At 72.8% G+C, this 114,432-nt stretch carries 91 protein-coding genes, 1 pseudogene and 2 riboswitches (1 of these 94 only partly in view); of the genes and pseudogenes, 45 read left to right on the forward strand and 47 right to left on the reverse strand.

Annotation, left to right across the window (positions count from 1 at the left end; translation table 11 throughout):
• The first annotated feature begins 234 nt into the window (after nucleotides 1–234).
• Together ACFV0T_RS21635 and ACFV0T_RS21640 are read left to right on the forward strand one after the other, a co-directional pair.
• Nucleotides 235–783, forward strand: a complete 549-nt coding sequence (locus ACFV0T_RS21635; protein ID WP_385781421.1) for an RNA polymerase sigma factor — start codon at nucleotides 235–237, stop codon at nucleotides 781–783.
• Nucleotides 776–1,747: a CU044_5270 family protein gene (locus ACFV0T_RS21640; RefSeq protein ID WP_385781424.1), complete on the forward strand. Its 972-nt coding sequence runs from the start codon at nucleotides 776–778 to the stop codon at nucleotides 1,745–1,747. The genes ACFV0T_RS21635 and ACFV0T_RS21640 overlap by 8 nt, the downstream gene beginning before the upstream one ends.
• Here ACFV0T_RS21640 and ACFV0T_RS21645 read toward each other — a convergent pair whose 3' ends face one another.
• The 3 genes from ACFV0T_RS21645 to ACFV0T_RS21655 form a co-directional block, all read right to left on the reverse strand.
• Nucleotides 1,748–2,596, reverse strand: coding sequence for a bifunctional 5,10-methylenetetrahydrofolate dehydrogenase/5,10-methenyltetrahydrofolate cyclohydrolase (locus tag ACFV0T_RS21645; protein WP_385781426.1), 849 nt, complete (start codon nucleotides 2,594–2,596; stop codon nucleotides 1,748–1,750). It abuts the gene before it with no gap.
• A gap of 22 nt (nucleotides 2,597–2,618) precedes the next feature.
• Nucleotides 2,619–2,704: riboswitch (ZMP/ZTP riboswitch) on the reverse strand.
• Between the two features lie 112 nt (nucleotides 2,705–2,816).
• Entirely contained in the window at nucleotides 2,817–3,047 is a 231-nt protein-coding gene (locus tag ACFV0T_RS21650) for a hypothetical protein (RefSeq protein WP_385781428.1), read from the reverse strand.
• Nucleotides 3,035–3,400 carry a nuclear transport factor 2 family protein gene (locus tag ACFV0T_RS21655; RefSeq protein WP_385781430.1) on the reverse strand — a complete coding sequence of 122 codons (366 nt, stop codon included), beginning with the start codon at nucleotides 3,398–3,400 and terminating at the stop codon, nucleotides 3,035–3,037. Before ACFV0T_RS21655 ends, ACFV0T_RS21650 begins: the two co-directional genes overlap by 13 nt.
• A gap of 172 nt (nucleotides 3,401–3,572) precedes the next feature.
• Between ACFV0T_RS21655 and ACFV0T_RS21660 the strand changes: the two genes are divergently transcribed.
• Nucleotides 3,573–3,866, forward strand: coding sequence for a hypothetical protein (locus tag ACFV0T_RS21660; protein WP_385781433.1), 294 nt, complete (start codon nucleotides 3,573–3,575; stop codon nucleotides 3,864–3,866).
• 136 nt (nucleotides 3,867–4,002) lie between these two features.
• Here ACFV0T_RS21660 and ACFV0T_RS21665 read toward each other — a convergent pair whose 3' ends face one another.
• Nucleotides 4,003–5,760: an ABC transporter ATP-binding protein gene (locus ACFV0T_RS21665; RefSeq protein ID WP_385781436.1), complete on the reverse strand. Its 1,758-nt coding sequence runs from the start codon at nucleotides 5,758–5,760 to the stop codon at nucleotides 4,003–4,005.
• 265 nt (nucleotides 5,761–6,025) lie between these two features.
• Between ACFV0T_RS21665 and ACFV0T_RS21670 the strand changes: the two are divergent.
• The 5 genes and pseudogenes from ACFV0T_RS21670 to ACFV0T_RS21690 form a co-directional block, all read left to right on the forward strand.
• A pseudogene (locus ACFV0T_RS21670) lies at nucleotides 6,026–6,799 on the forward strand (RNA-guided endonuclease InsQ/TnpB family protein); the annotation flags it as partial.
• A 288-nt stretch (nucleotides 6,800–7,087) separates the two neighbouring features.
• Nucleotides 7,088–8,176 carry an S-(hydroxymethyl)mycothiol dehydrogenase gene (locus ACFV0T_RS21675; protein ID WP_385781439.1) on the forward strand — a complete coding sequence of 363 codons (1,089 nt, stop codon included), beginning with the start codon at nucleotides 7,088–7,090 and terminating at the stop codon, nucleotides 8,174–8,176.
• Entirely contained in the window at nucleotides 8,176–8,805 is a 630-nt protein-coding gene (locus ACFV0T_RS21680) for an MBL fold metallo-hydrolase (RefSeq protein ID WP_385781441.1), read from the forward strand. The genes ACFV0T_RS21675 and ACFV0T_RS21680 overlap by 1 nt, the downstream gene beginning before the upstream one ends.
• A 122-nt stretch (nucleotides 8,806–8,927) precedes the next feature.
• Nucleotides 8,928–9,842: an SDR family oxidoreductase gene (locus ACFV0T_RS21685; protein WP_385781442.1), complete on the forward strand. Its 915-nt coding sequence runs from the start codon at nucleotides 8,928–8,930 to the stop codon at nucleotides 9,840–9,842.
• 3 nt (nucleotides 9,843–9,845) lie between these two features.
• Entirely contained in the window at nucleotides 9,846–10,649 is an 804-nt protein-coding gene (locus ACFV0T_RS21690; protein ID WP_385781445.1) for an SDR family NAD(P)-dependent oxidoreductase, read from the forward strand.
• A 15-nt stretch (nucleotides 10,650–10,664) separates the two neighbouring features.
• Here the strand turns inward: ACFV0T_RS21690 and ACFV0T_RS21695 are convergent, their stop codons facing one another.
• Complete coding sequence (locus ACFV0T_RS21695) at nucleotides 10,665–12,071, reverse strand: pyridoxal phosphate-dependent decarboxylase family protein (RefSeq protein WP_385781447.1); 1,407 nt, start codon at nucleotides 12,069–12,071, stop codon at nucleotides 10,665–10,667.
• 356 nt (nucleotides 12,072–12,427) lie between these two features.
• On the opposite strand from ACFV0T_RS21695, the gene ACFV0T_RS21700 reads away from it, so the two are divergent.
• Nucleotides 12,428–13,123 carry a L,D-transpeptidase family protein gene (locus tag ACFV0T_RS21700; protein WP_385781449.1) on the forward strand — a complete coding sequence of 232 codons (696 nt, stop codon included), beginning with the start codon at nucleotides 12,428–12,430 and terminating at the stop codon, nucleotides 13,121–13,123.
• Between the two features lie 24 nt (nucleotides 13,124–13,147).
• Here ACFV0T_RS21700 and ACFV0T_RS21705 read toward each other — a convergent pair whose 3' ends face one another.
• Nucleotides 13,148–14,350: a Gfo/Idh/MocA family protein gene (locus ACFV0T_RS21705; protein WP_385781452.1), complete on the reverse strand. Its 1,203-nt coding sequence runs from the start codon at nucleotides 14,348–14,350 to the stop codon at nucleotides 13,148–13,150.
• A gap of 158 nt (nucleotides 14,351–14,508) precedes the next feature.
• On the opposite strand from ACFV0T_RS21705, the gene ACFV0T_RS21710 reads away from it, so the two are divergent.
• Nucleotides 14,509–15,675 (forward strand): ROK family protein, encoded by a 1,167-nt coding sequence (locus ACFV0T_RS21710; protein WP_385781455.1) that lies wholly within the window; start codon nucleotides 14,509–14,511, stop codon nucleotides 15,673–15,675.
• A gap of 100 nt (nucleotides 15,676–15,775) precedes the next feature.
• Entirely contained in the window at nucleotides 15,776–15,958 is a 183-nt protein-coding gene (locus ACFV0T_RS21715; protein WP_385781456.1) for a hypothetical protein, read from the forward strand.
• A 157-nt stretch (nucleotides 15,959–16,115) separates the two neighbouring features.
• On the opposite strand, the gene ACFV0T_RS21720 is transcribed toward ACFV0T_RS21715, so the two are convergent.
• The gene (locus ACFV0T_RS21720; protein WP_385781459.1) at nucleotides 16,116–17,507 is read right to left on the reverse strand and encodes a S1 family peptidase; all 1,392 of its coding nucleotides are present in this window, start codon (nucleotides 17,505–17,507) and stop codon (nucleotides 16,116–16,118) included.
• Between the two features lie 285 nt (nucleotides 17,508–17,792).
• Between ACFV0T_RS21720 and ACFV0T_RS21725 the strand changes: the two genes are divergently transcribed.
• Together ACFV0T_RS21725 and ACFV0T_RS21730 are read left to right on the forward strand one after the other, a co-directional pair.
• A complete protein-coding gene (locus tag ACFV0T_RS21725; RefSeq protein WP_385781462.1) occupies nucleotides 17,793–18,971 on the forward strand; it encodes a MalY/PatB family protein in 1,179 nt (392 codons plus the stop codon).
• A gap of 291 nt (nucleotides 18,972–19,262) precedes the next feature.
• Complete coding sequence (locus ACFV0T_RS21730; RefSeq protein ID WP_385781465.1) at nucleotides 19,263–19,652, forward strand: PPOX class F420-dependent oxidoreductase; 390 nt, start codon at nucleotides 19,263–19,265, stop codon at nucleotides 19,650–19,652.
• Between the two features lie 52 nt (nucleotides 19,653–19,704).
• Here the strand turns inward: ACFV0T_RS21730 and ACFV0T_RS21735 are convergent, their stop codons facing one another.
• From ACFV0T_RS21735 to ACFV0T_RS21745, 3 genes are all read right to left on the reverse strand, one after another.
• Nucleotides 19,705–22,479 (reverse strand): hypothetical protein, encoded by a 2,775-nt coding sequence (locus ACFV0T_RS21735; protein ID WP_385781468.1) that lies wholly within the window; start codon nucleotides 22,477–22,479, stop codon nucleotides 19,705–19,707.
• A gap of 219 nt (nucleotides 22,480–22,698) precedes the next feature.
• A complete protein-coding gene (locus ACFV0T_RS21740; protein ID WP_385781470.1) occupies nucleotides 22,699–23,112 on the reverse strand; it encodes a Zn-ribbon domain-containing OB-fold protein in 414 nt (137 codons plus the stop codon).
• Between the two features lie 151 nt (nucleotides 23,113–23,263).
• Entirely contained in the window at nucleotides 23,264–24,055 is a 792-nt protein-coding gene (locus ACFV0T_RS21745; protein WP_385781472.1) for a TetR family transcriptional regulator, read from the reverse strand.
• A gap of 180 nt (nucleotides 24,056–24,235) precedes the next feature.
• Between ACFV0T_RS21745 and ACFV0T_RS21750 the strand changes: the two genes are divergently transcribed.
• Nucleotides 24,236–25,063: a hypothetical protein gene (locus ACFV0T_RS21750; RefSeq protein WP_385781475.1), complete on the forward strand. Its 828-nt coding sequence runs from the start codon at nucleotides 24,236–24,238 to the stop codon at nucleotides 25,061–25,063.
• A gap of 62 nt (nucleotides 25,064–25,125) precedes the next feature.
• Nucleotides 25,126–25,755, forward strand: a complete 630-nt coding sequence (locus ACFV0T_RS21755; protein ID WP_385781476.1) for a peptidoglycan-binding protein — start codon at nucleotides 25,126–25,128, stop codon at nucleotides 25,753–25,755.
• A gap of 240 nt (nucleotides 25,756–25,995) precedes the next feature.
• Here the strand turns inward: ACFV0T_RS21755 and ACFV0T_RS21760 are convergent, their stop codons facing one another.
• The 3 genes from ACFV0T_RS21760 to ACFV0T_RS21770 form a co-directional block, all read right to left on the reverse strand.
• A complete protein-coding gene (locus tag ACFV0T_RS21760) occupies nucleotides 25,996–28,317 on the reverse strand; it encodes a SpoIIE family protein phosphatase (RefSeq protein ID WP_385781668.1) in 2,322 nt (773 codons plus the stop codon).
• A gap of 304 nt (nucleotides 28,318–28,621) precedes the next feature.
• Nucleotides 28,622–29,002 carry a hypothetical protein gene (locus ACFV0T_RS21765; RefSeq protein WP_385781478.1) on the reverse strand — a complete coding sequence of 127 codons (381 nt, stop codon included), beginning with the start codon at nucleotides 29,000–29,002 and terminating at the stop codon, nucleotides 28,622–28,624.
• 292 nt (nucleotides 29,003–29,294) lie between these two features.
• A complete protein-coding gene (locus ACFV0T_RS21770) occupies nucleotides 29,295–30,218 on the reverse strand; it encodes a MurR/RpiR family transcriptional regulator (RefSeq protein ID WP_385781670.1) in 924 nt (307 codons plus the stop codon).
• A 169-nt stretch (nucleotides 30,219–30,387) separates the two neighbouring features.
• Here ACFV0T_RS21770 and ACFV0T_RS21775 point away from each other — a divergent pair, with 169 nt between their 5' ends.
• Complete coding sequence (locus tag ACFV0T_RS21775; RefSeq protein WP_385781481.1) at nucleotides 30,388–30,807, forward strand: DUF3662 domain-containing protein; 420 nt, start codon at nucleotides 30,388–30,390, stop codon at nucleotides 30,805–30,807.
• On the opposite strand, the gene ACFV0T_RS21780 is transcribed toward ACFV0T_RS21775, so the two are convergent.
• Both ACFV0T_RS21780 and ACFV0T_RS21785 read right to left on the reverse strand, forming a co-directional pair.
• The gene (locus tag ACFV0T_RS21780; RefSeq protein WP_385781483.1) at nucleotides 30,795–32,513 is read right to left on the reverse strand and encodes an ArnT family glycosyltransferase; all 1,719 of its coding nucleotides are present in this window, start codon (nucleotides 32,511–32,513) and stop codon (nucleotides 30,795–30,797) included. The genes ACFV0T_RS21775 and ACFV0T_RS21780 overlap by 13 nt on opposite strands.
• A 231-nt stretch (nucleotides 32,514–32,744) precedes the next feature.
• Complete coding sequence (locus tag ACFV0T_RS21785) at nucleotides 32,745–33,953, reverse strand: erythromycin esterase family protein (RefSeq protein ID WP_385781486.1); 1,209 nt, start codon at nucleotides 33,951–33,953, stop codon at nucleotides 32,745–32,747.
• A gap of 58 nt (nucleotides 33,954–34,011) precedes the next feature.
• Between ACFV0T_RS21785 and ACFV0T_RS21790 the strand changes: the two genes are divergently transcribed.
• Nucleotides 34,012–34,779 (forward strand): TioE family transcriptional regulator, encoded by a 768-nt coding sequence (locus ACFV0T_RS21790; protein WP_385781488.1) that lies wholly within the window; start codon nucleotides 34,012–34,014, stop codon nucleotides 34,777–34,779.
• 309 nt (nucleotides 34,780–35,088) lie between these two features.
• Here ACFV0T_RS21790 and ACFV0T_RS21795 read toward each other — a convergent pair whose 3' ends face one another.
• A complete protein-coding gene (locus ACFV0T_RS21795) occupies nucleotides 35,089–35,988 on the reverse strand; it encodes a BadF/BadG/BcrA/BcrD ATPase family protein (RefSeq protein WP_385781489.1) in 900 nt (299 codons plus the stop codon).
• Between the two features lie 260 nt (nucleotides 35,989–36,248).
• On the opposite strand from ACFV0T_RS21795, the gene ACFV0T_RS21800 reads away from it, so the two are divergent.
• Nucleotides 36,249–38,078 carry a hypothetical protein gene (locus ACFV0T_RS21800; RefSeq protein ID WP_385781492.1) on the forward strand — a complete coding sequence of 610 codons (1,830 nt, stop codon included), beginning with the start codon at nucleotides 36,249–36,251 and terminating at the stop codon, nucleotides 38,076–38,078.
• 96 nt (nucleotides 38,079–38,174) lie between these two features.
• On the opposite strand, the gene ACFV0T_RS21805 is transcribed toward ACFV0T_RS21800, so the two are convergent.
• Nucleotides 38,175–38,834 (reverse strand): nucleoside/nucleotide kinase family protein, encoded by a 660-nt coding sequence (locus tag ACFV0T_RS21805; protein WP_385781495.1) that lies wholly within the window; start codon nucleotides 38,832–38,834, stop codon nucleotides 38,175–38,177.
• 151 nt (nucleotides 38,835–38,985) lie between these two features.
• On the opposite strand from ACFV0T_RS21805, the gene ACFV0T_RS21810 reads away from it, so the two are divergent.
• The 3 genes from ACFV0T_RS21810 (at nucleotide 38,986) to prcB (ending at nucleotide 43,056) form a co-directional block, all read left to right on the forward strand.
• On the forward strand, nucleotides 38,986–39,726 hold the full coding sequence (locus ACFV0T_RS21810) for an HAD family hydrolase (RefSeq protein ID WP_385781497.1): 741 nt from the start codon (nucleotides 38,986–38,988) through the stop codon (nucleotides 39,724–39,726).
• Nucleotides 39,723–42,077, forward strand: a complete 2,355-nt coding sequence (locus ACFV0T_RS21815; RefSeq protein ID WP_385781500.1) for a glycoside hydrolase family 65 protein — start codon at nucleotides 39,723–39,725, stop codon at nucleotides 42,075–42,077. Before ACFV0T_RS21810 ends, ACFV0T_RS21815 begins: the two co-directional genes overlap by 4 nt.
• A gap of 124 nt (nucleotides 42,078–42,201) precedes the next feature.
• Complete coding sequence (gene prcB / locus ACFV0T_RS21820; protein WP_385781502.1) at nucleotides 42,202–43,056, forward strand: proteasome subunit beta; 855 nt, start codon at nucleotides 42,202–42,204, stop codon at nucleotides 43,054–43,056.
• Between the two features lie 52 nt (nucleotides 43,057–43,108).
• Here prcB and ACFV0T_RS21825 read toward each other — a convergent pair whose 3' ends face one another.
• From ACFV0T_RS21825 to ACFV0T_RS21855, 7 genes are all read right to left on the reverse strand, one after another.
• Nucleotides 43,109–44,068 carry a hypothetical protein gene (locus tag ACFV0T_RS21825; RefSeq protein ID WP_385781505.1) on the reverse strand — a complete coding sequence of 320 codons (960 nt, stop codon included), beginning with the start codon at nucleotides 44,066–44,068 and terminating at the stop codon, nucleotides 43,109–43,111.
• An 11-nt stretch (nucleotides 44,069–44,079) separates the two neighbouring features.
• On the reverse strand, nucleotides 44,080–45,552 hold the full coding sequence (locus ACFV0T_RS21830) for an APC family permease (RefSeq protein WP_385781508.1): 1,473 nt from the start codon (nucleotides 45,550–45,552) through the stop codon (nucleotides 44,080–44,082).
• A gap of 203 nt (nucleotides 45,553–45,755) precedes the next feature.
• Complete coding sequence (sthA, locus tag ACFV0T_RS21835) at nucleotides 45,756–47,159, reverse strand: Si-specific NAD(P)(+) transhydrogenase (protein ID WP_385781511.1); 1,404 nt, start codon at nucleotides 47,157–47,159, stop codon at nucleotides 45,756–45,758.
• Between the two features lie 69 nt (nucleotides 47,160–47,228).
• Entirely contained in the window at nucleotides 47,229–47,432 is a 204-nt protein-coding gene (locus tag ACFV0T_RS21840; protein WP_385781513.1) for a hypothetical protein, read from the reverse strand.
• Between the two features lie 194 nt (nucleotides 47,433–47,626).
• Nucleotides 47,627–48,712 (reverse strand): PP2C family protein-serine/threonine phosphatase, encoded by a 1,086-nt coding sequence (locus ACFV0T_RS21845; RefSeq protein WP_385781673.1) that lies wholly within the window; start codon nucleotides 48,710–48,712, stop codon nucleotides 47,627–47,629.
• Nucleotides 48,713–48,928: 216 nt separating this feature from the next.
• Nucleotides 48,929–49,816, reverse strand: a complete 888-nt coding sequence (locus ACFV0T_RS21850; protein ID WP_385781516.1) for a Gfo/Idh/MocA family protein — start codon at nucleotides 49,814–49,816, stop codon at nucleotides 48,929–48,931.
• 104 nt (nucleotides 49,817–49,920) lie between these two features.
• Nucleotides 49,921–50,136: a hypothetical protein gene (locus tag ACFV0T_RS21855; protein ID WP_385781519.1), complete on the reverse strand. Its 216-nt coding sequence runs from the start codon at nucleotides 50,134–50,136 to the stop codon at nucleotides 49,921–49,923.
• Nucleotides 50,137–50,398: 262 nt separating this feature from the next.
• Here ACFV0T_RS21855 and ACFV0T_RS21860 point away from each other — a divergent pair, with 262 nt between their 5' ends.
• A complete protein-coding gene (locus ACFV0T_RS21860; RefSeq protein ID WP_385781522.1) occupies nucleotides 50,399–51,211 on the forward strand; it encodes an SAM-dependent methyltransferase in 813 nt (270 codons plus the stop codon).
• 69 nt (nucleotides 51,212–51,280) lie between these two features.
• Here the strand turns inward: ACFV0T_RS21860 and ACFV0T_RS21865 are convergent, their stop codons facing one another.
• Both ACFV0T_RS21865 and ACFV0T_RS21870 read right to left on the reverse strand, forming a co-directional pair.
• Nucleotides 51,281–52,201 carry a helix-turn-helix domain-containing protein gene (locus ACFV0T_RS21865; protein ID WP_385781525.1) on the reverse strand — a complete coding sequence of 307 codons (921 nt, stop codon included), beginning with the start codon at nucleotides 52,199–52,201 and terminating at the stop codon, nucleotides 51,281–51,283.
• Nucleotides 52,202–52,327: 126 nt separating this feature from the next.
• Entirely contained in the window at nucleotides 52,328–52,558 is a 231-nt protein-coding gene (locus ACFV0T_RS21870) for a DUF397 domain-containing protein (RefSeq protein ID WP_385781676.1), read from the reverse strand.
• 166 nt (nucleotides 52,559–52,724) lie between these two features.
• On the opposite strand from ACFV0T_RS21870, the gene ACFV0T_RS21875 reads away from it, so the two are divergent.
• The 3 genes from ACFV0T_RS21875 (at nucleotide 52,725) to ACFV0T_RS21885 (ending at nucleotide 55,518) form a co-directional block, all read left to right on the forward strand.
• Complete coding sequence (locus ACFV0T_RS21875) at nucleotides 52,725–53,048, forward strand: hypothetical protein (RefSeq protein ID WP_385781528.1); 324 nt, start codon at nucleotides 52,725–52,727, stop codon at nucleotides 53,046–53,048.
• Between the two features lie 28 nt (nucleotides 53,049–53,076).
• Nucleotides 53,077–53,622 (forward strand): hypothetical protein, encoded by a 546-nt coding sequence (locus ACFV0T_RS21880; RefSeq protein WP_385781531.1) that lies wholly within the window; start codon nucleotides 53,077–53,079, stop codon nucleotides 53,620–53,622.
• 123 nt (nucleotides 53,623–53,745) lie between these two features.
• On the forward strand, nucleotides 53,746–55,518 hold the full coding sequence (locus ACFV0T_RS21885) for an ABC transporter ATP-binding protein (RefSeq protein WP_385781534.1): 1,773 nt from the start codon (nucleotides 53,746–53,748) through the stop codon (nucleotides 55,516–55,518).
• A gap of 19 nt (nucleotides 55,519–55,537) precedes the next feature.
• Here ACFV0T_RS21885 and ACFV0T_RS21890 read toward each other — a convergent pair whose 3' ends face one another.
• Nucleotides 55,538–55,894 (reverse strand): hypothetical protein, encoded by a 357-nt coding sequence (locus ACFV0T_RS21890; RefSeq protein ID WP_385781536.1) that lies wholly within the window; start codon nucleotides 55,892–55,894, stop codon nucleotides 55,538–55,540.
• A 139-nt stretch (nucleotides 55,895–56,033) separates the two neighbouring features.
• On the opposite strand from ACFV0T_RS21890, the gene ACFV0T_RS21895 reads away from it, so the two are divergent.
• Nucleotides 56,034–56,318, forward strand: coding sequence for a DUF5133 domain-containing protein (locus ACFV0T_RS21895; protein ID WP_385781538.1), 285 nt, complete (start codon nucleotides 56,034–56,036; stop codon nucleotides 56,316–56,318).
• 64 nt (nucleotides 56,319–56,382) lie between these two features.
• The gene (locus ACFV0T_RS21900; RefSeq protein WP_385781541.1) at nucleotides 56,383–56,598 is read left to right on the forward strand and encodes a hypothetical protein; all 216 of its coding nucleotides are present in this window, start codon (nucleotides 56,383–56,385) and stop codon (nucleotides 56,596–56,598) included.
• A 54-nt stretch (nucleotides 56,599–56,652) separates the two neighbouring features.
• On the opposite strand, the gene tgmB is transcribed toward ACFV0T_RS21900, so the two are convergent.
• The 4 genes from tgmB to ACFV0T_RS21920 form a co-directional block, all read right to left on the reverse strand.
• Nucleotides 56,653–57,639 carry an ATP-grasp ribosomal peptide maturase gene (tgmB, locus tag ACFV0T_RS21905; protein WP_385781543.1) on the reverse strand — a complete coding sequence of 329 codons (987 nt, stop codon included), beginning with the start codon at nucleotides 57,637–57,639 and terminating at the stop codon, nucleotides 56,653–56,655.
• A gap of 16 nt (nucleotides 57,640–57,655) precedes the next feature.
• Nucleotides 57,656–57,847 carry a putative ATP-grasp-modified RiPP gene (gene tgmA / locus ACFV0T_RS21910; protein WP_385781546.1) on the reverse strand — a complete coding sequence of 64 codons (192 nt, stop codon included), beginning with the start codon at nucleotides 57,845–57,847 and terminating at the stop codon, nucleotides 57,656–57,658.
• Between the two features lie 157 nt (nucleotides 57,848–58,004).
• Entirely contained in the window at nucleotides 58,005–58,286 is a 282-nt protein-coding gene (locus ACFV0T_RS21915; RefSeq protein ID WP_385781549.1) for a YkvA family protein, read from the reverse strand.
• 521 nt (nucleotides 58,287–58,807) lie between these two features.
• Nucleotides 58,808–59,953, reverse strand: coding sequence for a hypothetical protein (locus ACFV0T_RS21920; RefSeq protein ID WP_385781551.1), 1,146 nt, complete (start codon nucleotides 59,951–59,953; stop codon nucleotides 58,808–58,810).
• Nucleotides 59,954–60,111: 158 nt separating this feature from the next.
• Here ACFV0T_RS21920 and ACFV0T_RS21925 point away from each other — a divergent pair, with 158 nt between their 5' ends.
• The 5 genes from ACFV0T_RS21925 (at nucleotide 60,112) to ACFV0T_RS21945 (ending at nucleotide 63,755) form a co-directional block, all read left to right on the forward strand.
• A complete protein-coding gene (locus ACFV0T_RS21925) occupies nucleotides 60,112–60,906 on the forward strand; it encodes an SDR family NAD(P)-dependent oxidoreductase (protein WP_385781554.1) in 795 nt (264 codons plus the stop codon).
• 677 nt (nucleotides 60,907–61,583) lie between these two features.
• Nucleotides 61,584–61,994 carry a hypothetical protein gene (locus ACFV0T_RS21930; protein ID WP_385781557.1) on the forward strand — a complete coding sequence of 137 codons (411 nt, stop codon included), beginning with the start codon at nucleotides 61,584–61,586 and terminating at the stop codon, nucleotides 61,992–61,994.
• Nucleotides 61,991–62,767 carry a hypothetical protein gene (locus tag ACFV0T_RS21935; protein ID WP_385781559.1) on the forward strand — a complete coding sequence of 259 codons (777 nt, stop codon included), beginning with the start codon at nucleotides 61,991–61,993 and terminating at the stop codon, nucleotides 62,765–62,767. Before ACFV0T_RS21930 ends, ACFV0T_RS21935 begins: the two co-directional genes overlap by 4 nt.
• A 38-nt stretch (nucleotides 62,768–62,805) precedes the next feature.
• Nucleotides 62,806–63,327 (forward strand): roadblock/LC7 domain-containing protein, encoded by a 522-nt coding sequence (locus tag ACFV0T_RS21940; protein WP_385781561.1) that lies wholly within the window; start codon nucleotides 62,806–62,808, stop codon nucleotides 63,325–63,327.
• A 53-nt stretch (nucleotides 63,328–63,380) separates the two neighbouring features.
• Nucleotides 63,381–63,755, forward strand: a complete 375-nt coding sequence (locus ACFV0T_RS21945) for a hypothetical protein (RefSeq protein WP_385781564.1) — start codon at nucleotides 63,381–63,383, stop codon at nucleotides 63,753–63,755.
• A 15-nt stretch (nucleotides 63,756–63,770) separates the two neighbouring features.
• Here the strand turns inward: ACFV0T_RS21945 and ACFV0T_RS21950 are convergent, their stop codons facing one another.
• The gene (locus tag ACFV0T_RS21950) at nucleotides 63,771–64,256 is read right to left on the reverse strand and encodes a hypothetical protein (RefSeq protein WP_385781567.1); all 486 of its coding nucleotides are present in this window, start codon (nucleotides 64,254–64,256) and stop codon (nucleotides 63,771–63,773) included.
• A 228-nt stretch (nucleotides 64,257–64,484) separates the two neighbouring features.
• Here ACFV0T_RS21950 and ACFV0T_RS21955 point away from each other — a divergent pair, with 228 nt between their 5' ends.
• On the forward strand, nucleotides 64,485–66,143 hold the full coding sequence (locus ACFV0T_RS21955) for a serine/threonine-protein kinase (protein ID WP_385781569.1): 1,659 nt from the start codon (nucleotides 64,485–64,487) through the stop codon (nucleotides 66,141–66,143).
• Between the two features lie 107 nt (nucleotides 66,144–66,250).
• Here the strand turns inward: ACFV0T_RS21955 and ACFV0T_RS21960 are convergent, their stop codons facing one another.
• The 4 genes from ACFV0T_RS21960 to ACFV0T_RS21975 form a co-directional block, all read right to left on the reverse strand.
• A complete protein-coding gene (locus ACFV0T_RS21960) occupies nucleotides 66,251–67,216 on the reverse strand; it encodes a DUF1152 domain-containing protein (protein WP_385781572.1) in 966 nt (321 codons plus the stop codon).
• A 133-nt stretch (nucleotides 67,217–67,349) separates the two neighbouring features.
• Nucleotides 67,350–68,714 carry an FAD-dependent oxidoreductase gene (locus tag ACFV0T_RS21965; protein WP_385781575.1) on the reverse strand — a complete coding sequence of 455 codons (1,365 nt, stop codon included), beginning with the start codon at nucleotides 68,712–68,714 and terminating at the stop codon, nucleotides 67,350–67,352.
• 124 nt (nucleotides 68,715–68,838) lie between these two features.
• Complete coding sequence (locus ACFV0T_RS21970; protein WP_385781578.1) at nucleotides 68,839–71,643, reverse strand: SpoIIE family protein phosphatase; 2,805 nt, start codon at nucleotides 71,641–71,643, stop codon at nucleotides 68,839–68,841.
• A gap of 156 nt (nucleotides 71,644–71,799) precedes the next feature.
• Nucleotides 71,800–73,755, reverse strand: coding sequence for a SpoIIE family protein phosphatase (locus ACFV0T_RS21975; protein WP_385781580.1), 1,956 nt, complete (start codon nucleotides 73,753–73,755; stop codon nucleotides 71,800–71,802).
• A 796-nt stretch (nucleotides 73,756–74,551) separates the two neighbouring features.
• On the opposite strand from ACFV0T_RS21975, the gene rpmG reads away from it, so the two are divergent.
• Nucleotides 74,552–74,716, forward strand: coding sequence for a 50S ribosomal protein L33 (gene rpmG, locus ACFV0T_RS21980; protein ID WP_385781583.1), 165 nt, complete (start codon nucleotides 74,552–74,554; stop codon nucleotides 74,714–74,716).
• A 75-nt stretch (nucleotides 74,717–74,791) separates the two neighbouring features.
• Entirely contained in the window at nucleotides 74,792–74,914 is a 123-nt protein-coding gene (ykgO, locus tag ACFV0T_RS21985; protein WP_148014371.1) for a type B 50S ribosomal protein L36, read from the forward strand.
• 7 nt (nucleotides 74,915–74,921) lie between these two features.
• Here ykgO and ACFV0T_RS21990 read toward each other — a convergent pair whose 3' ends face one another.
• Together ACFV0T_RS21990 and ACFV0T_RS21995 are read right to left on the reverse strand one after the other, a co-directional pair.
• A complete protein-coding gene (locus ACFV0T_RS21990; protein WP_385781586.1) occupies nucleotides 74,922–75,641 on the reverse strand; it encodes a YoaK family protein in 720 nt (239 codons plus the stop codon).
• A 129-nt stretch (nucleotides 75,642–75,770) separates the two neighbouring features.
• A complete protein-coding gene (locus tag ACFV0T_RS21995; protein WP_385781589.1) occupies nucleotides 75,771–76,973 on the reverse strand; it encodes a cysteine desulfurase-like protein in 1,203 nt (400 codons plus the stop codon).
• A gap of 418 nt (nucleotides 76,974–77,391) precedes the next feature.
• Between ACFV0T_RS21995 and ACFV0T_RS22000 the strand changes: the two genes are divergently transcribed.
• Complete coding sequence (locus tag ACFV0T_RS22000) at nucleotides 77,392–79,425, forward strand: DUF1996 domain-containing protein (RefSeq protein ID WP_385781679.1); 2,034 nt, start codon at nucleotides 77,392–77,394, stop codon at nucleotides 79,423–79,425.
• A 90-nt stretch (nucleotides 79,426–79,515) separates the two neighbouring features.
• Here ACFV0T_RS22000 and ACFV0T_RS22005 read toward each other — a convergent pair whose 3' ends face one another.
• Nucleotides 79,516–80,481, reverse strand: a complete 966-nt coding sequence (locus ACFV0T_RS22005; protein ID WP_385781592.1) for a ricin-type beta-trefoil lectin domain protein — start codon at nucleotides 80,479–80,481, stop codon at nucleotides 79,516–79,518.
• A 291-nt stretch (nucleotides 80,482–80,772) separates the two neighbouring features.
• On the opposite strand from ACFV0T_RS22005, the gene ACFV0T_RS22010 reads away from it, so the two are divergent.
• Genes ACFV0T_RS22010 through ACFV0T_RS22020 form a run of 3 tightly spaced genes read left to right on the forward strand, consistent with a single transcriptional unit; the run spans nucleotide 80,773 to nucleotide 87,433 of the window.
• Entirely contained in the window at nucleotides 80,773–81,558 is a 786-nt protein-coding gene (locus ACFV0T_RS22010) for a sigma-70 family RNA polymerase sigma factor (RefSeq protein WP_385781594.1), read from the forward strand.
• On the forward strand, nucleotides 81,555–82,769 hold the full coding sequence (locus ACFV0T_RS22015; protein WP_385781597.1) for a hypothetical protein: 1,215 nt from the start codon (nucleotides 81,555–81,557) through the stop codon (nucleotides 82,767–82,769). The genes ACFV0T_RS22010 and ACFV0T_RS22015 overlap by 4 nt, the downstream gene beginning before the upstream one ends.
• A 59-nt stretch (nucleotides 82,770–82,828) precedes the next feature.
• Entirely contained in the window at nucleotides 82,829–87,433 is a 4,605-nt protein-coding gene (locus ACFV0T_RS22020) for an FtsK/SpoIIIE domain-containing protein (protein WP_385781599.1), read from the forward strand.
• 66 nt (nucleotides 87,434–87,499) lie between these two features.
• Here the strand turns inward: ACFV0T_RS22020 and ACFV0T_RS22025 are convergent, their stop codons facing one another.
• Together ACFV0T_RS22025 and ACFV0T_RS22030 are read right to left on the reverse strand one after the other, a co-directional pair.
• Nucleotides 87,500–87,811, reverse strand: coding sequence for a hypothetical protein (locus ACFV0T_RS22025; RefSeq protein ID WP_385781602.1), 312 nt, complete (start codon nucleotides 87,809–87,811; stop codon nucleotides 87,500–87,502).
• Between the two features lie 57 nt (nucleotides 87,812–87,868).
• Nucleotides 87,869–88,762 (reverse strand): hypothetical protein, encoded by an 894-nt coding sequence (locus tag ACFV0T_RS22030; RefSeq protein ID WP_385781605.1) that lies wholly within the window; start codon nucleotides 88,760–88,762, stop codon nucleotides 87,869–87,871.
• Nucleotides 88,763–88,941: 179 nt separating this feature from the next.
• On the opposite strand from ACFV0T_RS22030, the gene ACFV0T_RS22035 reads away from it, so the two are divergent.
• On the forward strand, nucleotides 88,942–100,974 hold the full coding sequence (locus tag ACFV0T_RS22035) for a hypothetical protein (RefSeq protein ID WP_385781607.1): 12,033 nt from the start codon (nucleotides 88,942–88,944) through the stop codon (nucleotides 100,972–100,974).
• A 53-nt stretch (nucleotides 100,975–101,027) separates the two neighbouring features.
• Nucleotides 101,028–103,556: a right-handed parallel beta-helix repeat-containing protein gene (locus tag ACFV0T_RS22040; RefSeq protein WP_385781610.1), complete on the forward strand. Its 2,529-nt coding sequence runs from the start codon at nucleotides 101,028–101,030 to the stop codon at nucleotides 103,554–103,556.
• A gap of 6 nt (nucleotides 103,557–103,562) precedes the next feature.
• Here the strand turns inward: ACFV0T_RS22040 and ACFV0T_RS22045 are convergent, their stop codons facing one another.
• Nucleotides 103,563–103,892: a putative quinol monooxygenase gene (locus ACFV0T_RS22045; protein WP_385781613.1), complete on the reverse strand. Its 330-nt coding sequence runs from the start codon at nucleotides 103,890–103,892 to the stop codon at nucleotides 103,563–103,565.
• A 109-nt stretch (nucleotides 103,893–104,001) separates the two neighbouring features.
• The gene (locus tag ACFV0T_RS22050) at nucleotides 104,002–105,726 is read right to left on the reverse strand and encodes a C40 family peptidase (protein WP_385781615.1); all 1,725 of its coding nucleotides are present in this window, start codon (nucleotides 105,724–105,726) and stop codon (nucleotides 104,002–104,004) included.
• An 8-nt stretch (nucleotides 105,727–105,734) separates the two neighbouring features.
• Nucleotides 105,735–105,908: riboswitch (cyclic di-AMP (ydaO/yuaA leader) on the reverse strand.
• A 307-nt stretch (nucleotides 105,909–106,215) separates the two neighbouring features.
• Between ACFV0T_RS22050 and ACFV0T_RS22055 the strand changes: the two genes are divergently transcribed.
• Together ACFV0T_RS22055 and ACFV0T_RS22060 are read left to right on the forward strand one after the other, a co-directional pair.
• Complete coding sequence (locus ACFV0T_RS22055) at nucleotides 106,216–107,565, forward strand: transaminase (protein WP_385781618.1); 1,350 nt, start codon at nucleotides 106,216–106,218, stop codon at nucleotides 107,563–107,565.
• A gap of 54 nt (nucleotides 107,566–107,619) precedes the next feature.
• Nucleotides 107,620–108,060, forward strand: a complete 441-nt coding sequence (locus tag ACFV0T_RS22060) for an Lrp/AsnC family transcriptional regulator (RefSeq protein WP_385781621.1) — start codon at nucleotides 107,620–107,622, stop codon at nucleotides 108,058–108,060.
• A gap of 50 nt (nucleotides 108,061–108,110) precedes the next feature.
• Here the strand turns inward: ACFV0T_RS22060 and ACFV0T_RS22065 are convergent, their stop codons facing one another.
• The 4 genes from ACFV0T_RS22065 to ACFV0T_RS22080 form a co-directional block, all read right to left on the reverse strand.
• Complete coding sequence (locus tag ACFV0T_RS22065) at nucleotides 108,111–109,880, reverse strand: NlpC/P60 family protein (protein ID WP_385781624.1); 1,770 nt, start codon at nucleotides 109,878–109,880, stop codon at nucleotides 108,111–108,113.
• A gap of 215 nt (nucleotides 109,881–110,095) precedes the next feature.
• Nucleotides 110,096–111,151: an NAD-dependent epimerase/dehydratase family protein gene (locus ACFV0T_RS22070; protein ID WP_385781627.1), complete on the reverse strand. Its 1,056-nt coding sequence runs from the start codon at nucleotides 111,149–111,151 to the stop codon at nucleotides 110,096–110,098.
• Between the two features lie 113 nt (nucleotides 111,152–111,264).
• On the reverse strand, nucleotides 111,265–112,281 hold the full coding sequence (locus ACFV0T_RS22075; RefSeq protein WP_385781681.1) for a DUF6745 domain-containing protein: 1,017 nt from the start codon (nucleotides 112,279–112,281) through the stop codon (nucleotides 111,265–111,267).
• Nucleotides 112,282–112,499: 218 nt separating this feature from the next.
• On the reverse strand, nucleotides 112,500–112,826 hold the full coding sequence (locus ACFV0T_RS22080) for a hypothetical protein (protein ID WP_385781630.1): 327 nt from the start codon (nucleotides 112,824–112,826) through the stop codon (nucleotides 112,500–112,502).
• A 171-nt stretch (nucleotides 112,827–112,997) separates the two neighbouring features.
• Between ACFV0T_RS22080 and ACFV0T_RS22085 the strand changes: the two genes are divergently transcribed.
• Nucleotides 112,998–113,954: an STM4015 family protein gene (locus ACFV0T_RS22085; protein ID WP_385781634.1), complete on the forward strand. Its 957-nt coding sequence runs from the start codon at nucleotides 112,998–113,000 to the stop codon at nucleotides 113,952–113,954.
• 12 nt (nucleotides 113,955–113,966) lie between these two features.
• Nucleotides 113,967–114,432, forward strand: the beginning of a protein-coding gene (locus tag ACFV0T_RS22090; protein ID WP_385781637.1) for an STM4015 family protein. Its footprint extends 497 nt past the window's final position; 466 of the gene's 963 nt are visible here — the first part of the coding sequence; the start codon lies at nucleotides 113,967–113,969; the stop codon falls past the right edge of the window.

Here is a 114,432-nt window from a genome sequence, read left to right on the forward strand (position 1 = left end):
CGGGCCAGCTCGGCGCGCATGACCAGAGCCAGCACACCGCCGATGCAGAAGAACGCGAACGACGTGACGAGATACAGCGTGCCGATCGTCTTGTGATCGGTGGTGGTGAGCCATCTGAGGTTCCTCATGCCCCGCCTGTGTCCGCGCCCGGCCCGCACGTCACACTCGACCGAGGCGAGGAGCGTCACAGGGAACGGGTGTGACGATCGCAAGGGTGCCGGACACGAACGGGACATGAGCAACGACGAGAACTTCGCCGCTGCCTATCGCGAGCACTACTGGGCGGTCAGCCGCTACGTGGCGCGGCGACTGGCCGGGCGGACGCACGAGGTCGAGGAAGTGGTCGCGGAGGTGTTCACGATCGCCTGGCGCCGCCGGTCCGACCTGCCGCCGTCCCCGCTGCCCTGGCTGTACGGCGTGGCACGCAACTGCCTGGCCAACACGGTGCGCGGCCACGGACGCCGCCGTCGGCTTCTCGACCGGCTGGGCAACGACGAGACGGCACACCGACGGCACATCGAGGCCGGGCCCGACACCGAGGCCCCCGGCGGCTGGGTGCACGAGGCGCTGGCCCGGCTCTCGCCCGCCGACCAGGAGGTGCTGCGCCTGACGGCCTGGGAGGAGCTCGGTGTCGAGGAGGTCGCCGTCGCCCTCGGCTGCGGCACCCGGGCCGCGTCCATGCGGCTGCACCGGGCCCGGCACCGGCTGAGAGCCGAGATCGACCGCATGCGCCCCGCGACCGCCGCCGGCGCGCACTCCTCGAAGGAACACGGCCATGGCTGACGAACTCGACCTGCTGCGTGATGCCGACCCGGTACCGGCCGACGGTCCCCACTTCGGGGACGGACCGCTGGATCACGGCGCCGAACGGCAGCTCAACCGGCTGCTGCACGCGACCGACCCCGGCCGCTCCCGCCGTGCCCCCTGGGCCTGGGGCCTTGCCACGACCGCCGTCGTCGCCGCGACCGCGCTGGCCCTGCTGCTCGGCGGCCCGGCCACCGCTCCCGCGGTCGCCGCGCCGCGCCCGCTGACCGTCCGGGCCGGCTCCACACCCGTTCCGCTGGACCGGCTGGCCGAGCTGGCCGCGGCGGCGGCCGCGGACGGCGAACCGGCCCTGCTCAAGGGCACGCACGTGCAGTCGTGGAGCCTCGGCATGTCGGACGACGCGCCGCCGGTCACCCTCCCCGAGGAACGCATCGTGCGCTGGACGGCGGACGACCGCCACACCGAACTCGTGGTGGCGACCGACCCACGTCACCCGGGCCGTCCCGTCCTCTCCGACGCGGGCGGCGAGCCGCGCCCGGTCGAGGACGGGCGGGTGATCAGCAGGCGGGCCTTCCCGCCGACCTGGAGCGACGCCCCGCCGGAGGCCCGCCCGCCGCACGACGCGCGGCACCTGCGCGGCTACCTCCTGGAGTCCGCGTACGCCGAGTCGCTGACGACTCCCGAACTCCTCGACGCCGTGGGCCGGTTGCTCGACCACTGGACCCTCGGCGCCCGGGAGAGCGCGGCGCTCGTCCGGGTCCTGGCGGACACGGAGGGGCTGCGGCCCGCCGGACAGGTCACGGACCGGCTCGGGCGGAGCGGCCAGGCGTACGTGTACCAGGCCGCGGGCGCCCGCCGGATGCTGATCATGGACCCAGGCACCGGCGCCGTCCTCGGACTGGAGGCCACCTTCACCGCCGACCAGCCCGAGTACGGCGTGCGGGCCGGCGATGTCATGGAGTACAGCGCCTGGATGCGCTGATCACACCCCGAGCTGTCGGGCGGCCGCGTCCACGGTCTGCTCCAGCAGCGTGGCGATGGTCATCGGGCCGACGCCGCCCGGCACCGGGGTGATGAGCGAGGCCCGCTCCAGCGCCGAGTCGAAGTCGACGTCGCCGACGTTCCCGGCGTTGTAACCCGCGTCCACGACGACGGCGCCGGGCTTGAGGTCGGCGCCCTTGACCAACCGCGGCCGGCCCACGGCGGCGACCACGATGTCCGCCTCGCGGACGACCGACGAGAGGTCCCGGGTGCGGGAGTGGGCGTACGTCACCGTCGCGTTCCGGGCGAGCAGCAGCATGCCGGCCGGCTTGCCCAGGATGGCGCTGCGGCCCACGACGACGGCGCGCTTGCCCTCGGGGTCGACGCCGTACTCGTCGAGCAGGCGCATGATCCCGCCGGGCGTGCAGGACACGAATCCCGGCAGGCCGAAGCTCATCGAGGCGAACGACGCGAAGGTCACGCCGTCGACGTCCTTCTCCGGTGCGATCGCCTCGAACGCGGCGCGCTCGTCGATGTGGTCGCCGACCGGGTGCTGGAGCAGGATGCCGTGCACGGCGGGGTCGGCGGACAGCTCCCGCAGGGTGCCGACGAGTTCCTCGGTGGTCGTGCTCGCGGGCAGCTCCACATGGCGCGAGTCGATGCCCGCCTTGCGACAGCGGTTCTGCTTCATCCGGACGTAGGTGACGGACGCGGGGTCGGCGCCGACCAGCACCGTCGCCAGGCAGGGGGCCGAACCGGTGCGCCGGGTGAGGGAGGCCGCCCGCGCCGCGGTCTCCTCCACGATGCGCCGGGCGGGCGCGGTGCCGTCCATGAGCCGGGCCTGAGTCATGATCCACTCCTGAGCAGGTTGACCTCATCGCCCAGGCGCACGGCATTCGACTTCTCCGGGGCCGCTCCCCGGTGGTGCTCCACCTCAGCGCCAGTCACGACCCGCCGTCAGCCTAGCCGAGGCCGTACGGGGGCCAGGACCCGCTCCCGAAGAGTGCTCCCGCAGGCTGCCTGCCGGGTCTGGTCGGGTCGCCCGGCCCGGTCCGGTGGGGCGGCGTCGCTCAGCGGTGTCGGCCGTGCCTGACGCGCGGCGCGTCCGGCGGCGGAAGCGTCCGGCCGCGCGCCGCGCGCAGCACCGAACGCAGCAGGGCGGCGGACGCGCGCAGACCCGCCGCGGACACCGGTCGCGGACGCCGGGAGTGGCCCGTACCCAGTGTCGCCCGCGCCGAGAAGGTCCAGGTCAGCCGGGAGGAGACCTGGACCCTCGCCGCTCGCTTCGCTACTCGTCCCATGCCTGGATCATGATCTGCTCGCTGATCCTGCCGTCGCGCAACGTGATCATCGACTCGGCGAGGACCCGCCCCCCGTCCGGATACCGACAGGACTCGCTGAAGGCCGCGCTGTCGCCCTGGACCACGCAGCGCTCCAGCTTGTGGGTCATGTCGCGGCTGTAGACGTCGTCGAGCATCGCGCCGATCTCGTCACGGCCGTGCAGGACCTTGGGGTGACTCGGCTGGGTGTTGCGGTCGATGACGCGTATCTCGGCGTCGTCCGCGTAGAGCGCCAGAAGCGGCGCCGCTGTGGTGCCTTCGATGCCCTGGCGCAGGGTGTCGGTGTCGAAGGCGGAGCCTGCCGCGGTGCCCATGGTGACCTCCTTCGAGGGCCGCGGCCCGACGGAGGTGCGGGCCGCGAAGGGCCTCACCTCCGAGCGTCCTCCGCCGTCGCGGGCTCGGCAAGCGCTGCGGGGGCGGTCCCCCTGACGGGTGAGCGGAGCGGCGGGGCCGTGTCCGGTGGCGCCCCGTGCCGTTGCTCCGGGCATGATCTCCACTCGACGCATCGTCGCCGCCGCCTGCCTCGCCGCCGGGGTCACCGGCTTCGCCGCCCCGCTCGCGAACGCCGCCGAGGCGACCGCTCCGGCCGACGGCAAGCTGAGCCCGATCGCGGTGCTGGACTCGCTGGCCACGAGTGATATCCCCGCGGAGTACCGGCGCGAGGTCCCCTCGGTCCGTGAGCAGCTGTCCGGGCTGGGCAAGCTCAACGACCTCAACCAGCTGCATCAGCTCACCGACCTGGCCGCCCCCGTCACGGGACTGCTCCCCGCGGTCGAGTGAGCCCCGGTACCGGTGGACGACGCCGGTACCGGTCGAGGGCCGCCCCGGGTGGGCGGCCCTACGCGTGCGCGGCCCTACGCGTGCGCGGCCCTACGCGTGCGCGGTCCTACGTGTGCGCGGCCCTACGCGTGCGCGGTCAGTCGCCGGCGGTCGCCAGGAACTGCGTGGCCGCCAGCTCCGCGTAGAGCGGGTCGGCCGACACGAGCGCGCGGTGGGTACCGACGGCACGGACCCGGCCGGCGTCCATGACGACGATCCGGTCGGCCATCGTCACCGTCGACAGCCGGTGTGCGACGACGAGGACGGTCGTCGTCCTGGCGACGTCCGCGACCGTGTCGCGCAGCGCGGCCTCGTTCACCGCGTCCAGCTGTGAGGTCGCCTCGTCGAGGAGCAGCAGCCGGGGCCGGCGCAGCAGGGCGCGCGCGATGGCCACCCGCTGGCGCTCGCCGCCGGACAGTCTGGTGCCGCGGTGCCCGACCAGCGTGTCCAGCCCCTTGGGCAGCCGGGCGACCAGACCGTCCAGGCGGGTCGTCTTCACGACGTGTGTGAGGGCGGCGTCGTCCGCCTCCGGAGCGCCGAGCAGCAGGTTGTCGCGCAGCGAGCCGGACAGCACCGGGGCGTCCTGCTCCACATAGCCGATCGCCGACCGCAGCAGCGGCAGCTCCCAGTCGGCGAGGTCCCGGCCGTCCAGGGTGATCACCCCGGACTCGGGGTCGTAGAACCGCTCGATGAGGGAGAAGACGGTGGTCTTGCCCGCGCCGGACGGGCCGACGAACGCCGTCATGCCCCGGGCCGGAACGGCGAACGTCACCCCGTGGTGGACGTACGGCAGGTCGTCGGCGTACCGGAAGCGGACGTCGTCGAAGGCGAGGGACGCGGGCGGTGCGTCGGCGGACGGCAACGGAACGGGACGGGCGGGCGGTTCGGCGGGCAGCAGCAGCGCCTCCTGGATCCGGGTGAGGGCCGCCGCGCCCGTCTGGTACTGGGTGATCGCGCCCACGACCTGCTGGATGGGCGACATCAGGTAGAAGACGTACAGCAGGAACGCGACCAGCGTGCCGATGTCGACGGCGTCCGTCGCGACCCGGGCTCCGCCCACCGCGAGCACCGTGATGAACGCGATCTGCATCGCCAGTCCGGCCGTGTTGCCCGCGGCGGCCGCCCACTTGGCGGCGCGGACGCTCTGCCGCCAGGACTCCTCTGCCGCGTCGTGCAGCGTCCGCTCCTCCCGATGCTCGGCGCCCGACGCCTTCACCGTGCGCAGCGCGCCCAGCACCCGCTCCAGCGAGGCCCCCATCACGCCGACCGCGTCCTGGGCCTGCCGGCTGGCCCGGTTGATACGGGGCACGATCAGGCCCAGGACCAGGCCCGCGCCGAGGATGACGGCCAGCGTGACCGCCAGCAGCACCGGCTCCACCAGCCCCATCAGCACGACCGTCGCCACGAGCGTGAGCCCGCCGGTGCCGAGGCCGACCAGCGAGTCGGTGGTGACCTCGCGCAGCAGCGTGGTGTCGGACGTGATGCGGGCCATCAGGTCGCCCGGCTCGCTGCGGTCGACGGCCGGTATCCGCAGCCGCAGCAGATACGACGACAGGGAGCGCCGGGCGCCCAGCACCACAGACTCCGCGGTGCGCCGCAGGACGTACGAACCCAGCGCGCCCAGCGCCGCGTTCGCGACGACCAGGCCCGACATCGCCAGCAGCGCTCCGGTGATCGTCCGGTCGTGCGCCAGGTCGTCGATCAGGCCGCGCGCCACCAGCGGCAGCAGCAGCCCCGTGCCGCCGGTGACCAGGGACAGCAGGGCGCCGGCCGACAGGGCCCAGCGATGCGGCCGTACGTATCCCAGCAGCAGCCGCCACGGGGGCGGCCCAGGCTGCGTCTGCGCGATGGTCACGGTGCTCCGTTCGAGGAGGTTGCTTCGGCCTTCAGGCCGGGGAGGATTCGAAGCTCCCGGGTAGCGGGGCGTGGGGTTGAGTGATCGCCGTCAGGGCGATTGGCCGTCTCCACCCGCCGGGCCGAGCGCGACCTCGAGCAGGTGGACGGTCTCGGAGTTGAGGGAGCGCCGGTCGGCGTGCGTCTCCTCAACACGGCGTGTGTAGGCAGGTTGGTTGGCAGGCGGAGAGAGATCCGCGTCTCATCTGCCAGGATAAAATGATGCCATGGCGACACCGTGGAGAACGGCGGAGGATACCGGGCATGCCCGGTATACCTGCCGGCTGCGCGTGTCGTCGACCGCCCGCACTGCCCTGTTCGCCGAGTGGGACCGCTGCCGGTGGATCTGGAACGAGCGCGTCGCCAAATCCCGCGCTGTGCAAGCCGCCAACCGGGCGCACCCCGAGGACAGGCTGACGTGCGGCCCGGCGCAACTCGACAAGATGCTGACCGAGGCCCGCACCCGTACGCCATGGCTGCGCGAGGGCGCCTCGGTGCCGCAGCAGCAGGCCATCCGGGACTTCGCCAAGTCCCACTCCAAGGCCGTCAAGGACATCGGGAAGCGACTGCCCGTGCGGCAGTGCGCGGGTATGCCCCGGCACAAGAAGAAGCGCGAGGCGCAGCCCACGCTGAACTACATCGTGCGGGGCTTTCGTTTGAAGGACGGCCGTCTGTACCTCGCAGGGGATATCGCCCTGACCGTGGTGTGGTCCCGAGAACTGCCCGCCGCGCCGTCCTCGGTACGCGTGTACCGCGACAGCGTCGGACACTGGTACGCGTCGTTCGTCGTCGCCGTCCAGGCCCAGCCGCTCCCTGCCACGGGCCGTGTCCTCGGCGTGGACTGGGGCGTCAGGGAGACCGGCACCACCACATCCGATGCCCACGACCTCCCCCACGCCCGGCACGGCAAGAACGCCGCACAGCGTTTGGCCCGCTACCAGCGGATGATGGCCCGTCGCCGCCCGGTGAAGGGACAGGCGGCCTCCCAGGGCTACCGCGAAGGAGCCAGGAATCCCCTCCTTCAGGGAGGGGAGGATGTCAAGGTGCTCCTCACCGGTCGGACGGACCGATGGGGAGCAGGTGAAAGCCCGCCTGGAGAAGCTCTTCCTGTCGTTGCGTAGGGGTCACGTCGGCCCGAGGGATCGGCCTGGGGCGGGGAGCGGGCGGGGCACCTCGGCGCGGCGGCCGGGGTGAACGACGCGACGGGGGCACCGGACCGTGCCCTTACCGATCAGTCACGCGTAGGGTCGGAGCGGGACGGAACCCCGTCGACGAAAGGGTTGAGCACCATGGCGCAGGAAGTACGCGGCGTGATCGCACCGGGCAAGGACGAGCCGGTCCGGATCGAGACGATCGTCGTGCCGGACCCGGGCCCCGGAGAGGCCGTCGTACGTGTCCAGGCCTGCGGTGTCTGCCATACCGACCTGCACTACAAGCAGGGCGGTATCAACGACGACTTCCCCTTCCTGCTGGGTCATGAGGCGGCCGGCGTGGTGGAGTCGGTCGGCGACGGGGTCACCGACGTCGCACCCGGCGACTTCGTGATCCTCAACTGGCGTGCGGTGTGCGGTCGTTGCCGGGCCTGTCTGCGTGGCAGGCCCTGGTACTGCTTCGACACCCACAACGCCGAGCAGAAGATGACCCTCGCCTCGACCGGCCAGGAGCTCTCCCCGGCTCTGGGTATCGGCGCGTTCGCCGAGAAGACCCTGGTCGCGGCCGGCCAGTGCACCAAGGTCGACCCGGCCGTCTCCCCGGCGGTCGCCGGACTGCTGGGCTGCGGCGTGATGGCCGGCCTCGGCGCGGCGATCAACACGGGTAACGTCGGCCGGGGCGACACCGTCGCCGTCATCGGCTGCGGCGGAGTCGGCGACGCGGCCGTCGCGGGGGCCGACCTGGCCGGCGCGGCGAAGATCATCGCCGTCGACATCGACGACCGCAAGCTGGAGACCGCCCGCACGATGGGCGCCACGCACACCGTCAACTCCCGCGACACCGACCCGGTCGAGGCGATCCGCGAACTGACCGGCGGCTTCGGTGCCGACGTCGTCATCGAGGCGGTGGGCCGCCCGGAGACGTACCGGCAGGCGTTCTACGCCCGCGACCTGGCCGGCACGGTGGTCCTGGTCGGCGTACCGACCCCGGAGATGAAGCTGGACCTGCCGCTGCTCGACGTGTTCGGCCGGGGCGGCGCGTTGAAGTCGTCCTGGTACGGCGACTGCCTGCCCTCCCGCGACTTCCCCATGCTGATCGACCTCCATCTCCAGGGCCGCCTGAACCTCGAGGGGTTCGTGACCGAGACCATCCAGCTCGACGAGGTGGAGAAGGCGTTCGAGCGCATGCACCAGGGCGACGTCCTGCGTTCGGTGGTGGTGCTCTGATGGCCGCCCGCATCGAACGCCTCGTCACCTCCGGGCAGTTCACGCTCGACGGCGGCACCTGGGACGTCGACAACAACGTGTGGATCGTCGGTGACGACCGAGAGGTCGTCGTCATCGACGCCGCCCATGATGCCGAGGCCATCGCCGAGGCCGTCGGCGACCGCCGCCTCACGGCCATCATCTGCACCCACGCCCACAACGACCACATCGACGCCGCGCCCGCCCTCGCGGACCTCACCGGTGCCACGATCTGGCTGCACCCCGACGACCTGGCGCTGTGGAAGCTCACCCACCCGGACCGCGAGCCCGACGCCCATCTGGCCGACGGTCTGGTGATCGAGGCCGCGGGCGCCGATCTGACGGTGCTGCACACGCCCGGCCACGCGCCCGGCGCGGTCTGCCTGTACGACCCCGGGCTGGCCACGGTGTTCACCGGCGACACCCTCTTCCAGGGCGGCCCCGGCGCGACCGGCCGTTCCTTCTCCCACTTCCCGACGATCATCGACTCGATCCGGGACCGTCTTCTCCCCCTCCCGCCGGAGACGAAGGTCCTCACCGGCCACGGCGACCCGACGACCATCGGCGACGAGGCCCCGCACCTGGAGGAGTGGATCGCCCGAGGGCACTGAGCCCGCGGGCACCCGCACGGTGCGCCCGGCCGAGTGATCGTCGAGAAAAGGCGACAGGAGATGTCCGGCTTACCCGTCACCCTCGAACCCGACGTCGGTCGTAGGAGCACGGGAGGTCGGACATGTCCGCACCGCTGGAAGGCAAGGTCGCCCTGGTCGCCGGGGCCACGCGCGGAGCGGGGCGGGGGATCGCGGTGGAACTAGGCGCGGCGGGCGCCACGGTCTACGTGACCGGACGCAGCACCCGCGCCCGGCGCTCGGAGTACGACCGCCCGGAGACCATCGAGGACACCGCCGACCTGGTCACCGCGGCAGGCGGCCACGGCATCGCCGTACCCACCGACCACCTCGACCCGGCACGGGTGCGCGCGCTCGTGGACCGCGTCGCGGACGAACAGGGCCGCCTCGACGTCCTCGTCAACGACATCTGGGGCGGCGAGAACCTCTTCGAGTGGGACACCACGGTCTGGGACCACGACCTCGACAACGGGCTCAGACTGCTGCGCCTCGCCGTCGAGACGCACGCGATCACCAGCCACCACGCCCTGCCCCTGCTGCTGCGCCACCCCGGCGGACTGGTGGTCGAGATGACGGACGGAACCGCCGACTACAACCGCGACACCTACCGGGTCAACTTCTTCTACGACCTGGCCAAGGCGTCCGTCCTGCGGATGGCGTTCGCCCTCGGCCACGAACTCGGGCCCCGCGGCGCCACCGCCGTCGCGCTCACCCCCGGCTGGCTGCGCTCCGAGCTCATGCTCGACCACCACGGCGTGCGCGAGGAGAACTGGCGGGACGCCGTCGAGCGTTCACCGCACTTCGCGATCTCCGAGACGCCGCGCTACGTCGGCCGCGCGGTCGCCGCCCTCGCGGCCGACCCCGACGTGGCGCGCTGGAACGGCCGCTCCCTCTCCAGCGGCGCCCTCGCCGCGGAGTACGGCTTCACCGACCTCGACGGCAGCCGCCCGGACGCCTGGCGCTACCTCGTCGAGGTGCAGGACGCGGGCAGGCCCGCGGACGTCACCGGGTATCGATAGGCCATGACACCGATTCAGGAGCCACGATTCCAGGGGTACGCCGTCCTCGTCACCGCCGCGGCCCGCGGCATCGGCGCCGCCACCGCGGGCCGGTTCGCCCGGGAGGGGGCGCGGGTGCTGGTGACCGACGTCGACCTGCCCGCGGCCGAGCGGACCGCGGCGGCGCTGCGCGGACAGGGGCTCGGCGCCGAGGCGTTCGGTTGCGACGTGGCGGACCGGGCCTCCGTCGAGGCGGCGGTCGCGTACGCCGTCGGCACCTTCGGCGCGCTAGACGTGCTGGTCAACAACGCCTACGGCTGCTCCCCGGACGCGCCCCTCTTCGAGGACGAACCGGACGAGGTGTGGGCCCGCGACCTCGACCTCACCCTGACCGGCGCCTACCGCTGCTGCCGGGCCGCCCTTCCGCACCTCGCCGCCACCGGGCGCGGCGCGGTCGTCGGTATCGGCTCGGTCAACGGGCTCCAGGACTTCGGCAACCACGCCTACAGCGCGGCCAAGGCGGGCCTCGGCTCGCTGACCCGTACCCTCGCGGGGCACGCGGCCGCGCGCGGGGTGCGTGTCAACCTCGTCGTGCCCGGCACCGTGCGCACCACGGCATGGGAGGGGCGTGAGGCCGAACTGGAGGCGATCGGCGAGCTGTACCCCCTGGGGCGGGTCGGCGAACCGGACGACATCGCCGCCGCCGTCGCCTTCCTCGCCTCGCGTGACGCGGCCTGGATCACCGGCACCGCCCTGACGGTCGACGGCGGCCTCACCGCGGTCAACACCGGATTCCACGCGGCGACCCGACGCCGGGAGGAGGTCTGACGGCGGCGGACCCCCTCAGCCGCCGTCCGCCCCCGGCAGCCGCACCGAGCCGAGGGCGCGCAGCACCCGCCGCGTGTCCTCCTCGGTGGTGCGCCAGTTGCTGAACGCGGCGCGCAGCGCGGGCACCCCGCCGTACACCGTGGGCGTCAGGAACGTCTCCCCGGAGGCGGCGACGGCCGCCGCCAGCGCGTCGACCCGTTCCTGCGTGGGGTCGTCGGCGAGGGTGAGACAGACGACGTTCAGCCGGACCGGCGCCAGCAGTCGCAGCGTCGGCGTCCGGTCGACGCCCTCGCCGAGGCGCCGCGCGAGCTCCACGTTCCGCTCGACGATCTCGCGGTGCCCCGCCCGGCCGTACGCCATCAGCGAGACCCAGGCGGGCAGCGCGCGCAGCCGGCGGGAGTTCTCGGGGGTGAGGTGGAGGAAGTCGGGATCGTCGGTGGGCGGGCCGAGATACGGCGAGGCGTTGTGGAAGACGGCGACCTGGAGGTCGCGGCGGCGGGTGAACTGGACGGCCGCGTCGTAGGGCACGTTCAGCCACTTGTGCAGGTCTACGCAGACCGAGTCCGCCGCGTCGAGCCCGTCGACCAGGTGCGCGTGATCGGGGGAGAGCGCGGCGAAGCCGCCGAACGCGGCGTCCACGTGGAGCCAGAAGTCGTGCCGCTCTCGCAGCGCCGCGATCGCCCGCAGGTCGTCGAAGTCGACGGTGTTCACGGTGCCCGCGTTGGCCACCACGATCGCGGGCCGGCCGCCCAGCTCCGTCAACGCCGCGTCCAGCGCCTCGACGTCGACGGCCTCCCGGTCGCCGGCCGCGACGGGCACCAGCCGCAGCCGGTCCCGGCCGATCCCGAGCACCGACAGTGCCTTGCCGACGCTGGAGTGCGGACTCCCCGAGAGCACGTCCACCGGGCCCAGGGCGGCCGCGCCCGCCCGCGAGACGTCCACTCCCAGCCGCTCGCCCACCCACGCGCGGCCGACGGCCAGCCCCACCGTGTTGGACATGGCCGCCCCCGACACGAACGCCCCGTGATGCCGCTCACTCAGCCCGAACAACTCGCGCAGCCAGCTCACCGTCTCGTGTTCCAGTGCCGCGGCCCAGGAGCCGACCGCCCCCGACACGTTCTGGTCGAGCGCGGATGTCAGCCAGTCCCCGGCGAGGGCCGCGGGCGTCGCGCCACCGGTCACGAACCCGAGGTAACGCGGCCCCGCCGAGCCGGAGAAGCCCGGCGCCCAGCGTTCGGCGAACCGCGCCAGTGCGCCCTCGGCACCGGCCCCGTCGGCCGGGAGGGGCGAGCGGCCGGGCGCCTCGCCGACGTGGACGGCGGGCCGCTCGGCCAGGCCGGCGACCTCGCGCACGGCGAGGTCACGGGCGGACTGCAGGAGTTCGGGAAGCCGGGACAGATCGCCGGCGAGCGCGGGGTGCATGCGGCGGAGCCTAGTGCCGTGGCGGGCAGCGTTTGCCTGTGCAGGAGCGGCGTCCGGTGCGTGCTCGCGGCGGGCCGGCCGGAAGTCCTCGTACTGGTCGTACGTGGGCTTTCGGCCGGTGCGGCGAGAGGGCGTGCCGGGCGTCGCGACGGGGCGAACGTCGCCTGCTGCGGCACTAGGCACGGGACTCGCCCGACGGCGCGGTCCACTCGCGGAGAACTGGACCGATGGCGACGCGGCGGGTCTGCCGCCTCATGTAACCGTTTTGTCGCGACGTCGGTCGACCGGGCAACTTTTGTCCCGCGGCGCCCGTCTAGTGGGCAGAGATCGCAGGACGCAGGAGAGGACAACCCGCCATGGGGGACATACGCAGACGGGGCGCCGTCGCGCTGGGGATCACCACGCTGGTGGCCCCGCTCACACTCGCACTGACCGCCGCACCGGCGCAGGCCGCGAGCTGTACGACGCAGGCCGGCCCGTACCAGAAGCAGGTGGAGAAGTTCCTCGGCCGGCCGGTGGACGGCCGGCAGTCGTCCGCCGACTGCAAGGCCGTCCGGGCCTTCCAGACCAAGCACGGCATCACGCCGAACATCGGCTACGCCGGGTCCGTCACCTGGGGCGTGATGGACCTCATGAACAAGCAGAAGGCCGTGGGCAAGAAGCCCAACAAGGACGGCAGGTGCCCGACGAACAAGGGCCGTATCGCCTGCGTCAACCTCACGCTCCAGCTCAGCTGGATCCAGGACGGCAGCCGGCTCGTCTATGGTCCCGTGCCGGTCCGCACCGGACGCAACGGCTACGAGACGCGCACCGGCCTGAAGAAGGTCTACTGGCGTGACATCGACCACGTCTCGAACCTCTACAACGTGCCCATGCCCTACAGCCAGTTCTTCGACGGCGGTCAGGCCTTCCACTCGGTCGGCCTCAGCATGTGGAACCCGCCGGGCTCGCACGGCTGCGTCAACATGACCAAGACCGACGCCAAGAAGTACTGGTCGCTGCTGAAGAACGGCGACGACGTCTTCGTGTACGGCCGCAAGCCGGGCACCTGACGGCACCCGGCCCGCCGCGGCGGGTCACGCCTCGGGCGCGTCCCCGAAGTCCGGGATCTCCAGCCGTGCCCCACCCTGCCGCGCGGAGTCGTGCGCGATGATGCCCGGCAGGGTGTAGCGGGCCGCCACCCACGCGTTCACGGACGGCAGGGTGCGGGTGTCGACCGCGGTCACGAAGTCGTCCACCAGGAAGTGGTGGCTGCCCTCGTGACCGTTGTGCAGCTCGTCGAAGGCCCGCGGCAGTCGGGCCCGGTCGTGCACCGGCGCCGAACCGGAGGTGAAGGCGGCCCGCAGCTCCGGCGCGATGTGCTGGAGCGAGGGGTCGTCGGGGGAGAGCGTGGGCTTGGGCTCCAGCAGCTCGCTGATGTCCTGCACCCCCTTCTTGTCCTGCCACAGCGCCACCGTGGCCAACTGCTCCATGCTGGCGTCCGTACCGAAGAACCGGAACCGCGACTCCCTGATGTGCGAGGGGTAGCCGACCCGCCGGAACTCGTTGGTCCGGAACGATCCGCCGCCCGCGACCTCGAACAGCGCGCTGGCGTTGGAGAAGTCGTTGCCGAACTGGCTGACGTCCTTGTCGAACACACCGTCACCGCGGTCGTCGACCACGCCGATGGCGGACACGCTCACCGCGTGCGTCTGCCAGGCCCCGAGCACCCCGCCCACCGAGTGCGTGGGGTAGAGCAGCGGGGGATAGCTGGCGGTCTCCTTCCAGTTCTCGCCCCCGCTGTACCGGTACGCGTCGTAGAAGCCCAGGTCCATGTCGTGGACGTAGTCGCCCTCGGCGTAGAAGAGCCGCCCGAAGGCGCCGTCGGCGATCTGGTTGCGGGCGTGCACGGTCGCCGGGTTGTACTGGCTGGTCTCGCCCATCATGTACGTCAGTCCGGTCGCCTTGACCGCGTCGATGATCGCCGCGATCTCCTCGGTGGTGATCGCCATGGGGACGGCGGAGTACACGTGCTTGCCGGCCGCCAGGCCCTGGAGCACCAGCGGGCCGTGCGTCCAGCGCTGGGTGAAGATCGCGACCGCGTCGACGGCCGGCGATTCCAGCATGGCCTCGTACGACGGGAAGGTGCCCGCCAGCCCCTGGGCGGCGGCGAGCTGCTCGGCCCGGTCGGGCAGCAGGTCGGTGACGTAGACGTCTTCGACGCCGGGGTGGGCCTGGAACAGCGTGGCGAACTGGCCGGAGAACTGGCCGGCGCCGACGATGCCGAGCGAGAACGTCATGAGGTGCGTGCCCTTCGCTGGGAGAAGATCGCACTTACTTTTGTGGCGGAACAATCCTGCCGTCAAGGGGGCGGCGCGACAACTTTCGATGGGGCCATTCTGCGCATAGAGTGGCCCTGTTGGTTTTGAGGCGGAAGAAAACAGGGAGTCTGGCCCGGATGACCGCAGCTGCCGGCAGCTGGCTGCCGCTGAGCCCCGGCGAACGGTCGGTGGCGATCGAGGTGCTCGTCCACGGACCGCTCTCGCGCACCGACCTCGCGCGGCGACTGGACCTGTCCGCGGGCAGCCTCACCCGGCTGACCAAGCCGCTCATAGAGTCCGGCCTGCTGGTCGAGGTCCCCGAGGGTGGAGGTTCGGGCGACGCACAGGTGCGCCAGGGGCGCCCCTCCCAACCGCTGGCCGTCGTCGCCGAGTCCCGCACCTTCGCCGGTTTCAAGATCACCGAAGACATGGTCTACGGCGTCGTCACCACACTCCGCAGCGACATCGTCGCCCGCCTGGACCGCCCGCTGACCACGCACGATCCGGACGCGGTCGCGGACCTGGTGGCCGAGATGACCGGGGAGCTGGCTCGCGCCCACCCCCGAGCGGCCGGGATCGGCATCGGCGTCGGCGGCTTCGTCCGCCATCGCGCCGTCGTGGCGGAGTCGCCCTATCTGAGCTGGCGTGAGGTTCCCCTCGCCGACCTGGTCGAGCGGCGCACCGGGCTGCCGGTCGTCGTCGAGAACGACGTCGCCGCCCTGGTCGAGGCCGAGACCTGGTTCGGCGCGGGGCGCGGCCTGGACCGCTTCGTCGTCCTCACCATCGGCGCGGGCATCGGCTACGGACTGGTCCTCGGCGGCCGAAGGGTGCCCTACGCCGAGGAGGACCGCGGGTTCGGCCGGCACTGGATCCTCAGCCCCAACGGCCCGCTCACCCCGGACGGAGAGCGCGGCAGCGCCGTCTCGCTGCTGGCCATCCCCAGCATCCGCTACCAGGTGCAGGCCGCCACCGGACGGGAACGGACCTACGAGGAGATCCTCGCCCTCGCCGCCGCCGGCGACCCGATGCCCGCCCGCGTCGTCGACGAGGCGGCACGCGCCCTGGGCACGCTGGTCGCGCAGATCGCCAACTTCGCGATGCCGCAGAAGATCCTGCTCGCCGGAGAGGGCGTCGGTCTGATGGACGTCGCGGGGGAGACGGTGCGGGAGACGATCCGCGCCCACCGGCATCCGCTGGCCGCCGCGGTCGACCTGGAGACCAAGGTGTCCGACTTCCACGACTGGGCGCGCGGAGCGGCCGTGCTCGCCATCCAGGTGCTGGTGCTGGGGGCGGCCGACCGATGAACTACCGGCCGGCATCAGGCAGATGGACGTGATCAGCGACACTGTCCCATATGTCTGAATCGTTCGTGATTACTCACATGGCCTTCACGGGGGGAGCCGTATGCTTCACACCATGTCCACCACTGTTGAACCCGTGTCCGAGCGATCGGCGGCGGAGGTCAACGAGGAGATCCGGGCCCTGTGGTTCCGGGCGGGCGGGACACTGAGCGGCGAGCAGCGCGAGGAGTACCGGCGGCTCGTCCTGGAGTGGGCCACCGCCCCGCAGTCGGTACAGGCGGCCTGAGCACCCCTGACGAAGGGGCGCCTTCTCGCACCCGCCTCCGTCGCCCGCTCTCCCTGCCTCCGCTCGCTCCTCTCCCTCCTCTTCTCTCCTTTCCTCCCCTTCTTCTCGCCTTGCCTCCCCTTCTCTCTCAACCCTCGGCCTGGACCGCGGCCGAGGATCAGCCCCACGTCGCCGAGTAGTGACGCTGAAAGGCCTTGCGGTCCTGCTCCGCACGGATGTAGCGGGTCGCGACCAGCGCGATCAGGCTCCCCGCGATCACCAGCAGACCAGGGCCCAGGTTCTTCGGGTCCGTGAGCCGCGCCAGCAGCGTCGAGGCGCCCGTGCCGCCCGTCACCGCGGCCGACGACCCCGGCGAGGCGGCGCCCGGCGCGATCGCGCTGTGCGTGGCGGAGGAGGACGGCGCCGAGGTGGGCGCGGCCGAGGGTGAGGTGCCCTGACCGCCGGCGGCCTGCGCCGACACGATCAACTGCACCCCGAGCGTCGACAGCGCCTTGGTCACCGGCTGGAAGAACGTCGTACCGCCCGTCGTGCAGTCCCCGCTGCCGCCCGAGGTCACCCCGAGAGCGATCCCCTCGGAGAACATCGGCCCGCCGCTGTCGCCGGGTTCGGCGCACACGTTCGTCTCGATCAGACCGGTGACCGTCCCCTCCGGGTAGTTGACCGTGGCGTTGAGCGAGACCACCTGCCCGTCGCGCAGCCCGCTGGTGCTGCCGCTGCGGAACACCCGCTGCCCCACGGACGGATCACTGGCGCCGGTGATCCGCACTCCGTTGCCGTTGCCGATCGCCACGACGTCGGCGCCGTCGCCCGCCTTGCCGCTCGCGTACTGCACCAGCGAGAAGTCCGCTCCGGGGAAGGAGCTGTTCACCGTCCTGCCGATCTGCTGGGTGGCCTGGTTGTCCGCGAACCAGAGCGCACCGGCCGGCCCGCAGTGACCGGCGGTGAGAATGAAGTCGCTCTGCCCGTCGGTCACGTTGAAGCCCGCCGAGCAGCGTCCGCCGGTCGACAGGATCGGCTGGGCGCCGTTGAGGCGCGTGGTGAACTCGCCGGAGGTGCGCTCCATCCGGACGAAACTGCCGATGCCGTCCGCGACCCGGGTCAGCGCCGACCAGTCGGCGGCCGAGACGGTGCGGTCGGCCTGCACCACGACCCGGTTGGTCCGGTAGTCCACGGACCACGCCGTACCGGGCACCCGAGGCGCCGAACGCAGCGTCGTCGTCGCCGACTTCAGCTCATTCATGCTGTGCCCGACCATCCGGGCCTCGGCCCCCGCACTGCGGACCTCGGCCGCCGCGCCCTCGTCGGTGACCGCGACGACCGGCTTCCCGTCGGTGCCGATCCAACTTCCCGCCGTACGGGAGGCGCCCAGACGCGACACCAGCCCCGCGCCGGTGTCCGCGACGGACTGCGCGGAGCTGCGTGGGACGGCCGACGTGCCGGGCGTCTCGCTCGCCACGGCCTGCGTCACCATCACCCCTCCCAGGAGGAGTCCGCCGACGGCCGCCAACTGTGTCACTCGCCGGACGACCCGTCGTCGTGCGTGCCTCATGCCTGGCTCCCGAACCCCGAACGCGCGGCGTCAACACCGCGGGGCCCTCCGGTCGTTGAGCGCCCTGACTTCCATACGTACACGGGACGGGCCGTGTTCACCCGGACGGCCGGCGCTTCGACCGCACCGGAAGCACGGCGTCCGCCACGCCCGGGCCGGGCCGCGTCCGGCTCCGCTCGTCGCCCCGCGCGGGCGCCCACCGTACGGAAGTACACCTCGACCGGCACACCGGGCGCGCTCTGCGCCTCGTTCCGGCTCACCGCACGGCGTCCTATCTTGTGCTCCATGACAAGCATCCCGCACGTCACGCCCGGTGAACCGAATCCGCTGCGCGCACTCACCCTCGACCGCCTCCGCTGTCGTACGAGCATGAAATGGCGCACCTACCCCGCCGACGTGCTGCCGCTGTGGGTGGCGGAGATGGACGTGCCGCTCGCCGAGCCGGTCGTGCGCGCGGTCACCGACGCGATGGCGCTGGGGGACACCGGCTATCCCGCGGGCACCGCGTACGCCGAGGAGCTCGCCGCCTTCGCCGCCCGGCGGTGGGGCTGGGACGGGATCGCCGTGCGACGCACCGCACTGGTGCCGGACGTGATGCTGGGCGTCGTCGAGATGCTGAGACTGGTGACCGGGCCCGGGGACGCCGTCGTCCTCAACCCGCCCGTGTACCCGCCGTTCTTCCAGTTCGTCGGACACATGGACCGCCGGCTGTGCGAGGCACCGCTCGGCGCGGACCTGCGCCTCGACCTCGGCACCCTGGAGCAGGCCTTCCGGCGGGCCGTCGCCGGCGGACGGCCCGCCGCCTACCTGCTGTGCAGCCCGCACAACCCGACCGGCACCGTGCACACCGCCGACGAGCTCACCGCCGTCGCCGACCTCGCCGAGCGGTACGGCGTGCGGGTGGTCGTCGACGAGGTCCATGCCCCGTTGACCGCCCGGGACGTCGACTTCGTGCCGTACCTGAGCGTGCCGGGCGGGGAGCGGGGGCTGTCCCTGATGTCCGCGTCCAAGGGCTGGAACCTCGCCGGGCTCAAGGCCGCGCTGGCCGTGGCGGGCCCCGCGGCCGCCGCCGACCTGGCCCGGCTGCCCGAGGAGGTCAGCCACGGCCCGAGTCACGTCGGCGTCATCGCCCACACCGCCGCCCTGCGCGACGGCGGAGCCTGGCTGGACGCCCTGTCGGCAGGCCTCGACGACAACCGCCGCCTGCTCACCGCACTGCTCGCCGAGCACCTGCCCGCGATCCGGTACCGGCCGGGGGAGGCCACCTACCTCGCCTGGCTCGACTGCCGCGCGCTGGACCTGCCGGACGAGCCGGCGGACGTCTTCCTCGATCGCGGCCGGGTCGCGCTCAACTCCGGGATCCTCTTCGGCACGGGCGGCACCGGGCACGTACGCCTGAATCTGGCGACGTCACCCGAGGTGCTCACCGAGGCGGTGCGCAGGATGGTGAAGGCAGTGGTCTGAAGGGCGCCCGTCACCGTGCCGAAGGCCACCGGTCACTGTCATGGACTCGCGCGGGCGCTGCCACGATGACGGCATGCGTGTGCTGATCCCCCTTCAGGACCGTTCACGGCCACGGCTGCCCGGGCGGACCTCGACATGACGGACTGCTCCGGCCGGGCGGATACGTGCCCGGCCTGCGGCAGTACCCCGGCTCGCCCGAACTGCGCCACTTCGCCCGGCGCTGTCTCGCCCTCCTTCAGTGGGCCGACCGAGGGAACCGCCCGGCGCCGGTCTGTGCCTAGACTGCCGGGCATGGACGACACGTCGGTGGCCCGGCTCGGCGCGGGCAAGTATCTGCTGATCACCAGTTACCGCAAGAACGGCACCGGCGTCCCCAGCCCGGTGTGGGTGGTGCGGGACGGCGAGGACGCCCTGGGTGCCTGGACGGCCGCGGACTCCTGGAAGGTGAAGCGGATCCGTGCCCGCGGCGACGTGCTCGTCGGCCCGTGCGACGTGCGCGGCAAGCCGACCGGCGACCCGGTCCCGGCCACCGCCGAGATCTGCGACGCCGCGACGAGTGCCCGCTACCGCACGCTCATCGCCCGCAAGTACGGGATCCTCGGCCGCCTCACGCTGTTCGGCAGCCGGCTGCGGCGCGGGGTGGACGGCACGGTCGGGATCAGGATCACCCTCACCCAGTGAGACATGAGAGGGCCGGCCGCGTCACACGGCCGGCCCTCCACGGATCCTCGTCCTACGGCGCGTCCAGCACCGTCCCTGTCAGCACCGGACCGTCGCCCGGCTCACCGGAGTCGTCCACCCACTGGAACCGCACCGACTCGGCGGGTTCGGTCACCTGGTCCCCGACCGTGGGCACGCTGAGGTCCACACCGGTCTGTCCCGCCGGGACGCTCCCCCCGAGGGTGAGGTAGTCCACCTTGGACAGCGGGCGCTGCGGGTCGGGCGACTCGCCGGAGACCTCCGTGAGCCAGGCCGGGTCGATGTCCTTCGTGGACAGTTCGGCGCCGTCCGCCACCGGCCGCACCGCGAAAGCGGCGTACAGCTCCGCGTCGGCGGCCTCCGACAGGGTCACCCGCCACATCAGCGGCTGTCCCTCGGTCACCCGGTCCGCGACCGGCGTGACCGAGATCTTCGGCATCGGATCGTCGTTGCGCACCGTGATCCCGCCGTGGTGCGCGCCGACCACGGCGCCGCGGACCGCCTTCACGAGCACGTCGTGCGACACGTCGTACGAGAAGCGCGTGTTGCCCTTCACCGTCACCGACACGTCGATGTCGGCTCCGCCGGGCCGTACCGTCACCAGCCGGTCCTTCGCCTCCCCGGTGTCCGGGTCGACGACGTACACCCGGACCTGACCGCTGCCCCGGCCGGACACCCGGACCGGCACGCGGTACGTGCGCACCCCCGAGTCGCCCTCCTTGACGGTCGTGGTGCCGAGGTCGACGCGCGGCAGGGCCGCCGCGTGCACCGCCGGGGTACCGGGGCGCCAGGCCCAGGCGTCCATCAGCCACGCCCGGCCCGACCGCGAACGGGGCGTGAGGTCGAGGGACTTGACGCGGCGCAGGTCGAGGCCGGCGCGGGTGGCGGCGGTGAGCGGGACGCGCACCTCACGGGCCCAGTACGAGGCGGTCCGCTCGCTGCCCGGCAGGGCGTCGACGCGGACCCCGCCGAGCGTCGCCCGGCGGCCGGCGGCGTCGGTGACGGACACGTCCAGGCGGGTGCCGCCGGTGTTCGGCGGCACGATCACACGCAGCGCCACCGACTTGGCGCCGCTCAGGGAGACCGGGGCGGCCGGGCGCACCCGCACCGCGCTGCCGGGCGCCGACCAGCGCAGGGCCACGGCACGACGGCCGGTCTCGCGTCCGGTCTCCCACCGGGCGAAGTGCGGCGAGGAGCCGCCGACGCCCGAGCCCAGGCAGGCCACGGCCGCGTCGGGGTCGACCGCCGAGCACAGTGTGCCGCCGGACACGGTCACCGGACCGTCCGGCAGGAACCCGGCGCCCCGGTTCGCGCCCACCGCGTGGGTGAGGACACGCGCCGGATCCGCCGAGGGGGCCCGCCGTCCCGAGCCGTCGAGCAGCTCGCGCGCGCGGTCGTCGCCGGCGACGAACAGCCGGGCGGCGGCGGCGACATAGGTGGCACCGGCCCGGTGCTGCTGGTCGGCGGTCAGCCGGGTCCGGGTGCCCGTCGAGCAGACCGCGTCCCGCTGCTCGGGATCGTCCCAGAAGTCGTCGTCGGCGGGCGCGGCGGCCTGCCCCGGAGTCCACTCGCTGTTGAAGAAGTTGTGGTTGGCGCCGACCACGTAGACGGCACTGTGCAGCGCGGTGCCCCGGCTGACGCCGCGGGTGCCGTCGACGTAGACCTCGCCCTGGAGGTCGGAGACGTCACCGTCGCAGCCAGGCAGGATCGTCATCGAGGGCACGTCGGCGACCGGGTTCTGGCCGAAGATCGTCGGTCCGACGAGGACGGTGCCGCGGATGTGCCAGCGCACCGGACCGCGGTAGCCGTCCTGCCCGGCGGGCGGCGGGTACAGGCTGTCCAGCGCGGCGCGGTTGACGCCCTCGCCGCCGCGCGAGTGCCCGACGAGCAGCACCCGGGACAGATCGGCCCTGGGCCCGCGGCGTACCACCGCCGGAGCCGTGGCCGGGTGCGCGGCCCAGTCGGCCCAGCGGGCCAGGTGCTGCCGCACCAGCGACGAACGGGCCTGCGCGCCGCCGTCCTCGGCGGCGAAGTCCTGGCCGTTGATGCCGTTCGCGGAGATCGACACCGTCACATAGCCCTGGGAGGCCAGGAGTCGCTGGTCGCGCAGATAGCCGCGGTAGCTCGGGATCGGCCGCGTACCGGCCGGGCAGGGCCAGTCGCCGGTCGCGTCGGTGGCCCGGTAGCAGGTGGCGTGGCGGCCGTGCAGGAACAGCGCCAGCGGACGCCTGCCCGGGGCGCCTTCGGGCGCCACCACCACGGCACGCATCTCGACCGGCGCGGCGAAGCCGGGCAGGCGTACGGAGTCGAGGGCGTACTCGCCGGTGACCGTGCGGTACGCGCCCGGCCTGCCGGGGTCGACGCTCCCCGCCGGGAGCGGGGCGGGCGGCAGCGCCGCGGCCGAGGACGGTCCGCCGCTGCCGGCGGATGCGGCGGGGGCGGTGGGGGCGTCCAGTCGGCGGCCGCCGGCCAGTACCTGGAGGTCCTTCAGGTCGGTGGTGCGGGTGTCGGCGAGGTCCAGCCGGAACGTCCTGCCGTCCCGGCCTGGCGCCGGCAGGCCCAGCAGCCGGCCCGCGGCGTGGAACTCGACGCGCGCGTCCCCCATGGGCACGGGGGCGGACGAACGCCAGACCAGGGTCCGCGCGTCACCCTCCCCGGTGATCCGCCAGCCTGCCGGCAGTCCGTCGTCGGCCACGGCCGCGGGCGGTCTCGGCTCGTCCGCCTGCCGAGCCTGCGCCAGTCCTGGTGACCCTGCCAGTGCCGCGAGCACTGCCACGGCTGCGACACCTATTCGCCGGGCACGGAGCAATGTTCCCCTCCTCCAACGTCACGCGCGGGCACCCCGTCCGTACCGGGGGCCTCTCGCGTACCGAAGGAGGGCAGAAGGGATCCGTGGGTTGCCTGTGGCGGGCGAACCCGCTGTGCTGGGGGACGGAACCGGCCATCGAGGGGCCGGACCGTCCGAGAGCGGCAGTCCGTCAGCGGCAGTCGGGTCCTTGACGGCTCGTCAGTGACGGTCCGTCGTCCGTCAGTGCCAGGCCCGGAAAGGCTCGTCGAGCAGTTGGAAGACCGGCTCGCCCCGGACCGGGTCCTTGGCCGTGGACAGCCGTACGCGGTCGCCGCTGTGGATGCCGATCAGCGGTCCCATGACCCGGCCGCGCACGACGAACCCCTCGGCCATCTCGATCAGCGACACATTGCGCGCGGCGGGTGTGTTGCGGTGCACCACCGTGGTGTGCCGGACGGTGCCCGTTCCCTCACTGCGCTCGGTGCGCAGGTCGCCGCCCTGGCAGGCCGGGCACAGCAGCCGGTGGTACATCGCGGTGGCGCACCAGGTGCAGCGCTGGAAGAGCACCGCGTCCGCGTCGGCGGACACTGGTTCGAGCACGTCCGTCGCGAGGCCGGCTCCCTGCTGAACTGCGCTTCCTGAGTGGTGGTACACGCTGGTCAACTCCCTGCGCTCGGGCGGAATCCCGCGTGCGCGGATCACCCGGGCACGCACGTGCCCGGTTCGCCGTGCCACCGTGCACAGCGACAGCGTATGGCACTCAGTGCCACCCGTAAAGGCACTCCGTACCGCCAATCTGCGCGGATCAGTCGCGTCCCAGCGTCGTCTCGATCTCCTGCACCACCCGCCACAGCGGTGCCCCCCGCCGGGCGACGACCACGACGACGTCCTCGGCGTCCGAGGCGTCCTCAGAAGTTCCGCAGGGCGCCGGGGCCCTGGCGCCTTCGGCGGCCCTGGACCGCCGGCGGTCGGCCGGGCCGGGGGCGCCGACGACGGACTGCACGTCGAAGGTGGACTGCACATGGCCGAGCGCGTGGTCCACCGCGGCGCCTGCGTCGTCCTGCCCGTCGGAACGCAGCCAGGAACGCAGCGCGTTGTTGTGCGCGGCCACCACCGCGGCCGCGATCACGTCGGCCCGGAGCGTGCCGTCCCGGCGGCCGTCGAAGCGCCCGCGCAGATAGGCGGCCAGCGCGCGCTCGTAGCGCCACACCACCGACAGCTCGTACGTCCGCAGTCCCGGCACCTGCTTGGTGAGGCGGTAACGCTGCACCGAGAACGCCGGGTTCTCCGCGTACATCCGCAGGACGAGCCGGGCCGCGTCGCAGACCCGCCGTACCGGTTCGTGCGCGTCGCCGCTCGCCGCGAGGAAAGTCGTCATATCGGCCAGGCAGCGCTCGTGGTCGGGGAAGACCACGTCCTCCTTGGAGGGGAAGTAGCGGAAGAAGGACCGCCGTCCGACCCCGGCCAGCGCCACGATGTCGTCCACGGTCGTCTGCTCGTAACCCCGCTCCAGGAACAGCTGGAAGGCCGCCGCGACCAGGGCGTCCCGCATGGGCGGCTTCGCGGCCGCCTCCCCTGCCTTGCCACCGGAGCTCATGGAGGGGAACGTAGCATCCGGGCGGCGGTGATGGCACTCAGTACCATCCGTGGGGGAACCGAGTGCCCCCGGTGAAGCTTTCCCGCAGACCGGCGTAACCTTCCTGCACCGCTCCGTGCCGACCTGCACGGCTCAGTGTCCGCCTGCACCGCCCTGTGTCCGCCGCCGAGGAGACCCCGCATGTCCGCCGCCCGCCCCCGTGTCCTCTACGTCACCGATCTGGCGTACCCGGCCCGCGGGCGCCGCTACGGCGACGAGGACGTCTTCCTCACCTCCCGGCTCCGCGCCGACTTCGACCTCGCCCTGTGCCACCCCCGGGACGCCGCCGCCCTGATGGACGCCTTCGACGCCGTCGTCGTGCGCAACAGCGGTCCCGTGCTGGCGTACCAGGAGCAGTACGACGCCTTCCGCGCGCGTGCGCTGGGCGCCGGGACGCGCGTGTACAACCCGCTCACCGGCAGGGCGGACATGGCCGGCAAGCAGTACCTGCTCGACCTGAGCGCCGCGGGCCTGCCCGTCATCCCCACCGTCGACCACCCCGCCGACCTCGGCCGGCTGCCCGAGGCCGACCGGTACATCGTGAAGCCCAAGCTCGGAGCCGACTCCATAGGCCTCCGCACGGTCTCCGCCGACCTCCTGGCGGACCTCGCCGACGGCACGGTCCTGGTCCAGCCCCGCATCGACTTCGCCTACGAGGTCTCCTTCTATTTCGTCGACCACGACTTCCAGTACGCCCTGTACGCCCCGGACCCCGAGCGGCGCTGGGAGCTCCGGCCGTACGAACCCACCCACGAGGACCTGGAGTTCGCCCACGGCTTCGTCACGTGGAACACCCTCGACCACGGCATCCAGCGGGTCGACGCCTGCCGCGCTCCCGACGGCCGGCTGCTGCTGGTCGAGCTGGAGGACCTCAACCCCTACCTGTCCCTCGACGCCCTCGACGAGACCGGGCGGGACGGCTTCGTGGCCGCGCTGACCCGGTCCCTGCACCGCTTCCTCACCGGCTGAACCCGGGCGGCGGCCCGCGCGTATCACTTCCCGGGGGATCCGAGGTCCCGAAGGAGAGCAGCGTGCCGACACCGCCCGAACCGGGGGAGCCGTACGAGCGCCCGATCCTCGAACCCATCCGGGTGCTGCGCCCTCGCCGCACCGACGGGCTCGCGGAGCTGTTCCGGGAGATGACACAGGACCCTGGCTACGAGTCCGTACCGCTGAGCGATGCGCCGGCCTCGCCCGAGGAGGAGACGCAGGAGCTGCCGCCCGTCCGCGACCCGCGCACGCACGGCGACGGCCCGGGGCTGCGCCGCGCCGCCGTAGCCGTCGGCGTGACGGCGGCGGCCGTCGTCGGCTTCGGCTGCGCCCTGCTGCTGCTCCGCGTGAACGACGACACGGCGGCCGCCGCGCCGAACCCGTCCGCCTCCGCCCCTGTCTCCGTGCCGGCCGCCTCGCCGTCCACCGACCCCGACGGCGCCGGCACCCTCCGCGAGGGCGACAGTGGTCCCGAGGTGGCGGACCTCCAGTCGCGCCTGCTGCGCATCCCGAACGTCTACGACCACGGCGCCACCGACGGCCGCTACGGCACCGACCTCACCGCCGCGGTGGCCCGCTTCCAGCTCTGGTACGGCATCCGCGGCGACGAGTCCGGCGTCTACGGCGACGACACCCGCCGTGACCTGGAGGCACGCACGAACGGCGGCTGACGGCAGGGGAATCGAACGCCGGGCAAGGTCTGGGAAAAGAACGGTGACCGCGGGGCCATGACGGCCGCACGATGAGCCCGGGGGCCGACGCGACGGGGCGGACAGCCCGCCTCGAACGAAAGCCCTCGCAATGAACGGCTCCCGCATTCCGGGCGTGCTGCTGCCCGCCGTCTTCCTGTTGGTCCTCCTCGTGGGCGTGGTCTGGTACTGGCGGCACCGCGACGACGACTGACCACGGCCTCAGCCGGAATCCTCCGGCACCCGGATGTCGACGACACAGACGTCGTCCCGCCGCTCGCCCTCCAGCATCGAGGCGAGCAGCGGCTCCAACGAGCCGGACTCGCCGGTCCGGTGCGTCTCGACGGCCCGGGCCAGCCGTTCCAGGCCGCGGTCGAGGCTCTCCCGGGGCCGCTCGACCAGCCCGTCGGTGTACAGCAGGATCCGGTCGCCCGGTTGGAGAGGGCACTCCGCCTCCTCGAAGACGGGGGAGTTGCTCGCCCCCAGGAGCATGCCGCCCGGGCGGCCGAGATGGCGTGCCGTCCCGTCCCGCAGCAGCAACGGCGGTGGATGGCCCGCCTGCGCCCAGAGCAGTCGTCGCCCGGCCGGGTCGTAGCGGGCCAGGATCATGGTCGCCGTGCCGTGCGGGTCGCGGGAGTGCAGCAGCAGCGCGTTGAGCCGGCTGAGCGCGCCGGTCAGCGACGAGCCGGTGATGATCATGCCCTTGGCGGTGAACCGCAGCTGGGCCATCGAGGCCACCGCGTCGATACCGTGTCCGGTCACGTCACCGACCACGAACAGCACCTCGCCGTCGGGCAGTTCGATGGCGCTGAACCAGTCGCCGCCCACGTTGAGCCCCGACTGGGCCGGCAGATAAGCGACCTCGACCCGCAGCCCGGCCAGCTCCACCGGCTTCCTGGGCAGCGGCAGCAGCGCGTGCTGCAACCGGCCGGCCATCGAGCGCTCGGCCTGCAACACCCCGTGCTGGGTGAGCATCGCCCGCTCGCTCGCCACCAGGGCCAGCTCCGCGCTGCGCTGCGCGGTGAGGTCCTGCACAAATCCGTGCACCTCGACGGGCGTGCCACTGCCGTCCGCCACCGCCTCGGCCACGGCTCGCAGATACCGGACGCCGTCCCCGGTCCTGATCCCGAACGGGAGGTCGAACGGCCGCCCCGAACCGAGGAGTTCGCCGACCGCCGCGGACAGGGCGGCCCGGTCCTCGGGTGCCGCGAGTCCGGGCAGCTCGGCGAGCGGGACCGGGCCGTGCGCGGGATCCCGGTCGAGCACGGCGAAGGCCTGCGACGACCAGGTGGCCTCGTGCGTGACCAGGTTCCAGTTCGCCCAGCCGAGGTTGCCCAGCCGCTGGACGTCCGCCAGCCGCTGCTCCTGCCGGTCCGAGGGGGCGTGCCGGAGCCAGGTGAGGATCAGCCCGTCGCCCAGCCGCGCCACCCGAACGGAGTAGGTGGAGAGCTCCGTGACACCGTCCACCAACTCGTGCCGCGCGAACGGTTCGCCCTCGTACGGCTCCCCGGTGCCGAGCGCGCGCAGGCACCCCGGCCACAGCGACTCGTCCCCCATGGCCGGCCAGCACTCCAGCATCCCCAGGCCGACCAGTTCGCGTCCGGTGCGGCCGGCGGCGTCGACCGCCTCCGGGGTCGCGGCGTCGATGCGGAAGTCCTTGACCTCGCCCGAGGCGGAGCGGTCGGGCGTGAGCAGGAGCACCGTGCCCGGAAGGGTGTCGAACACCGTCTGCACGGAGCCGGCGTGCCGGTCGCCGACCGGCTCCCGCCGGGCCTGGAACGCGTGCAGCCGGCCCACGCAGAGCCGGGTGACCTCCCGCAGGTGCGTCCGGACCAGCGGGTCGAACGGGCCGTCCCGCCTGCGCAGGAACCCGATCGAGTAGTCCGTCGGGCCGCCGGTCACCACCGGCAGCCAGGCGCGGGACCGCCACCGCTCGGGCGGATCGCCGACCAGCCGATACCGTTTCCGGTCCGCCTCGATGTCCTCGAGCCAGCGGGGCTCGCCCGCCTGGAGCGCGTCGAGCGCGGCCACGTCGCCGAGCGGCGGCATCCGGCGCCACCGCTCGGCCGTCGTCTCGTCCAGCCCGGCGTGCCCGACCAGTTCCAGCCCGCCGGTGGGCAGCAGGGCGTAGATCATGACGGCGTCCGTCTCCACGCCCGGCGCGAGATGCTCCAGCAGACAGGGCGCGAGGTCCTGCGCGGTGCGGACCCGGACCAGGGCCCGGCCGAGCCGGCCGAGCGCCTCGGCGTCGTCCGACTCCGGGTCCCGTACGGCGTTCCCGACGCCTGTGCCGGCCGCGGTGGTGGCTGTGGTGGCTGTGGTGCCGTCGGTGGGCGGGGCGGGCTCCGGTTCGCCGGGGCGCGGTGCCGGGAGGCTCCCGAGCGTGATCCAGCACTCCTCGAGCAGGGTGCGGTGGCCGGCCTCGGCCCGCCGCAGCAGCTCGTCGTGCGCGGCGTCCGGGCCGCGGCCGGTCAGCGCCATCACCACGCCCCTGGCCCGTTCCAGCACCGCCGCGGTGGCGGCCAGGTCGTGCAACCGGTCCATCTCGGCACGCTGACGGGCCACGACCCTGGTCAGCGCGACCAGATCGGGCACGGCACCGGACTCCGCCGGGAACGCGGGCTCGCTCGTCACGCGATGAGCATGGCACACGCGGCGCGTTCCGATCGTGGCCGTGCTCCCCGGACTTGGTCCCCTCCCGCGGCACCGCGCGCGATCCGCGACACCCCTGTCCGCGACGCCGTACGGCCACCGTGGTCCGGGTCTCGGACGGGTGGTCGCGCGGCGGCCGTGGCCGTCGTCGCGGTGGTACGCGGGGACAGGGCCGCGGCCGGACCGGCCGTGGCGCTCAGCGCGTGGTGCCGTGCTCGGCCAGGGCGTTGGTGACCGCGCGGACGCTCCGGGCGATGTGCTGGAGCTGCAGGACCTCGGCCGCGTACAGCTTGATCGTGTGCTCGATGACCGTCTCGGGCAGGCCCAGCCGCGGCAGATCGGCACGCGCGGTCTGGAGGGCGGTACGGGCGATCCGGATCTCCTGCTGGACCTGGATCTGCGCGTGCCGGGCCAGCAGCACGGGGTGGCGCATGAGGACCGGGTAGCTCGCGTAGCGCGCCGGCACGAGTTCCCGCAGCCACCTGGCCGCCGAGCGTTCCCAGTCGTAGCTGCCGGGCACCTTGACCTGGCACGGCCAGTCCGGGCTGATGCGCGTCGTCGTGAGAGTCATGATCATCACTTCCGGGTGTGCGGCGTCGGGACGGGTGGTCCGACGTTGTGGGGCGGCCCCGGTCCAGGGGATGACCGGAGCCGCCACGGGCACTCGCGCAGGCGGTGCCCGACCGGACGCCCCAGGCGCCGACGTGGGTAGGGAACGGCGGCCACGGGGCGGGTGCGGCCGTGAGCAGTATTTATATATGCCATCCGCTTTGCAAGACGCATGAAAACATTCATGCGTGCCCTGTTCTGAATGGTCCTTTCGAAATGGGGTGTGACCAGGGCGAACGGCGGACCGGAGGACCCGGTCGTCACTCCCGCAGGAAGAACTGGTGCTGGTCGGCCACCTGCTCGTACTCCTCCAGCCGCGCCTGGGTCCGCTCCGGCCCGGCGTCCGTCATGGCCTGCAGCAGCGCGGCGGCCAGCACACCGGGCGCGGCATAGGAGTCGAAGACCAGCCGGGAGCCCGTACCGGTGGCGAAGGTGACGTCGGCCGCGTCGGCCAGCTCCCCGAGCGCCAGATCGGTGACCAGCGCGACGCGCAGTCCGGCACCACGTGCCACCCGCACCGCGGCGAGCGTCTCGCTGGCGTGCCGGGGCATGGAGAACGCCAGCACCCAGGTGCCGCCCGCCTCGCGGGACTGCAACAGCGCGTCGTAGGCGACACTGCCGCCCCGGGTCACCAGGCGCACATCCGGATGGATGCGGCGCGCCGCGTACGCGAAGTACTCGGCCAGGGACACCGAGATGCGCAGCCCGAGCACCGTCAGCGGCGCCGACTCCGACAACTCGCGGCCGATCTCGATGAGCCGGTCCGGATCCGCGAAGTCGCGGCGCAGATTCTCCAGGTTCTCGATCTCGGCGTCCACCGCCGCCTGGAGTTCGTTGCTCCGGTTCTCCTCGGCCGTCCCGGGGCCACCGGCCAGGGTGCCGAGCGCGATCGCCTGGAGCTTCTCCCGGAGCGCCGGGTAACCGCTGAATCCGACCGCCGCGGCGAAGCGCGTCACCGAGGGCTGGCTGACCCCGACCCGCTCCGCGAGATCGGTGATCGACAGGAACGCGGCCTCCGTGATGTGTTCGATCAGGTACTGCGCGACGCGCCGCTGCCCGGGGGACAGATGGGGCCCGTCGAAGAGCGCCCTGAGCTGGGAGGTGGGGGAGACCTCCGCCTGGGGGGCCGTCTTTCCCGAGGTGATCGCGGATGCCTGTGCGCGGGCCTGTTGGAGCGAGGGCACCGGCGCGTCTTCTTTGTCTCCCACAGAGACTCAACATAGCTCACTCACCGTGGTGACCAGGGCCGGTGACGCAGGCCCCCTGGCATGTGACGGTCAGAGGGATAGCCGGGCGTGGCGAGGGCACCCGACGTCGGGTAACCATGACGCCGGAGCGGGCAGGTGACCTCGAATGCGTGCACTCAGTGCACTGGAACTGACCCTGGAGCACCATTGGGAGGCCTTCTGGGCCCGGATCGTCGGCAAGGAGCCGGTGGAGCTCGTAGCCGCGCTGCGGCGAGAGTGCGACGACCACGCCGTGGTGTGCAGCAAGCGTCTGGTCGTGGTCCCCAACGCCTACGACGTCGAACTGGACGCCACCGTCCACGACGAACTGACGCGCCGGGGCAGCCGCGTCGGCCAGGCACTGACCGACAATCTCGCCCGGCACGCGGAGCACCGGGGCTACGAGTGGGCGGGGCCGCTCACGGTCCACATCGCCAGGGCCCCGAAGCTGCCCAACGGCCGTTACCGGGTGGCGAGTCGGGTCATGCCCCACGTCAGCGCCCGGGAGTTCGAGCACGCGGCGCGTCAGGACGGTCACCGCCGGTAGACGGTGATCGAGTGGCCGACCTCGTCGATCGCGCGGCTGCCGGCGATCAGTTCGGCCAGCCGCCCCTTCGCCTTGGCCACCGCGGAGTCGGACACGACCAGCAGCCCGTGCACCTCCCGGACGGGCACCGCCCGCGGATCCCTCGCGTGGATGCCGTAGTACGACGGGACGCCGCTGCCCTTGTACACCAGCCAGACCGGCTCGCCCCGGTAGCGCTCGCGCAGCCGGTCGGCCAGTCTGCCCAGGTCCTGGCCCCAGTCCACGTTGGAGTCGTGCAGCCGCAGATGGGTTTGGGCGGGGCCGCCGAACGCCTCGTTGGAATACGGCAGGTACAAGGGGTACGTCCGCAGTGAGCTGACCGCCACGAACAGCACCAGCGCCCCCGTCACCGCGGGCCCCCACCGCCACCGCACCGCCGCCGCACAGCCGGCCGCCACCGCCAGGAACACCGGCACGAACAGCGCGTAGCGGGTGCCGAAGTCCCGCGATCCCTGCATGGCCGCCGCCAGCAGCACCGCCGTGGGGACGAGCAGATACGGTACGGCCGCCCGCAACCGCCGCACCGTCACCAGCGCGACCGCGCCCGCCGCCCACAGGGCGAGCATGCCCAGCGGCGTCTTCACCAGCAGCGCGGCCGGCAGGTAGTACCAGAGCGAGCCCGTGTAGAGCCGGCCGAACAGGAAGCCCTGCCAGGGCTCGTTCTCGAAGCCGAACTGGATGCGCATGCCGTCCCGGTAGGCCTCCGGGAAGGGCAGCAGCCGCACCAGGATCTCCCGCAGCCCGTGCACGGCGGGGACGTGCTGCGCGGACGTCCAGCGCAGCCGGGGATCGACCACCAGATACGCCGCCCACACGACGGCGACCGCCGCCAGCGCCACCACGGCCGCGCCCGCGGCGGCCCGCAGCAGGGCGGCGCGCCGGTCCGCGGGGGGACGCCCGCGCCAGGCGGACACGGCGGCCAGCAGCATCAGGACCGGAACCGCGGGCAGCGCGGTCATCTTCGTGGCCAGGGCCGCGCCGAGCGCCACCCCGGCGAGCGGCAGCCACAGCCGTGGGCGTCGCCGGGCCCGCCACAGCAACCACACCGAAGTGAGCAGGAACCCGGTCACCGGGACGTCGAGCGTGGCGAGCGAGCCGTGCGCGATCACGTCGGGGGAGAAGGCGTACAGCGCGAGCGCCGCCACCGCGCCCCTCGCGCCGGCCAGCTCCCGGGCGAAGCCGAACACGACCAGGCCGAACAGCAGCGTCAGCGCGATCACCGGCAGCCGGGCCCACAGCATCAGCCGCCACGGGTCGTTGCCCGACTCGTACAGCAGATGGCGCCCGAACCGGCCCTGGTCGCCGGTGAAGGACGTGTCGACGTGCGGATCGGCGAGCGCCACCCCGACCGCGATCACCAGCTTCCCGAGCGGCGGGTGTTCGGGGTTGTAGCGCAGGCTGTGCTCGTGCAGGTAGACGGCGGCCGTGCCGACGTACACCGGCTCGTCGATGGTCGGGGTCTGCCGCACCGCCGTGGTCACCATCGCCACGGCCATCTGGACGAGGAGCACGGCCACGAGCACCGGCAGCAGCCACCCGCGGTGCCGGACCGACCACGGGTGGTGCCGCAGCCTGCGCCAGGGCCACCCGGCAGGCTCGTGGGTGGTCACCGGGGCGCCGTGTTCGTCACGGTCGGGTACGACCGTCTGCTGTTCGCTCGCCATCATCCGCCCCGCGGTCCCGCCGACCGCGAGGTGACGGGAGCGATCCGGAGCCGCCTCATGGGCCCACTGTGCATCAGCTCCCGCCGCACCGGGCGTCACCGCTTCAGGAGTCGTACCGACAGACCTTCCGCCGTGTAGACAGGTACGGCCCGCGACGTCGGGGAGTTCAGCTCCACGCGGTCGAACCGGCCGCGCGGCGCCCGGGCGTCGTGCACGCGGACCGCGTTTCCAACGTCAGCCGTGGCTCTGCCGGACGTCCTTGACGAACACGATGCCGTCGCTGTCCGCCAGTCGGGCCGGGTCGAGCGGGGCGTAGCCGAACCAGGGGGATACGCGGGGCGTGGGCCGAGTGCCGCCGAGGGCGGTGGCCAGCCGAGGGGCGTCGATGACGCAGCGGTCCTCCGGGAGCGTGTACAGGAGTCCCTCGACGGTGTCCGGCGGGGGTGTGTCCACTCCCCGGTGCCGGATCGTGCCGAGGGCCGTGGCCACGAAGGCGTACTCCGCGCCGAGCCGGGCGCTCACCAGCGCACCGGCGCTCCACCACTCCAGTGGCATCCCGCCCATCCGCATCGTGCTCTTCTCGCGCTGGAGATGGGAGTTGTGGGAGTGGACGAGTGCCGGGCCCCGAGCGGCGACGGCGAGGAGGTTGTGGGCCATCATCCGGTCCCGCGCGCCCACCAGCCGGGCCATGCGGGCCGGTGAGGTGTCGGCCATCCAGCGGTGGTAGCCCAACAGGCCTGTCGCGGTACGCCCGTACAGACGCGCCCGGTCCCAGGCGTCCCGCGAGGTCGCCCTGATCAGGTGCGGCGTCTGCTCGTCGAGCAGCGCCTCCAGTTCGTCGGCGAGCAGCCGCAGCTCCCCGGCTTCTGCCGACTGTCCCACGGACCGGGCCGGGTCCCTCATCGCGGCGGGATCGGTCCATCGGTCGTCGGCGCCGAGCAGGCGGTCGAGGGCGTCCGCGGTGCAGGGGAGCAGGCCCGCGTCCACCCGGGCGGAGAGGTAGCCGTGGAGTGCGGTGAGGGCCTGCCGGGGGCTCGCGGCGGCGGACATCTCCAGCGGGCCGTCGAAGCCCGCGAAGCGGAGCCGATCGGACTCGGGCCGGCCGTCGTTGTAGGCGCGCATCCAGCGCACGAGCTCGCGGTTGGCCGCGGACGCGCCCCACCCGTGGCTGATTCCGCGCTCCACGACCTCGTCGAGAGTGCCCGTGCCCGAGGTGACGTAGTCGTCCACGAGCAGGCCCATCAGACAGTCGCTCTCGATCGCGATCGTCCGGTAGCCCTCCTCCTCGACGAGGTGACGGAAGAGCTCATTGCGCAGGTCGAGCAGAGTGTCCTCACCGTGGGTGGGCTCGCCCAGGGCGAGCAGCCGAGGCCGGGCCGGGAGCAGTCTCATGACAGCGGCCGCCTCGACGGCATGGGCGGCGTCCTTGATGTCGTTGGCCATGCCCTCAACGGTATCGTTGAACCTTCGGTTGAAACTTTTCCACGACACCGGCGGGACAATGGGGCAGAACCTTCAAAGCAGCGTGCGGCTCAGGCCGGTTGATCTGGCCCGCGACCACGGTCTGTCCACGCAGGCGATCAGGAACTACGAGGAGGCCGGCGTCCTTCCGGCCGCCGCTCGCACCCCCCACGGTTACCGCACCTACACACCGCTGCACGCGGGGGCCCTGCGCGCGTTTCTCGCCCTGGTGCCCGGCCACGGCCACCGGACGGCGACGTCGATCATGCGGGCCGTGAACGAGGGCACGGTCGACGAGGCGTTCCACCTCATCGACGCCGGCCACGCCCAGCTCCTCGACGACCGGCGGACCCTCCAGGCCGTGGAGAGCGCCCTGCGCGACCTGGCGGCCACCGCGGCGCCCGAGCCCGGTGCGCCGCCCGAGCCCGGTGCGGGGGCCGAGTCGGTCGCGGTGTCCGGGCCCGGCGACACGTTCATCGGGCCGCTCGCGGGGAAGCTCGGCATCCGGCCCGCGACGCTGCGCAAATGGGAGCGCGCCGGGCTGGTGAGCCCGCGCCGCGACCCGCTGACCGGGTACCGCGTCTACGACGAGGCCGACGTACGGGACGCCCGGCTGGCCCACCAGCTCAGGCGGGGCGGCTACCTGCTGGAGCAGATCGCCCCGCTGATCGCCCAGGTGCGGGCGGCCGGCGGCCTGGAACCGCTGGAGGCCGCACTGTGCGACTGGCGCGGCCGGCTGTCCGCCCGCGGACGGGCGATGCTGACCGGGGCCGCGGAGCTGGAGGCCTACCTCCGCAGACGCGGATAGGGGACTTCCGTCGCCGGCCGTGACCAGCGGGTCCGTCTCGGCCGACGCACCGCCGCCGCTCGAAGCAGTACCGGACCGACCCGCCGATGCGATGCCGCGCGAACGGCGAGAGACGGGACACCTCCGCGTCGAGGGCCAGGTGCGCAGGTGTCCCGGGCATCGGCTCCGGGAGGAGGAGACGGCCGGGACGGAGACGACGTATCGAACAACCCCGAGAACTCGCCCCTGGAACCAGCCTGGAACCCCGCCCTGGAACCTACCCCCGAGAACTGATCCCGAGAACTGATCCCGAGAACTCGCCCCGAGGACTCACCCCAGCGAACGCGCCAGTACCACCGCCCCGTCGACCGGCGGTACCCGCAGCGGTGTCGGCCGGGCCGACGGCACGGCGTCGGCGAGGGCCGCCACGAAGGCGTCGTACAGGGCGGGTTGGGCGAGCACCGCGCTGCCCGCGACCACCACGTCGTCCACGCGGACCCCGCGGTCGGCGAGCCGGACGACGAGCGCGGCCAGCGACCGGCCGCCCTCGGCTATCACCGCGCGGGCCGGTGCGGAGCCCCCGGCGGCGGCCGCGAACACGACCGGAGCGTGCCGGCCCCACTCGGCGGAGACGTCGGTGGCGCTCTCCAAGGCCGCGCCGAGCGCGGGCACTTCGGGCACGCCGAACGCGGCGACGAGCCCGAGCGCGAGCGCGTCGGGCTGTTCACCGCGGTCGTGTGCCGCCCAGGCGGCCCGCGCCGCCTCGCGCACGAGACCGGCCGCGCCGCCCTCGTCACCGAGCACCGCGCCCCAGCCCCCGACCTGGACGGGACGTCCGTCGGGCAGCCGGCCGACCGCCACGGAACCGGTACCGGCGACCAGGCCGACGCCCTCGTCCAGCCCGGCGGCGGGGACGAGGAGTTCCGCGTCGCCCACGACCAGGGCGGGTACGCCGAGGAGGCCGGTCAGTGCGTCACGGATCCCTGCGCACTGGCGCGGGGTCTCACAGGCGTGTCCGCCCACGGCGACGGCGGCCGGTACGGCATCCGCCGGGAGAGCCTCGCCGACCAGTGCGGCCAGCCAGGCGGCGGCGGCCTCGGGGTCGTGGGGCCGCCAGCCACGGCTCGCGCCGATGTGGTCGGCGGCCGGATCGTCCCCCGCGAGCGCGCGGAGATGCGTCTTGGTGCCGCCCACGTCGATGCCGACCACGAGGGGCCTGGAGTCCTGCACGGATCCTCTTTCGTCGTGGCGATGCGCCTTACCGGCCTGCGCAGTCCGCGCTCCCTGACCGGCCCCGCCGCATCATGGTCCACGCCCTGCTCCCACTCGCTGATTGTCACGATCGGCGAGGTGATCGGCAACGTCATCTCCTGCTCGCTCGCGGCCTGCGCCGTCGCCCGCTTCGAGTGCCCACACTCATCTGTTTCCTCGTCTTCCAGGAGAGGCTGGTCGACGGCATGGCAACGTCCGGAACGAAGGGCTGAGCACTGATGCACCTCACCTACCAACGCAGCCCGTTGCACGACCTCCCCGACACCCCGGAGGCGTACGACGCCGTCCTCGCCGACGTCACCGAGCAGGCCCTCGCCCGGATGACACCGCAGGGCAGCCTCGAACACCCCGCCGGGGGCGAGGACATCGGCGACACCTCGCTCGGCGTCACCGCGCTGCTGGCGCTCGCCTGGCAGCGCTCGAAGGACCCGCGACTGCCGGCGGCAGTCCGCCGCAGCCTCGCCTTCCACCTGCGGGAACGGGTGTACCGGGAGGACAACCCCGGCTACCCGAACCTCACCGCGCGGGGCACCGGACTGCCGTACGCCCGCTACGTCCTGGACACCGGCGCGCACCCCGTCGGCGACTGGCCGAGCACGGTGTGGGCGCTGCTCCAGGCGGTGAACGTCCTGGACGCGGCGGACGGACTCGTCCAGGAGGACCAGCGCGCGGAACTGCTGACGATCGCGCGGGGCTACTGGAACTGGCTCACCGGCGCCACGTTCTTCAACCCGCAGGAGGCGGGCAACCAGGCCATCGGCTGTGTCGTGGGCGGCCTGATGCTGGCCCGCCACCTCCCGCCGGAACAGGCGGAGCCGATGCGGGCCCGCGCGCTCACCCTCTACACCGACGAGATCCGCGCCCGCCGCGTCCGCGACCGGGGTGCGCTGCTGCCTCCCGAGCACGGAGGCGCGTACGACAACAACTACGGCCCGATCTCGCTGTCCTTCCTCGCCCAGGCCCACCGGGTCAGCGGCGTGGAGATGTTCGCCGAGGACGGCGACGCGCTGGCCCGCTATCTCGACGCGCGCCTGACCAACGGCGGCTTCGACCTCGGCGGCCCCCGCTACAGCGAACAGCACTCCGGCTTCGAGTCGGTCCTCGGCCTGCGCTACTTCAGCCGCCGCATCGGCTCCGACCTCGGCCGCTACCGGGGCGACACGCGCTGGGGCCGCCACGCGGTGAAGGACGACGGCGGTATCGACGGCCACTTCGCCTTCATGCTGGTCTGGCAGATCCAGGACACCACGCCCTGGCACCGCACACCCTCGGCGGCTCCGGTGCGCCACCAACTGCGCGCGGGGACGGTCTCGGTGGCCTTCGACGACCGGATGACCCCGGCGCTGGTGGAGGCGGCGGGCACGTACTACCTGCCCGCGGCGGTCAACCGCCAGCACGGCTTCGGTCCGGTGCTCGACGGCTTCCTGATGTCCCGTCCCATGGGCGAGGTCCGGGTCCGGAACGTCCGGGTGGACGGTCTGACGGCCAAGTTGGTCACCAAACCGGTCGTCGGCCGCGACCACGTCCTGCGGCACGTGCGGTCCCTGTACGTCACGGACGGCACGAGCCTGTGGGTGACGGTCGCCGTGGAACGGACGGACGGGACGCCGTACCTGCTGGCCGGGCTGCCCTACGCCCAGGACGACGGGGAGCGGGTGCGCAGGACCGCGCAGCCAGGGGTGACTAGCGCGGGCGCCCTGCGGGTCACCCACCCGTGCTCCGCGGGCGTCGACCACTTCGACGCCCGCGCCGGGACCACCCAGGAGCAGGCCGCCTTCGCCCTGGCCGCCGACCCGCGCGGCTACGGCAACCCCGACGAGGGCTGGCGGCACCTGGTGTCCTCCACCGCCCTGGAGGCGGATCCGGCCCCCGGCGCCCCGGCGGACCTGCACGTGTTCTCCGTGCGCTACGGCCCCGAGGGCCCGTACGCACCCGCCTTCGAGCCGGTCGAGGACGGACTGAGCGTCCGGACGGAGGCCTTCACCGCGGTGATCGGGGACGCGGCCGGTGACGCATGCGGTGAACCGGAGCTGACGTTGCGCGGGTGAGCCCCACCCGGCGGGGGCCCACCGCGAGCCCCTGCCGGGGAACCCCGTGACGACGGACGGCCGGCGAACCCCGTGACGACGGACGGCCGCGCGTGATCAGCCGCGCGCGTCCGCGTCCGGCAGGACCGAGGCCGGCACCACCAGGTCCGCGCGGGCGCGGGTCCCCGCCACCAGGTCGGCGTTGCGCTGGTCCGTGCCCAGCACCCACGCCACGGCCTCCTCGTGGCCCTTGCCGAACTCCTCGTGCCGGGCGGTCAGCCGCCGGATCCGCTCCGGCTCGTCCAGCTCGCAGAACCACACCTCGTCCAACTGCGCCCGCACCCGCGCCCACGCGCCCGTCTCCAGCAGCAGGTAGTTCCCCTCCGTCACGACCAGCCGGGCCGTCGACGGCACCGGGATCGCCCCCGCGAGCGGCTGTTCCAGCACCCGCTCGAACCCGGGCGCGTACACGGTCTCGTCCCCGTCCGGTTCCTCCCGCAGCCGCCGCAGCAGCGCCGCGTACCCCGCCGCGTCGAAGGTGTCCGGCGCGCCCTTGCGAGCGCGGCGGCCCAGGCGGTCCAGCTCGGCATCGGCGAGATGGAAGCCGTCCATCGGGACATGCGCGACCCAGGCGGGCCCACCGCCGTTCAACTCCCGCACCAGACGCGCGGCGAGGGTCGTCTTGCCCGCTCCCGGACTCCCCGCGACACCTAGGACCGCCCGGTGCCCCGGCCGTACCAGCGCCGCGGCCCGGCGGACCAGATCCTCGAAGGTCATGTGCGTACACCTCACCGGAAGACCCCCCGACGCGTCGCGTTCACGTGACTCGGCACGAGTGGCCGATCCTACCCAGGGCACGAGGACGAGATTTCCTCCCCTGTGGCGCGCGCCACCCCGTGGACGCCGTCCCACGGGGAACGGTCACTGTATGACGCAGCTCGGTCTACCCGAAGACATCCAGGCCTGCCTCTTCGACCTCGACGGGGTCGTCACCAAGACCGCCGTGGTGCACGCGGCCGCCTGGAAGGAGACGTTCGACGCGTTCCTGCGCGAGCGCGACGGCGAACACTTCCGGCCCTTCGACGCCGTGGCCGACTACGACGAGTACGTCGACGGCCGCCCCCGCGCCGACGGCGTGCGCACCTTTCTCGCCTCCCGGGACATCGAACTGCCCGAGGGAGAGCCCGACGACCCGCCGGACGCCGGCACGGTCTCCGGCCTCGGCAACCGCAAGAACGAACTGCTCCTGGAACGGATCCGCGCCCAGGGCGTCGAGGCCTACGAGGGCACCCTGCGCTATCTCGACGCGGTACGCGCGCACGGTCTGCGCACCGCGATCGTCTCCTCCAGCGCCAACACCCTCGACGTGCTGCGCTCGATCGGCGCCGAGCACCTCTTCGAAGTACGGGTCGACGGTGTGGTGGCTGCCGAACGGAAGCTGCCGGGCAAGCCGCGCCCCGACACGTTCCTCGCCGCGGCCCGCGACCTCGGCGTCGAACCGGCTCGCGCCGCCGTCTTCGAGGACGCCCTGGCCGGGATGGACGCGGGCCGAGCCGGGCATTTCGGATACGTCGTCGGCGTCGACCGCACCGGACAGGCCGACGCGCTGTACGCGCACGGCGCCGACATCGTCGTGAAGGACCTCGCGGAACTGGGAGGCCGGGCGTGATCACTCAACGGTCGTACACCGTGGAGCCGTGGGCCGTGCGCGAGACCGCCCTCAACCTCGACGTGCTCGCCCAGAGCGAGTCCGTGTTCGCGCTGTCCAACGGCCATGTCGGCTGGCGCGGCAACCTCGACGAGGGCGAACCGCACGGCCTGCCCGGCTCGTACCTCAACGGCGTGCACGAACTGCACCCGCTGCCGTACGCCGAGGCCGGCTACGGCTACCCGGAGTCGGGCCAGACCGTCATCAACGTCACCAACGGCAAGGTGCTGCGGCTGCTCGTCGACGACGAGCCCTTCGACCTGCGCTACGGGCGGCTCGTCGCCCACGAACGCACCCTGGACCTGCGCCGGGGAGTGCTGGAGCGGGTGTGCGAGTGGACCTCGCCAGCCGGGTCGACCGTACGGGTGCGGTCGACCCGGCTGGTCTCCCTCACCCAACGGGCGATCGCCGCCGTGGCGTACGAGGTGGAGGCCGTCGGCACCCGGTCGCGGGTCGTCATCCAGTCGGAACTGGTCGCCAACGAGAGCCTGCCCGAGCCGGACGGCGACCCGCGCGCGGCCAAGGCGCTGAAGTCGCCGCTGGAGCCCGAGGAGGACGTCGCCCTCGGCCGGCGGCTGCGTCTCGTGCACCGCACCCGGCGCAGCGGCCTGCGGGTGGCCGTCGCCGCCGACCACACCGTGACCGGCCCCGAGCGGACCACGACGAGCGCGGAGAGCAACGTCGACGTGGCCCGGCTGACCGTCACCTCCGTGCTGGAGCCGGGCGAGCGGCTGCGGGTGGCGAAGGTGGTCGCGCACGGCTGGTCCGGCGCCCGCTCCCGGCCCGCGATGAGCGACCAGGTCGAGGCGGCCCTCGCGGCGGCCGGGCACAGCGGCTGGGAGGGCCTGCTCGACGACCAGCGGGCCTACCTCGACGACTTCTGGGCACGCGCCGACGTCGAGGTCGACGGCGACGAGGAGATCCAGCAGGCCGTCCGCTTCGCCCTCTTCCACGTGCTCCAGGCCGGGGCGCGCGCGGAGCGGCGCGCGATACCCGCCAAGGGCCTGACCGGCTCCGGCTACGACGGCCACGCCTTCTGGGACACCGAGACCTTCGTCCTGCCGCTGCTGACCTACACCGCGCCCGAGGCCGTGGCCGAGGCGCTGCGCTGGCGGCACAGCACCCTGCCCGCGGCCCGCGAACGCGCGACCCAACTCGGCCTGCGCGGCGCCGCGTTCCCCTGGCGGACCATCGAGGGCTCGGAAGGGTCGGCCTACTGGCCCGCGGGCACGGCGGCCTTCCATGTCAACGCCGACATCGCGGGCGCGGCGGTGCGCTACACGCAGGCGACCGGCGACACCGACTTCGAGCGCGAGACGGGCCTCGAACTGCTGGTGGAGACGGCCCGCCTGTGGCACTCGCTGGGCCATCACGATCCGCGCGGCGCCTTCCACATCGACGGTGTCACCGGCCCCGACGAGTACAGCGCCGTCGCGGACGACAACACCTACACCAACCTCATGGCCCGGACGAACCTGCTGGCCGCCGCCGACGCCGTCGAACGCCACCCCGACGAGGCGGCCCGGCTCGGCGCCGACGTGGAGGAGAGCGCGGCCTGGCGGGACGCCGCCGAGGCCGTGTACATCCCCTACAACGACGAACTCGGCGTCCACGAGCAGCACGAGGGCTTCACGCGCTACCAGCGCTGGGACTTCGCGGGCACGAACGCCGACCAGTACCCGCTGCTGCTGCACTTCCCCTACTTCGACCTCTACCGCAAACAGGTCGTCAAACAGGCCGACCTGGTCCTGGCGATGTACACCTGCGGCAGCTTCTTCGACGAGGAGCAGGTCGCCCGCAACTTCGCCTACTACGAGCCGCTGACCGTCCGGGACTCCTCGCTGTCGGCGTGCTGCCAGGCCGTCGTCGCCGCCCAGGCGGGCCATCTGGACCTCGCCTACGCCTACACCGCCGAGGCGGCGCTGATGGACCTGGCCGACCTGGAGCACAACACCCGCGACGGACTGCACATCGCGTCGCTGGCCGGCACCTGGACGGCGCTGGTCGCGGGCTTCGGCGGCCTGCGCGACGACGGCGGCACCCTCAGGTTCGCGCCCCGGCTGCCCGAGCGGTTCGGCCGCCTGGCCTTCACCCTCCAACTCATGGGCCGCCGCCTGCGCGTGGAGATCGGCCAGGACAAGGCCACGTACACGCTGCTGTCCGGGCCCCCGCTGACGATCCGTCATCACGGCGAGCCCGTCACCCTGAACGGCGACGGCCCGGCGGTCCGCCCGGTCCCCCCGGCAGTGGCCCGCCAGGCCCCGGAGCAGCCCCCGCACCGCTCCCCGCACCGCGGCCCGACCCCCCGCTGACCCCGGGGGCGACCGCGGTCCGGGCGCCGCGGTCGCCGCCGGGTGTGGGCTGCCCCGCGTTTCCCGCCGGTCCGGGCCAGGTAGGTAGTGGAGTGTCGACGCGTCGGGAGCGAGGGGGAGCGGTATGGCATCGAGCGACGACGACGGCCCTTCGGCCAGGGACTTCTTCGCCGTGGGGAGTTCGTCGTTCAGCGAGTTCCTGGCGGCGCACCGCCCGGAACTGCTGCCCACCCGACGCCCGTTCCCCGACGGGGTCCGCGCGGCGCCGGACCGGTTCCCGCACGGCACCACCGTGCTGGCCCTCGCCTATCGCGACGGCGTGATGATCGCGGGCGACCGCAGGGCCACGATGGGCAACCTGATCGCCCAGCGCGACCTGGAGAAGGTGCACCCCGCGGACGACCACACCGCGGTCGCCTTCGCCGGCACCGTCGGACTCGCGCTGGACATGGTGAAGCTGTACCAGGTCGAGCTGAAGCACTTCGAGAAGGTCGAGGGCATCCCCATGACCCTGGGCGCGAAGGCGACCCGGCTGGCGGGGATGATCCGGCAGAACCTCGGCCAGGCGATGCAGGGCCTCGCCGTCGTCCCGCTGCTCGCCGGTTACGACACAGGTGCCCGCGACGGCCGCCGGGGCCGGATCTTCGGCTTCGACGTCACCGGCGGCGCCTACGAGAAGTCGGACTTCCACGCCGAGGGCTCCGGCTCACCCTACGCCCGGGGCGCGCTCAAGAAGCTGTTCCACCCGGACATGACCCGGCGCGAGGCCGCCCTGGCCGCGCTCCAGGCGCTCTACGACGCGGCGGACGACGACTCCGCGACCGGCGGTCCGGACCTCGGCCGGCGGATCTTCCCCATCGTCTCGGTGATCACCGCGGAGGGCTTCGAGCGGCTGCCGGAACCGGAGACGGAGGATCTCACCCGCGAGATGGTCGAGCAGCGCCGGAGCAGGCCGGACGGACCGAACGCCACTCCTTGAGACTGCCGCACCGCACCACGTCTCGCTTCCGTGACCGCGCCGCCGGCCGCCGTCAGGCCCCCACCGTCAGCTCCTTGCGCCACTTGAGGAGCTGCTGGTGCGGATCCCCGGTGTACGACCACGGTGTGCGCGTCGCCCGCGGACCGAGCATCCGCAGCAGCGCGCCGGCGACGTCCTCGGCACCCGCCATACAGGCCGCGTGCGCCAGGTGGTTGAGGTCGCGCAGCTCCGCCGGCTCGACCGGACCGTCCGGGCGCTCCGCGATCCAGCGCTGCCAGGTGCGCCGTACGTCGCTCACCGCGCCGTCGTTGTTCCAGTGCTGCCCCAGCCTCACCGAGGCCTGTCTGCCCTTGGCGGCGTCCAGGGCGAAGCGGTACTCCTCGACCCGCGCGTACTGCACCAGGACCGGCAGCGCACAGCCGGGCGGTGCCGCCCCGGCAGCGTCGCGGGCGAAGTCGTACATGAGGCCGTGCGTGCCGTGCCAGCGCGAGGAGTAGTAGTGCAGCACCTGGAGGTGCCCCTCCACGCTGTACGGGTCGCGCCGGTGCAACTCGTCCCACCAGCGGGCCAGTTCCTGCCGCCGTACGCCCGACGGGTACAGCCTGGCGACGGAGATCAGGGAGATCCACGGCGTCGGGTCCTGCGGATACACCTCCGCCGCCCGCAGGCAGGCAAGCACCGCCGTGTCGACCCGCCGCTGGTCGATGGGCACTCCCCGGCCCGTGGCGATGGCGAGGTCGAACGCCCGGGCCGCCTCCGTCGCCGCCCGCAGCACCAGCGCGTCCGCGCTGTGCGGCTCGGCGGCCAGCCAGGTCTCGACCGTCGAACTTCCCGCACAGGCCTGCGCGAGCAGCCGGACCCGGTGGCCCCGCGCGGGCCAGTCGCGGCCGGTGACCCGCAGCAAATCCCGCAACCCCTGCCAGCGGCCGATGACGATGTCCTGCCGGGCGGAGGTGAGGGCCGTGTCCCCGCTGTCGGGGTCGAAGTCGGGAGCGAAACGGTCTCGCGCCATCGGGTTCCCCCTCAGAAGTCGGTGGGGAGGCCCTCGTGGGCGACCGAACCGGCGGTCGCGCGGTCGGCGGGAACGTACTCGGTCACGACGGTGCGGGTCGCGTCGAGCCGGGCGGGCCGGTAGTAGTCGCTGCCCTGCCTCCAGTACCAGAACATCGGCACCAGCCCGGCGGCGAGCCCGCCGAGCCCGATCGCGATGGCGGCGCCGCTGAGTTCACCCAGCGACTCGACGAAGATCCAGAACATGAACAGGGCGCCGAGCAGCGGCCACACCCCGCCGAACAGGAAGTTGGCCGGCGACCGCAGCAGCATCTTGCGGTAGGCGACGACCACCGCCAGGCCCGCGAGACCGTAGTACACCGCGATCTGGAGACCGATCGCCGAGATGGCGTCCGCGAGGATCTCCCCGACCGAGCCCAGCGCGTTGGCGGCGACGAACATCACCAGTGCCACCCCGCCGACCACCGTGATCGCCACCCAGGGAGTGTTCCAGGTGCGGTGCACCCGGCCCAGCGCGGCCGGCATCGTACGGTCCCGGCCCATCGCGAACAGGGAGCGCGTGACCTGGATGAGCGTGGTCTCCAGCGTGGCGATGGTGGACAGCATCACCGACACGATCAACAGCTTCCCGCCCCAGCCCGGCCAGATCTCCTCGCCGAGCGCGCCCAGCACGTTGGCGCCGTTCGCCGAGATCTGCCGGTCCGACAGGATCACGTTCACCGCGACGGTGAAGACCTCGAAGAGCAGGAAGACGATGCCCACGCCGATGAGGCCCGCGAGTCCCGTCGTACGACGGCTGTTGCGGGTCTCCTCGCTCAGATTGCTGGTGACGTCCCAGCCCCAGTAGTAGAACGCGGCGACCAGCGCGCCCGACGCGAACCCCGACACCCCGTCGAAGTGGCCGAAGCCGAACCAGGACCAGTCGAAGGCCCGCGCGTTGTCCGTGTGGAAGAGCGCGAGTACCGCGAACAGGGCGAGCACGGCCAGCTCGACGCCCGACATGACGAGCTGCGCGCGGACCGTGAGCCGGGCGCCGCCCAGCACCACACCCAGCATCACCAGGAACCAGGCGGCACCGACGACGGTCGACAGCGCGGTGTCGTCGGCGAGGCTCTCGTCGAAGAGGGCGAGCGTCATCGACCCTGCCGGCAGCGAGCCGGCCACCATGAAGATGGTCGCCGAGATGACCAGCGCCCAGCCGCTGATGAACCCCAGGAACGGGTGGAGCGTTCGCCCCACCCACGAGTAACTGGCGCCCGCGTTCACGTCGATACGGCCCAGGTAGCTGAAGGCCAGCGCGATGCCGAGCATGGGTATCGCGCAGTACAGCAGCGCCGCGGGGCTGGCGAGGCCGACCGCGCCCACCAGCACGGCGGTGGTGGCGGCCAGCGAGTAGGCCGGAGCGCTGCCCGCGACCGCCATCACCACCGTGTCGAACGTACCGAGGGCGTTGGCCTGTAGCCCTCTGCCCCTGTTGCTGCTCATGGTTGTGCTGCTTTCCGTCGTGCACGACGCGAGGGCGACCTGCCCCGACGACGCTGGGGGGTGGGGGGTTGCGGCCGCCTTGTACCGGAGAGGGATGGCTTCGGTCAGGGACGGCGAAAAAGCCGGTGGTTACCGTTCAGCCGCTGCGTCGGCGGACGGTCACACCGCGTGTGCGTGTGATGATAGCCCCAAGAGTCCCCCGGTCAGTCCCCGATCCGGTCCAACTGGCGCAGCTTGTTGGTGGCGTCCAGCGCGGCGACCTTGTAGGACTCGGCGAGCGTCGGGTAGTTGAACACCGCGTCGACGAGATAGTCGACCGTGCCGCCGCACCCCATGACGGACTGTCCGATGTGGATCAGCTCGGTCGCCCCGGTGCCGAAGCAGTGCACACCGAGCAGTTTGCGGTCCGCGGGCGAGACCAGCAGCTTCAGCATGCCGTGCGCGTCACCGATGATCTGACCACGGGCCAGCTCACGGTAACGGGCGATGCCGACCTCGAACGGCACGCAGTCCTCGGTGAGCTGGTCCTCGGTCCGGCCCACGAAACTGATCTCCGGGATGGTGTAGATGCCGATCGGCTGGAGGTGGTGCATCTGCCCGACGGGCTCTCCGTAGGCGTGGTACGCGGCCGAACGCCCCTGCTCCATCGACGTGGCGGCCAGCGCCGGGAAGCCGATGACGTCGCCGACGGCGTAGATGTGCGGCACCTGGGTGCGGTAGTGCTCGTCCACGGTGATCCGGCCCCGCGGGTCGGCGGCCAGTCCCGCCTTCTCCAGGTCGAGGTCGTCGGTCAGCCCCTGCCGGCCCGCCGAGTACATCACCGCGTCCGCGGGGATCTTCTTGCCGCTCTCCAGGACCGTGAGGGTGCCGCGCGCGTGGCGCTCGACGGCGGCGACGGTCTCACCGAACCGGAAGGCGACCGCGAGGTCGCGCAGGTGGTACTTGAGCGACTCGATGACCTCGACGTCGCACATGTCGAGCATCCCGGCCCGCTTCTCGACCACGGTGACCTTGCTGCCCAGCGCGGCGAACATGGAGGCGTACTCCATGCCGATCACGCCCGCGCCGACGATCACCATCGACCGGGGGACCCGTTCGATGGTGAGGACGTTGTCGGAGTCGAGGATCGTGCGTCCGTCGAACTCCACGGTGTCGGGCCGGGCCGGCCGGGTGCCGGTCGCGATGACGATGTGCTCTGCGCTCAACAGGCGTTCCTGGCCGCTCGCTTCGCGCACGGCGACCGTGTGGGCGTCGACGAAGCGGCCCGTACCGGAGTACAGGGCTATGTGGTTGCGGGAGAGTTGGTTGCGGACGACGTCGACCTCACGGCCGACCACGTGCTGGGTGCGCGCGGTCAGGTCGCCGACGGTGATGTCGTCCTTGAGCCGATAGCTCTGTCCGTACAGATCGCGCTGGGTGAGCCCGGTCAGGTAGAGCACCGCCTCCCGCAGCGTCTTGGAAGGGATGGTGCCGGTGTGGATGGAGACCCCACCGACCATGTCGGGGCGGTCGACGACGGCGACCCGGCGGCCGAGCTTGGCGGCGGCGATGGCGGCCTTCTGGCCACCGGGTCCTGATCCGAGGACGAGCATGTCGAAGTCGGGCACCCTCCGGAGTCTGTCAGCCCGAAGGCGACTTTCGGAAGGGTGTATTGGCCGGGAAGGGCCTACCGGCTTCTAGGGCAGCAGCTTCTCGATGGCGGCGGGCCCCTCCTGGTCCAGCTTGCGCCGGGCCCATTCCAGATTGCGCGGCGTCAGGTCCCGGCCCGTGGCGAGCACCAGATCCTCCGGTGCCACCTCGCCGGTGCGGGTGTGGAGCAGGCTGTCCGGGGTGACGGGCTCCCGGGACTGCCGGGACGCGTCGGGCTGTGACGTCTCCATGATCTCTGCTCCTCGGGTCCGGTGGGGACTGCTTCGGCCCGGTGCCGAAACCGGGCCCACTATCACCATTCATCGCATGCGCCCGGTGTGCATCCGGAGGCCCGAGTGCCCCGCCACGGGACCGGGACGCACGGCAGTCGCAAGCGGCGTCCACCGAGGCCGGCGCCGCCACGCGTGCGGTGAGAACGCCCAGGTCAGACCACCCGGGCCGACCCCGACCCCGGCCCCGGCCCCGGCCCCGGGCCGGGGGCCGGGGTCGGTGGCTCGGGCGCGAGGACGAGCATCGTGACGTCGTCGCGCGCGAAGGTCGTACCGCAGAACCGCAGTACGTCGTCCCAGATCCGGCCGGCCAGGGAATCCGGCTCCTCGCCGTGCTCGGCGGCGAGGACGGGCAGCCGCTCGGGCAGCGGATAGAACGCGCCGTCGGCGTCGCGGGCCTCCCAGACGCCGTCGGAGGCCAGCACCAGCCGGTCGTCCGGCCGCAGCCGCACCGTGAGCGCCTCGTGCGTCCCGGGGTCGGGCAGCCCCAGACCCAGCGGGGGCCACGGTGCGCTCCCGATCTCCGTGGCCGTGCCGTCCCGCAGCAGCAGGGGCGGCGGATGACCGCAGGTCATGATCCGCACTGCCGCCGCGTCCGGCGTGAACTCCAGCAGCACGGCCGTCGCGAAGAGCTCGTCGTGCCGGTCCTGCGCGCTGCCCAGCAGCAGCCTGCGGTCCAGCCGGGCGCCGACCGACTCGAGGTCCGGCTGGTCCAGCACCGCCTCCCGGAACGCCCCCAGCAGCAGCGCCACCGTCCCCACGGCCATCAGCCCGTGCCCCCGTACGTCGCCCAGGACCGCCCGTACGCCGTACGGACCGTCCCGCACGTCGAAGAAGTCCCCGCCGACGAGGGTGCCGCGCTGTGCCGCGCGGTACAGGGCCGCGCAGCGCACCGGTCCGACCCGCTCCGGAACCGGCGGCACGACCGCGCGCTGCGCCGCCTCGGCCACCGTGCGTTCCAGGTCCAGCTGGGCGTCCCGGCGGCTGCGCACGAACGCCACGAAGATGCTCAGCACCGCGACGAAACAGATGGTGAGCAGGTCGGTGTTGCCCGGGTGGTTCAGCCGGAACGCGGGGACGACCAGCACCCCGATCGCGAGGACGCCGAGGAGTGCGGTCGAGACCGGTCCGTACGACAGCACCGCCAGCGGCGGGATGGCACCCAGCAGGAAGCCGATGTCGAGCGGATCGGGGCTCAGCAGCGTGGCGATCATCACGGCGAGGATCAGGGCCGGCGGCATCGCCCGTACCCACCGGGGCGGCGGCGCGCCGCGCAGCCAGCCCCGCCGGTCCAGACGAGGTGCCAAGGCGCGCAGGCTTCCCACACCACCACGCTCCTACGCCAGCCCGCGAGCCGCACGTCAGGGACCTGGCGGCGGCCCGACCGCCCACCGGTCCCCTCCTCGGCGGCCTCCGCGTCCGTCGATCCTTCGTCGCGGGGAGGACAGCGGCCCGAGTCAGCCCTTCTGGACGGTCAGCAGCGTCTCGGCCGCCGTGAGGATCTCGGTGACCCGCAGGGCGAACGAGGCGTCGCACGGGTGGGCGGTGCCGGTGCGGGCGGCCTCGCCCAGGGCGTCGATGGCGCGGCCGAAGGCGGGCAGGGCGCCTTCGGAGCTCTCCGGGAGGACGGTCACCCCGTGCTCGCCCCGGAGCTCCACGGTCGACCCCGCCGCGGCGGGCGGTGCGGTGAGGCTGAGGGCCAGCGTGCTGGAGGCACCGCCGGCGTGTTGCAGGACGGCGTGCACGGTGTCACCGGGGCCGGGGGCCACGGCGGCCACGTGCCGGACGTCGCCGAGCACCGGGAGCAGTACGGACAGGGCGTGCGGACCCACGTCCCACAGGGCACCCTTCTCCCGCCGCCACGGCGAGGCCGCGAACGGGCTGTCGCTCGTGAACACCGCGCCGATCCACTGCGCCCGGGCGGTGAACCAGCCGCCGACGCCCGCCTGCTCGGTGATCCAGGCCTCGGCGTCGGACAGGAAGCGGGTGGTGAAGAAGACCACGGAGGCGACACCCGCCTCCCGCACGGCGTCGACCACGGCCCGGCCCTGCTCGACGGTCGTGGCGATCGGCTTGTCGAGCAGCAGATGGCAGCCGGCCCGCGCCGCCCGCGCCGCGAGGTCCGCCTGGACGTCCGGCGGCAGGGCCACGGCGACGGCGTCGACATCGGCGAACAGGGCGTCCACGTCGTCGTAGGCCGTCGTCCCGTGCCGTTCGGCCAGTTCCTTCGCCGCGTCGGCGCGGCGGCCCCATACGCCCGTGAACTCGACCTCGGGGTGTGCGTCGAGAGCGGGGGCGTGGACCATCTGCGCCCAGGGGCCGGTGCCGAGCAGTCCGATGCGCATGCCGCCGCCTTTCACAGTGCCGGACGTGGTGACGACCGGTGCCCTGGCGGCGGCCGGTCGTGGGTGAGCCTCGCACACGACCCGCCCGCCGCGCACCCGGGGGTTCAGGCCGCGCGGGGCGCCGCCGTCGCGGGCGCGGCCTCGGGCACCGGCGCTGCCACCGCGTCGCGGCGACCGCCCCGGACCAGTCGCAGCCGCCGTCGGCCGACGACATGCCGACGCCGCGAAGGAACGGGATCGTACAGACGGTCCTCCACCCGGTCCATCACGACCAGCAGGACGGACAGGAGCGGCAGCAGCAGTACGGCGATCAGGACCATGGCATCCCCTCGGCCTGGCGACACCGTGCGGGTGCTCCGTTCCGGGCCGGTGATGCGTGCGCGAAAGGTGAAGAATCGGTGACGGACCGGCGCACCCCGACATGACGGGCGGGGAAGGCCGTCGACCGGTTGCGGGAGCAACGCGCTTTCCGCTGAAGCTCTTTGGTCCTTGGACTGGAACGCCCGAAGGTCAAGTCCCTAGGATGTACCGTCAGTCATGGCAGTCCAGACGGTGTGTCACGGAGCTGGGGGAGCGGTGCACATGGAGAACCAGGTGTCCACGAAGATCGACGCCAATGTGCCGACGGCCGCACGGATGTACGATCACTATCTGGGCGGCAAGGACAACTACGCGGCGGACCGGGCCGCGTGCGAGGAGCTCGACAAGGTCGTCCCCAGCACCCGCCGGCTGGCCGTGAACAACCGGCGCTTCCTGCAACGGGTCGTCAGGACCCTGGCGACCGAGCACGGGATCCGCCAGTTCCTCGACCACGGCTCAGGCCTGCCGACCCAGGACAACGTGCACCAGGTCGCCCAGCGCATCGACCCCGACACGCACGTCGTCTACGTCGACAACGACCCGATGGTGCTGGTCCACGGCCGGGCGCTGCTGGAGCAGGACGAGCGCACCACCGTCATCCACGCGGACCTGCGGGCGACCGACGAGATCTTCTCGCACCCGGACACCCAGCGTCTGATCGACTTCTCGCAGCCGGTGGCCGTGCTGTTCAACTCGGTCTTCCACTGCATCCCGGACAGCGAGACCGACGGTCCGCAGGCCATCGTCCGCCGGGTCACCGAGCGGCTCGTGCCGGGCAGCTGTCTGGTGATGTGCCAGCTGGTCAGCGAGGACGCCCAGGTCCGCGAGTTCGTCACCGACTTCATGGACAAGGCCACCCAGGGACACTGGGGCCGGGTGCGCCAGGAGAAGGACGTCGCCGCACTGTTCGACGGCACGGACATCCTCGAACCGGGCCTCGTGGAGGTCTCCACCTGGCGGCCGGACAGCGAGGTGGCCCCCCGCCAGCTCACCCAGGAGTGGATCGAGTTCGGCGGCGCGGCCGTACTGCGCTGAACCACGGTCCGTGGCCGCGAGCGACGCCGGAGGCGAAGCGCGCGGCCACGGGAGGGCCGGTGACCGCCGTCAGGAGCGCGGGTAGCGTGCCGCCATCGTCTCGTGCAGCAACCGCAGCGTCTCGCGCGGTTTCAGGGCCTCGTCGGCCAGCCGGTCGAGCGCGAGCCGGTACTCCTCCGTCTCGTCCCGGTCCTCGAGGAAGTTCGCGCTCCTTATGTGCTCGAGGTAGACGACGTCGGGCAGATCCAGGCCGCCGAAACGCAGATACGTGATCGGTATGGCGGGCGCCGACGCGTTCGTCACGTCGAGGGGTACGACCTGCAGGGTCACATGGGGCCGCTGAGCCATCTCCACGAGGTGGGCGAGCTGCTCCCGCATCACCGCACGGCCGCCCAGCACCCGCAGCAGCACCGACTCGTCGACGATCGCCCACACCTGCGGGGCGTCCGCCCGCGACAGCAACTGCGCCCGCCGCGTCCGCAGCTCGACCCGGCGCTGCACCTCGGCGGCCGGCGCGTTCGGCAGACCCCGCTCCACCACCGCGCGGGTGTAGGCGGGCGTCTGCAGCAGACCGGGGACGTACTGGATCTCGAAGGTCCGGATGGTGGCGGCGGCCTCCTGGAGTCCGACCAGACGGTCGAACCACTCCGGCATCAGACGCTTGTCGTAGCGCTGCCACCACCCCGGCTCGCCCGCCCGCTGAAGCAGCTTGATCAGCACCGAAGTCTCGTAGGCATCCGTGCCGTACAGCTCCAGCAGCGCGCGGACGTCCCGTTCCGTCGGCGGCTTGCGGCCCTTGCCCGACTCGATGCGGGAGAGCTTGGCCCCGCTGAACCCCAGGGCGCGTGCCGCCTGGTCCTGGCCGAGGCCCGCGTCGTCACGGAAGCCGGCCAGCTGGACGCCGACCAGCATCTTGAGCAAAGTCGGCGCAGGTTCCGGTCTGTCCAGATAGGGTTCGAGGCGGGAGATGCGATGCGACTCGGCGGACATCCTGGCTCCCAGTGGACCGGCAGAAGTGCCGATTACCTTACCGCACGGATCCGGTCCTCCTCGTATACGGCGCGAAAGTAAGGGAGTTGGATTCCACTCCGGGGTGCCGTCGGCGGTCGCCGGGGCTCACAGCAGATGGTCGAACTCCCCGTCCTTGGCCCCGGCCAGGAACGCCGCCAGCTCGGCCGGTGTGTAGACGAGCGCGGGCCCGTCGGGGTCACGGGAGTTGCGCACCGCGATGCCGCCTTCGGGCAGTGTGGCGACCTCGACACAGTTGCCCTCCGCGTTGCTGTGCCGGCTCTTGATCCAGTGGGCGTCCAGCGAACTGGCCCGCACTCCGTTGCGCACTCCTGGCACCGCCGTCTCCTTGCTGTTCACGATCTTCGCAGCGTTCGACGCACGCCCGGCTGGATTTCGCGCAATTTCTCGTGCAATTGCACACGGGCGCCGTCAGCGTGGATAATAGCTGCGGCGTCAACCCCCGTGTGGGCGCCGCAACCTGACCTCACATCAGGGAGAGGCCATGTCATCACCTGTGCCGAGAGTGGTCCGACGGTCGAGGGAGGCCGCCGTAGGCGCAGGTGGGAGCGGCATCACCCGGGCGTGGGTGGACGGCGGTGCGCAGATCCGCCTCAGGTTCGACCATGCCCCCGCACGCCCGCTGTCGGCCGTCTCGGCCCATGCGGAGGATCCGCCCGTGCGCCAGGCCGCCGACGACTTCGCCCTCCTGGCGAGCGGACGCGGCCCGAGCGTCGTCGACACCCCGTCCGAGGAGTGGGGCCGGAGCCTCCGGCCTCCCGTGAGCAGGACCGTCCGGGTCGAGTCGCCGGCCCGTTCCCTCACCTGACACGACTGCCGTGGAAAGGCCCCCCGCCATGCGCCCCGCTCCGACCGGACAGCCGAGCACGCAGCGCGCAGACCGTGACACGCCCGCGAGGGGAGTGGCCGAGGTCGCGCCCCTGATGGCACTGGGACAGGTGCCCTGGCACGAGATCAAGGACTCGTCGGGCTCGGCCACCGCGATCCCGCTGTTGCTCAACAGCGTCGCCTGGGGTGACGCCGGCACGGCCAGAACCGCGCTCGACGATTTGAGGAAACGCATCTGCCAGTACGGCTTCGTCGTCGAGCAGGCCACCGCGGCGACGGTTCCCTTCCTGTGGGAGCTCGCCCAGTTGCCGCACGTCACCTGCCGGGCGCAGATCATCCAGCTCCTCAAGTGCATCGCCGACGCCCGGCAGTGGGAGAGCGTGGCCGCCGTCTATCCCAAACTGCTCAACCACCGGGAGAACCACGTCGTGTGGGAGCGCAAGGCCCGGCAGGCCGTCCGCGCCCGTCGCGGTGCGCTGCGGTGTCTGATGGCCGAGGACGACGCCGAGATCGCCCGCGCCACCACGGAGCTCGCCCGCACGCTGGGGGAGTGAGCCGCCGCCTTCCGTCTCGCCGGGCGGAAGCGGGACAAGTCCTCGTGCATCCTGATGTACTCGTTGCGCCCAACGGACAGAAAGCGCTTGTCCTGTCATCGGCAACGAGGAGGACCACCGTCCATGGCGTCGTCGCTGGAAAGACCGCTGGACCATCGGTACCGGGACGAACACCCGATCCGTACGCTCGCCTACCTGTTCCGCGCCGACCGTCGCCGACTCGCCGCGGCCGCCCTCGTCTTCACCGTCAAGCACAGTCCGATCTGGCTGCTGCCCCTCATCACCGCGTCCATCATCGACACCGTCGTCCAGCACCGGCCGATCAGCGGCCTCTGGACGAGCACCGGCGTCATCCTGCTCATCCTGCTGATCAACTATCCGCTGCATCTGCTCTACGTCCGGCTGCTGTACGGCAGCGTGCGCCGTATGGGCACCACCCTTCGCTCCGCGCTGTGCACCCGTATGCAGCAGCTCTCCATCGGCTACCACTCACGGGTCAGCGCCGGCGTCCTCCAGGCCAAGGTGGTGCGCGACGTCGAGACCGTCGAGCAGATGGTCCAGCAGACGGCGGAGACCGGACTCGGCGCGATCACCGTGCTCACCGGCGGCCTGGTCATCATCGCCGTACGCACCCCGGAGTTCGTCCCGGTCTTCCTCGTCGTGGTGCCCGCCGCCGCGCTTGTCGCGGCCCGGCTCCGGGCGCGCCTGCGCACCCACAACGAACACTTCCGCCACGAGGTGGAGACCCTCTCCTCCCGTGTGACGGAGATGACCCGTCTCATCCCGGTCACCCGCGCCCACGGACTGGAGGGCAAGGCGCTGCGCCGCATGGACGGCACGCTGCGCAGCCTGCTCACGTCCGGGATGCGCCTGGACCTCGTCAACGGCCGGTTCGGCTCGCTGTCCTGGGTGGTCCTCAACGTGGTCGGCGTGCTGGTCCTCGCCGGCGCGGCGCTGGTGTCGTACTACGGCGTCTGGGGCGTCACCGCCGGCGATGTCGTCATGCTCAGCGCGTTCCTGACCACCCTCACCAACTCCACCACGACGCTGGCCGGTCTGGCGCCCGTCATCACCAAGGGCCTGGAGTCCGTGCGTTCGGTCGGCGAGGTGCTCCAGGCGCCCGAACTGGAGGACAACGAGGGGAAGGCGGAGCTCACCTCGCTGCACGGCGCCGTCACCTTCCAGGGCGTCGGCTACGCGTACGAGGACAGCGGGCGGCCCGCGGTGCGCGACTTCACCCTCTCCGTCGTACCCGGCGAGACCGTCGCCCTCGTGGGCGCCTCCGGCGCGGGCAAGTCCACCGTGCTCAACCTCGTCATCGGCTTCATCCGGCCCACCTCGGGCCGGCTGCTGCTCGACGGCACCGACATGAACACGCTGGACCTGCGCACCTACCGCCGGTTCGTGTCGGTGGTACCGCAGGAGTCCGTCCTCTTCGACGGCACGATCCGCGAGAACGTCGCCTACGGCATGGAGGACGAGGTCGACGAGGAGACCGTCCGCGCGGCGCTGCGTGACGCCAACGCGATGGAGTTCGTCGAGCGGCTCCCGCAGGACCTGGACACGACGGTCGGCGAACGCGGCGCCCGGCTCTCCGGCGGCCAGCGGCAGCGCCTGGCCATCGCCCGGGCCCTGATCCGGGACCCCAGGGTGCTGGTCCTTGACGAGGCGACCTCGGCCCTCGACACCCGGTCCGAGGCGCTGGTCCAACAGGCCCTCGCCCGGCTCCTGCACGGCCGCACCACGTTCGTCGTCGCGCACCGGCTGTCCACCGTGCGCGGTGCGGACCGGATCGTCGTGCTGGGGGACGGCCGGATCGTGGAGACGGGGACGCACGAGGAACTCCTGTGCCGCGGCGGCGCCTACACGGCGCTGCACAGCGGCCAGGTCGCCTGACGGCACGCCCGGGGGCCGGTCAGGCCGCGCTGCTCCTGCGGGTGCGGTGCCGGCACGCCGAGTCGTGGTCGGTGCCCAGGCTGGTCCACCAGCGTTCGCAGCACGCGGCGTCCAGTTGCGACCTGACCGCGACGTCGAGCGCCGTGCCGGGGTGCGCGGACGGCGCCGCGTGCAGCCGGCGCAGCCGGGCCGCGGCCCTGCGGTGGTCGCACAGCACGCTCTCCCGCACCACGGCGATGACCTGCACGAGACTCGCGGCCACGAACAGGCAACCGGCCCAGGCGGATCCGTACCGGAACGCGACGACGGCCGTCGAGGCCAGCGCGGCGCCGGTGACGAGATAGAGGACGCAGAGGAGTCTGCTGGAGCGGGCCATGGCGGTACACCGTTCGTCGGGAGGGGCGTGCCCTTGTTCAACTGCTTCGAGCGCATTTGGAAGCGGGCGGTTTCGCGTGTCGTGCATGCCCGACGCCCCGCCGGGCAGACGGACCGGAAAGTCGAGAGAGGGGCGTTCCGTGCTCGTTCCGGACCCGAAGGTCGTCAGAAGGCTGCTCACCCGCTACGCGTCGTTGCAGATCGCCAGGGCGGAGCGGGCAGGTGTGGCCGCAGCGGCACGGGAGTTGGAGGACGTCAGCTACACCCTCTGCGTTCTCATGGGGACCGAGAGCGTGCGTGAGGCGATCGCGAGGGCGGATGCGCTGTTGTTGTCCGCGAGGCGTGGGAAGTCCGCTCTGTCGACGGCTGTCCGGTTCTCTCCCGGCTCTCCCGGAATTAACACCCAGGTGTGCGAGGGCGCCTAGACTGGGAGGCTGTGCCGAGGCGCAGCAGCGCAGGAGGCGTACCAGACGAAAGGCGCGTTGCCGGGTGTTCCACGATTCCCCCATCTACGACCGACTCATCGCGGAACGCGGCGACGTCCCCACCCAGGTGCGCCGGGAGGCCGAACGCGTCAGCCGGGAACTGGAGATCGTGCTGCGGCCCACCCAGGCGCTCGGTTATCCCGACCCCTCCTCGCGCCCGTCCTCTTCCGGCGCGGGGTGGCAGCGGACGGCCCTGCTGCCCGGCCAGTTGCCGCACTGATCGACCGTCGGTCCGCTCAGGAGCGCGTTACGGCCCGGGGGAGGGCGGACGGGCTCAAGGCGTCGCCGTACCGGAGCAGTTGACGCGCTCCGGGTGCTGCTCGGGTACCGACTGCGCCAGCCACTCCGCGATGCCGCGGGCGATCGGCTGGCCCGTGTCCACCTCGACGAAGCCGAACTGGCCCGACTGGTTGCACTCCAGGAACCACCAGGTCCCGTCGGCGTCCTCGGCGAAGTCGAAGGCGCCGTAGGCCAGTTCCGCCTCGCGGAGATAGGCCTGCACGCCGGCGGCGATCCGCGGCGGCACCTCGACCGGGCACCACGGCACCGCGGACGTGGCGTAGCGCACGTCCACCAGGTCCGGGGAGGCGTCCGGGTCGGTCGCCTTGCGCGCGGCCAGCATCCGCTCGCCCACCACGGTCAGCCGGATGTCGGCACGCTTGGCGACCCGGCGCTGAAGCAGCGTCGGCCCGTACGCGACGGCGCTGAAGTCGGCGTCCGGAGCCACCCTGCTGGTCGGCACCGCGCGGGGCGGGTCCTGCGGGTGGGCGCCCGAGACGGGCTTGACCACCAGGTCCGGATAGCGGTCCGCGAACTCGCGGGCGGCCTGCGGGAAAGTCGTGATGAGCGTGGCCGGGACAGGCAGCCCGGTGCGCTGGGCCAGCCGTAGCTGCCAGGGTTTGTGCCGGGCGCGCACGGCCGCGTCGGGGTGGTTCATCCAGCGTGCCCCGCTGCCGCGGAGCATGCCGTAGAGCGCCTGTGCGGACTCCTCGGCCAGCCAGGCGGAGGCTCCGGCGGCGCGCGAGGCCGGGGCGCCGGGTCTGCGCACCCAGACGGAGCGCAGGCCGTCGATGCTCACCAGGCGTCCTGCGGAGGACAGATGGCCGCGGAAGGCACCGTGGACGTACTCACCGGAGAGCGCGACGCTGTTGGTGAGGTCGGCCGGATCGAGCCGGACCACGGGGACGCCGGTCGCGTTCAGGTGGACGATCACCATGTCCGCCGTGACGTCCTCTTCACAGGTCAGGATCAGTACGGTCATTGTCGGCGGCTCGTGTTCAGTCGTCGAAGTGGGTCTTCGAGCCCGCCGTGGAGGTAGTGGTCCCGAGTTCTCTCAGCAGGGCGTGGTCGCGGGCGGCTATCCGACCGTCGAAGAGTACGTTCAACTGCAGTCCGGAGTCGTAGGCATACGGAGTTGCGAACTCCAACTCCGCCGCCGGGCGTGCGTAGTTGAGCGCGAACGGTTGCATGGTCTCTCCCTCTTCGGTACTGCCTCGATCAAGCGGTGTCGCCCGGCCACATCACTCGGCCCGCTGTCCTACAGCGACCCCCAGGTACTTATACGAATCGAACGAGTGATTGGTTTCCTTACTCTCCGTGACGTTCGGCGCCTGGGGCGCCGGTACGTCAGCCCTCCACACCGGTGCGATCGGGAGAACGGTGCAGGGTGCGGAGGGCGAGCAGGAGCACGCCGATGTCGTCGAGGTAGACGGGGTCGGGCAACAGATCGGTCGGCAGTACGAAGTACAGGACCGCGCCCCAGAAGACCCAGCGCGGTCCGGTCGGAAGTCCCGCGCGCCGCAGGCCCTGTCGGGCGCGGACCAGCCGCACCAGCACGCCGACGGCCACGGCGAACAGGGCCACTGCCGCCACCACGGCGACGGCGATGAACGTGGTGGTCGTATCCACGGACCCTCCCTCGCGCGGTGTACCGCGCCGCGTCTGGTCTTCCCCGGTAATTTTCCCCCGCTCGTGTCAGTCGAATGCCCGTTTTTGTTGGCGGAAAGCACGTTTCCGGCAGGTGCTTCACACGACTGCTTCACATGGCTGCTCCACACGCCCCTTCCGCGCGGCTGTTTCACGCTGTCGCTTCACCCGAGTGGCGAGGTGTGCCGCGCGCACCTGGTGATGGGCAGGGTCAAGTCGCGTGTCGCCTTCGGGGGCGGCCGCCCCCATCAGGCCGACGACGCCCACGAGATGATCCGTGCCGCCGACGCAGCTCCCGCCGATTCCCCCTGTTTCTCAGCGGGTCGAGACGTGAAGCGGCCGCGTCGGATCCGGTGCGCGCCGATGCCGGGGACGTCGGCCTGCACCGGCACGTGGTCCGATCGGGCCGCCGATCGCTGCCCCGCTGCCGCTCCCAGTGCCGTGGCGGGCAACGGTTGCCCGTGCCGGGCGTCGCGACGGGGCGAACGTCGCCTGCTGCGGCACTAGCGGTCGGCCGGCGGTTCCGTCCCGGTCTTCTCGGCCGTGGCCTCGGGGTGCGCCGCGGGGCGCGGTACCCTCGGGCCGCCCTTGAAGCGTTCCCAAGTGCGCGTCAGCTGCTGGAGCGGGGAACCGTTCTGCCTGCCCGCCACGGGCCGCAGTTCGCCGACGGAGTCGCGGTAGGCGGCCAGCGCCTCGTTCGCCCGCTCGGCGGCCTCCCGGTACAGGTCCCGGGACTTCGTCATGGCGTCGAGGGCCTCGGCGTACATCGCCACGAGCTTGCGCTCGCGGTCGAGCTCCTCCTCCAGCGTCAGCAGCCGCCAGTCCTGCCGCAGCGCGGTGAGCGCCGCCTCGGCGCCGTCCGGCAGCGGCCGCGGCAGCGCGGCGTAACGCGTCACCGCGTCCAGCAGTTCGGTCGGCTCCGAGCCGTCCAGGAAGACGCTGCGTACGGCGAAGTCGGCGGCCTCGTACCCGGGCGCGGACGGTGTTCCCGGCAGCACCACCGCGCCCCCGCGCGGCAGCTCCACGCCGAATTCGCGCAGCGCCCAGTTCACCGCGCGCAGCTGGTGCGGCGCGGCGCGGTGCTCCACCACCCGGTGATGCAGGCCGGACCCCAGCAGCGGGGTCAGCGGGCGACGCCCCCGCTGGTCGGGGGTCATGGCCTCGTGGACGACGACATGGACGGCCCAGCTGCCACGTACCGCCGTACGCAGCAGGCGCCGTAGCTCCTTGTCGTCCTCGGGGAGCGCGTTGGTGTCGAGGAACCTCAGACGGGTGGCCGCCTCGTGGTCCCAGGAGATGTCCCGCTCCTGGGGCCAGAACATGGTCGCGGGGGAGGGTCCGCGCTGGTCCCAGGGCTGCTCGGCCTCCGCGACCAGCGTCCAGTCCTGCCCGAAGGCCGAGTCCTCCGTGAGCGTCAGCCGGGCCCGGACGGTCACCTCCGGCGGGACCGTCCAGCGGGCCTCGAAGATCCGTTCGCTCTCCGCGCTCTCGGACTCCGGTACCTCCAGGAAGTCCTGGATCACCTCGGTGTCCTTGAGCCGGCGGAGGTTGCTGCGCAGAACGTCGGCCGCGGCCGGTCCGAGATGACGGCCCCGGACCAGCCAGACCGTCGGGGGAGTGGTGGGCGGCGCGCTGGGAGAGGTCGGCATGAGTCCATCTGTGAGGCGGGGACGACGTGCGGATGCCAGTATCGTCGCCGCAGGTCGCGCGAGATCAGGCGGGGGTCGTCCTGCGGGGAGGGGAATCGTCGGGGAAGGTGGGCAGGGGGAGCAGACCGGTCGACCACACGTCCGAGAAGGAGTGACCGATGAGACTGGACCTCGAAGGACGGACCGCCCTGGTGACGGGCTCCTCCCAGGGCATCGGCGCGGCGATCGCGGCGGGCCTGGCCCGTGCCGGAGCCCAGGTCGGCGTCAACGGACGTGACGCCGACCGGCTCGCGGACACCGTCGAGACCCTGCGCGCCGAGGTGCCGGACGGGATGTTCGTGCCCGTCGCGGCCGACCTCGGCACCGAGGAGGGCGCCGCCCACGTGGTCGACGCGCTGCCCGAGGTGGACATCCTCGTCAACAACCTCGGCATCTTCGGGGCCCGCCCCGCGCTGGAGATCAGCGACGACGAGTGGCGCCGCTACTTCGAGATCAACGTCCTGGCGGGCATCCGGCTGACGCGCGCCTACCTGCCCCGGATGACGGGACGCGGCTGGGGCCGCGTGCTGTACATCGCCAGCGAGTCGGCCGTCGTCATTCCCGCCGAGATGATCCACTACGGCATGACGAAGACCGCGCTCCTCGCGGTGAGCCGCGGTTTCGCCAAGGAGGCGGCCGGCACCGGTGTCACGGTCAACTCCGTCCTCGCCGGGCCGACGCACACCGAGGGCGTCGAGGACTTCGTGTACGACCTGGTGGGCCGAGAACTGCCCTGGGACGAGGCCGAGCGCGTCTTCATGAGCGAGCACCGCCCGCAGTCGCTGCTCCGTCGGCTGATCACGCCCGAGGAGATCGCGAATCTCGTCGTCTACCTGAGCTCACCCCTCGCGTCCGCCACCACCGGCGGGGCCGTGCGCGTCGACGGCGGCTGCATCGACGCGATCATTCCGTAGCACGCCGCTGACGGACGTGGGCACTCCTGACCAGAGAGGATGTCTCTGGCCTGCGCGAACACTCCCGACCGGCGGGGACACCCCCGACCGGCGGGGACACCCCCGACCGGCGGGGACATCCAGGACCGGCGCGAACACCCGGACCGGCGAGGACATCCCAGACCATCGAGGACATCCCGGACCAGTGCGAACATCCGGGACCGGCGGGGACACCCCACCACGGGCGTGGGCTTCTCGACCGGCACGCAGGCGGCGGACCGGTGCAAGCATCTCCGACCGGCGGGAGGGGTCAGGGCGCGGCGCGGGCATTCCCGACCGGTGTGCGGAGTCGTCGCCCGGCGCGAGGTGTCGCGGTGCGGTGTGCGGAGTCGTGGCCCGGCGCCAAGGGTCGCGGCGTGGCGCGAGGGGCGAGGGCACGGCGCGTGCGCGCACGGGGTGTGTGCCATTCACTCCGATCCACCGGCGTTCACCCGTGTCCCGGGCACGCTCCGGCACGGAGAATCAGCGGGCGGACTGGCCCCGCCCATCCATCCGCGTCGGGGCGGGGCCCGTTCGCCCACCGTCCGCGTCACGCGCATGTTCCGCTGGAAAATGCCAAAGCCTTCACCCGGAGCCGACACATTCCGTAGTCTCGGCATCACGTTCGCGGTACATCCGTGCGGGGAGGGGGATCCTGCGTGCCCGGAATCGACGAGAGTCTGCTGGACGCCATGCGTGTGCCGGGCGCCCGAGGCGCGTCGGTGGTCGACTGGGTCAGCGGGCTCGCCCTGGGCGTGGTCGGCGAGGCGTCGAGCGGGGACCACGAGGCGACGGCCGTGGAGACGGCGGAGTTCGCCCGCGCCGCCCTGGAGAGCCGCTCCTTCGCCCCGGCGGGCGACGACGGCCGGCCGGAGCGGGACCCGGGCGTGACACCGCCCGTGGAGGACATGATCGTCACGACCGCCGACTCCTACCACGTGCTCAGGTTCGTCAGCACGCCCTTCGACAGCAGCGTCTTCCTCCACCTGTGGCTGGACCGCACCGCCGGGAACCTGGCCCTGGCCCGCATCCGGCTGGCCGAGACGGCGGATCGACTGGTGCTCGGATGACCCCGTTACCGCTGACGGACGCCACGGTCCTGAACTCGCTCGAAACCCTCGCCGCCGACCGCGCGACCGGTGCCCTCACCAGCGAGCGCGGTACCTTCTACCTCCTCGCCGGACACATCGCGCACGTGGACTCCCCCTTCGCCCCCGACCTCGGCCTGCTGCTCACCGGCAGCGGCGCCGTCGACCCCGCCGGCTGGCGGGAGGCGCTCGACCGGGGTGGCACACGTCGGGGCGTCGGGCGCCAACTCGTGGACAGCGGACGCCTCGCCGCCGGAGCGCTGGAGCTGTGCCACCTCGGCGTGCTGTTCGACGCCGCGTACTTCGCCCTCGGTGACACCGGCCGCGCCGCGCGCTTCCGGCCCGGCATCGCGCACTGGCTCGGCGAGGTGCGTCCCGTACCGGTCGACACCGTCGTACGCGAGTCGCGGCGGCGCCGTGAGCAACTCCAGCGCATCTGGCCCGAGCCCGACATCGACAGCGCCCCGCTCACCCGGGTGCCCGGCGCCCGCACGGGAGCGCTGCCCACCCGGCGCGGGCGGACGCTGGCGCAGGTCGACGGCGTGCGTACGGCCGCCGAGATCGCCTCGGCGCTGGCCTGGCGGACCTTCCCGACCCTCGTCGAACTGCGTCGACTCGCCGCCGACGGACTCGTCACCGCCGTGTCCGGCCCACCCGCGTCACCCGACCCGAGCCTCCCCTGGCACACGGCGGCCCAGGACGAGGTCGACACGGCCCTGCTGCGGCGGCTTCGAGACGCCTTGGAGGCACTGTGATCCGCGCGCGCCGACAGCGTGCCGAAAGGAGACTGGTCATGGCCGTCGAGGCCGACGTCCTGAGCGAACTGCGCCGACTGCGCACCCGCATACCCCAGCTGGCGGGGTCCCTGGCGGCCAGCGCCGACGGTCTCGTCCTCGCCCAGGACCTGCCGGACGCCGAAACGGAGGGGCTGGCGGCCCTCACCGCGGCAGCCCTCGGCGTCGCCCACCGCATGGTGGACACCGCGAGACGCGGCGAGTTCTGCGAGCTGTTGGTGCGGGGCGCCGACGGCTATGTCGCGACCTACGCGGCGGGCCCGTCCGCGGTGCTCACCCTGCTGGCCGACAGCCGCGCCAATGTCGGCCGGCTTCACCTGGAGGGCCGGCGCAGTGGTGCGCGCATCGCGGAACTCGTCGCCGCCCACGCCGATCCCGACGGGACCACGCACCTCCCCGGGCGGGCGACCGCGCTGAGCGACCCGACGGCACAGGTCGACTCCGGCCGCACGCTCGGCACCCTGCCGCTGCGCATACCGCAGCAGTCCCGGCACCGGCTGCGGCCGGACACCGGCGGCTGAGACCCGCACCAGCCCCTTCCAACCGAACCGTCCGACCTGAAAGGACCTGAAGCATGGCCAACCTGGAGACCTCGCTCAAGGAGTGCCTGAGCTCGATCGACGGCGCCACCGCGGCAGCCCTCGTCGACTACACGAGCGGCATGGCGTTGGGCACGCTCGGCGGCGGCAAGGACTTCGACCTGGAGGTGGCGGCAGCGGGCAACACGGACGTCGTCCGGTCCAAGCTGCGCACGATGGAACACCTCGGCCTCCAGGGCGAGATCGAGGACATCCTGATCACCCTCAGCAGTCAGTACCACCTGATCCGGCTGCTCAAGGGACGTGACGGAACGGGGCTGTTCCTCTACCTCGTGCTCGACTCCGGGCGCGCCAACCTGGCGATGGCCCGGCACCAACTGCGCAAGATCGAGAACGATCTGGAAATCTGAGCGGTCCGCCCCGGTTCAGCGGCGGTCACGGCCACGGCGGCCCGGCGCCTCACGGGCGGGCGTGTCGCCGACGGGCGGGCCGCTGAACCCACCGGGCACGAGACGCTGCGGTGCCACCCGCGGTGCCGGGGGTACGGGCGCGGATCCCTGCTCGCCCGGATTCGCGAGCGGTGCCGCCCGGCCCAGCACCCGGGTGTGGGGCATCAGCGGGGCGCACACGGAACAGACCTCGCTGAGCGTCCACACCTGGCCCACCGACGGATCGTGACGCAGGACGAGAAGGACCATGCCCCCGCAGGAGACCCGGGTGCCCTCGTGGAGCACGCACCGCTGCTGACGGCACGAGCACGCGGCGTCGGGACGTACCGCCGCCGCCTTCGCGTGGGCGGCGGCATGGGCTTCGGCGAAGCGGCGCTGGGCGGCGATGTCGCGGGAACGGGGCGGCATGCTGCACGCCGAGGAGCAGCTGACGGAGGCGGTGCGGTCGCGGTGCCCGGTCACCCGGATCGTCCAGGACCGACCGGGACGGCGAGCTGAGGGCGCGTCAGGGTACGTGAGAGCCAAGACCACATGTCCTTCACGGGAGGAGTCGGGCGGAAAGTGCCGCTCAGGGAGATCTACCCGTACTTGCGTCACTCACAGCATCCGCGGGACAACGGATTTTCCCGCGCCGGCGCATACCACCGCACCGGCTCAACACGCGCCGCACCGTGGCCCTAGGCTCCCCCCATGAGTACAGGGGGATCCGGCAGACGGGTGGTCGACGGCCGCTTCGAACTGGTCGAGAGACTGGGCGGCGGGGGCATGGGCTGGGTGTGGCGCGCCCACGATCTGGCGCTCCAGCGCGACGTGGCCGTCAAGGAGGTACGCCCGCCGGATCCGGCGCTCGCCGAGTACGACCCCGAGGGTGCCCGCACCCTGCGCGAGCGGGTGCTGCGGGAGGCCCGCGCCCTGGCCCGGCTGCACCACCCCAACGTGGTCACCATCCACCACATCGTCGACGGCGGCCCGGACACCTATCCGTGGATCGTGATGGAGCTCGTCACCGGCGGCTCGCTCCAGGAACGTCTCGACCGTGGCGTGATGACCCCGGGCGAGGCGGCCCGGTTCGGCCGAGAGCTGCTGGCGGCGCTGCGCGCGGCCCACGCCGTCGGCATCGAACATCGCGACGTGAAACCGGCGAACGTCCTGCTGCGCCCGGACGGCCGCCCCGTCCTCACCGACTTCGGCATCGCGGCCGTCCGTGAGTCCGTCAACCTGACCGCGACCGGCGCGGTCATCGGCTCTCCCGACTACATGGCACCGGAACGCGTCGGCGGCAAGGAGGGCGGTCCGGCCTCCGACCTCTGGTCGCTGGCCATGCTGCTCTACGTCGCGCTCGAGGGTCACCATCCGCTGCGCCGGGCGAGCACGCTCGCCACCCTCGCCGCCGTACTGAGCGAGGACGTGCCCGCCCCGCTGCGGGCCGGGCCGCTGACCGGAGTGCTCACCGCCGTGCTGGTCCGGGACCCGCAGGCGCGCCCCGACGCGGAGACGGTCGACCGGATGCTCGCGGAGGCGACATCGGACGAGCCCGTGCCACCGCCGCCCCATGCCTCCGGCACCACGTCCTACCGGCCGCCGGCGCCGCCCCCGGCCTCCGCCACCACGTCCTACCGGCTGGCGCCGCCGCCGGGCGCCGGTCCCACCGTCACCCCGGACGGGAGGCCCCCGCACCGCACCCGCCGTACGGCCGCCATCGCGGCAGCGGCCGCGGGCACGGTGCTGACCGGCGTCCTGGTGTGGACACTGCTGCCGTCCGGGGACCGCGACTCCGGTGGTACGCCCGATTCGTCGACATCGACATCGGCATCGGCATCGCAGTCGACGTCGGCGCACACCAGCACTCGCCCCACGTCCCCGAGCGCCCAGGCCACCCAGGACGCCAAGGAGACGACCAGTCTGCTCACCCCGGCCGGCATCCGCAGGACCGTGGCGAAGCTCGAGGCGGTCTCGGGCGACACGAAGGTCACCCGCTTCGTCCTCTACGAGGAGTACGCCATCGCCGAGGCGCCCGTCGCGGGCCACCCCGAGCTGTACGACCGGTACAGCTACCGGGGCGGAGACGTCGCCGTCAAGGACGGCCCGGGCGGCACGGTGACCAGCGGCATGGTCCCCGTGGACCTGGACGCCTTCGAATGGGACACCGTGCCCGCACTCCTGCGCAAGGCGCACGACACCCTCAACGTCCCGTCCCCCACCAGCCGTTACCTGATCGTCAGCCCCGTCTCCAGTGTCAGCGACACCGAGCCGACGATGAGCGTCTACCTGTCGGACGACTACGGCGGCGGATACATCAAGGCCAACGTCCACGGAGAGGTGATCGCGACCTACCCGCGCGGGGACTAGTGCCACGGCACCAGCGGGCCCGGGGGCCTGCCCCGCCACCGGGCCGGCGTCGGTGGCCGGCATGCCGGCGGGACTGCCTGGCGCGGGCGCGAGCGGGTTCGCGCCGCTCAGTGCGGGAACGCGCGGGGCGGACGCTGAGCCGGCAGTTCGTCGCGGAACTCCTCGATGACGGAGCTGATCTGCCGGGTGAGCGCGGTGTTCTCCAGGCGCTCCAGGTAGAGGCTGCGGCGGGCCAGGCCGACGGCGTCGACGCAGAAGTACAGCGCCATCAGCGGATTGACGAACAGTTCGCTGTTCCTGGTCCGCTCGGTGAACCGCACATCGCCGAACTCGCCCCGCACGGCGGCCGCGACGGAGCCGTTGACGATGCTCGGGTGGTCCGGTGTGCAGCCCTGGGCGTGCGCCACCGCGTCGACGTAGAGAGCGCCTTCGCGGCTGTCGTACGGAAGCGAGAACGCCCCCAGATAGGCGCCCTCGCGCTGGAGGGCGGCCAGGTTCTCCAGGACCAGGGAGTGGTTGACCCCGTGGTAGGCGTCCACACCGAAGCCGAGGCAGGCCACCAGCCGGTGCTCGACCTCGTGCAGCCCGGCGACCGCGCCCAGGCTGGCCATGTCCTCCTCCGGCGTACCGAGCCCGTGCTCGTCACCGCGCATCAGTATGTCGGTGCCGCCGTCCACCAGCACGATCGCGTCGACGCCGTCCAGGTGCTTCAGCAACGCGCGGTAGGCGGCGCGCAGCGGGGCGACGCCCGTACGGGACAGCGCGTACACCGTGGCCGGCAGGCCGTGCAGTTCGAGCCAGCGCGCGAGGGTGCGTTCGGGGAAGTAGTCGCCGCGCGCGGCGGTGTCCGGGCGGACGGCGGCGACGTCCTGTTCCAGCCATACGTCCGGATCCAGGCCGTACAGGTCGGCGAAGGAGAGGTTGGCCAGGTGGACGTCCTTGCCGGCCGCGCGCAGGGCTAGGGCCAGCGGAAGACCGGCGTAGACGTCGAATCCGCCGCCCGCACCGGCCACGAGGATCCGCCGCGCGTCCCGCAGCCGGGTGAAGAGGGGAGGCTCCTGGAGGGTGAACACCGGGGGAAGTTAGCAGGTCGGGGGTGCCTGCCTCACCGCATTTCGCGCCCGGCGGGCAGCGGCCCGCGGACACCGGGCCCGGAGACACAGGTGCCTCCGGGCCCGCGGGGTCAGCGGGGTGTCGCGCGGTGCGTCACGCGCCGCTCTCCCTGAGCATGTCCTCGCGCTCGACGAGCTTCACCCGCGCGCGGCCCTGGGGCTCGCCCAGCGCCTTCTCGGCGGCGTCCAGCTTGTACCAGCCCTCCCAGGTGGTGAAGCGCACGCCGCGCTCGGCGAGGAACGCGTCCACGGCCTCGGGCTCGGGAGAGGCCGGCGCGTTCAGGCGGCCGTTCGCGTGGTCGTCCAGCAGGTTGGACACCGTCTCGTTGGCGTCGCCCTTGGTGTGGCCGATGAGGCCGACCGGTCCGCGCCGGATCCAGCCGGTGACGTAGACGGACCGCAGGTGCGCGCCGCTCTCCTCGACGACCCGGCCGCCCTCGTCCGGGACGGTGCCCGAGTCGATGTCCCAGGGCAGCTTCGGCAGCTTGTCGGAGAGGTAGCCCACGGCGCGGTACACAGCGCCGAGGTCCCAGTCCTTGAACTCGCCGGTGCCCTTGACGTTTCCGGTGCCGTCGAGGGCGGTGCGCTCGGTGCGCAGACCGACCACCTTGCCGTCCTCGCCGAGGATCTCGGTCGGTGACTCGAAGAAGTGCAGGAACAGCTTGTGCGGCCGCTCGCCGATGTCGCGGATCGCCCAGTTCTCCAGGGTCTTGGCGACCATGTCCGCCTGCTTGTTGCCGCGCCGGGTGGCGATCGAGCCCTCGTCGTAGTCGATGTCCTCGGGGTCGACGATGACCTCGATGTTCGGCGAGTGGTCCAGCTCCCGCAGCTCCATCGGGCTGAACTTCGCCTGCGCCGGACCACGGCGGCCGAAGACGTGGACTTCGAGGGCCTTGTTGGCCTTCAGGCCGTCGTGGACGTTCGGCGGGATCTCCGTCGGCAGCAGTTCGTCCGCCGTCTTGGCCAGGATGCGCGCCACGTCGAGCGCGACGTTGCCGACGCCGAGGACGGCGACCTTCTCGGCCTCCAGCGGCCAGGTGCGCGGCACGTCGGGGTGGCCGTCGTACCAGGAGACGAAGTCGGCAGCGCCGTACGAGCCCTCGAGGTCGACGCCGGGTATGCGCAGCTCGCGGTCGGCCGTCGCGCCGGTGGAGAAGACCACGGCGTCGTAGAAGGCGCGCAGGTCGTCCAGGCTGAGGTCGGACGGGTAGTCGACGTTGCCGAAGAGGCGGATCTGGGGCTTGTCGAGCACCTGGTGCAGGGCCGTGATGATGCCCTTGATGCGGGGGTGGTCGGGCGCGACGCCGTAGCGGATCAGGCCGAACGGGGCCGGCATGCGTTCGAAGAGGTCGATCGAGACACCGGGGTCGGCGGCCACTTCGGACTTCAGCAGCGCGTCGGCGGCGTAGATCCCGGCGGGGCCGGCTCCGACGATGGCTACCCGCAGGGGGCGGGGCATGATCAGGTTCCCTTCGAGCGATGACAAGCGACTCGACGGGAAGCCTAAACTAAGGCAAACCTTAGTAGGTATGCGGGTCCGGTCTATGAGCTCATAAGCCCCATTGATGACTGGACGGCGGACGTCAGGGCAGCGGCTGCTCCGCCCAGATGAACTTACCGTGCGGTGTGTACCGGGTGCCCCACCGGTCGGCCAGCTGCGCGACGAGGAACAGGCCGCGGCCGCCCTCGTCGGTCATGGCCGCGTGCCGCATGTGGGGCGAGGTGCTGCCGCCGTCGAAGACCTCGCAGATCAGACTTCTGTCGCGCAGCAGGCGCACGCGCAAAGGGGCGGCGCCGTAGCGGATCGCGTTGGTGACCAGCTCGCTGACGATCAGCTCCGAGGTGAAGGTCAGCTCCTCCAGGTCCCACTCCGCCAGCTGACGGGTGACCCGGGCCCGTACGTCCTGCACCGCCGCCGGGTCCATCGGCACCTCCCACTCCGAGACGTGGTCGGCGTCGAGCGCCCGGGTCCGGGCCACGATCAGGGCGATGTCGTCGCCCGGCCGGTCCGGGAGCAGCTCGTCGAGCACGCCCTGACAGGTGGCCTCGGGCGACGGCCCGGTCCGCGCCAGGGCGGTGCGCAGCAGCTCCAGACCGGTGTCGATGTCGCGCACCCGGTCCTCGACCAGCCCGTCCGTGTACAGCACCAGCCGGCTGCCCTCCGCCAGCTCCACCTCCGCCGTCTCGAACGGCAGCCCGCCGACACCGAGCGGTGGACCGGCCGGCACGTCCAGGAAGTCGACCCGGCCGTCGGGCCGGACCACGGCGGGCGGCGGGTGGCCGGCGCGGGCGAGGGTGCAGCGCCGGGAGACCGGGTCGTACACCGCGTAGAGGCAGGTCGCACCGCTGACGGGCGCGCCGGTGCCCGCCGCAGTCTCGTCCTGGTCGATCCGGCTGACCAGCTCGTCCAGCAGGGCGAGCAGTTCGTCGGGCGACAGGTCGAGCGCGGAGAAGTTGTGCACCGCGGTGCGCAGCCTGCCCATGGTGGCCGCCGCGTGCAGCCCGTGACCCACCACATCGCCCACGACGAGCGCCACCCGGGCCCCGGACAACGGCAGTACGTCGAACCAGTCGCCGCCGACCCCGGCCTGCGCGGGCAGATAGCGGTAGGCGACGTCCAGGGCGCCCTGCGTGGGCAGATTGCGCGGGAGCAGACTGCGCTGCAACGTTTCGGCCATGCTGTGCTCGCGCGTGTAGCGGCGGGCGTTGTCGATGGACACCGCGGCACGGGCGACCAGTTCCTCGGCGAGGGCCACCTCGTCCTCGTTGAACGGCTCGGGCCGCTCCGAGCGCCAGAAGCTGACCACGCCCAGGATCAGGGCGCCCGCCCGCACCGGCACGGTGATCAGCGAGTGGATGCCGTACTCGACGACCTGCTCGGTGCGTTCGAGGTCCTGCACGCGCCAGCCCTGCGCCCGCTCCAGCCAGGGTTCGACGACGGCCTGGCCGGTGGCGACGCTGTGCGCCTGCGGCGAGGAGGACACGAACCGGATCTGGTCGCCGACCGCGTAGAGCGGGGCGTCCTTGCGGATGCCGCTCGACGCCGTACGGCGCAGCGCGTCGCCGGCCTCGGGCTCCTCGCCGCCGAGCACGGCGTCGAACAGGTCGACGGTCGCGAAGTCCGCGAACCGGGGGACGGCCAGCTCGCCCAGCTCCTCGGCGGTCCTGGTCACGTCCAGGCTGGTGCCGATGCCCACCCCGGCGGCGTAGAGGATGTCCAGTCGTTCCCGCGCCGCGTCCGCCCGGCCGGACAGGGCGCGCAGTTCGGTGGAGTCGCGCAGCGTGGCCACGCTGCCCGGCGGGCCGCCCTCCAGGTCCGTGGGCCGGTGGTTGATCGCCAGCAGCCGGTCGCCGACCAGGTGCACCTCGTCCGTCGCGACCCGGCCCGAGGCGAGCAGACGGGCGGTGTCGGGATCGAGACCGAGGTCCAGCACATGGCGCCCCTCGGCGTCCGCCGGCAGGTCCAGCAGCCGACGGGCCTCGTCGTTGGCGAGCAGCAGATCGCCCTTCCCGCCGAGGATGATCACGCCTTCCCGGACGGAGTGCAGCACCGCGTCGTGGTGTTCGTACATCCGGGTCATCTCGTGCGGGCCGAGACCGTGGGTCTGCCGCAGCAGCCGTCGGCTGACCAGCGCCGTGCCCCCCGTGGCCAGCGCGAGGCTCGTGCCCGCGGCGCCCAGCAGCAGCGGCACCTGCCGTTCCGCGGCGCCGCCGACGTGCGCGGTGGTGATGCCGGCCGAGACCAGGCCCACGACCGAGCCGTTCGGCCCCTTGACCGGCACCACGGCCTGCACCAGCCGGCCGATGGTCCCGTCGACCTCCTCGATCACGACGCCGCCGTCCAGCGCGGGCTGGAGCGTGCCGACGAACTTCTTGCCGATGCGGTCCGGCTTGGGGTGCGTGTAGCGGACCCCGTCGGTGTTCATCACCACGATGAAGTCGACCTTCGTGGCCTCGCGGGCGGCCTCGGCCTGCGGCTGGAGCAGGGCGGTGGGGTCCGGGCCGCGCAGCGCCGCGCGGATTCCGGGGGAGTTGGCGAAGGTCTCGGCGACGGCGAGCGAACGGTTGCGCGCCTCCGTGGTGCTGTCGTGCCGTACCTGGAGGACCAGCGCCACCACCGCGGCCACCACCAGCAGCAGCACGATGACCACGTTCAGTACGAACACCTGTGCGGCGAGGCTGCGTCCGCCCAACGCGGACCGCAGTCCCGCGCGATTTTCCCACCGCGATCGGCCCTCGCCGTCCCGGTGCCCGGCCGAGGTGCGGTCCGCCGGGACTCGGCGTGACCGCTGCTCGCGCGTGCGGCGCGCGCGCTCTGGAGCGCGCGGTGTGCGGTGACCGCCGGGACGGGTTGACCGAGGCCCCGCTCGACCCAGGAGTCGGACCATGTGCCCATGTCTACACTGCCGGGCCCCGCGAGGCGAGAGGCGTCACGCCTTGAGTGGAAGCCTTCACCCCTACTGGGCGGCCTGGACGTGGCAGCGGCGGCCATGTCGGGGTGGCGGGCCGTGGGGGAGCGGGTCGCGTCGCGGGTCGAGGTGGCGTCAGCCGACCCGGCGCGCCGCGGCGTGACGGGTGGCCAGCAGGAGCGCGATGTCGTCGGGCCGGTCGGCGGCGTGCCGGGCCGTCGCGGTGAGCCGGTCGGCGAGCCCGGCCAGGGCCCGCGCTTCCCGGCGCGGCTGTGCCCGGCGGGTGAAAGAGGAGGCGGCGGCCCGGTCCAGGGCCACGCACAGTGCGCCGATGCCGTAGTCGATGTCGTGGCCGGGCCGTTCGACCAGGCCGTCGGTGTAGAGGGCCAGGATCGCGCCGGGCTCCAGCCGCAGTTCCATCACGGGGTAGTGGGCGTCCGGGGTCACTCCGAGGACGACACCGCCGGGGATGTCCACGACACGCGTACGGCCGTCGGCGCGGCGTAGCAGGGGAGGCGGGTGCCCCGCTCGGGCGACCCGGAGCAGGCCGGTGGCGGGGTCCAGCCGGAGGTAGCAGCAGCTGGCGAACTGGCCGGGATCGAGGTCGATGAGCAGCCGGTTGGTACCGCTCATCACCTCGTCGGGCGGACGGTCGCCGAGAGCGAACGCGCACACGGCGGTGCGCAGCTGCCCCATGGTGGCGGCCGCCTGGACCCCGTGCCCCTGTACGTCCCCGATCACCAGGGCCAGCCCGTCTCCGGCCTCGACGACGTCGTACCAGTCGCCGCCCACGTCCATGCCCTGGGTGCCGGGCAGGTACCGCCCGGCGGTCTCCACCTGCGGGTGGGTGGACAGCCGCCGGGGGAGCAGGGCCTGCTGGAGTCCGCGGGCGAGGGCGGCCTCGGAGTCGTAGCGCTGGGCCTTCTCCATCGCGTGGGCGATCAGCCCGGCGAGCGCGGTGAGCACCGTACGTTCCTCGGTGCTGAAGCTGCGGGGCCGCTCGAAGCCGAGGATGCACGAGCCGACCGGGCGTCCGGAGGCGATGAGCGGCAGGAAGGCACGCGCGCCCCTCGTGGCGTCCAGCGCCATGCCGGGATATACCGCCCGCATCTGCTCCATCGACTCGAAGAACAGCGGGCGGCCGGTGGTGAGCGTCTCGACGCCCGGCAGCCGGGCGTCTAGCCCCACGCCCTCGAAAGCGGCGAGGAACCCCTCGGGGAAGCCGTTCTCCCAGGCCAGGTAGAGGTGCTGGTCCTGCAACAGGTAGATGGCGAGCCGGCGGCCGCCGAACGCGGGCAGCAGTTCCTTCGTCACCACCGCGGACACCTGCCGGGCGGTCACCGCCTCGGTCAGCGCGATCGCCAGCACGATGGGCCGGTACTGCGGGGCCGTCGGGGCGGCGCCGGACGCGAAACCACCGGTCCGGGGCAGCTCACCGGCGGAGGGGCCGCCTTGTGCCGTCGGCTGCGGATCACCGGGTTCGGTCATGCGGTTCGACGGCACGATGGTGCAGGTGAGGATATCCGGCCCGGGGTAGACGGACAGGGCGAGGCAGTCGCCCTCGATCACCGCGTCCGCCGCCTCGGCGGGACGGCGGACATCCACCGGGTCCGGTGCCAGCAGGGCACCGCGCAGATGGTCCTCGAACGCGGGCTGTCGCAGCCAGGGCACGCCCTCCCACAGCGCACGTCCGAGCAGCCGGGCCCTGGACAGCCCCAGCAGGTGCGCGGCCCGCGGGTTCGCGTAGACGACCTGCCCCAGCCGGTCCAGACAGAACACGCCCTCCGCGAGCAGACCGGCCGCCGCGTCGGCGGGTGAATCGGCACTCGGGTCGCGCAGGACGCCCCTCGGGGGGTGATCGGGGAGCGGCCCCGGAGCCTTCCCCCGGTTCCGGTGCCAGCAGTTCCAGCAGCCGTAGCGCGCCGTCCGCCGCCCGTACCGGCAGGGGCAGGGGCGGCGGTCTGCCCTCGGCGGTCTCCCGCAGCAGGGCCAGCAGCCGGGCGGAGTCGAGGGGGGTGAGCGTGCGGGCCAGGTCGCGCAGGGTGGTGGGGAACTCGCCCGCGGGAAGGCCGAGCAGGGCGTGCGCGTCACTGTCGGGGGTGACCAGGTCTGTCACCGGGTCCCAGGAGAAGTGTGCCGAGCGGCCCGAGAGCGGGTGGGTGGCCGGTGGCCGTACCGAGAGCGGACGGTCGTTCCAGGTCAGGGGCGGTCCGTCGGCCTCCAGAAGACGCAGTGAGCCGCCCAGGTCGAGGGCCAGGCGGGCCAGCCGTTCCTGGTCCGCCCGCAGCGCGGCGATGTCCGCGGCGGCGGGGCGCATCGACGCGAGGACGCCGAACATGGTGGTCCCGCCCACGACGGGCACGTAGACGGAGCCGAACTGGAAGGGCAGCCCCGCCGCGAACTGGGGGTAGCGGCGCATCGCCTCCGTGGCGTTGGGCAGCGCCACCTGGATGCCGAGCCGGTAGGCGTCGGCCACCGGGAACGGCCGGTCCACGTGCAGCCGCCACCAGGGGTGGAACAGCGTCACGGGCAGGCCCGCGAGCACGGCGAGCCGCAGCAGTCCGGGGGCGTCGGCGCGCAGGTAGACACCCGCGACGGGTCCGTCGGCCGTGCGGACCGCCTCCGTCACGGTCTCGGTCAGCAGCGCGGCCAGTCGTCGTGGTCGCCCCGAACCGTCCCCGGCGCTCCCGGTCATCGGCCCTACCTCGTCCTGGCGCCGCTCGCGCGGGCCACACGAAAAGAATGCGCCCCGCGAGCACCTGCGCGCATCCGCGCGCCGGCCGCAACCTCCGGGACGCGGGAATGTCCGGGCGAGGGGCGCTGTTGTACCGCACGTGACTGACATGCACCGATCAGTGGATGCGATGTCGGTGAGAGGAGGACCCCCATGGCCCGCAACGAGCTCCGTCCCGTCGTGACGCTGAAGTCGACGGCCGGGACCGGAGTGACCTACGTGACGCGCAAGAACCGGCGCAACGACCCCGACCGGCTGGTCCTGCGCAAGTACGACCCGGTGGCGGGGGCGCACGTCCCCTTCCGCGAGGAGCGATGACCCGAGCCGCCGCTCCGGTCGACCGCTGACCACGGCCACCGACGCTCGACCGAACCACCGAAGGAGAACGCAGCCATGAAGGTGCGCAATTCCCTGCGCTCGATGAAGTCCAAGCCGGGGGCGCAGGTCGTACGGCGACGGGGCGTGACGTTCGTCGTCAACAAGAAGAACCCGCGCTTCAAGGCCCGCCAGGGCTGACCTCGCCTCATCCCGCACCGCGCGCGCGGGTGGCCGCAGCGTCGGCCGCCCGGCGCGCGGTGCGCTCGTCGTGCACGAACAACGCCAGCCCGCAGGCCAGCAGTACGGCCGCCGCCCACACCGCGCGCACCCCCACCGTCTGGGTGAGCTCGGCGCCGCCGAGGGCGCCGGCCATGAACGCCAGGATGACGGCCGTGAACTGGCGGCCGCGACGCGCCGCCTTCTTGTCCCGGCCCATGACGGCCTCGTACGCGCACTGCGTCGCGATGCGGAGGTTCCCGGTCGTCATCGTGCTGTTGTAGGCGGTGTCCACGAGCGTGCGGAACGCGGTCATCTGCACGGACGCGGCGAACGCGATCAGCACCGAGACCAGGATGTCCGGGGCGTCGGCGGGGACCAGTCCCACGCCCGCCAGCACGACGACCTCCAGCATCAGCGCCGCGCGCGTCGGCTGCCGCACGACACGCGCCACCCGGGGATGCTGCAGGCACTCCGCGGCCACGACACCGACGACGAAGGCCAGGATCGGCGGCACGTGGTCGAACGCCTGCCACCACTGCCCGTGTGCCGCCTCGATGGCCAGCAGGATCACGTTGGCCGTCTGCGCGCTGGCGAAGACGCCGCCACGGCTCAGATAGGTGTAGGCGTCGAGCGAGCCGCCGACCATCGCCAGGAGCACGCCCAGTCGCACCGACTGCGACGTCGGCAGCGGTTCGGGGACGCTCACCCACCACCTCCAGCGACCATGACGCGAAGCGTCCTGTCCCCCTACGCTCTCACCCGCCCGGTGCCCCCCTCGCGCGCGACACGGCCGGTGATCACCGTCGGGTACGCCCCTGACGTCGTACGCCGGGGCCTAGGCGCGGAGCGCGGCCAGCGCCGCGAGCAGGCGGTCGACGTCCTCGGCGTTGGAGTACGGGGCCAGTCCGACCCGCACCGCGCCCTCCGGGCCGAGTCCGAGCCGCAGCGAGGCCTCCAGCGCGTAGAAGGAACCGGCCGGGGCGTCGACCCCGTGCTCCGCGAGATGCCGTGAGACGTCCGCCGACCGGTGCCCGTTCACGGCGAACAGCAGGGTCGGGGTGCGGTGCGCGGCACGGGAGTACACCGTGATGCCGCCGAGGCCCGCCAGGCCCAGCTCGATCCGCTCGCGCAGGGCGTCCTCGTGGGACTCGGTCGCCGTGAAGGCCGCGATCAGACGTTCCCGGCGCGTTCCGTCGGTACCGGGTGCCAGATCGGCGAGGAGATCCACCGCGGCCCGCGCACCGGCGAGCAACTCGTAGGGCAGCGTGCCGAGTTCGAAGCGCTCCGGTACGGCTTCGGTGGACGGGAGCAGCTTGTCGGGCCGCAGCGTCTCCAGCAGTTCGGGCCGGCTCGCCAGCACGCCCAGGTGCGGGCCGAGGAACTTGTAGGGGGAGCACACCAGGGTGTCCGCGCCGAGCCCGGCCAGGTCCACCGTGGCGTGGGCCGCGTAGTGCACCGCGTCCACGTGCAGCAACGCGCCGCTGCCGTGGGCCAGTTCGGCGATGGCGGGAACGTCGGGCCGGGTGCCCACGAGGTTGGACGCCGCGGTGACGGCGACCAGCCGGGTGCGCGAGGACAGCACCGCCTCGATGTGCTCGGGCCGCAGCTCACCCGTGGCCGGGTCGAAGTCCGCCTCCCGGACGCGGGCACCGACCGCCTCCGCCGCCTGGATCCAGGGACGGATGTTGGAGTCGTGGTCGAGCCGGGTCACCACCACCTCGTCACCGGCGTTCCAGGTCTTGGCGAGGGTGCGGGCCAGGTCGTACGTGAGCTGGGTGGCGCTGCGGCCGAAGACGATGCCGCGCGGCTCGGTGCCGGTCAGGTCGGCCAGGGCGGCACGGGCGCCGACGACGACGGCCTCGGCGTTGCGCTCGCCCTCGGTGGTGTGGCCCCGGTTCGCCAGCGGACCGGCCAGCACCGCCACGACGGCGTCGATGACGGGCTGCGGAGTCTGGGTGCCGCCCGGCGCGTCGAAGCGCGCGGAGCCGGACTTCAGGGCGGGGATCAGAGCGCGGAGCGCGTCGACGTCGAAGGCCATGTCAACTCCAAGGAGCCAGGGGGCGAGGGGCGAGGGGCGAGGGGCTAGAGGTGAGGGGACAAAGGGGGCATGGGGCGGGGGTGATGGGCGCGGTGCGTACCGCGCGTACCCGGTGGTCACCGCGCATGATCGTAGTTGCGGGCCGCCCGGTGCGGCCGGGCGAGTATGGCCGGAATCCAATATTCCCTTTTGAGCACTCCTGGTAGCGGCATCGGTACGGTATAAGAGGTTGCTGTGAATTCCTGGGGTGCTTGAACACACCGGGACCGGTCTCCGTATTGGGGCAGGGATTTCCATACCTGGAGCCTGGCCACGACGCGTAGGAGAATGTTCCGTGGGACGTAGCACGCGCAGACGCCCAACAGGCGCACGACGCGCGACCTTTGCAGCAGCCGCCCTGATTCTGGGCGGCGGAGGACTGGTCGTGGCGAACGTGTACGCCTCCGCGACCGAAGGCGGCCTGGGCGGCGACACACAGCAGTCCGACGCCAACGGGGCCTGGGGGCCCGGCACGATCGACTGCCCCGATGTCGGCGACCGCCTGACGGACGTGCCCGACGGCGCCCGCGAGGCGGTCGACAAGGAACTCGCCCTGCTGGACCAGCAGGTCGCCGAGGCCTACCAGCGGCTCCAGGAGTCGGCGGCCGCCGACCAGCAGGACAGCGGATCCGCCGACGACGCGATCATGAACCCGCTGAAGGAGAAGCGGGCCGAGACGATCGAGCGCATCGCGGTCGCCATCGACCAGGTCGGGGACCGCCCGGAGGGACTGGAAGCCCTGGCTGCCTGCACACTGCGCGAGCAGACGCAGGACCAGAACCAGGGGCAGGACCAGGGACAGGACCAGAGCCAGGACCAGAACCAGGGTCAGGGTCAGGGCGAGAACCAGGGCGCCGGTAACGGCGGTCAGGCCGGAAACGGTCCCGTCGTCGCCGACTTCGCGGACATCAAGTCCGTCCAGCCCAATGTGCAGAACCCCGCCGCCCAGGGGGACGCCTCCCGCGGCACCTTCGCCACCAGTTGCGGGGTGAACGCGGAGGGCCTGTTCAACTCCGACAACGTCATTGTCGCCCCGGGTGTCAGCAACGGAGCCCACCACTTCCACGACTACGTCGGCAACCAGTCCAACAACGCCTTCGCCAGCGACGACGACCTGGCGAACGCGGACACCAGCTGCCAGGACGAGGGCGACAAGTCGACGTACTACTGGCCCGTGCTGCGCCTTCAGAACGGCACCCAGGAGAAGGACGCAGGCTCCCCGGGCGGCGGCACCGAGGGCAACGCCGGTGAGATCGTGACGCCCAAGCAGGTCACGCTGACATTCGTCGGCAGCCCGCGTGGCCAGGTCACGGCCATGCCGCGACTGCTGCGCATCATCACCGGCGACGCCAAGGCGTTCGTCAACGGCAACGCCAACGCCAACGCGTCCTGGAGCTGCACGGGCTTCGAGGACCGGCAGCTGAAGGACAAGTACCCGCTCTGCCCGAGCGGCAGCGACGTCGTGCGCTCGTTCAAGTTCCAGAGCTGCTGGGACGGACGGAACATCGACAGCGCCAACCACCGCACCCACGTGGCGTTCGCCGCCGCCGACGGCTCCTGCCCGGGCGGTTTCCAGGCCATTCCGCAGCTGGTGCAGCGCATCGTGTACGACGTCGACGCGCCGAGCCTCCAGGACGGCGGCCGGACCACCCCGCTGTTCGCGGTGGACTCCTTCCCGGAGCAGCTGCACAAGCCGGTCACGGACCACGGCGACTTCATCAACGTCTTCGACGAGGACCTGATGAAGGAGATGGTCGACTGCATCAACGGCGGCCGTCAGTGCGGCGTCGGAGCCGAGCCGGGCAACGGCAACGAGGGCGGCAACGGCAACGAGGGCGGCAACGGGAACGGCAACGGCAACGGCAACGAGGGCGGCAACGGGAACGGCAACGGCAACGAGGGCGGCAACGGCAACGGGGATCAGGGCCAGCAGACGCAGGCTCCGGAGCCCCCGAAGGACGGGAACGGCGGCGACGAGCAGCCTGGAGACAATGGAGACGACGGGGGCGACGAGACCACGGCGCCGCCCGCCACCACTCCGGGCGACGGCGCCACCGCCACCCCCGCACCCCAGAACACCGAGCCCAGGGTCTACTCGTCCCCCAAGGCCACCGCGCGCCCGAACGACGCCTCGGCGCAGCCGGAGTCGGACGACAAGGGCGGTGGCCTCGTGACGACCGCACCCGACTCCGGCGGGACGACCGCTCCCGGTCAGGCGCAGGCCGCGGGCGACGACGGGCAGGACACGTCCGATGCGCAGACGGCACCCCAGACCGAGCCGCAGACCGAACCCCAGGCGGTGCAGGGCGGTCTCGCCGAGACCGGGGCCCAGCTGTGGCCCGCGGCGCTCGGAGCCGTCCTCGCCATCGCCGGCATCGTCCTGCTGACCCGCACCCGGCGGCGCTCCATGTGACGCCCTGACACCCAGGCGTCCTGACGAACGCCGAGAGCGCGGTGCCCGGACCAGTACCACTGGTCCGGGCACCGCGCTCCGTCGGTTCGGTCAGCCCTTGCGCCACTTCTGGTTCGCCGTGCCGCTGCACGTCCACAGCTGGAGCTTCGCGCCGTTGCCCGTGCTGTTGTCGACGATGTCGACGCACTTGTCCGCCAGGGAACTCACCAGATCGCCCGCCGTGCTGAGGTAGAACAACTGGGCCCGGTTCCCACTGCACTTGGCGAGCTGGATCGCGGCGCCGTTGGTGGTGGAGCCCCAGGCGACGTCCATGCACATGCCGAGCGACCGCACGGTTCCGTCCGAGCGGAACACCCACTTCTGGTTGGCGGCGCCGCCGCAGTCCCAGATCTGCAGCCGCGTACCGTCCTTGCCCACGCCGTTGTTGGCGTTGGACACGTCGACACAGCGTCCCGACGCCGAGCCGATCAGAAGCGTGCCGGGGACGGTGGCGGTCGTCGTACCCGAACCCGACGACGTACCACCGGACTTGCCGGTGTCGGCCGGCTTGGGGTCGGCGGTCTTCCCGGTGCCCGTCCCGCCGCTCTGGCCGCCCGTCCCGGACTGCGTGCCGCCGCCTCCCGACGGCTGCTGTGCCGTGCCCCCGGCGGAGCCCCCGGAGCCCACCGGGCCCCCCGCGGCCGAACCGCCCGCCCCCGCCGCGTTGTTGCCGGTGCCGCCCGCGGAGTGCGCGGAGTCGGGGGAGGGGTTGCCGGGACGGTTCGGCGTGGGGGAGGCGGAGGACGCGGCCGGGCCGGGCGTCGCCTGCTGGGCCGCCACCGCCGCGGCGGGCGACGCGTCCCCGTCCGGGAACAGGTCGACCCGCGCCAGCAACGGGAACGCCAGGACGCTCACGACGGTCAGTCCGGCCGTGGCGCCGACCGTCGCCCACACCCGCACGCCAGGTACGAGCCCGCGCCGGGGTACGGCGGGGCGCTGGGCGAAGGTGTCGGTGAACCGTGCCGCGGGAGTGCCGGTCCGGTCCGCGGAGGGCCGGGGTTTGCGAAGGGGCGGCACGTCGACTCCTTGAGGTCTCGGTAAAGTCTCGGGACGAGTGAGGGAGAGAAGTGGTGCGGCCCGCCAGGCGCGTGGGTACGGCGGACGTCCCCGGAAGCACAGTAACGAAGCCGTACCGCACATCCCCCACCTCTCCCGCAATGATCCGGCCGAACGTCGGCTTCCGTCCCGTATGCACCGTCGACCGTGATCAATTCGTTGGCGTCGCAGGGATTGTTCTTCTCCGTAAGTTCTGTTTCTCGCGCTAGCGTTCGTATCTCCAGCACCACCCGACACCGGAAGGCGGAGGCCGTGAGCCTCATCGACCACGACTGCGCGGACAGCGCGGACCGGACGCTCGGCCTCCTTCTCGCGGAGCACGACAGCCTGCGCCGATTCGTCGCGGGTCTGATGGGGCGTGACCCCCACGGTGTGGAGGACGTCGTCCAAGAGACCCTGCTACGGGCCTGGCAGTCCGCCGAGCGGCTGGACTGGCGGGACCGGCCCATCCGCATGTGGCTCTTCCGGGTCGCCCGCAACCTCGTGGTCGACGGCCGGCGCAGGGACCGGACCGTGCCGGTCGGGATCACCGCGGCGGACTTCGGGGCCGCGGCCCCGGCGCCCGTTCCCGACCACGCCGAACAGGTCGGCGACCGCTTCGTGCTGCTCTCCGCGCTGCGCACGCTCGCCCCCGCCCACCGGGAGGTCGTCGCCCGCGTCCATCTGTTCGGGCAGACCGGCGAGGACGTCGCCCGTCAGTTGGGCGTGCCGCGGGGCACGGTCAAGTCCCGTACGCACCACGGCATGCGCACCCTGCGGACGACGCTCGAAGCGCACGGCGTGCACGCCCCGCGCACCACCCCCGCGCACTACACTCCTCCCGCGCATCACGCGGCCTCCGCCCACCACGGGACCGCCGTCACGCCCGTGGCCTCCGCTCCCCGAAGGACCGCCCTCGCACCCGCGGTCCCCGCACGGCACGGGACCCCCATGTCACCCGCGGCCCCCGCCCCGCACACCGCCCCCGCACCGCCCGTGCCACACGGCACGACTCGCACGGGCGGCGCCGACGCCGCCCGCGAGGGAGAGGCACGATGACCTCCTCGGACACGCTCGCCGGCTGGCCCGGACGCGCCGGTCTCCTCGTCCTCGTCCTCGCGCTGACCCACTGGCTGGTCCGGCGCAAGGGCGGCTGGAAGGCGCTGTGGCGCCGCATCCGGCGTGAAGTGGTTCTGACAGCACGGGCGTTCAGCACCCCCGTGCGGACCGAACTGCGCTACCGACGCGGCCTGCGGCTGCTCGTCCGGCTGCTGCGGGACCCCTCCGTGTGGGCCGACGCCGAACGGGCCACGGCACTGGCCGCCGCCGTCCACCCCGCCGCCCGCCCGTACGGGGTGCTGGCCGGACCCGAGTTGATCGGGGTGCTCGTCGCCGCGAAGGGCACGTCCCTGCCCGTGCCGCCGGAGCCGTGGGCGGCCGACGACAGCGACCCCCGGCTGTGGTGGATCGCCCGCACCGACCTGACCGGGGAACTGCCGGACGGCACACCGCCGTTGCTGGTCTGCGCCGGCCTCGACGCCGGGTACGCCGTGCTGCTCGACCTGCGCGGCGGACCGACCGCCACCTCCGTCTACGGTGCGCCGCGCGCCGCCCGTACGGCCCGCGCGGTGCTCCAGGCGCTGGCCGCCCAGCTCGACGCGCGGCTCCCCGAGGGCCGGGTCGCCGTCGCGGACGGGGTGCACCCCCGGTTTCCCGGGCCGACCGCCGCCGAGACCGTGGCGCTGCCCGGCATCGATGTCGCGGTGTGCGCCGAGCCGCTGGACCGGCCGTTGCCGGCCGGCGTACGGCTGCTGAGCCTGGGCGTCGCCCGGGGCCGGACCCGTCTGCTGGAGGTCGGCCACGACGCGGTGCTGACCGTGCACGGCGCACCCGCGACCGGGCAGGTCGACGTCCTGCCGCTGTCCCGGGCGGTGGCCCGCACGCTGTCCGGCCTGCCCCCGTACTCGGGGGACGCGGACGACGACGTGCGGCCCGAGGCGGTGCCCGCACCGCGCCGTCCGGTCGAAGTCCGGCCAATGATCGGGGACTTGACGGAACCGGACCTCGCGCCCGAACCCGACCTCGACGCGGACGGTCCGTCCGCGGCCGAGCCGACCGGCGTCTCCGCGACCAGGCCGAGTCCGCCGGCCCCCGTACCCCCGGCCCGCGCCGTAACCGCCGCCTCCGTCCCGGACGCCGACGACGACCTCGCCGAACCCGCCACCTCCGGCACCGCCGGAGTCTCCGTGGCCGCGCCCAAGGCGCCGTAGGCGCGTCGGACGCGCGGCCCACCGACCCCCCGACCACGTACGACCCCCGGCTGGGAGCCGTGAACCTCACCATCACCACCGTCGACACCACGGACGGACAGCGCCGCGACCACCATGTGCGGCTGCCCTCGAACGCCACCGTCGGCGAACTCGCCGCCGCACTCACCCAGGACGCCCAGGAGACCGAGCGCGGAGCGGACTGGGCGTCGGCCGGCGCCCCGCCGGTCAGCGATCTGTACGCGGGCGACCGACGCCTCGACCCGGACTCCGCCGTCGCCGGCAGCGGTGTGCGCGACGGCAGCCTGCTCGGCCTCGGCGGTCCGGCCCGCACGCCCGACCTGGTCCGCATCACCGACTCCGCGGACACCACAGCCGCCACGGGCGACGCGTACGGCCCGTACGGCCCGTACGGCGTCGACGAGGACGCGGTCCTCGCCGAGGTGCACGTCGTCTCCGGCCCCGGCGCGGGACGCACCTGGCGGCTCGGCCCCGGCAGCCACGAGATCGGTACCGACGCGCTGTGCGCGATCCGTCTCGACGGCGCCGAGGAAGGCGTGCCCGGGTCCGGCCTGTGGGTGACGGTCGGCGCGGACGGCACCGCCTGCTGGTACCGCACCGACGAGGAACCCGGCGACACGGTCCGCGCGCGGCTGGCCGCGCCGCCACCCGACGACGCCGTCACCGCCCTACGGTGGCCGCGCCCGCAGGCCCCCGCCGAACGTCCGGCCGGACCGGGGCCGGTGCCCTGGCCGGACGGCGAGGACCTGACCGTCGGCCCGGTCCTGCTGCGACTCACCGCACCGGTCGAGGCCGACGCTGCCGTGACGCCCTCCGCCGACGGGTTCGGCGTCGACTACAACCGGCCGCCGCGCATCCCCCCGCACCTGGACGCCGAGCGGGTCCGGCTGCCGCAGCCGCCGTCGCCGCCCGGCAAGCGGCCCTTCCCGGCCGTCATGATGGTGTCGCCGATCATCCTCGGCCTGTTCATGGTCAGCATCTTCAAGTCGTACTACTTCCTCGTCTTCCTGTTCATGAGCCCGCTGATGATGCTGTCGAACTGGGCCACCGGCCGCCGTTCGGCCCGCAAGCAGTACGAGGAGTCCGAGCGGGCGTACAAGCAGCGCCGCACGGTCGTGGAGGAGCAGGTCCGGGACGCCGTCGCCCGGGAGGACCGGGTGCGTGACACCACCGGTCCCGACCCGGCCGCCGTCGCCCTGATCGCGACCGGCCCCGGCGGCCGGCTCTGGGAGCGGCGCCGGCACGACCCGGACCACCTGGTGCTGCGGCTGGGCACCGTGGACCAGCCCTCGGTACGCGAGTTGGAGGACCCGGCCCGCGACGAGAACCACCGCTCCATCCGCTGGAACATCCCGGACACGCCGATCGGCGTCGACGTCTGCGCGCACGGCGTGGTCGGCGTGGCGGGCCCGGCCGCCGAGGCGCAGCCGCTGGCCCGCTGGCTGGTGGCGCAGGCCGCCGTCCTGCACAGCCCCCGCGACCTGCGGATCGTGGTGCTGACCGAACCCGGACGGGCCGACGACTGGACCTGGACGCGATGGCTGCCGCACCTGCGCCCGGCCACGGCCGGCGGTCCCGCGGTGCTGGTCGGCAACGACCCCGAGTCCACCGCCGCACGGGTCACCGAACTGGTCGCCCAGGTCCAGTCCCGCCGCCGTTCGGCGGGCTCCGACCGCAACGCCGTGTTCACCGGCCCCGACGTACTGGTGATCGCCGACGGGGCCCGGCGCCTGCGGGACGTGCCCGGCATGGTCCAGGTCCTCACCGACGGACCCCGGGTACGGATCTTCAGCGTCTGTCTCGACGAGCAGGAACGGCTGCTGCCCGAGGAGAGCACCGGCGTGGTGCTCGCCGAGCGCGGCCGGCTGACCGTCAAGCGGCCGGGCGCCGCGGACGTCCCCGCGGTCCGGGCCGACGGAGTGAGCCCCGAGTGGTGCGAGCAACTGGCCCGCGCCCTGGCCCCCGTACGCGACGTCAGCCCGGAGTACGACGCCGGACTGCCGCAGCGGGTAAGGCTGTTGGACCTGTTGGAGCAGGAACCTCCGGACGCCGGCGCACTGTTGGACGGCTGGGCGCGACAGCCGGCCTCCACCACCTTCATGCTCGGGTCCGGCTTCGAGGGTCCGCTCTCCCTGGACCTGGTGCAGGACGGCCCGCACGGCCTGGTGGCCGGCACCACCGGCTCCGGCAAGTCGGAGCTGCTCCAGACCTTCGTCGCCTCGCTCGCCGCCGCCAACCGGCCCGACGAGCTGACGTTCGTCCTCGTCGACTACAAGGGCGGCAGCGCCTTCAAGGAGTGCGCGCACCTCCCGCACACCCTCGGCATGGTGACCGACCTCGACGCCCACCTCGTGGAACGCGCCCTGGAGTCGCTGGGCGCCGAACTGCGCCGCCGCGAACAGGTCCTCGCCGCCGCCGACGCCAAGGACCACCCCGAGTACCGGGCCAAGCGCGCCGCCGACCCCGAGCTCGCACCGCTGCCCCGACTCGTCCTCGTCATCGACGAGTTCGCCACCCTGGTCCGCGAGGTACCCGACTTCGTCCCCGGTCTGATCAGCATCGCCCAGCGCGGCCGGTCGCTCGGCATCCACCTGATCCTGGCCACCCAGCGCCCGGCCGGCGTGGTCACCGGCGACATCCGCGCCAACACCAACCTGCGGATCGCGCTGCGGGTCACCGACCAGACCGAGAGCCAGGACATCATCGACGTCAACGACGCCGTCGACATCTCCTCCAGCACCCCGGGCCGGGCCCTCGTACGGCGGGGCCCGCGCTCGGCGGAGCCCTTCCAGACCGCCTGGGTGGGCGCCGAACGGCCGGCCGGGAAGCCGGCCGACGGCACCCCCGAACCCGCCCCGGGCCCGCGCAGCCAGGTGCGTGCCGTCGAGGTGGGCTGGGACGGCCTCGGCCGACCCGTGGAACTCCCGGCCGAGACGGTGACCGTCGCCGCCGGACGGCCGCAGGGGCCGGCCCCCACCGACCTGCAGACCCTGGTGGGCGAGATCCGCACGGCCGCGGACCGGCTGGCGGACTTCACCCCCCAGCCCAGCCCCTGGCTGCCGCCGCTCGAGGACGAACTCCTCCTCGCCGACCTCGACGCACTCGGCTCCAGCCGTGAGGGACGCCTGCTCATCCCCTACGCGTTGGAGGACGTGCCGCAGCTCCAGCAGCGCAGGGTGGCCGTCGCCGACCTCGCCACCTTCGGGCACCTGTACGTCATCGGCGCCCCGAGGTCCGGCCGAACGCAGGTCCTGCGCACCCTCGCCGGATCCGCGGCCCGCACCGTCAGCAGCGCCGACCTGCACCTGTACGGCATCGACGCGGGCGGCGGCGGACTGAGCGCGCTCACCGCGCTCCCGCACTGCGGCGGGGTGGTCTCCCGGCACGACATGGAGCGGCTCGCGCGCATGCTGCGCCGCCTCAACCACGAGCTGACCGAGCGCCAGGACCTGGCCCAGACGCACAGTGCCACGGGCATCGCGGAGCTGCGCCGGCTGCTGCCCAAGGCCGAACGGCCCGCGCACATCATGCTGCTGATCGACGGCTGGGACTCGCTCTCGGCCATCCTGGACGACCACGACCACGGTCAGCTGGTGCAGGAGGTGACCCGGCTGGTCCGCGAGGGCGCGGCGGCCGGCATCCACGTCGTCGCCACCTCCGAACGCTCCCTGCTGGGCGGCCGGATGGCCGCGCACAACGACCACAAGCTGCTGCTGCGCCAGGGCGACCGGGCCGACTACCAGGCGGTCGGCATGATGCCCGGCAAGATCCCGGCGAACATCCCGCCCGGACGCGGCTGGCACGTGCTCAGCGGCACCGAGACCCAGGTGGCGCTGCTCGCCCGGGGCGGCGGCACCGAGCAGGCCGAGGCGCTGCGCACGATCGGCGAGGCCGCCCGCAAGCGGGACGCGAAGGTGCCGGAGTCGCGGCGGCCGTTCGGGATCGCCGTACTGCCGCGCTCGGTGGAGTTCGCCCAGGCGTACGAGAAGGTTCCGGCGGCGTCCCGGCGGCCGCTGTGGGGTCTGCTCGGCGTCGGCGGCGACGACGGGGGTCCGGTCGGGGCCGACCTCGCCGGTTCCGCCTCCGTGTTCGGCGTGCTCGGCCCGGCCGGTTCGGGGCGCAGCAACGCGCTCGCCGCGCTCGCCGTGTCCCTGCTGGCCGGAGGTACCTCGCTGGTCGTCCTCACCCCGCGTGACTCGCCGCTGCGGGCGCTGGAACGGCACGCGACGGCCCGGGTGCTCACCGACACCGACCCGTCCGCCGACGCGGTGCGGGCCGCGCTGGACGCGCTGCCCGGCCCACGGGTGGTGATGATCGACGACGCCGACCTGCTCACCAGCCCCGCCGCGGACAAGGTGCTGAAGGAGATCGCGGTCTCCGGCCGCGACCAGGGCCTCGGGCTGGTGTACGCGGCCTCCGCGGAGGGCTTCCAGAGCGGCATGAGCGGCTGGACCCTGGCCGCCCGCCGGGCCCGCCGCGGCATGCTGCTCGGGCCCAAGAACCTGGCCGAGGGCGACTTGGCCGGCGTACGCCTCTCGCAGAGCGTGGTCCGGTCGATGACGCATCCGGGCCGGGCCTGGACGGCCGGCCCCGGCGGTGCGCTGCTGGCCATCCAGGTGCCGCTGACGCCGCTGCGCGCCGAGTGACCCGAACGCGTGTGGGCCGCCCCGGAGTGTTTCCGGAGCGGCCCGCACGCGCGTGTGCCGCAGTCGTTACGACGACTGCGTGAGGCTGTTGCTGATGCCCTGGTCGAACTGGATCGCGTTCTCCTTGATGCCGTTGAACATCTCGGAGAAGTCGTTGATGCCCTTGACGGCCGCGAGCAGGCTGGTGTCGAAGTTGTTGTAGGTGGTCCGGATCACTTCACTGGACTGCTGGAACACCATGCCGTCGTCGACGAGGGTGTTGACCCGGTTGCGGAGGTTGCTCAGCACCGGGAGCAGGTTCTCGTGGGCGTCGTGCAGCAGACCCACGACCTCCTCGATCTTGTGGTAATCGAGGTTGATGCCGTTGTAGTTCGCCATTTCGTTCCTGTCGTTCTCGCTGCGGATGTCCGGTCCCCGGGACGGTGGACCGGGGCGTCACTGGATGTGCGGGTTGCTGCCGCTGCTGTGCGGCGGCGGGTCGTCGGGCGGGTCGTCGGAACCACCCTCGCCACTGTTCGTGTTGCCGCCCACCTGCTGCCAGTCCGGCTGGTTGCCGGAGCCGTCCCGGGCGCCGCGGGTGTACTCGGTGCGGTCGCCGTCGCTGCTGGTGGTGACCATCGAACCGCTGCCGTCCTGGTTCAGGTTGGTCTCCGAGTGCACGGTGCTGCCGTCCGGGTAGGAGGAGTCCGTGGTGTAACTCAGCCCGTTGTTGCTGTAGTTGGTGACCGAGGTGTACGTCTTGCCGTCGTACGTGACGGTGGACTCCTCCCGGATCACGTGGTTGTTCGCGTCCAGCGTCAGATGCGTGTGGGCGTTGCCGCGCTCCGTCGTGATCGTCTGGTCCAGCGGCGGAGTCGGACCGGGGTCCGTCGCCGAGCAGAAGTCCGGCATCGTGCCGTCCGGACCGGCCACGCACTGGTCGAGATGGGACTGCTTGTAGTCCCACTGCGCCTTCTGCTGGAAGTAGTTCTGCAAGCCCAGGTTGGCACCCGTGACGCCCATGCCCTGGGCGAGCTCGGAGTCGAAGGACAGGAAGGCCTCGCCCACCGATCCGAAGGCACCGGCCAGTTCCTTCAGGCCCTTGTCCGCCCGGCTCATCGTGCTGTGGGCGTTGTCGTAGAAGTCGGCCACCGCCTCGGCCAGGGTCGCGTCGCCGAGCAGCTCCAGCGCTTCGTAACCGGGGCTGGAGCTGTACTCGCTGTACTCACGCTCCCCCATCCTGGAGAAGGTGCTGTTGTCGAGCAGCGGGCCGATGCTCGACGCGAGGCTCTCCAAGTCCCTCTTGGCGTCGTTGAGGACGTTGTAGTCGATCTTGAGTTGGTCGGGCATGAGAAGGCCTCCCGGTACCCCGTCGAGACTCCGGTCAGCAGGACCACGCACCAGGGGCCACGGCGGTTCACGGCGGACGACTCGTGTAACGCAGCTCACGTGAACCGCGCCGCCCCCTACGGCGTGGTCCGATGGGGAGTGACCGCCCCGAGCTCTGTCGCCTCCGGGAGGAACCCCGTATGCCACGCCCGACCGACTGGAACGCGATCGGGCTCGACGGGGACCCCACGCCGGGCGACCCCGAGCGGATCCGGACGCTGGCCACCGAGCTGAACGGGCTCGGCACCTCAGCGCGCGAGATCAGCACCGCCATCGACGCGGTGATGAACACCGCGGGTGACAGCGTCTTCGTCGGCGAGGCCGCCAACGCCCTGCGCGACAAGGTCGACGACCGGCTGCGCGGTCACATCGAGGACGTCGCCCAGTCCTTCGAGTCCGCGTCGACGGCACTGACCGGCTGGGCCGACAAGCTCACCGAGTTGCAGCAGACGGCCGACGGCGCGCTCTCCGCGGGGCGGGGCCTGTCCGAGGACGACTCGCAGCGCGAGACCTACGCCACCACGGCCAGGCAGGCGGGCACCGACCACTCGGAGGCGGCCTCGACGGCGGCCGGGACCATCCGGGGCGTCGCCAACATCCAGCTGCCCATCTCCCAGTGCGAGATCTTCTGGGAGGCGTTCCAGTGGCTGGCGATCATCCTGATCATCCCGGCGCTGATCTTCGGCGGTCCCATCGCCCTGCTGGCCATCGGCGTCAACCTCACGCTGTTCCTGAAGACCGTCGTCGACTTCGCCCGGGGCGACGCCAACTTCCTCGACCTGTTCCTGGCCGGCCTGGGCATCCTCGCCCCGACCACCAAGGCCCTGCCGATCTTCCAGATCATCAAGGCCGGTGCCACCGCCTTCGGCAGAGGATTCGCCAATGTGGCCCGCAGCGCCTTCCAGGGGCTGCGGAACCTGTTCACCAACGGCTTCCGCTTCACCTCCCTGATGCCGGGCATCCAGGACTTCCTACGCCTGAGCACCACCTGGGTACGGCAGAACGGCCTGTGGGTCATGCAGGGCCTGCACAACCTGCCCCAGCTCACCGGAATGGCCTTCCAGCGCGGCGGACTGACGATCCTGCAGGGGCTGCGCGCCATCCCCGGCGTGGTGCGGGGCCTGCCGTCCACCCTCGGGCGCGGCTTCACCGCCGGGGCGAACGGCCTGGGCCGCGCCATTGTCACCGGCTGGAACGGCCTGGCCACCGGCGCCCGCGCCACCTGGAACTTCGCCGTCGCCCAGCTCGGCGGCAGCAAGTGGCTGCGCCTGATCCTCCCCGTGGACGCCGGCGAGATCGGCCAGTACGGGCTGCGGGGCGCCCTGCGCATCGGCCTCTTCGAGCGTGGCGTGATGGGCAGTCACATCTTCGGTGCCCCGCTCGGCGGAGCGGTCGGGCGCGGGGTCAGCGCCGTGCAGGTACCGCTCGGCCCCCACGGTGTCGACGGGCTGGTCGACATGCCCCGGGTCCAGCTGAACAACGTACGGCTCGGCGACTGGGCCGGTTCGAACGTCGGCACCCGGCCCTTCCAGACGGCCAACGGGCCGGTGGACCTGTCGTCCGCGCTGCGCACGCCCGATCTGCACCTGGGCGACGTCGGCGCCCTCGGCGACCGCACCGGGCTCGGCCTCCACGCCTCACGGCAGTTGGACGCCCTGGTCGACATCCCGAAGGCCCATCTGAACGCCATGCACCTGGACGGCTTCGGGACCATGCCGGGCCGCGGAGACACCGGGCTCGGCGTCAGCGCCGGCGGCTCCGCCCCCACGCTGCACTCCTCCGGTCTCTACCTGCCCGCCTCCGCGGGCGCCCCCACGTCCCACGGCGTCAACCTCACCGCCGCCGGGCCCGTCCCGGGCGGCACCCACGCCACGCTCACCGCCGTACAGGCACCACCGCCCGGCACCGCGGCCACCGCCGACGTCCTGCTGTCGGGCGGCCCCGGCGGCACCCACACCGCCCCCGCCACCACCGTGCTCACCGGCGCCCACACCCCGCCGCCGGGCACCACGACGACCGGCAACCTGCTCACCCCGGGAACCCCGGGCCCGAGCCCCGCGCACACCGTGCTGTCCGGCACGCAGGCGCCGCCGCCGGGCGTCACGGGGGCGCGCGACCTGACCACGTCCTCCCCGGGCACCCAGGGCGCGCGGAACCTCACGGTCGCCCCCGGAACCACGGCGGGTGCCACCCCGCCGGCCACCGGCGTCGCCCTCGGCACCGGCACCCAGGTCACCCCCGGCGCCGGGGTCTCGGCGTTCGACCTGCTCGCCGGCGGCGCCCGCGGCGTGCCGGACAGCCCGGTCCCCGCGGGCGCGGGCCACACCCTGGCCGACCGCACCACCAGTGCCCTGACGGCCAACCAGACCAGGCTCCACCTCGACGAACTCCTCCACGTCCCGGGCTCTCCCCGCCCCGGTGGCGCGCCGACCCACGGTGTCACCGGCTCCGCCGTACCCACGCCCGTCGACCCGGCGCGTGGCACGGCCGGCGGTGCGGTGCCGCCGCCGGAGCACTCGCGCGCCGCGCTCGACCTGGTGGAGAACGGCGGAGGCGTGCGCTCCACGGACAGCCCGGCCTTCGCCGGAGCGCCCGGTAGAACCGACACGGGCGCCGTGCACAGTACGCCCGTCCCCTCCACCGGCGACGCCGTTCGCGGCACGTCCGTTCCCGCCGGAGGTGTCCCCGACGACGCCGCGCACGCCTTCGCCGGAGCCCCGGTCAGGCGGAACACGCCCGTCACGGCCGCACAGTACAACTCGCTCACGCCCGCCCAGATCGAGCAGCTGTGGATCCGGGACGGAGAGCGTGTGGACGCGCTGTTCGGCGCCGCCGACGATCCGCTGCGCCAGACCCGCCGGGAGGCCTGGCGGGACTTCGCCCAGACCCGCCACGACCTGGGCCGCGCCGAGGACCTGGTGCGCGGCGGCGACGCCGGGTCCTCCAGCGGACCCAGCGTGCACGAGATCCGTATCCGTCAGAACGTGGAGAACGCGCAGGGCCGTTACGACGCGGCGCACCGCCGGCTGACCGACCTCGGTGTCGACCCGGCGCGCATGGACGCGGACTTCACCGCCCTGTACACCCGCAGCCTCTCCGAACGCCCGCGGGTGGTCGCGGGCATGTACCAGGACACCCCGGCGTCCCCGCACCCCGAAGCCGCCACCTCGGACGCGACGCCCCCGCCGGTCGCCCACACCGTCGACGAGGCCACCACCTCCACGGCGCAGCCGCAGCGTCTGGACGAGGTGCTGGCCGACCACAGTCAGGCGGTACGCGACCTCCAGAGGATCGAGGCGAGCCAGTCCCAGGTCGGCAAGTCCGCCCAGGCGCGGAACGAGGCGCGGATCGAGCTGGACGGGGCCACCAAGCGGGTGGATGAGACCAGGGTCGCGCTGGACGACGCCCTGACCCGGCAGGTGTCCGCGGGGGAGCTGTCACAACGCGAACTGAACATGCTCGTCGACCAGTTCGCGGGCGCCGGTGACATCGAGCGCGCCGCGGTCCTGCGCGAGCACGCCGTGGCACTCGACGTCCGGGCGCGCAGCCTGCCGCCCGGCGCCGCGAGCCGCCCGGACCAGATCATCCGGACCGGAACGGAGATCCGCGACCAGGCGCTGACCGTGCGGAACCGGGCGCAGGACCTGGAGCGGGCGCTGGCGACCGGCACCGCGACACCGGAGCAACTCAAGCCGCTGAGCGGCGACCTCACCCGGTCCGTGAACGACCTCGAAGCGGGCCTCCAGGGCTTCGTCAGGGACGCCGCCCCGCTGGGCGGTGCCTACGCGCTGCGCAACGAGTTCGGTCCGGTGGCCTCCGTGGGCCGCTATCTGGCGAAGGTCGTGGACGAAGCCGTGGAGAAGGCGGCACCGGGCGCCCACGTCGTCGTCAAGGGATTCCTCGGTACGGAGACCTCCGTGGCGCGGGTGCGCCCGCTCGGCGACTTCGTCCGGCGCTTCCGTACCGACAAGGCGTACGCGGAGGTGCCGACCGGCCAGCAGTGGAAGTCCGTCCTGCCCGGCGACGAGGGCCGCTGGAAGACGGTGTTCGGGGACTTCGACAAGCTGCCGCACAGGGAGCAGATCTCATTCGTGCGCACGCTCTCGGAGGAGAACGTCAAGGCGCTGCGCAGGGAGTTCGACACCCTGCTGGACGGCATGTCGCCCACGGACCGACTGGCGTTCCGCGCCCTGCGGGACCGGCTGGAGAACCTGCCGTACCGCATCAAGCACGCGACACCCGCCTACCACGCCATCGCCAACAGCGGCATTATGTCGTCCCAGGGCGACCTGGCCCGCCGAGGCGTCAAGTTCCTCGCGTCCGGCAAGAGTTCGGCAAAGAACACCTCCAACCTGGGCAACGACGACTTCGTCTTCTTCCGGATGGAGGTCGGCGACAAGGCGATGGAGTCCCGCTACGGGCCGACCACCCTGGTCTTCGACGCCAAGGTGCTGGAGGAGAAGGGCGGCTGGGTGTCGCTGCACGACCAGTTGCACCCGCTGGACCGCGAGACCATGCGCCACCTGACCTGGGGCGAGGACCTGGCCCGCGGCGCCAAGTACGACTCCGGGTTCGACGAGGTCGGCAAGCGTGCCCGCTGGACGTACCAGTACCCCGACGGCAGCTCCCGCCCGGTCTCCTTCGAGCAGGAGGTCTTCCATGGCGAGCACGTGCGCGAGGCACTGGCCCTGTCGGTGGTGCGGGAAGTGGCCAGCATAGGGGGCGACTTCCAGACCCATGTGCTCAAGCTGCTCGACAACCTCGACAACACCGACGCGCTGGGCTCCGTCGTCTCCAAGCTCTACCGGCCGGAAGCCAAGTTCGCCTCCGGGCTGCCCATCAACCCCAGCGGGATCGCGACCCACGCCGATCTGCCGACCCCGTTGCAGGTCGTGAACAAGGACGGCGACGGGCGCTATCTCGCCGACGGCACGGTGGACCCGGCGGCGCGGGCCGCCGGCAAGAAGTACGACGAGGCCGCCGACCGCGTTCGTCAGGCGGACAACGCCATCGCGAGCAAGCAGACCAAGTCCGTCGGCTACCACCTCAGGAAGGCGGAGCTGCACGCCCAGCAGTCGGTCGACCTGACCAGGACGTTCCACGCGTCCGCCACCGGCGAGCGCCAGGTGCTGGCGCAGGGCCTGCTCGACCAACGCGTCAAGCTCCTGGAGGACATCCAGGCGAGGTTGAAGCCGCAGCCCAAGCCGCAGCCGCAGCCGCCGGCGCAGGTCGAGCGGGCCGGCAGCTCCGTGACGGCGGCCGGGTCCTCCCTGGACGTGAAGCGGCTGGTCGCCCTCAAGGACCACCCCGTGGACCGGGCGCTGACCGACGTGCTGGCGGACGCCACTCCCCAGGCGAAGAAGATGGCCCGGGTGCTGGTCGAGTCCGGTGGATTCCGGCCGCTCGCGAACTCCACGGACGGTGTCCAGACCACTGCGGCCGTAGGCCTCGGCAGGTCCGCCTTCGACAAGGCCTTCAAGGCGCTGCGTGCTGCGGACCTGGTCGTGGGGATGGACGACGGTCTGCATCTGACGGACAAGGGGCGCACCGCCCTGCTGCCGAGACGGACGACGTCCGACCTCTCCGCGGCGCCGTCGAGCTCGGGCGGCGCCGGCCCGGACATCCCGACGCCGTTCGTCGGGGGCTCCGGTCTCCCGCACGGCCCGGCATCCTCCGCTGAGTTCCACGGCGCCTCGCTCGCCACCGGCGACGGAACCCGGATCGGCGGGGACCTCGGCCCCGTCCGCCTCGATCCGGAGGGAACTCCGCCCGGCCGTCAGGCGGGACACGACCCGACATCGGGCGGGGCGGAGTCCGGCACCGCCCAGCTCCGCGACCTCGACCTGCCGAAGCCGTCCCGGGGCGGGGACCTCACCGACAACGACGTGCCGCGACCGACCGACACCACCCGGTTCGGGACGGACGACACCCCCCAGTTCGGGACGGACGACACTCCTCGGTTCGGGACGGACGACAGCCCCCGGTTCGGGACGGACGACACCCCCAGGCTGATCGACGAAACCACCGCGGATCCCCTACGCATCGACCCGCCGTCGCCCGCTCTGAAGGACGGTGACACTTTCCCGTCGCCGTCCGGTCTGAGGGACTCGGAGACTCTCCCGTCGCCGTCCGGTCTGAGGGACTCGGAGACTCTCCCGTCGTCGTCCGGTCTGAGGGACTCGGAGGCTCTTCAGCCGTCCCCTGCGCCGAAGGACGGCGACACTCTCCAGCCGTCTCCCGCGCCGAAGGACTCGGAGGCTCTTCAGACTTCCCACGCGCCGAAGGACTCGGAGGCTCTTCAGCCGTCTCCCACGCCGAAGGACTCGGAGGCTCTTCAGCCGTCTCCCGCGCCGAAGGACTCGGAGGCTCTTCAGCCGTCTCCCGCGCCGAAGGACTCGGAGGCTCTTCAGCCGTCCCCCGCGCCGAAGGACAGCGACACCCTCCAGCCTTCCCCCGCCCCGAAAACCGACGGCACTCTCCACCCGTCCTCCAGCCAGAACGCCACTGACACCTTCCGTCCAGCACCCGCGCCGAACGGCGCGAACGCCTCGCACGCCGGTGGTACCCCCAGGCCGCCCGTCGGGCCGCGCACCGGTGGGGCCGGGCCGGTCGCGGCCGATCTGCTGGATCCCGCCGTGTTCAGGAGCCGTACCGCCACTCCGACGGGCATCCGCTCCCGCTCGCAGATCGACGTCCTCGACCGCGGTCTCGCCGCCTTCCACCGCATCCCCGAGACGCAGTTGGCCGAGCGTGCCCAGGCGCTGGACCAACTGGCCGCCGCGGCGGACAACTTCCTGCGCATCCGCCCGGACTCGGCCCGTCGCGCGGGCGTGCAGCAGCTCCTCAACCAGACCCGGGCCGAGGCGACCGCGTACCGGCTGCTCCACGAGTACGACAGCATCGCCGTCGGTCAGGGAGCCCGAGCCCACGCCCTGGACAACCTGGCGGACCGGACCCGGGCCGCCCTGTCCGCCGGAGGAGCCCACCAGGGCACGCACACCCGGCTTCAGGGTCTCCTGACCAGGGCCGAGCGCGAAGCCGACGCGTACCGCCTGTTCGCGACGAGCGAGACCCCGCCGCGCCTCGCACCCGCGCCCGCACCCGCACCGGGCCTGGCGGGCGGGGACCTGCCCTGGGCCCGGGAGTACGCCGGTGCCGAGGCGATCCTGGGGCCGGAGGGGCGGCCGTTCAGGGAGGCGTGGAGCGAGCTGACCCGGGCCCGACAGGAGCTCGGCCGGGTCGAGAACCTGGGGGGCGGCCCCGCGACCGGCAGTACCTCGCGGCCGCTCGGCGCGATCGACGCGCAACGCGGAACCGAACTGGCCACCGCACAGGCCGATTTCCGCACCGCCTACCAGAACCTGCGCGACCTCGGGATCGAACCGCGCGACATCGACGCCCGGTTGAGCGCGCTCAACCACGACGCGGCCGTCGAACGAGGCGCGCGGGTCGGCGCCGGGTTCCTGCCCCCGCTGCCCGACTCGGTCCCGACATCCGTCGCCACGCTCCAGTTGAGCGACTCCGGCGTCGCCGGACCCAACGGACTCACGATCGAGCGGATCACGGCCGAGGACGGCAGCGTCAGCCACCGCGTGGTGGACCACCGGTCGCACCTGGACGACAGCCGCACGGTCACCCCCCGGCCGGACGGCGGCTTCGACGTGCGGCACACCGCGACGGACACCGTCACCGTCTACAACGAGGGCGGTTCCAGGATCGCCGACGACATCCCGCTCAGGGGCGTCGACGGACAGCCCAACGGCCTGCGTCTGCACACCGACGTCAACGGCCACGGCCGCCCGCAGGAGTCCCGGGTCCCGGGCCCGGACGGAGGCCGGTACTCCGTCGTCCGCCTGCCCGACGACACCACGCGGATCACCGACCTACGCTCTGGCGTCACCACCCGTTTCGGCGCCCAGGGCGACCACCTCGACCAGGGCCTCCAGCTCACCGGCCGGGACGGCACCCCCGCCGCGACCGACCGGGTCCTGATCACCGAGGGCGCCGGCCACCACGTCACCGACCTCGCTGGCAACCGCCTGCCCCACCAGGTCACCGGCCTCGGCGCCGGAAACGGCTTCCGTGTCACCGACGACGTCACGGGCTCGTCCGTACGGCACGACGGCCAGGGACACCTGCGGGAGTCCGGCCTGTCGCTCACCGACGCGCACGGCACGCGCGGCGGGCTGTACCTGGCCGACAACGGCGCCGGCGCGCACACCGTGACCGACGCCCTCGGCACCCCGCGGCCCGGGGCCGTCACCGTCCTGCCCGACGGCGGCGGATTCCGGGTCGTCGACGACACGACCGGCGCCACCACCCGATACGCCCCCGACGGCCACTGGCAGGACGCCGGCCGCGCCCTCGCCGAACCCGCGACCGGACAACGCGGCGCCCGTATCGCCGTACCGGACGGATCGGGCGGCCACCGCCTCACCGACCTCTCCGGCAACCCGCTGCCGGAGCGGGTCGTCGACGCGGGGAACGGCCGGCTGCGCACCATCGACGACGTGTCCGGCCGGTCCGTCCTGCACGACGCCGACGCCCGCCCGGTCTCGACCGCCACGGCCCTCGCCGATCCCGTGACCGGGCAGCGCGGCACCCGGTTCGCGGAGCCGGACGGATCGGGTGGCCACCGCCTCACCGACCCGCACGGCACCCCGTTGCCCGACGCCGTCACCGCCCTCCCCGGCAACGGCGGTTTCCGAACCGCGCACACGACCGGTTACCGGACCTTCGGGACCGACGGCGCCCTCACCGGCGACGGCCTGCGGCTCACCGGACGCCACGGCGGACCGGGCGGACACCTCGACCGCCCGCAGGGCGGCGCCGCGCGCTGGCTGGACGACGCCTTCACCCCCGACCCGTCGCGGCCGGTCACGGTCAACCAGACCGGTCACATCGAGATCGGCGCGCCGGGCGGCGGCCACCAGTTGTTCGACGGGACGACCGGCCGGTTCGTCCGGGAGGTCACCCCGTTGCCCGCGGGTGGCCACCGGATCACCGCGGCCGACGGCTCCTTCGGCCGGTACGACGCGCACGGCGACCTCGTGGCCACCGGCACTCCGCTGCCCGGTGGTCCGGCCGGGCGGAACCTCGTCACCCAGCCCCCGACCGCCGCCGGGAACGGTCCCCACGGCGCGGCCTGGCTGGAGGACGCGGCGGGCCGGCGGCTGCCGGACTGGAACGTCACCACCCGCACCGACGGCACCCTGCGCGTCGAGATCTCCCTGCCCGGCAGCGCGCGCCGCGGCGAGTTCCTGGAACTCGCGGCCGACGGCACCCTGGTCCGCCAGGGCTTCAACGTCCTGGACAGCGGCCGGCGTACCGACTTCCAGTACGTCGTCGACCGCGCCACCGGCACCTGGCAGCGCACCACCCGGGCCGGCGCCCCGACGGCCGTCGGCGCCTTCCACCACGGCGCCGTCGACCTCACGGGCGCGGCCGAGGGACGCCTGCGGCTGCTCGCTTCGACGGGCGCACCGGTCGCGGTCTTCGAGCGCCGGGTGCTGCCCGGGGCCACCGGGGACGTGCTCGACTCCTTCCGCCGTACCGACACCATCGCCTTCGGCCGGAGCAACCCCCGTACCACCTGGGCGCGATGGGACGACTCCGGCGCACTGCGCGGCTCGGGCAGCCGCCACTACGACACCGCGGGCACCGGCTGGAGCGACACCGACGGCCTCGGCCGTACCGTCCGCGAGTACCGCGACGGCCTCCAGAAGTTCGACGGCCGCCCCGGCCACACCCTGGCTGTCCGCGACGAGCAGGGCGCCTGGACCTGGCACCGCCACGACGACGCGGGCCACGAGCTGGCGTCCGGCCCCCGTACCAGGGAGGGCGTCGGCGGCGGCTGGACCGACCGGACCGCCGACGGCCGCGTCGCCCAGCGGCAGTGGGGTGGCGTGGAGTGGCCCGAACGGGCCGGCCAGTACCAGGAGCACACCCTGCGCCGGGACGGCACCCTGGCCGACACCTGGGAACGGCAGTCCCCGCACGGCAAGGAGGTCGGCAAGCGCGAGGTCATGCGCGACGGCGGCATCCTGACCACGGAACGCTGGCGCGAACAGCGCCCGCCCGCCTGGGTCCGCACCCGCTGGCTCCCCGGCGCACAGCAGGCACAGCCGCCGTACGCGCACGTCCGCGGCGACAACACCTACCAGCTGTTCACCTGGGCCAAGGAGGCGCCGGACGCGACCACCTCCGGCGTGCGCTACGTCGGGCTCGACGGGAGCACCCTCGACCTGGCCGCCGACGGCAGCCTCGTACGCTCCACCGGCAAGCTGTACGACGGCACGACCCTCAAGGTCGGCGACCACGCGCGACGCCCGGGCTACGCGCCCGACGATCTCGCGCACCAGCCCTGGGAGGAGTCCGGCGGCCGGCTCGGCTACCGCGTGCCGCAGCGGGACGCGCCCGGCGGGGCGCTCTGGCAGGACGTGTACCGGGAGGGCAGCGAACTCAGGGTGGCCCGTGAGGGACGGCCCGGCGGCGTCGTGCGCGAGTACGCCGACTCGCCCGCCGGCGACCGTTCCTGGGTGGACCGCGACGCGCACGGCAACCTCGTCGGACAGGGCCACCCCAACCCCGACGGTGTCGCGCACCACGTCGTCGAGGGCGCCGGACCGGCCGACTCCGGCCGCTGGACCTGGCGCGAGCTGGACGCGGACGGGGCCGAAGTCGCCACCGGACGCCGGGAGTTCTTCCGCGGCTCCAGCGACTCCCGGCTGCCCTGGGACGACTCCTACCGTGACTACGACGCCGCCGGAGCGCTGGTCCGCGAACGCCGGATGCTCGACTCGGGCCGGTACACGGACGCTTGGCGCGACCCGGACCTCGACGCGGGCGGCCGCTGGCTGACCACCGCGTACGAGCGTGACGGCACCCCCGTCAACCCCGGTGCGGGCGAGCAGATCCGCCGCTGGTGGAACCCGCGGACCCGGACCTGGCAGGACCAGTGGCTGCCGGGCGCCGGACACTTCCGCGACGAACTGCGCGTCACCCCGCACGGCCCGCACCTCACGCTGCGCGAGACCCCGGTCGGCGGCGCCGGCCCGCTGCGCGTCCGCAGCTATGACACCACCGTCACCCCCGGCACCCCCGCCCGGTCCGTCTGGCAGGAGTACGACCACGGCACCGTGGTCCGCCGGCGCCGCGCCGAGTCGGGCGGCTTCCTGGAGACGGACGCCTGGCGAGGCCAGTGGAACCGTTACACCGCCGACGGCGACCTGGTCGCCCGACGCACCGACAGCGGGCTGGTCTTCGAACGCGACACGTTCGGCCGCTGGCGACTGGTCGGCAACGAGTACGACTTCCGGGGCCCGCTCACCGAGATCCGCGGCTGGGGCCGCCGGGTCCGCGAGGCCCAGCGGATGCCGTGGTCCGGCACCACCGTCCCCGAAGGGCCGTTCGGCCTCGGCGGCAACCCCGCGCTGCGCGAGGCCCGTTACCAGCCCTACTGGCGGTCGGTCGCCCAGAAGGCGGCGCTGGAGTTCGGCCAGGAGTTCCTGCTCGAGTTCGGCGCCAACCTCGCGGTCAACGGCATCGTCGCCGCCGCCCAGAACAAGCCGTTCACCGGGCAGGACGCACTGAAGTCCTTCGCCAACGCGGCGGTCGGAGCGGGCATCAAGACCGGTCTGAGCACCGCGATCCACGAGAACCGCGGCGCCTTCTTCCGGGACCTCGGGGACTACAAGGCGGGTTACGCCAACATCGACGGCGGCAAGCCGTGGACCCGCAGGCCCGGCAACCACGACAAGACGTGGGCCAACGAATGGGCGGGCAACGAGACGGCCACCCGCTGGCGCGGCGGCACCTACGACTTCTCCTTCGGTGTCCTCACCAGCGTGCTCTCCGGCTGGGTCAACGGCAGCATGAACGCGGCCGTCTGGGGTGTGAGCAACGCCAACGGCGACACCGTGAAACTCTCCGGCTGGGAGGCCCTCGCGGACGGCGGCATCAACGCCGCGGCCTCGCTCACCACGGCCGTCACCACCGGCCTGGTGAAGAACGTCTTCGTGCTGAGCACCGGCGGCCGGCTCTTCCACCGGCAGGGATTCGCGGACTTCTGGGTCCAGCTACCCTTCAAGCTCTTCGAGAAGTCCATCCAGTCGCTGTACCTGACCAGCGCCTACCGTGCGAACATCAGTCCGCCCTGGTACCAGGCTCCTTGAGCCGGGGCACGGAGCGCGGCGGTGGCAACAGCGAGCACCAGTGAGGAACGGACATGACCCGTCACACCGTGGCGCCCAAGGGACAGGGCGGCCGGGGCGCCTACCGCACCATCGGTGAGGCGGTACGCGCGGCCTCGCCCGGCGACCTCGTGGTGATCGCCCCCGGCACCTGGACCGAGGCCGTGGTGCTGGACCGGGCGGTCGTGCTGACCGCGGAACAGGGCCGGGGCAGCGTCGTCCTGGCCGCCCCGCCGGGCGAGGAGCCCGCGGTGACCGTCTCGGGTCCGGACTGCGCCCTGCACAACATCACCGTCTGGGGCGCCGACCCGGGTGTCCCGGCCGTCACGGTCGAGCCCGGCGCCGGGCTGGTGCTGGAGGAGTGCACGGTCGAGAGCGGCCGGGTCCAGGCCAAGGGACCGGACGACGAGGAGAGCGGGACCACCGCCGTGGTGCTGCGCCGGTGCCGCCTGGAAGGTGCCCGGCTGGCCGGACTCCACCTGGCCGGCGCGGTCCGCGCCCAGCTCGAGGACACCTCCGTCACGGGAGTGGACGGCACCGGCGTCGTCCTGTCCGGCACCGCCCGACTCGACGCCGTACGGCTGCGCCTGGAGCGTACGACCGGATCCGGCGTGCGGCTGCGCGGCCGGTCACGGCTGCGGCTGACCGACTCGGTGCTGACCGGCAGCGGCCGGGCCGGGCTGCTCCTGGAGGACACCACCGAGGCCAGCGCCGGGGAGGTCCGGATCGAGGCGCCGGGCGCCGCCGGAGTGCACCTGACCGGCTCCGCGCGGGCCCAGCTGACCGACTGCCGCATCCGCGGTGCCGCCGCCAGCGGGCTCGTCGTACAGGAGGACGCCCGGCTGAACGCCTCGGGCTGCGCGGTGGCCGACGCGGGCGCCAACGGGCTTCTCGTCACCGGCGCCGGGCAGGCCGAGCTCGCGGACTGCCGGATCGACCGCAGCACCTTCAGCGCCGTCCACCTCGCGGGCACCGCGGTCGGACGGCTCGCGGACTGCCGGGTGCGCGGCGGCGCCGAACACGGCGTCCACGCCACCGGCGAGGCCCGGCTCGAACTCGCCGACTGCGGGATCAGCGACGTCGCCATGACCGGTGTGTGCGTGCTGGAGCGGGCCGCGGCCACGCTCACCGGCTGCCGGATCTCGGGGTCGGCCTCCGGCATCGGCATCGGATCGCCGGCCGGTACCACCGTCGAGCACAGCACGGTGACCGACACCGGGGAGATCGGTGTCCAGGTCGCCAAGGGCGCCGCCGCCGTCCTCACCGGGATCCGGGTCACCGGGGCCGGCGCGGCGGGCCTCGTGGTCGACGAGGGCGCCGACGCCAAGGTGACGGGCGGCTCGCTGGAGGACTGCGCGGGCTCCGGCGCGGTCGTGTGGACCGGCGCCCGGCCGGAGATGACCAACCTGCGCATCCACCACCCGGGCAAGAACGGCGTGTTCCTGGCCGAGGGCGCGGGCGGCACCTTCACCTCGCTGGACGTCACCCGTTCCGGCTTCCCCGCCCTGCACGTGGGCGCCACCGCCGACCCCCTCTTCCGGCACTGCCGGATCAGCGACTGCGCCGAGGCTCTCGGTGTCGACGACGGCGCGGTCCCCGTGCTGGAGGACTGCACGAAGGACGGCCTCCCGCTCACCTTCGGCACCCCGGCCCCGGCTCCGGCCCCGGCACCCGCCTCGCCCCACGCGGCGCCGGGTGCCGCCGAGCCGGCCCGCCCCGGGGCCGCCGAGGCGTCGGACGAGCCCGAGGAGACCCTGGAGGACCTGCTCGGCGAACTGCACGAACTGGTCGGCCTCGACCGGGTCAAGCGGGACGTCGGCTCGCTGGTCAAGCTGATGCAGACGGTCCGCCGCCGCGAGGAGGCGGGCCTGCCCGCCCCGCCGCTCAGCCGCCACCTCGTCTTCGCCGGGAACCCCGGCACCGGCAAGACCACGGTCGCCCGCCTCTACGGCAGGCTGCTGAAAGCTCTCGGGCTGCTGCGCCGAGGCCACCTCGTCGAGGTCGACCGGACGGCACTGGTCGGCGAGTACGTCGGCCACACCGGCCCCAAGACCACCGCCGCCTTCAACCGGGCCCTGGGCGGCGTGCTGTTCATCGACGAGGCGTACTCCCTCGCCCCGCTCGGCGCGGGCAACGACTTCGGCACCGAAGCCGTCGCCACCCTGGTCAAGCTGATGGAGGACCACCGCGACGACGTCGTCGTCATCGCCGCCGGATACCCCGGTGACATGGACCGCTTCGTCAGCTCCAACCCCGGCCTCGCCTCCAGGTTCGGCCGCACCCTTTTCTTCGAGGACTACGCGGCCGCCGAGCTCGTCTCGATCGTCGAGTACCAGGCCGGCCGGCACCGCTACGAACTCACGCCCACCGCCCGCACGGAGCTCCTGGACATGTTCCGGCGCCTGCCCAAGGGCGAGGGGTTCGGCAACGGCCGCTCGGCCCGGCAGGTCTTCCAGGAGATGACCGAACGCCAGGCCCAGCGGGTCGCCGAACTCACCGACCCCACCGCGGACCAGCTGATCAGCCTGGAGTCGCAGGACCTTCCGGTCCCGGCCGAGCGCTGAACGGCCTCACGGCCGCGGGGCCAGCTCCGCCATCGGTCCCCAGCCGTGCTGGTCGGGAACGTTCACGTTGATGATCTCGGGCGTCTCGGCGACCGCGCCGGCCATCGTGGCCAGCCCCGCCTTGAAGTGCTCGGACCCCACGTGTGCGGCCCCGGCGTCCTCGTCCGCGAACGCCTCCAACAGGGTGAACCTGTGCGGGTCGTCGACGCTGCGCGACCAGTCGAAGAACAGGTTGCCCGGTTCCGCGCGGGTGGCCTCGGTGAAGGGAGCCACCAGGGCCGGCCACTCGTCGGCGAGCTCGGGACGGACGGTGAAGCGTACGGCGATGAAAATCATGGCTCCACCATGCCGCCGTCGGCGGCGGAATGCCAGCGGCGGACACTCCTGTACGGCCCGACCCGTGCGGCCCGACCTGCAGTACGGCCCGACCTGTGCGGCCCGGGGCTCAGGCGGGCCGGGCCGCGCTGTGGATCGCGGTCTGGCCGGCGAAGAAGATCGACTCCTCCCGTATGGAAGCGCCCGGACCGGGGGCGTGGATCATCGTGCCGTTGCCCGTGCAGAGACCGACGTGGCCGGCGTCGCCGTGGAAGAAGATGAGGTCTCCGGGCTGGAGGTCGGTGAGCGGTATCGCCGCGACGCCGCGAGCCTGGTCGAGCGCCGTACGGGGGAGCGCGACCCCCGCGGCCCGCCAGGCTGCCTGGGTCAGGCTGGAGCAGTCGTACGACTCGGGTCCGGTCGCGCCCCACAGGCACGGCCTGCCGATCTGGGCGCGGGCGAAGTCGAGCGCCATGGCGGCCTTGCCGCCGTAGGGCGGTTCGGGCACGGGAACGGGGGCGGGAGTGACGAACTGCCCGGTGTCGACGGGGCTGTTCGGGTAGCCCATGTCCGAGGGGACGACGGCGAACTGTCCGGTGTCGACGGGGCCGTTCGTGTAACCCGTGTCGACGGGGAGGCTGAACTGCCCGGTGTCCACAGGGCTGTTCGTGTGGCCCACGACGGTGGGGATGACGGCGAACTGTCCGGTGTCGACGGGGCCGTTCGTGTAGCCCGTGTCGACGGGGAGGCTGAACTGTCCGGTGTCGACGGGGCTGTTCGGGTACCCCATGTCCGAGGGGACGACGGCGAACTGTCCGGTGTCGACGGGGCCGTTCGTGTAACCCGTGTCGACGGTGAGGCTGAACTGTCCGGTGTCCACAGGGCTGTTCGTGTGGCCCACGACGGTGGGGACGACGGCGAACTGCCCGGTGTCGACGGGGCCGTTCGTGTAGCCCGTGTCGACGGGGAGACTGAACTGCCCGGTGTCGAGCGGGGTGTTCGCGTAGCCGCCGCCGAGGGGGAAGCCGGTGTCGAGTCCGGTCGCCGGCTGCGTGAGCCAGCCGTCACCCTCGCCGAACAGCGGATCCGGCTGCGCGGGGGACGGCCACAGGGGTTCGGCCGGGGGCGCGGCTTCGAGCGCGGCGGGCGGTGTGCTGCGCAGGGCGAGCTGCCGGGCCAGCAGTCTCCTCGCGGAGGCGAGCTTGTCCTGGATCTGCCCCTTGGTCGTCCGCAGCGCGGCCTGCCGCGACCCGCTGTCGGGCGAGGGCGAGGGCGAGGGCGAGGGCGAGAGCGCGGGCGAAGGCGAGAGCGAGGCGGCGGGCAGCGCGGCCGGGAGCGCCGGAGCGGCCTGGGGCGCGGGCAGGGCCGGGAGGGCGTCACGTCCCCTCTCCGGCGCGGCCGGAAGCGCGGCGACGGGACCGGCGGTGAGCTCCGTTACGCGCCTGGCGGGTGCCTCCAGTTCGAGACGGGGGGCCGGAATGCCGGCCGGCAGCTCCGCCGGGCGGTCGGGGCGCTCGGCGCGCGCGGGGCGGGCCGCGGCCGGAGGGTCGGGCATCCTGTCGGCCGGCAGCACCGCCGCGACGGTCGGGCCCAGCTTGGCGCGCGCCCCGTCGAACCACTGCCGGGCGATGGTGTCGAGGGCGGGATCGCCCGGCCGACGCTCCGGGTTCCGCGCCGGTTCGGCGGACCTGCGGTTTCCCGCTGACATCGCGCGGGTGGCGTTGTAGGTTCCCGTGTCCGTCTCGGCGCGGTCGTAGAGGGTGTTGATCCGTCTCCGGATCTCCTCACGGCTGACCGCGTCCTGCATTCCGGGGAGACCGGGACCAGCGGGGCGCGTGTCGCGTTCCGGCGCCATCGGCGACGTACTCCTTCCGTGCACCGCCTACCGAGTTAGCTGTCGGGTTCGGGCGGAGGTTCCGGAAGGCGTGCCCTACGGCCCTTGCCCCGCAGGGCAGTTGGGCCGATTCACCCCAAAGATCGGTTGGGTCCCCGGCTCCGGCGGCCGCAGTGGTTCACCGGACTCGGCGGAGGCTGCACGGCCCGGCGGGATTCGCCGGAGGGTTCCGAGCGGCCTGGCGCCAACTTAGCTAATTTGTGCGGCTCATGTGAAGGTTGAAGGGCGGTATGCCCGATACGTAATTGTGACCTTCATTTCCTTGTGGCCTCTCCGGGTTGCGGCGGCCCCCGGCCGGGCTGCTGCGCCCGCTGCCTCCCCGGTGTCCTGTCGACGCGTGAATCAATCGTCACGCTCACTGATTCGAGCGCCGATCCTTGATGTGACGTCGAATACGGTCGTATGGTCCAGGCATTCCTTCGCCATCCGTCGTCGCCATCCGAGGTAGTCATGGACCGCACCCGCCTGCAGCACCTTCTGGCCCGCGAGAGCGCCGAGGCCGACCGCCGCAACCCGCGTTCGAAGGCCGCCTACGGGCGGTCCGAGCACCTCTTCGGTCGGGTTCCGATGACCTGGATGAACAAGACGGCCGGTGCCTTTCCCCGTTACCTGGACACCGCCCGGGGCGCCCGCGTGACCGACATCGACGGACACGACTACATCGACTTCTGCCTCGGGGACACGGGCGCGATGGCCGGCCATTCGCCGGAGGTGGTGGCCGCCGCCGTCCAGCACCGGTTCGCCGAGCTCGGCGGGGCGACCGCGATGCTGCCGACCGAGGACGCCGAGTGGGTCGGCGCCGAGCTCACCCGGCGCTTCGGGCTGACGCGGTGGAGCTTCTCGCTCACGGCGACGGACGCCAACCGGTGGGCGATCCGGCTCGCCCGTGCCGTCACCGGCCGCGCCAAGATCCTGGTGAACAGCTACAGCTACCACGGCAGCGTCGACGAGTCGCTCATCGTGGTCGGCCCCGACGGCCGGGGCGCGGCCCGCCCCGGCAACGTCGGCGCGCCCTGCGACGTCACACTGACCAGCCGGGTCGCCGAGTTCAACGACCTGGCGCAGTTGGAGCGCGAACTCGCCCACGGGGACGTCGCCGCCGTCCTGATGGAGCCCGCGCTGACCAACATCGGCATCGTGCTGCCCGAACCCGGCTATCTGGCCGGGGTCCGTGCCCTGACCCGGCAGTACGGCGCGCTCCTCGTCAACGACGAGACGCACACCTTCTCCGCCGGGCCGGGCGGCTGCACCGCGGCCTGGGACCTGGAACCCGACGTGCTGACCATCGGCAAGGCGATCGGCGGCGGCATCCCCGCCGGTACCTACGGCCTCTCCGCCGACCTGGCCGAGCGGCTGCTGGCCCGCGCCGACCTCGACCTGGTGGACATGGGCGGGGTCGGCGGCACCCTCGCGGGCAACGCGCTGTCCGTCGCCGCGACGCGCGCCACCCTGGAACACGTCCTGACCGACCAGGCCTTCGCCCATATGTCCAAGCTCTCCGAGCGCTTCGAGACGGGCGTCAGGGCGGGCATCGACGCCCACGGCCTGCCCTGGTCGGTCAGCCGCCTCGGCGCGCGTACCGAGTACCGCTTCACCGCGCCCGCGCCACGCACCGGCACCGAGTCGGCGGCGGCCGCGGACCCGGAGCTGGAGGACTTCCTCCACCTCTATCTCGCCAACCGCGGAATCCTGCTGACCCCGTTCCACAACATGGCGCTCATGTGCCCGGACACCACGGAGCGGGACGTGGACACGCACACCGGGGTGTTCGCCGCCGCCCTGGCCGAACTGGCCGGCTGACGTGCGCCGATAGGGTGGTCGCGAGCCGCCGGGACGGGAAGGGAAGCAGGGGACGTGGACGAGATCGACCGGGCCATCCTGCGGGAACTGCAGACCGACGGCCGCATCGCGTACGCCGACCTCGGCCCGAAGGTCGGCCTGTCCGCCTCGGCGGCCCGGCAGCGTCTGCAACGCCTGCTGGACTCCAGGGCCGTTCAGGTCGTCGGCGTGACCGACCCGATGGCCATGGGCGGCCAGGCGATGGCACTGCTCGGCATCGGGGTGGACGGAGACCCGCGAGTCGTCGCCGACGCCCTGGCCGAACGCCCCGAGGTGGTCTACTCCGTACTCACCTCCGGCGGGTTCGACCTGTTCGCCGAGGTGGTCACCCCCGGCCCGAAGGACCTCCTGGACTTCGTCAACGACGTCGTCAGACCGATCGACGGAGTCCGGCAGGTGCAGTCCTTCCCCTACTTCGGGATCCACACCCACCGGTTCCTCTGGGACGTCGGCTGACCTCGCGTGCCGGCTCGGACCCGAGCTCGTGGACGAGTTCGGCCACGGCCTCAGATACGGCGCACGGTGTGCAGTTTCGTGGCGTACGTGCCCGTGCCGTCGAGCAGTGACGCGCCGCCCAGATCGGACATGGTGGGCCCGTCGACCGTCTTGCGGCTGGAGAGGAAACGGCGCTTGCCGGCCGCGTCCCTGCCCAGGTAGATGCCGACGTGGTCGACGGTCACGGGGCCCGACTCGGCGTCGTCGCCCGAGTCGGCGTTGAACAGCACCAGGTCGCCGGGCTGGAGCAGAGCCGCGGCGGGCGGGCCGGTGCCGTCGGTGCGGTCGACGATCACCCCGGGCGCGGAGTCGACGATGTACCGCGACTGGCGCGGAATCCGCTCTCCCGAGGTGTCCGCGCCGGCGGCCAGCGGCACGCCCATGTGATAGCCGTAGACCATCCGCGTGTAGCCCGAGCAGTCGAGGTTGCCGACCTGCTTGCTGGACGGCTTGACGTAGGTGCCGTCCGGGAAGGTCCAGCCGGTGTTCATGTACTCGTGGAAGTCGGCGCCTTCGAAGCGGTAGCCCTGCGGGTCCAGGTAGCCGTATCCGGCCTCGCCCAGCACCTGCCTGCCCTGGGCCGGTCCGGCCCCGGCCGTGACCGTCGGCGCGTCGGCGAGGAACATCGCGGCGTGGGCCAGGACGTCGGGAGCGGGGGAGCCGGCCCAGCCGCGGATCGTCTGCTCCAGCTGCGCCGTCCAGGTTCCGTCGAACGGCTCCGGCAGCACCCGCACCCAGTCTCCGTGGGTGACGGTCGGCGGTGTCTCCCAGTTCGCGGCGTCCACCTCGAAGCGGCTGACGGACAGCTTGACCGGCAGGTTCGTGCAGCCCGTGTTCGCCAGGGCGCGCAGGCCCACCCGGCCCTTGGCGAAGGTGGGGTCGACGACGTCGACGACGTCGACGGCCCAGGCGGCCGGCTCGGCCGACGCCGACCGCCATGCCCTGGCCTGGATCCGGGTGCCCTCCCGGCGTACCCGGATCGTCCAGTCGGTCCCCGCGGACACGCTCGTGCCGAGGGTGAGGGCGGGGACCAGCTGCGTCACCGTGTCGTCGACCTCCTTCTCGACGCGCAGCTCGACCGCACCCGAGGTCAGGAAGGACAGCCGGGCCCGGTAGTTGCGGTGGGTGCTCTGGTAGCCGAACGTCAGCCCGAAGGAACAGGCCTGGCCGGTGGGCACCTTGTCGAACCGGGCCGTGCAGCGGGCGTCGACGTCGGTGATCTCCTCGTCGTGCAGGCTGGCGTGCCGGCTGGAGCCGTCCGTGGTGAGGCTGATGACACCGCTGCCAGGCACCACCGCGTAGTCGGTGTCCACCGGTCCCAGCGTGTACCAGCTGCCACCGCCGGGAGACGTGCCCCAGTATTTCCGGTCCGGTATCTCGAGCGACAGATCGGGCAGGGTGCGCTGGAAGTCGTCCACGAACGGCCGCTTGTTCTCCGCGAACGTGCGCTGCGGACCGGGTAGTACGACGGTCCGCGCACCATGGGTCAGCAGCGCGACGCGCGTGCCGCCGGAGGTGACCTCGGTGCGGGCCGGGGTGCCCGCCAGCACGGTGGCGGTGAGCGGGGAGCCGAGCGCCACCGATGTGAAGTAGGAGCCGTCCAGCGGCGCCAGGGTCACCGAGGAGCGGGCCGAGGACAGCCCGGCGGGCCCCGCGAACGGAGGGACGGTCGTGGCAGCCGCGGCGGCACGGGCCGGAGCCGACGCCGCTCCGGCGAGCGGCACGGAGGCGGCGGAGGCCGCGAGAGCGGCGAGAAGTCTTCGTCGAGAGGTATGAGGCATAGGGATCATGATCCGCGAACCCCCCGACACTCGAACAGTGCCCCCTGCGACATCGACCGATATGGGGGTGGGACGGCCAACCGCGTCCGGGTGGTCCAGTGTGAGGGCGGCTGCGTCCGCGCTGCATGCGGCCGCGGTCGGTGGAACGGTGGTGTGCCTGAGGGAAGGGGCTCCCTTGTGACGGCCGCCCCTCTCCCGCGTTCCGCAGCCGGCCCTCAGGCCTGTCGTCGGCGGCGCCACACCTCGTAGTGCTCCAGCAGCGTCTCCTCGACCGGGCGGTAGTCGATGCCCAGTTCGTGCACGCTGCGGCTGTTGTCCACCCGGAACCGTATGCCGAGGTGCTTGCGGATGTAGTCCTGGGTGAGGCCGAAGGCCGGGCCGAGCAGGCGGACCGGCCAGTGCGGGAGCGCCGTACGGGGGAGACGGAGGCTGCGGGGATGGCGGGCGCGCAGGATGAGGGACATCTCGTGGAACGACGTCATGGTCTGCGCCGCGACGATGTAACGGCCCTTCGCGTCGGGGTTCTCCGCCGCCGCGATGTGCGCGTCGGCGACCTCGCGCACATCGGCGGTCGTGAAACTGAAGTCCGGTGCGCCGTAGAAGAAGTAGCCCTTGAACAGCTCGTCGAGCAGGAACAGGCTGCCGGACCGGGACGCGGGGGTGAGCGAGGGGCCGAGGACCAGACCGGGGTTGACCGACACCATGCGCCAGCGGTCCTGGGCCGCCTCCGCCTCCCATGCCGCGCGTTCGGCGAGGGTCTTCGCGTAGTGGTAGGGGTTGTTGTCCACCGTGCTGGTGGTGTTGAAGTACTTCTCCGTCAACACCTGGTCGTCCATGCCCCGTACATCGGCGTAGTCGCCGAAGATCGCGCCGACGGTGGAGGTGAGGACCAGGCGCTCGACGTGAGGTGTCCGCTCCACGCTGCCGAGCACGTTGCGCGTCCCCAGCAGCGCCGGGTCGACCAGGTCCCGGCGGCCGTCCTTGATCTTCTCCGGCATGAGGAACGGCGACGCCACGTGGAACACCACCCGGCACCCGTTCATCGCCTCGTCGAACGACCCCCGCACCAGCAGATCGGCCTCGAACAGCTCCAGCCGCCCGGGAAAGGCGCCCTTCATCGCCGTGAGCGGTCCCACTCTGGCGGTGTCGGCGGTGCTGCGCACCGTGGCGCGCACCCGGTACCCGCGTTCGAGCAGCCGCCGTACGAGATGGCTGCCGACGAACCCGCTCCCGCCGGTGACCAGTACGCTCGCCGCCCCGTCTCCGCCCACGTTCCGTCTCCTCGCTCCGGGTCCCGGGTGTGCCGGACCATGACCGGATCACTCCACGCCACGTAGCGAAACAGAGGGGCCCGCACGTTGGCCAGAGCGCGGGCCCGGGCGGCTCAGGTCTCCCGCAGCGGCGCGTACGCCTCGACCCCCAGACCGAACGTCCAGGCGACCCCCTCCTTGGCCTCCCGTGTCGTCGGTGGCACCCGCAGCCAGTAGGTGCGGTGCGTGCCGTCCGGTTCCGGCGTGGAGTTGAGGACCTCCACCATCACGACCGGTTCGTCACCGTCGAGTTCGATGCGCCACAGCGTGCCGGACTCGTCACGGTGTATCGGGCGGGCATCGGAGTCGCTGAGATAGCGGTCGTAGCCGTAGTACTCGAGCATGACCCGGCGCAGTTCGGCGTTCTCCTCCGCGCGGATGCGTTCCGGCGTGAGTGTGCGCAACTCCGCCAGGAAGGCGGCCGGTACCGGCATGCCACGCCAGGCGTGCAGGGCGAAGCCGTCGGGGAAGGCGAGCGCCGGGCCGTCCCCCCGGTCGAGCCGGCCGGCCTCGTCCCGGTGCAGGGCGACGGGACGCTCGCAGACGACCGCGACCTTCTCGAACGGCCACCACCAGCCGGCGCCGCGGCACACCTCCACCAGCCCGTCGAGCGGGGACCGGTCCGCGCCGAGGGCGGCGAGCCACGGCGCGTCGTGCTGGCCGAGCACGGCGTCCAGCAGCACCAGCCGGATCTCCGTCTCCGTGGCCTGGTCCCCGGCCGCGAGGTCGTCCAGCACGCCCCTGCGGATCCGCTCGACGAGCGCCTGAGTCGTCGCCCACAGGCGGCCCCCCGTGGCCGACCAGTGTGCCGACCAGCCCGCCGCGCCCAACCGCTCGTACACGCGCCCGCGTTCCGCCGCCCAGGGCGCGGTGCGCACCGCTTCGCGCACGCTCGCCCCCGTGTCCGTGCCGGACAGCGTCCGTATCAGCGTCACGCCCGCACGCGGGGAGTCGACCCACACGACCCGCTCCGGTGCCGCAAGTCCGGCCCGCCGGTACGCCAGCAGGACGCCCGCCTCCGCTCGGGCACGATCGGCCGGGACGGCCGCCGCGGCGCACTCCCGCCAGCGCTGGACGTCCTCCAGCGACACCTCGACCGCCTCGCGGACGACACCCTCCGAGGGGACGACCTCATCCCCGGCCCCCGGGACGGCCTCATCCCCGGCCCCCGGGACGCCTCCGTCCGCAGGGAAGACGTCGTCCGGGTGGCCGGAGTCCTCCGTCGCCGTCGCCACTGCCACCTGTCGAGTCGTCAAAGCCCGCTCCGTCAGCTTGAGTTCGTATGTCATCAGGTTCCCCGCCCCACCCGTCAGTCGGCCACGATCCGCACCGACCCGGGCACGTACTCGCGCTGCCGGATCACGCGGTACCACCCCTTGGGCAGCGTGATCGCCGCGTGCTCCTCGTGGACCACCCGGCCGCCCTCGGGCAGACGCAGCATCAGCGTCCCGGACGGACCGGGCTCACGCACCATCTCGCCCGGACCGACCACCGCGTGGGCATGGCCGGTGACCTCGCCCAGGGCGAGCACGAGCCGGCCGCGCGCGTCCCGCGGCTCCTTCGGCCCGTCCGTGACCTGGGCCGGTACGGAACCGTCCGCGACGGGCACGATCAGCACGTCTCCCTGCCGGTACATGGCTCTCCCCTCCCCATCCGGTGCTCGGCGCACCGGACTCCATGCCCGGACAGTACGAGCCGCCACTGACAACGGGCCGCGACCGACCCTGCCGAGGGCCGCTGTCAGTGCCTGTTGGTAGAACTGCTGCGCACCGCACACCACAACCGTTGCACGTCAGGAGCAGCCCGCATGGCCATCGGTGACCACCTGCAGGAGTTCTACCGCCTTCCCGCCTTCACGTTCCCGGGACCCGAGGCGACGACGAAGCTGCCCGAACCCGACGCCGTCGCCTGGCGGATCACCAGCGGTGCCTACGACGCGGACGAGGCGTGGGAGGCGGTCTTCGCCCGCTTCTGCGCCGCGGTGGACACGACCCGGGTGCGGGCCCTGATCGTCGGCGCCTGGGAGGACGCCTACGACAGCGGCCCCACCGACGCCGTCGAGGCACTGCTGGCCGCCCGCGACCGACTGCCCGCGCTGCGCGCGCTGTTCCTGGGGGACATGATCTTCGAGGAGTGCGAGATCTCCTGGATCCACCAGACGGACGTCACCGGACTGCTGACCGGCTTCCCCGAATTGGAGGAGTTCGGCGTGCGCGGCGGAACGAACCTGCGCTTCGGGCCGCTGAGCCACACCGGGCTGCGCAGACTGAACGTGGAGACCGGCGGCCTGCCCGTCGCTGTCGTGCGCGGTATCGGCGCCAGCGAACTGCCCGCCCTCGAGCAGCTCGACCTGTGGCTGGGCACGTCCTGGTACGGCGCCGACAGCGAGGCGGCCGACCTGGAGCCGATCCTGTCCGGGGCCCGGCTGCCGCGGCTGCGTCATCTGGCCCTGCACAACAGCGAGATCCAGGACGAGGTCGCCGCCGCCGTGGCGTCCGCTCCGGTGGTCGCCCGCCTGGAGGTGCTGGACCTGTCCATGGGCACCCTGAGCGACGACGGCGCCGTCGCGCTGCTCGGCGGCCAGCCGCTCACCCACCTGAAGAAGCTCGACCTGCACCACCACTACCTGAGTGAGCCCGTCCAGCAGCGGATACGGGAGACGCTCGAACCCGCAGGCGTGGAGGTGGACCTGGACCGCGACGACGCCGACGAGGACCGGGACGACGACGGCACGGTGTACCGCTATGTCGCCTGCGGCGAGTGAGCGCGAACGCCCGTGTCGTACTACCCCTCGCACCTGACCCGCTTCCACGGTCTGCCCGTGCACCTCTACTCCCTCCACCTCCCCTCCGCCGGGGAGCACCGGCCCACCCCGCTGCCGTCCCCCGCGTCGGTCGCCTGGAAAGTGGCCGCCGACTGGGACACCCCCTTCGAACAGGTCTGGAGCGGCTTCCTCGACGAGGTCCCCACCGACGAGGTCACGGCGCTCGTCGTCGGGGCCTGGTGGCAGGAGTGGGACGAGCGTGGCATCGACCCCGTCATCGACCTGCTCACGGCCGAGGCGTCCCGCTTTCCGCGGCTGCGGGCGGTGTTCCTCGCTGACGTGGTGTCCGAGGAGTCGGAGATCTCCTGGATCAGCCAGGGCGACGTCACCCGTCTGCTGCGCGCCTGGCCGCTCCTGGAGCAACTGGGCGTACGCGGCTCCGAGGACCTGGTGATCGAACCGCTGCGGCACGACGGGC

Origin of the sequence: Streptomyces sp. NPDC059582 (genome assembly GCF_042735715.1) — a bacterium.
Classification (GTDB): Bacteria; Actinomycetota; Actinomycetes; order Streptomycetales; family Streptomycetaceae; genus Streptomyces.

What these genes read in the sequence shown, in the direction of transcription:
- ACFV0T_RS21995 (WP_385781589.1), bottom strand. Translation starts at nt 76,973, where the DNA reads ATGGCCTTCGACGTCGACGCGCTCCGCGCTCTGATCCCCGCCCTGAAG.
- ACFV0T_RS22045 (WP_385781613.1), bottom strand. Translation starts at nt 103,892, where the DNA reads ATGATTTTCATCGCCGTACGCTTCACCGTCCGTCCCGAGCTCGCCGAC.
- ACFV0T_RS21800 (WP_385781492.1), top strand. Translation starts at nt 36,249, where the DNA reads ATGCACCTCACCTACCAACGCAGCCCGTTGCACGACCTCCCCGACACC.
- ACFV0T_RS21685 (WP_385781442.1), top strand. Translation starts at nt 8,928, where the DNA reads ATGTCCGCACCGCTGGAAGGCAAGGTCGCCCTGGTCGCCGGGGCCACG.
- ACFV0T_RS22035 (WP_385781607.1), top strand. Translation starts at nt 88,942, where the DNA reads ATGCCACGCCCGACCGACTGGAACGCGATCGGGCTCGACGGGGACCCC.
- ACFV0T_RS21885 (WP_385781534.1), top strand. Translation starts at nt 53,746, where the DNA reads ATGGCGTCGTCGCTGGAAAGACCGCTGGACCATCGGTACCGGGACGAA.
- ACFV0T_RS21700 (WP_385781449.1), top strand. Translation starts at nt 12,428, where the DNA reads ATGGGGGACATACGCAGACGGGGCGCCGTCGCGCTGGGGATCACCACG.
- ACFV0T_RS21650 (WP_385781428.1), bottom strand. Translation starts at nt 3,047, where the DNA reads ATGGGACGAGTAGCGAAGCGAGCGGCGAGGGTCCAGGTCTCCTCCCGG.
- ACFV0T_RS21920 (WP_385781551.1), bottom strand. Translation starts at nt 59,953, where the DNA reads ATGCCGACCTCTCCCAGCGCGCCGCCCACCACTCCCCCGACGGTCTGG.
- ACFV0T_RS22085 (WP_385781634.1), top strand. Translation starts at nt 112,998, where the DNA reads ATGGCCATCGGTGACCACCTGCAGGAGTTCTACCGCCTTCCCGCCTTC.
- ACFV0T_RS21760 (WP_385781668.1), bottom strand. Translation starts at nt 28,317, where the DNA reads ATGGACCGGTTGCACGACCTGGCCGCCACCGCGGCGGTGCTGGAACGG.
- ACFV0T_RS21640 (WP_385781424.1), top strand. Translation starts at nt 776, where the DNA reads ATGGCTGACGAACTCGACCTGCTGCGTGATGCCGACCCGGTACCGGCC.
- ACFV0T_RS21710 (WP_385781455.1), top strand. Translation starts at nt 14,509, where the DNA reads ATGACCGCAGCTGCCGGCAGCTGGCTGCCGCTGAGCCCCGGCGAACGG.
- ACFV0T_RS22065 (WP_385781624.1), bottom strand. Translation starts at nt 109,880, where the DNA reads ATGCCTCATACCTCTCGACGAAGACTTCTCGCCGCTCTCGCGGCCTCC.
- ACFV0T_RS21945 (WP_385781564.1), top strand. Translation starts at nt 63,381, where the DNA reads ATGGCCAACCTGGAGACCTCGCTCAAGGAGTGCCTGAGCTCGATCGAC.
- ACFV0T_RS21810 (WP_385781497.1), top strand. Translation starts at nt 38,986, where the DNA reads ATGACGCAGCTCGGTCTACCCGAAGACATCCAGGCCTGCCTCTTCGAC.
- ACFV0T_RS21675 (WP_385781439.1), top strand. Translation starts at nt 7,088, where the DNA reads ATGGCGCAGGAAGTACGCGGCGTGATCGCACCGGGCAAGGACGAGCCG.
- ACFV0T_RS21695 (WP_385781447.1), bottom strand. Translation starts at nt 12,071, where the DNA reads ATGCACCCCGCGCTCGCCGGCGATCTGTCCCGGCTTCCCGAACTCCTG.
- ACFV0T_RS22025 (WP_385781602.1), bottom strand. Translation starts at nt 87,811, where the DNA reads ATGGCGAACTACAACGGCATCAACCTCGATTACCACAAGATCGAGGAG.
- ACFV0T_RS21725 (WP_385781462.1), top strand. Translation starts at nt 17,793, where the DNA reads ATGACAAGCATCCCGCACGTCACGCCCGGTGAACCGAATCCGCTGCGC.
- ACFV0T_RS21850 (WP_385781516.1), bottom strand. Translation starts at nt 49,816, where the DNA reads ATGCGCATCGGACTGCTCGGCACCGGCCCCTGGGCGCAGATGGTCCAC.
- ACFV0T_RS21785 (WP_385781486.1), bottom strand. Translation starts at nt 33,953, where the DNA reads ATGGCCAACGACATCAAGGACGCCGCCCATGCCGTCGAGGCGGCCGCT.
- ACFV0T_RS21805 (WP_385781495.1), bottom strand. Translation starts at nt 38,834, where the DNA reads ATGACCTTCGAGGATCTGGTCCGCCGGGCCGCGGCGCTGGTACGGCCG.
- ACFV0T_RS21750 (WP_385781475.1), top strand. Translation starts at nt 24,236, where the DNA reads ATGTCCGCCGCCCGCCCCCGTGTCCTCTACGTCACCGATCTGGCGTAC.
- ACFV0T_RS21825 (WP_385781505.1), bottom strand. Translation starts at nt 44,068, where the DNA reads ATGGCGCGAGACCGTTTCGCTCCCGACTTCGACCCCGACAGCGGGGAC.
- ACFV0T_RS21845 (WP_385781673.1), bottom strand. Translation starts at nt 48,712, where the DNA reads ATGCCGCCGGCCCTGATCCTCGCCGTGATGATCGCCACGCTGCTGAGC.
- ACFV0T_RS21730 (WP_385781465.1), top strand. Translation starts at nt 19,263, where the DNA reads ATGGACGACACGTCGGTGGCCCGGCTCGGCGCGGGCAAGTATCTGCTG.
- tgmB (WP_385781543.1), bottom strand. Translation starts at nt 57,639, where the DNA reads ATGACCGTACTGATCCTGACCTGTGAAGAGGACGTCACGGCGGACATG.
- ACFV0T_RS21965 (WP_385781575.1), bottom strand. Translation starts at nt 68,714, where the DNA reads ATGCCCCGCCCCCTGCGGGTAGCCATCGTCGGAGCCGGCCCCGCCGGG.
- ACFV0T_RS21935 (WP_385781559.1), top strand. Translation starts at nt 61,991, where the DNA reads ATGACCCCGTTACCGCTGACGGACGCCACGGTCCTGAACTCGCTCGAA.
- ACFV0T_RS21890 (WP_385781536.1), bottom strand. Translation starts at nt 55,894, where the DNA reads ATGGCCCGCTCCAGCAGACTCCTCTGCGTCCTCTATCTCGTCACCGGC.
- ACFV0T_RS21830 (WP_385781508.1), bottom strand. Translation starts at nt 45,552, where the DNA reads ATGAGCAGCAACAGGGGCAGAGGGCTACAGGCCAACGCCCTCGGTACG.
- ACFV0T_RS21775 (WP_385781481.1), top strand. Translation starts at nt 30,388, where the DNA reads ATGCGTGCACTCAGTGCACTGGAACTGACCCTGGAGCACCATTGGGAG.
- ACFV0T_RS22015 (WP_385781597.1), top strand. Translation starts at nt 81,555, where the DNA reads ATGACCTCCTCGGACACGCTCGCCGGCTGGCCCGGACGCGCCGGTCTC.
- ACFV0T_RS22030 (WP_385781605.1), bottom strand. Translation starts at nt 88,762, where the DNA reads ATGCCCGACCAACTCAAGATCGACTACAACGTCCTCAACGACGCCAAG.
- ACFV0T_RS21860 (WP_385781522.1), top strand. Translation starts at nt 50,399, where the DNA reads ATGGAGAACCAGGTGTCCACGAAGATCGACGCCAATGTGCCGACGGCC.
- ACFV0T_RS21875 (WP_385781528.1), top strand. Translation starts at nt 52,725, where the DNA reads ATGTCATCACCTGTGCCGAGAGTGGTCCGACGGTCGAGGGAGGCCGCC.
- ACFV0T_RS21745 (WP_385781472.1), bottom strand. Translation starts at nt 24,055, where the DNA reads ATGAGCTCCGGTGGCAAGGCAGGGGAGGCGGCCGCGAAGCCGCCCATG.
- ACFV0T_RS22055 (WP_385781618.1), top strand. Translation starts at nt 106,216, where the DNA reads ATGGACCGCACCCGCCTGCAGCACCTTCTGGCCCGCGAGAGCGCCGAG.
- ACFV0T_RS21955 (WP_385781569.1), top strand. Translation starts at nt 64,485, where the DNA reads ATGAGTACAGGGGGATCCGGCAGACGGGTGGTCGACGGCCGCTTCGAA.
- prcB (WP_385781502.1), top strand. Translation starts at nt 42,202, where the DNA reads ATGGCATCGAGCGACGACGACGGCCCTTCGGCCAGGGACTTCTTCGCC.
- ACFV0T_RS21765 (WP_385781478.1), bottom strand. Translation starts at nt 29,002, where the DNA reads ATGATCATGACTCTCACGACGACGCGCATCAGCCCGGACTGGCCGTGC.
- ACFV0T_RS21925 (WP_385781554.1), top strand. Translation starts at nt 60,112, where the DNA reads ATGAGACTGGACCTCGAAGGACGGACCGCCCTGGTGACGGGCTCCTCC.
- ACFV0T_RS21970 (WP_385781578.1), bottom strand. Translation starts at nt 71,643, where the DNA reads ATGGTCCGACTCCTGGGTCGAGCGGGGCCTCGGTCAACCCGTCCCGGC.
- ACFV0T_RS22080 (WP_385781630.1), bottom strand. Translation starts at nt 112,826, where the DNA reads ATGTACCGGCAGGGAGACGTGCTGATCGTGCCCGTCGCGGACGGTTCC.
- ACFV0T_RS21840 (WP_385781513.1), bottom strand. Translation starts at nt 47,432, where the DNA reads ATGGAGACGTCACAGCCCGACGCGTCCCGGCAGTCCCGGGAGCCCGTC.
- ACFV0T_RS21635 (WP_385781421.1), top strand. Translation starts at nt 235, where the DNA reads ATGAGCAACGACGAGAACTTCGCCGCTGCCTATCGCGAGCACTACTGG.
- ACFV0T_RS21790 (WP_385781488.1), top strand. Translation starts at nt 34,012, where the DNA reads ATGGGGCAGAACCTTCAAAGCAGCGTGCGGCTCAGGCCGGTTGATCTG.
- ACFV0T_RS21715 (WP_385781456.1), top strand. Translation starts at nt 15,776, where the DNA reads ATGCTTCACACCATGTCCACCACTGTTGAACCCGTGTCCGAGCGATCG.
- ACFV0T_RS21655 (WP_385781430.1), bottom strand. Translation starts at nt 3,400, where the DNA reads ATGGGCACCGCGGCAGGCTCCGCCTTCGACACCGACACCCTGCGCCAG.
- ACFV0T_RS21940 (WP_385781561.1), top strand. Translation starts at nt 62,806, where the DNA reads ATGGCCGTCGAGGCCGACGTCCTGAGCGAACTGCGCCGACTGCGCACC.
- ACFV0T_RS21780 (WP_385781483.1), bottom strand. Translation starts at nt 32,513, where the DNA reads ATGATGGCGAGCGAACAGCAGACGGTCGTACCCGACCGTGACGAACAC.
- ACFV0T_RS21865 (WP_385781525.1), bottom strand. Translation starts at nt 52,201, where the DNA reads ATGTCCGCCGAGTCGCATCGCATCTCCCGCCTCGAACCCTATCTGGAC.
- ACFV0T_RS21705 (WP_385781452.1), bottom strand. Translation starts at nt 14,350, where the DNA reads ATGACGTTCTCGCTCGGCATCGTCGGCGCCGGCCAGTTCTCCGGCCAG.
- ACFV0T_RS21880 (WP_385781531.1), top strand. Translation starts at nt 53,077, where the DNA reads ATGCGCCCCGCTCCGACCGGACAGCCGAGCACGCAGCGCGCAGACCGT.
- ACFV0T_RS21855 (WP_385781519.1), bottom strand. Translation starts at nt 50,136, where the DNA reads ATGGTCCTGATCGCCGTACTGCTGCTGCCGCTCCTGTCCGTCCTGCTG.
- ACFV0T_RS21660 (WP_385781433.1), top strand. Translation starts at nt 3,573, where the DNA reads ATGATCTCCACTCGACGCATCGTCGCCGCCGCCTGCCTCGCCGCCGGG.
- ykgO (WP_148014371.1), top strand. Translation starts at nt 74,792, where the DNA reads ATGAAGGTGCGCAATTCCCTGCGCTCGATGAAGTCCAAGCCGGGGGCG.
- rpmG (WP_385781583.1), top strand. Translation starts at nt 74,552, where the DNA reads ATGGCCCGCAACGAGCTCCGTCCCGTCGTGACGCTGAAGTCGACGGCC.
- ACFV0T_RS21690 (WP_385781445.1), top strand. Translation starts at nt 9,846, where the DNA reads ATGACACCGATTCAGGAGCCACGATTCCAGGGGTACGCCGTCCTCGTC.
- ACFV0T_RS21720 (WP_385781459.1), bottom strand. Translation starts at nt 17,507, where the DNA reads ATGAGGCACGCACGACGACGGGTCGTCCGGCGAGTGACACAGTTGGCG.
- tgmA (WP_385781546.1), bottom strand. Translation starts at nt 57,847, where the DNA reads ATGCAACCGTTCGCGCTCAACTACGCACGCCCGGCGGCGGAGTTGGAG.
- ACFV0T_RS21680 (WP_385781441.1), top strand. Translation starts at nt 8,176, where the DNA reads ATGGCCGCCCGCATCGAACGCCTCGTCACCTCCGGGCAGTTCACGCTC.
- ACFV0T_RS21645 (WP_385781426.1), bottom strand. Translation starts at nt 2,596, where the DNA reads ATGACTCAGGCCCGGCTCATGGACGGCACCGCGCCCGCCCGGCGCATC.
- ACFV0T_RS22050 (WP_385781615.1), bottom strand. Translation starts at nt 105,726, where the DNA reads ATGGCGCCGGAACGCGACACGCGCCCCGCTGGTCCCGGTCTCCCCGGA.
- ACFV0T_RS22040 (WP_385781610.1), top strand. Translation starts at nt 101,028, where the DNA reads ATGACCCGTCACACCGTGGCGCCCAAGGGACAGGGCGGCCGGGGCGCC.